Origin of the sequence: Pseudotamlana agarivorans, assembly GCF_001642835.1 — a bacterium.
GTDB classification, from domain to species: domain Bacteria; phylum Bacteroidota; class Bacteroidia; order Flavobacteriales; family Flavobacteriaceae; genus Pseudotamlana; species Pseudotamlana agarivorans.
Map to the genome: position 1 here is coordinate 173,015 of NZ_LXEI01000003.1, position 115,343 is coordinate 288,357.

A 115,343-nucleotide genomic window follows, 5' to 3' on the forward strand; every position below is an offset into this window, starting at 1 on the left:
TAAAAGTGAGTACAGAGCAAGGTGTCGTAGCCAAAATGATTGTGGTGAATTAGAAAGTGTTTAATTTAAGCTACAAAGCTACAAAGTTACAGAGTTAAAAAGACCCTTCAAATTTTTGAAAGCTGAAGGGTCTTATGTATTTATATCTTTGCGTATCTCTCAGCGAAATAGAATCATTTGTAGTTGGTGTTTTAGAGTTAGAAAGTCACAAGGCTTCAAAGATATTAACAGATTCTTCAGTCGTACTTCCTTCTGAATGATAATCAAAGCAAACTATTCGCCTTTGTGTCCCTCTGTGAGTCTCTGTGAATCTCTGAGTAATAATGATATCTGAAATTAAGTTTCAGAGTTTCAAAGCGGCAAAGTTTCAACATGTTTTATGAAGTTGGGTGTAGGCTTTTTGCCATAACTTAATCCATTGGTGTAAATTCGTGAAATTCGTGTCTTTTAAATGTATATTTATTGAATGGTGTATTAGTATAAGCGAGGCGTTTTTCTAACATTGAGCCATTTCAAAGAAAGAAGTAAAGGGTTCCTAAGTAAAACCACCTAGGTACAACTTAAATTTCGCGTTTTTATTAGTAAAATAAGTCCATTTAACACTAGTTTTCACCCCAAATCCACTCTTTGAATTAGCATTAAATTACCTATAACTTCTTCAATTTATTCCTTTTTTATTCCAAAAACGAATCTTTCCTACATGGTGAAAGCTATTCTATAATAAGTTCGATGTTAAATTTGGCTGCTTGTTTGGTAACTCTTCATTTGTTTTAAGTAACTGTAAATAAGTGTTTTGATTTTGTTTTTTTTGGTAAAATGAAATGTTGTATTTTTAATTGACTAGAAATAGTTTTGTTTATGTGTACGATATATCCTAGGTAGTTTTCAGCGGGAACTAAATTTTTGTAGGACAAATAAAGTGAGAAAACAATGTATTTTTATTGTAGTATAAAAGTATAGTTATTTCTAGTGGTAAACTCAAAAATTATATTGCTGTTTTATGAAATTTTAAAGCATTGTTCAGTTTAAGTCTATATCAATAAATGCCTTGGGGTGATGTTTTTTTGTTAATTGTTATTATTAAAAATGTGACCTAAAACAGGACCAAAGTTTTATTAAAAATGATTATCAGATTTTAAAACACATCAATTTTAACCAAACAATAAGTAACCATCAACCATAAGTATTTACTAATCATGAAAAACGTTACCCTCACCAAGTCTATTCTTTTTATATTTTTTGTTTTAGTGGCGCATATAGGTTTACAAGCTCAAGCAGTGCATGATATTACTGTAAGTGGTACATATACCGTTCCTTCATCTGGAGTAACGTCTATAAAAGTTGAAGTTTGGGGTGCAGGAGGCGCTGGGGCTAATACGAATAATAATAATAATAGAAGGGGGCCAGGTGGTGGTGGTGCTTATGCAAGTAAAACGATAGCTGTAAGCCCTAATGAAACCTTTGATGTTGTTGTGGGAGCAGGAGGCAACGGGTTAAGTACTGCCTCTTGAACAGCAAGAAACGGTGGCGACTCTTCTTTCAATGTCATACCGTCAGGTGGTCATCATGTTTTGGCAAAAGGGGGGATAGGAGCTGTAGAAGGTAATGATCCAGCTACTACTTTAATGGGAGGTTTAGGGGGGGCAGCACTACATTCCATAGGTTTCGTTAAAACTAGTGGTGGTGCTGGTGGAAATGGAGTGAATAATGGTGCTACCCATTCTGCTGGTGGCGGTGGTGCTGGTGGTCCAAATGGCGCAGGTGGTCATGGGGAGAGTGCTGCAAATAGTGCTACCGCTGGTGGTCTAGCTAATAATGGTGTTTCTGGTTCGTCTAGTGGTAATGGTGGTCATGGAGTAACCGCTACTAACCTAGGTACATATGGTGTTAATTACGGTGGTGGTGGTGCTGGCGGTGGTGGTGCTAGTCAAAATGGAGGAAATGGTGCACCTGGGTTTGTAAGGATCACTGAGATGGCCTCGCCTGCCCCAGAAATACGTTTAACAGGTTTAGGTCTTGAAATCAATAACAATAATACACCTGCTACAGCTGATAATACTGATTTTGAAATCGCGGATGTAGGATCAGATGTAACAAGAACTTTTACTATCTATAATGTAGGGTCAGCCGATTTACATCTTACTTTTTCAAATGGATCAGGTGATCCCGAATTAGGTTTAGCAAGTATTCCGGGAGCTACAATTACTACGGGATCAAACGAAAGTTTAACAGTACGATTTTCGCCATCAAGTGATGCCGTTTTTAATAATTCAATAATCATAAATACTAATGATCCAAATTTACCCGTATTTCAACTAAATGTTACAGGAGAAGGAAGGTATGTTTTTTTCGATAGTGATGGCGATGGTGTTTACGATAATGTCGATGAAGACGATGATAATGATGGGATTTTAGATGCTGATGAACAAGGGGCTTGTGCCTCTGGCGGACATATATTAGCAGGAGCTACTTCTGCAAGTTATAAACTATTAAACGAAACCTTTGGAACGGGTACAGATAGATCGTCTAGTTTAAGCAATTTGTATAACGCTTCAACGACTTATAGAAATGAAGATGGTACTGGGACTAATGGAACTAATCCAGATTTTTCTGATGGGGAATATACCGTGTATCATCAAATAAGTACTTCAAATACTGATCCTGGTCCATCGCCTGGTTGGAATACAAGGGGAGATGTTGCTAGTTATTCCTGGTACGCTTGGGGGTTAATTGAAGATCATACTCCAAACGACACTGATGGGAAAATGGCTATTTTTAATGCCGATGCCTTTCCGGGAGTTTTTTATGAAGCTGAAATTGTGGGGGTTATTCCAAATGTGCCTATAGATTTTGGGTTTTGGGTAATTAACCTAGATAATAGAGATGATGTTATTCTAAGTCATGGAGGGTCTGTAGGTCCTAACGGCTATAGATTATTGCCAGAAGTTAGAGTGGAGTTTCTTGCACTTGATGGTACTGTTTTCGATACTTTTGAGCCAGGTGAAATTACACGATGTAACGATGGTTTGTTTCCAGGTGATACTGGGTATAACCTATGTGATGAATCGGTATGGATAGAGTTTACCCATAATATTACTACTAGTGAAAGTTCATTTATTGTTCGCCTATCAAATATTGGGCCTGGTGGCTCTGGTAACGACCTCGCTATTGACGATATTACCGTAAATCAGGCTTTGTGCGATCGTGATGGTGATGGGGTGGCCGATTTATACGACCTAGATAGCGATAACGACGGCATTCCCGATGCTGTTGAAGCAGGTTTAGGACAATACACAAGTGGAAATGGTATTTTGAATGGCCCGGTAAACACTTCTAACGGTTTAATGACACATGCCGGAGTAACCCCAGTTGATTCCGATGGCGATGGCATTCCTGATTACCTAGACTTAGACTCCGATAACGATGGGGTTTTTGATGTCGATGAGTACGGTGGTGGTAATACTATCGTAACTACTTTCCAACATGGTGATGGCGATATTTCAGGAAATGGTGTTGGCGATGGCCCAGAAACTGAAAACTTTAGAGAGCGTGACCTCGATGGTGATGGTATTGCCGATGCTGTGGGCTTTGGTGATGGGATTTTGGATATTTTCGATTTTCATCAAGGTATGTATGGAACGGCTGGGCAAGAGCCTGCTACTACCGTGCCAAATTATCAGGATCCTATGTCTGATGGTACGACCTTGGATTATACGAAATTAGATGTTTTAGACCCTAGTCTTTTTGATGCATCAGGAGTGCTTAAAGATAACACTGATGCCGACGGCGATGGAATTATGGACTCCCGTGATGGCGACAATACCCTTTTTGGTTCGCCACGCGATTATGACGATAGTTATAGCCTCTATTTTGATGGACGAAATGATTATGTGGAGGAGCCGGAGTTTTTAAATGGTACTAGTGAAGGGACCATGATGTGCTGGGTTAAAATAGATCCTTCCGCTTCAGGAGCTGAATTTATAATAGGAGAAGAAGGACTCAATTTTATTTATGCAGGTAATAATATTGATTTATTTGTGAATTCAAATCTTGTAAAAAAAGAGCCGATAGTTAAAGGGGTTTGGGTGCATTTGGCTTGTACTTACTCAAGTAGTCCAGATGAAGTAAAGTTTTATGTTAATGGAGAGGAAGTCGGAACAGGTACAACCGGAGGAGTTATTTCAAATCAACCAGCAGCAGATACCTTTAACATGGGAGTTGGTCCAGGTGGTAGTTCAACTAGTTATTTTAAAGGTGAAATAGATGAAGTGCGTGTATTCAGTCGAGCCCTTACCGAAACCGAAGTAAAACGTATGGTGTATCAAGAGTTAGATGAAGATCCGAGTTACAATTTTAATCGCGGAAAAATAATTCCTAGAGATATTTCTACAGCTAGTGTTGGCGCTGATTTGATTCGCTACTACAAAATGGACCACTATGAGGATGATAAATTAATTGATATTTCGGGGAAAAATACAACAGGAGCTACGATTTATAATGCTAAAGATATCTTGTTTCAAACGGCTCCTTTACCATATGTAACAACGCAAACAGGAAATTGGGTTGCACCCAATGTATGGGAACATGGTGGTGTTTGGGATATTACTACAAAAAAAGACGACCCTAATGATGCAGCTATTATATTGGTAAAAGATGCGATTATAACTAGAGAGATTCAAGGAGCACTTGGTATTATAGTGGAGTCCGGTGGAAAAATTACTGTAGAAGATGATAAAGCCTTGTACAACACCTGGTATACAAAACTAGATGGTACATTAGATATTGAGGGGGAATCGCAATTTATACAAACCGAAGGTACCGAGTTAGATCCTACCAGTACAGGTTTTTTAGAAATTGACCAACAAGGCACAAAAGATTTATATACCTATAACTATTGGGGATCGCCCGTAGGATTACAAGGACCGGGAACGAATAATACTAGCTTCACATTAGCCAATGTGCTGTATGATGGAACTAATGCGGGGATAAGTAGCAAACCAAAAGTTGCCTTCACTAGTTCTGGTTATAATGGGAGTCCATCACCTCTTACTCTAGCCGATTATTGGGTGTATAAGTTTGTTAACGGCACAGCCGATGAGTATTATGCTTGGAAACAGGTGCGGAGTACAGGTACCATAGATGTAGGTGAAGGCTTTTCCTTAAAAGGTTCTGACAATACAGCAACTTCTTTTAACGAAACACAAAATTATTCGTTCCGCGGGATGCCTAATAATGGGGATATTACTTTAAAAATAGATCCTGGGAACGAATATTTGATAGGAAACCCGTATCCTTCGGCTATTGATGCTGATGAGTTTCTTCGAAATCATATTGGAACTTCTGATAATGGCGATAATACAAGTGGAAATATTATAAACGGCGCCCTGTACTTTTGGCAGCATTTCGCCAATAAAACGCATGTGTTACGGGAGTATGAAGGTGGGTATGCTGTTTATTGCCTAACGGGTGGAACATTGGCGGTTTCTAGAGACCCTTTAATAAATAATTCTGGCCAATTTGGTACCATTATACCTAAAAAAATTATCCCCCCAGGACAAGGCTTTTTTGTTTCGGCAACCGACGATCCATATGTTAACAGTTTGACATATAACCCAGGTTTAGTAAACCCTATTGTTGGAGGCGATATCGTCTTCAAAAATAGTCAGCGTGTTTTTGAGACTGAATCGGGAGGGAATTCGGTGTTTATTAAGGAGGGATCCTCTAAGAAATCGGCACAGACTACATCAGCAAAAATAGACACCAGAGAAAAAATTAAACTACGTTTTAAATCCTCAACAGGTGTTAACCGTCAGTTGCTCGTTGGTGTCGATAGTTTGGCGTCAAGCGGATTTAATATCGGTTACGATGCGCCTTTAATTGAAGATTTCAGCGAAGACATGTACTGGTATTTCGTAAATAGCAAGTTTGTTATTCAAGGTATTGATAGCTTTGATGAATCGGTGGTGTTACCTTTAGGGGTGAAAGTGGCACAACAAGGATTGGTAAGCATGAGTATTGATAGTCTGCAAAATATTGATGCCGCTAAAAACATTTACCTATACGATAAATTTAAAGATGTATATCATGATTTACGAGTTTCAGATTATGAGGTGAACCTTAGCGCAGGCGAATATTTAGACCGCTTTGCACTAACCTTCTCGAAGCAAGCCGTTTTGGCTACTCAAGAAGAGTTAGAAGCAAACTTTGGTATAACCTATGCCAATAATGAAAAGGCCTTAATCATTAAAAACCCTAAAAACATGGCGGTGACGTCAGTGGCTGTGTATTCTAGCTTAGGACAATTAATACACAGTTTTAATGATGAAGATGATGCTGCTCGTATTGTAAAATCTTTAAACAATTTAAGTCAGGGTGCCTATCTTGTAAAAGTGAGTACAGAGCAAGGTGTGGTAGCCAAAATGATTGTGGTGAACTAGAAAGCGTTTAATTTAAGCTGCAAAGTTTCAAAGTTACAGAGTTAAAAAGACCCTTCAGGTTTCAAAAACCTGAAGGGTCTCGTGTATTTAAACCTGTGTGTATCTCTCAGCGAAATAGCAGCATTTGTAGTTGGTGTTTTGGAGCTTCAAAATCACAAGGTTTCAAAGACATTAACAGATTCTTTAGTCGTGCCTCCTTCTGAATAATAATCACAGCAAACTATTGGACTTTGAGTCTCTCCGTGAGTCTCTGTGAATCTCTGAGTAATAATGATATCTGCAATTCAGTTTCAGAGTTAAAAAGTGACCAAGTTTCAAAGACATTAATAGACTCTTCAGTCGTACCTCCCTTCTGAATGAAAAGAAGCTCTGGTACTCTGAAGCTTATAAACTTTACAGCTAAGCTACCTAAAAGAACCTCTAAAAATGATAAAAAGCATCCTCTAAATGCTCAATTTGAAAGGTCTTGCCCGTGATTACCAGAGCTATAATATCAAAACGTACTTCAACATCTAAGTTGTTTTTGGTGACATAATGATTAATCGCATACACCAACCGTTGAATTTGTTTGGGTTTTACAAAATCTTGAGGATTACCAAATGCTGTAGTTGATCGTGTTTTGACTTCAATCACGGCTAGCGTATCATTAATTTGCGCAATAATATCGACTTCCGATTTTCCAAATCTATAATTGCGCTCTAAAATGGTATATCCTTTTTTTAGAAGATGATCCATAGCGGCCTGTTCGCCTTTTTCTCCAAGTTTGTTATGTCCTGCCATGAAGTAAATGTAGGAATTTTTTTCTTTTTAAGATTTCAGAGTTTCAAAGCCATTAATAGATTCTTCAGTCGTTCCTCCTTCTGAACGATAAATACCCTGAATAATTGGCCTTTGTGTTTCTCTGTGAGTCTCTGTGAGTCTCTGTGAATCTCTGAGTAATAATGTATTTGTAATAAAGTTTCAAAGTGCCAAAGTATCAAAGCCATTAATAGATTCTTCAGTCGTTACCTCCTTCTGAATGACCAATGCTGTGAATTATTGGTCTTTGTGTCGCTCTGTGGGCCTCTGTGAATCTCTGAGTAATAATAGTATTTGTGCTAGGAAGCTACTTTGAAACTCTGAAACTCTGAGACTCTGAGACTTTTTTAACTTTTTCCCTTTAAAATCATTTTTAGTCTCATCTAAAAATATTTTTAATACATTTCAAAATTGCGTATATTTGCCTGTATTTTAATGTTATGGTGACACGATCAGAAGAAAATTATTTAAAAGCCATTTACCACTTGGGTAAGCAAGGCACAGTGGCAGTAAGTACTAATGCTATTGCTGAAAAAATTGAATCTAAAGCCTCTTCGGTTACAGATATGATTAAAAAATTAGCTGAGAAAAACTTAGCTAATTATATAAAATATCAAGGAGTAACTTTAACCGAATCTGGACGCCTAGCTGCGGCTTTAGTTATTAGAAAACATCGGTTGTGGGAAGTGTTTTTAGTAGAAAAATTAAACTTCACTTGGGATGAGGTTCATGATGTTGCCGAGCAATTAGAACATATCAAATCGCCAAAATTAGTAAACGAGTTGGATGCCTTACTTGGTTTTCCAACCCACGATCCGCACGGCGATCCCATTCCAGATAAAGACGGTCATTACACGCCCCTTAAATCAGTCAACATTTTAGAAGTTGAGCCTGGGAATGAAGGCGTTTTAGCCCGTGTTATCGATTCTTCGGATGTGTTTTTAAAATATTTGAATAAAAATAATTTAGCATTAGGCGATACTATTAAGGTTTTAGATTTTGAGCCTTTTGATCATTCTTTAACCATAGAAACAGCAACTAAAAAAATGATTATTTCTAATGCTGTGGCTAAAAATTTATTTATAAGTCAGGAATTATGAACAACTACAACCCCTTAGTGGCGCTCGCCATTTTCTTTCTTATTGTGGGTTTGTTATATGTGATTTTCAGACCGGTAAAAGGGTGGTTTTGGTTGCTGAAGAAGAGCATTAAAAGCAATGAAAAAGTTATTATTGAAGATATTCTTAAGCAGCTTTATCATTTTGAAGATTCCGATAATAAAGTAGACATGAAAACTTTGGTTCAGGTACTTGACTTTAACCATGGACGTATTGTGGAAGCGATTAATAAAATGACCATAAACGATTTAATTTATTTCGATTCCGATATATTAAAGCTAACCGAAAATGGTCGTGATTATGCCTTAAGGATCGTTCGTGTTCACCGTCTATGGGAACGCTATTTGGCCGATAAAACGGGGTTTCATAAAACCGAATGGCACGATCGAGCCGAAATGATGGAACATAAATTGTCTCACGATGACGCCGATTTGTTATCTGCAAAATTAGGAAATCCGAAGTTTGATCCGCATGGCGATCCCATTCCAACAAAGTCTGGAAAAGTTGCCGAGGTAACCGGGGTGGAATTACCACTTTTACCTGTTGGCGCCGTTGGAAGAATAACACATATTGAAGATGAACCTGATGTGATTTATAAGCAAATTTTAGCCGAAAATATTCACATGGGCTCGCTCATTAAAGTGATTGAAAATAATAGCACGCGTATCGTTTTTCGTTCTGAAGGTGAAACCGTTAAATTGGCGCCTATTGTTGCTGCTAATTTAACGGTTGCAAGAATTGAGAAAGAGGTTGCTATAGAGGATAATGTGGCTCGTTTATCGAGTTTAGAAGCCAATGAGACTGCAAAAATTATTGGAATTTCAAGAGAAAGTCGTGGCGAAAGTCGTCGAAGGTTATTGGACTTAGGTTTTGTAAAAGGAGCCACCGTATCCATCGATTTGGTGAATCCTTTGGGGCAACCAAATGCTTATTTAATTAAAGGGACTTCGATCGCCTTACGGAATGATCAGGCATCAAAAATCCTGATTAAAAAAGACTAATTATGGAAACAAAAGTAAATTCAGCTTGCGAAACCTGCGAACATTTTAATAAAGAAGGTTTAAAGAAATTAGGGATTCAAACTGATAATTTCGATTTTGTAGTGGCTCTTGCTGGGAATCCAAATACTGGTAAAAGTACGGTGTTTAATGCCTTAACAGGATTGCGTCAGCATACCGGAAATTGGCCGGGAAAAACTGTGATGCGCGCTGAAGGCGGCTTTGAATACAATACCAATAAGTATAAACTAGTCGATTTGCCAGGAACCTATTCTTTACTATCTACTTCTGAAGATGAGGCCGCAGCGCGTGATTTTATTCTTTTTGGAAAGCCAGATGTGACGATTATTGTAGTTGATGCCAACCGTTTGGAACGCAATTTAAACCTCGTGTTGCAAATTTTAGAAATTACCGATAAAGCAGTACTCTGTTTAAATCTTATGGATGAAGCCAAGAGAAATAAAGTAGAAATTGACGTGAGAACTTTGTCTAAAGATTTAGGGATTCCCGTAGTACCTGCCAGTGCGCGATTCAACAAGGGTATCCCGGAGCTTATTCAAACCGTAAGTGAAATTGCAAGCGGACAAATAGTTTGTAAACCCCATCGGATCAAAAATGTGCCTTCCAATATTGAAAAAGCCGTTCGCACTTTAACTGCAGAAATAGAAAAGGAGTTTCCAAACATTCCCAACAGCCGTTGGATTGCTTTTAGACTGTTAGAAGGGGATAAAGAAATTATAAAAGCGTTAAAATCGGGAGAATTTGTTTAAGGCTGAAGATTATGAAAAAGAATAACATTGACCATATTATAGAATTATCCAATGAACTGCGTTGGCAAATAGGCGACGAATTTCATGATAACCTTACGGAAGGTATTTATGCCGATGCGGCCGATATTGTTAAAGACACCGTTAAAACTAGCGATTCTGAAAAGCGATTTCGTTTAGATGCTAAAATTGATAAAATTGTAACCAGTAAATACTTCGGTTTCCCAATTATGTTTTTAATTCTGGGTACCGTGCTTTGGCTTACGATTGTTGGTGCTAATTACCCATCATCCTTATTAGCTAATTTATTTTTAGATACTATTCACCCTTGGTTGCGATCTGGTGCTGAAAGTATAAATATGCCTTGGTGGCTTTCAGGTTTTTTAATTGATGGCGTGTATCTAGCTGTTGGATGGGTTATAGCCGTAATGTTACCTCCTATGGCTATCTTTTTTCCCATGTTTACGCTTTTAGAGGATTTTGGTTATCTCCCACGCGTGGCTTTTAATTTGGATGCCTTGTTTAATAAATCTGGAGCTCATGGTAAGCAGGCTTTAACCATGAGTATGGGTTTTGGTTGTAATGCTGCAGGTGTGGTGGCTACGCGTATAATCGATAGCCCTAGAGAGCGTTTAATTGCCATCATCACAAATAACTTTTCGTTATGTAATGGGCGTTGGCCTACGCAAATATTAATCGCTACCATATTTATTGGTGCTGTAGTTCCAGAGTCTTTTTCTAGCATAGCATCGTTGTTAGCTGTTATAGGTATTGCAGTTTTAGGGATGGCCTTTATGTTTGGTGTGTCTTGGGCGCTTTCTAAAACGGTTTTAAAAGGTGAAGTTTCTACCTTTAATTTGGAATTACCTCCTTATAGACCACCTCGTTTTTGGAAAACCATTTACACTTCGTTAATCGATAGAACTTTAATCGTTTTATGGCGTGCTATCGTGTTTGCAGCACCAGCAGGTGCGGTTATTTGGTTAATCTCGAACCTTCATATTGGGGATGAAAGTATAGCTGCTTGGCTTATTAATGGTATGGATGGCTTCGGATTTCTAATCGGTTTAAATGGCGTAATCCTGCTTGCTTATATCGTTGCTATTCCGGCAAACGAAATTGTTATTCCAACTATTTTGATGCTTACCGTTATGGTGACTGGCATTGGAGGAGGTGCTGGAGCTGGCGTTATGTTTGAACTCGATTCTATTAATGCTACAGGCGATATTTTGAAAGCTGGCGGTTGGACACTATTAACGGCCATTAACCTCATGCTTTTTAGTTTATTGCATAATCCTTGTAGTACGACGATATATACCATTTATAAAGAAACAAACAGCGTAAAATGGACAACTGTAGCTTCTATTATGCCCGTTATTTTAGGGTTTATCGTATGTTTTTTAGTGGCGCAAATTTGGAGATTGTTTTAGGGGGTTGCTGTTAGCCTTATGCTTTAGGCTGTAAGCAATCAGCTTGTGCTTAAAAATTCAATAGATTTATATAAATACAAGGTCAGAATGAACTTCTAGCCTTTATATGACTACGTGAAAATAGCCACTTAAGGAGATCATAGGGGTGTTTTTGCAGTTTTTCAAGATAATCTTTGAAGCTATGTTTCAATATTACTACAGTTAAAAATTAAAAGGACACAAATTTCTCGAATCGACACGAATGTGTTTGTACTATTCATTCGAAGCGTGTGTAGCTTGTCGCTTTTTGCATACAGCCTAAAGCTCAATGCTTATAGTTTCCAAGACTAATCATCATCAAATATTCTCAATAAACGTTTTTAAACTTTCAGCATCCAATCCTATACTTTTTTGGAGTTCGGTAACTTTTCCGTGTTCGATGAAAGTATCTGGAATACCAAAGATTTCAATGCGATTGGTGTACTTATGTTCAGCCATAAATTCTAGAATCGCCGATCCGAAACCTCCGCGTACACTATTGTCTTCAACGGTAATTATGGTGTGATGTGTTTTACAAATATGGTGTAATAAGGTTTCATCTAAGGGCTTTACAAAACGCATGTCGTAATGCGACACATTTAAATTTGTAATGGCTTCCGAAACATTTTTAGCCATGGTTCCAATGCTTAAAATAGCTATGTTTTCGCCTTCTTGAAGCATAACTGCTTCGGCGATATTAATTTTAGTAAAACCTTGTTTCCAATCGATAATGACGCCGCGACCTCTAGGGTAACGAATGGCTATGGGCTGATCCAATCCTAATTGAGCGGTGTACATGATGTTGCGCAATTCCACTTCGTTTCTAGGAGCAAAAATAATAAGGTTTGGTATACAGCGTAAATAGCTTAAATCGTAAACGCCGTGGTGCGTGGCGCCATCTTCGCCAACCAGACCAGCGCGGTCTAAACAAAAAATAACCGGTAGATTTTGCAAAGCCACATCGTGAATAATTTGATCGTAAGCCCGTTGTAAAAATGTGGAGTAAATATTGCAAAACGGAATTAAACCTTGAGTAGCCATACCTGCGGCTAGGGTCACAGCATGCTGCTCGGCAATACCCACATCGAAGGCACGATCGGGCAAGGTGTCCATCATAAATTTTAGGGAACTTCCCGTTGGCATGGCTGGCGTAATGCCAACTATATTTTTATTTTCTTTGGCTAATTCAACAATGGTATGTCCAAAAACATCTTGGTATTTAGGGGGTTGAATGGTCGTCGCTTGTACAGGGATATCGCCAGTTTGGGCATTAAATTTCCCTGGAGCATGGTATTTTACTTGGTCTTTTTCAGCTTGCTTTAAACCCTTGCCTTTCGTAGTTATAATGTGCAAAAACTTTGGACCTTGAACGGTTTTTAAACGTTGTAATTCCGATATGACTGCATCTAGGTCATGACCGTCAACCGGACCCGAATAATCAAAATTTAAGGCTTCAAAAATGTTGTCTTGTTTTTGGGTGCCCTTTTTTACGTTGGTGAGGTACATTTTTAAAGCTCCAACGCTAGGGTCGATACCAATGGCATTATCATTTAAAATCACTAATAAATTGGCCTTGGTAACGCCGGCATGGTTTAAGCCTTCAAAAGCCATACCGCCCGCAATACTAGCATCGCCAATTACGGCAATGTGTTGTTTTTCTAAATCTCCTTTAAGTCGCGATGCAATGGCCATACCCAATGCTGCCGAAATGGATGTGGAGGCATGCCCAACTCCAAAAGTATCAAAGATGCTTTCGTCGCGTTTTGGGAATCCGCTTAAACCTCCTAGTTGTCTGTTGGTGTCAAAGATGTCTTTTCTGCCTGTTAAAATTTTATGTCCGTAGGCCTGATGTCCTACATCCCAAACCAATTGGTCATCTGGGGTATTAAATACATAATGTAAGGCGATAGTGAGTTCTACAACACCTAAACTCGCCCCTAAATGCCCTTCTTTAGTAGCAACGATGTTAATAATGAATTCCCGTAATTCTTTGGCAAGCTCGGGCAGATCACACTGTTTTAACAGGCGTAAATCTTTAGGGTTATGAATGGTATTTAGGAGATTCTTGTTCATAGTTGTGTATTGCAAAAGTAACATTAAAATATATTTATTTGCCATCTGTATTTTCTTTCGTTTTTAATATATATTTGCTGCCTAACTAGCTAAAAACCAAAATTATTATGAAAAAAATACTTTTATTGTTATGTCTTGTGTGTGTGTCATTTTCCTGTAGTAAGGATGATGATACTGTTGAAGAGCCATCATTAGTTGGAACTTGGGTTAGAGTATCTTATACCATAAATGGTGTGGAGCAAACTAATGAAGATGACTGTCCTCTCGAAGAGGTGTTTACGGAAAATACGGTAACCACTGTCGTGTATGAAGGGACAGATTGTGAGTTGTCTAGAGATTCACGTGTAACGCCCTATGGTTATGATGGTGATGTTCTAATAACTAATGGTTTTTCACATGAAGTGTTAGAGTTGTCTTCTACAACTTTAAAAGTTGAAAGGATTATAGAGGAGGAGAGTGAAGTCTATATAATTATTAGAACCTATTCTAAGAAATAACTTATTATAATTAGATAGGAAAGGTCTATGAATGAATATTTATAGGCCTTTTATGTTGCTCTTATTTTAGGTGTAAATTATTTTTGAAATTGTAATTTTGAAAATCTAATCTTTTCATTATGATTCAGCCATTCGACGATACCTATTTTATGAAAAAAGCCCTTCAGGAGGCAGAAACTGCTTTTGAAAAGGGGGAGATTCCTGTGGGGGCAGTGATTGTTATCGATAATAGAGTTATTGCAAGAGGTCATAATTTAACCGAAATGCTGAATGATGTTACTGCCCATGCCGAAATGCAAGCCATTACGGCAGCAGCAAACTTCTTAGGTGGTAAGTACCTTCAAAATTGTACTTTATATGTAACCTTAGAGCCTTGCCAAATGTGCGCTGGTGCTTTGTATTGGTCACAAATTTCTAAAATTGTTTATGGTGCTCGAGATCCAGAACGCGGTTGTATCCATTTGAACACCAAACTGCATCCTAAAACCATAATAGAAGGAGGTGTCCTGGCAGAAGAAGCATCTGATTTGTTGAAGCGTTTTTTTATTCAACGTCGTAATTTGAATTAAATCTCGATTTTTAGACACGGATTGCACTGATTATCACAGATGGCTTTGCTTGTACATTGATGATTTATTATTTCACAAAGCTACACGGAGGGACACAGAGAATCACAGAGGCTTCGCTTTGTTCTTTTTGGACACGAATTACACTGTTTATCACGAATAGCTATGCGTGCAACAATTAGTGAAAATTGGTGAAATTAGTGTCAAAATTAAGTCGTATTTCAATTTATGATTACCATATTCTCTGTGTGTCTCAGTGGAAACTCTGTGCATCTCTGCGTAGCAATTAAGGTTGTTTTTTAGACACCAATGAAAACAGTCTACTGAAACGTGTTAATTCCGTTTTTGATTCTCACGCATTTTATCCAAATTCTCCTTGGTGAGCATGTAGTCTTTCACGTTTTTATCTTTCCAACTGATGTATGCGAAAACAGGAAATACGATTAGAAAAAGGCCAACAACACCAAAGCCGATGAGTTTTTCAGCATAATCGACGTCTAGAATAAATCCTAGAGCAATGCTAGTTAAAGAAGCGATGGTTAATACGATTAAGAGGTACTTCATTTTAAATAAAATTACTATTATGAATCTACTTGAAGCGAGATTAATTGTCGGCGGTAGGCTGTTAATAATTTAGATTTAGATATAAATCCGTAGTAAACACCATTTTTGGTAACCGGTAAATTCCATGCGCTACTATCTTGAAATTTCTGCATGATATCGGTCATTTTATCTTTATCTAGTAAAATAACAGCAGGAGGTTTTTGCATGATGTGGGTAGCATGTACCTCGTTGTATAAGGAGCGATCAAACATAATGGGGCGTAAATCATCCAATAAAATAATCCCTTTTAGCTTTTTACTTTCTTTGTCTACGACCGGGAAAATGTTACGTTTGGATTTAATAATGGCTTTATTAATCATTTGTTCCAAATCCATTTCAGGTGAAATAGGAATGAAATTGGTTTCAATCACTTTATTAATGTCCATCAAGGTTAACACGGCGTGATCTTTATCATGGGTAATTAACTCACCTTTCCTACCTAATTCCATAGTATAAACGGAGTGCGGTTTAAAGTATTTGGTAATACCAAAAGAAATGGTTGAGGTAAGCATCAGTGGGATGAAAAGTTCGTAGCCGCCAGTGAGTTCGGCGATTAGGAATATGGCGGTCAAAGGCGCATGTAAAACACCTGCTAATAATCCGGCCATGCCCACGAGGGTGAAGTTACTTTCTGAGATAGTGGTTTTAAACAATCCAGAATGGTTCACAATTTTAGACATGCAAAAGCCCATAATGCTTCCCATAAAAAGTACTGGAGCAAAAATACCACCAACACCGCCGGCTCCAAAAGTTAAAGCACTCGCAACAATTTTAAAGAGCATGAGTCCTATTAGAAGCATGACTACAATCCAGATATTCTCCAGATTTAATTGAAATAAATTGCTCTCTAAAGCTTTTTCTGGATTGCCCACAATAAGGTTGTTAATGACATCAAAACCTTCGCCATATAATGGCGGAATTAAAAACACAAGAATTCCAATACCTACACCTCCAACAATAAGTTTTTTTATAGGAGATCCAATTTTATCGAAAAACTTCTGAATGCGGTCGTAAACATCGGTAAAGTAGATGGAAACAAAAGCGGCTATAATCCCTAAAAAGATATAAAAAGGAGCATCATTGATGTAAAATTTATCTTCAATTCTAAATGGTAAAAGCACATCATTTCCAAAGAAAAAATACGAAGTTAATATGGCTGAAAGTGATGCTAATAAAAGTGGTAACATCGAGGCAATGGTGAGATCTAAGCTAAAGACTTCAATGGCAAAAATGATCGCTGCAATAGGCGCTTTGAAAATAGAACTCATGGCACCAGCAGCTGCGCAACCTATAAGTAAAGTTCTAGTGGTTTGGTTCATGTGAAACATTCTGGAAATGTTAGATCCAAGTGCTGCACCAGTTGCAACAGTAGGACCTTCCAGACCAACTGATCCACCAAAACCAACCGTAATTGGTGCCGTTAAAATAGAACCAAACATTTGAAAACGTTTCATTATCCCTTTGCGTTTTGAAATGGCTAAAAGCGTTGAGGGAATGCCATGACTTACCTTATGGCGAATCACATATTTCATAATGAGATAGACCATGGTTAAACCTAAAATAGGAAACAAGAAATAGAAGGCATGATGGTAGTGTTCTATTAAATTACCTTCTAACAAACTTTGAATAAAGTGTGTCAGGTTTTTTAATACTACCGCACCCATACCAGCTGCAAACCCAATCACGACGCTAAGTATATAAACAAATTGTTTGTGTGAGATATGCTTGGCTCTCCAAATAAGAAAGCGTTTAAAAAGGGTTCGTTTTGGCATGATTAAATCTACTAAAAAATCCTGCAAGTTGCAGGATTTTATAAAGTTATGATTTTAAATTTAGTTTTAAACTTAATTCTGTGAGTTGCGCATCGTCGATTGGTGCAGGGGCATCGATCATCACATCGCGGCCAGAATTGTTTTTAGGAAACGCAATAAAATCTCTAATGGTTTCTTGTCCGCCTAAAATAGCTACCAATCTATCCAATCCAAATGCTAAACCACCGTGTGGAGGTGCGCCATATTGGAAAGCATCCATTAAGAATCCAAATTGTGCTTTGGCTTCTTCAGGGGTAAAGCCTAAATAATCGAACATTAAGGATTGGGTTTCTTTATCGTGAATTCTTATCGAACCACCACCAATTTCGTTACCGTTAAGCACTAAATCGTATGCATTCGCTTTTACAGCCCCTGGATCTGTTTTTAATAATTCTAACTGACCAGGTTTTGGTGAGGTAAATGGGTGGTGCATCGCGTGGTAGCGTTCGGTTTCTTCATCCCATTCTAAAAGCGGGAAATCCATAACCCATAACGGTGCAAACTCATCAGGTTTACGTAAACCTAATTGCTCGGCTAGTTCCATACGTAAGGCACTAAGTTGTGTACGTACTTTGTTTTTATCTCCTGAAAGCACACAAATTAAATCGCCAGGTTTTGCGTTAGTCGCTTCTGCCCATTTGGCTAAATCCTCTTGATCGTAGAATTTATCTACCGAAGATTTATAAGAACCATCGTCATTACAACGCGCGTAAACCATACCTAAAGCACCAACTTGTGGACGCTTTACCCATGAAATTAATTTATCGATTTCTTTTCTTGTAAAACTATTTCCGCCAGGAACAGCAATACCAACAACTAGTTCAGCACTATTGAATACACCAAAATCTTTATGTTGTGCCACGGCGTTTAATTCGCCAAACTCCATTCCAAAACGGATGTCTGGTTTATCGTTACCATATAAACGCATGGCATCGTCGTAAAGCATTCTTGGGAATTTTTCAACATCAACACCATTCACTTCTTTTAATAAGTGACGTGTTAAGCCTTCAAAAGCATTTAGAATATCTTCTTGGTCGATAAAAGCCATTTCACAGTCTATTTGTGTGAATTCTGGTTGTCTATCGGCACGTAAATCTTCATCTCTAAAACACTTCACAATTTGGAAATATTTATCCATACCACCAACCATAAGCAATTGCTTAAAAGTTTGAGGCGATTGTGGAAGGGCGTAAAACTGACCTTCATTCATACGTGAAGGCACCACAAAATCACGAGCCCCTTCTGGAGTCGATTTGATTAAGTATGGTGTTTCAACTTCGATAAAGCCAGCATTAGATAAATAGTTTCTAACTTCTTGAGTGACTTTATGACGAAATATTAAGCTGTTTTTAACAGGGTTTCTTCGGATGTCCAAATAGCGGTATTTCATTCGGATATCTTCACCACCATCGGTTTTGTCTTCGATAGTAAACGGCGGAAGTTTCGCTTCATTAAGAATATTTAATTCTGAAACTAACAATTCGATATCCCCCGTAGGCATGTTCGGGTTTTTTGAAGCGCGCTCGATTACGGTTCCTTTCACTTGAATAACAAATTCGCGTCCTAAATCTTGAGCTTGTTCAATAAGTGATTTTGAAGTTCTTTCTTCATCAAAAACCAATTGAGTGATACCGTAGCGGTCTCTTAAATCGACCCATACAATAAACCCTTTATCTCTAGATTTTTGAACCCAGCCTGCAAGTGTTACTTCTGTATTTATATGCGCGGCTCTTAATTCACCGCAGTTATGACTTCTGTACATAAATAAAAAATTGAGGTGCAAATTTAGTGAAGTTAAACGACTCTATAAATTAAAAAAGCTCCAATAATAAAATTGAAGCTTTTTTGCTATTAATCGAGTTAGTCACAACAATTAAAAACGTTATTTTTATGTGTTTTTAAGACACGATATTCTCATCTGAAACCACACGGTCTTTAAATAGCCACATTTTAAATTGTGTGGTTAAGTAGAAAAATACAGGAACCACAATTAAAGTAAGGAAGGTAGCTACGAATAAACCGTAAATAACCGTCCAAGCTAGAGGTCCCCAGAACCTAACATTATCACCACCAACATAAATATGTGGGTTAAATTCACTAACTAAAGAAAAGAAGTTAATATTTAAGCCAATGGCCAGTGGAATTAAACCTAGAATGGTTGTTATAGCTGTTAATAATACAGGACGTAAACGAGCCTTTCCAGCACGAACAATACATTCGTACAGATCTTTTCGGTTTAAATAAGCATCATTATCTAAACCTAATTCATTTTTCTTTCTATCGATAAGGAGTTGGGCATAATCTAGAAGTACTACACCATTGTTCACAACGATACCTGCGAGCGATATAATACCCATCATGGTCATCATAATAACGAAAGCATCACCTGTAACCACTAAACCTCCAAATACACCAATAAAACTTAAGAAAATGGCAAGCATGATAATTCCTGGTTTAGAAACCGAATTAAATTGGAAAATCAAAATGAAAAAGATGAGTGCTAAACCTGTAAAGAAAGCGCCAATTAAGAATTTCATTTGTTTATTCTGTTCTTCGATTTGACCAGTATAATCAATTTTAACATTTTCTGGAACGCCTTTAAACGTTTTCATTTCGTTTTGAATTTGTCCAACAATGGCTGCAGCATCAGTAAATCCAGGAGATAACGCCGAGTAAACCGTAACTACACGTCTGGTGTCTTTGTGTTTGATGGCGTTATAACCAGAAGTGTTATTTTGTTTTGCAACGGCAGAAACAGGAATTTCCTTAATTTTTCCAGTATTATCTCTAAAGGTAATTTTCTGATTAAAAATCGCACTGGTATTGTATCTGTTGTCTTCATTAAAACGGACATAAATATCATAATCGTCGCCGTCTTCCTTATAAACACCAGCTTTACTACCAAAAATAGAATTTCTTAATTGTTGTCCTACTTGACTGGCACTAACGCCTAATTCTCCAGCTTTTTTACGATCCACTTCAACCAGCATGGTTGGTTTGTCTTTGTTAACATCGATTTTTAATTCATCGATACCTGCGATATTTTTTTGGTTTATAAAATCACGCATTTTTTGTGCTAAACCAATCAGTTCTGCATAATTATCACCTTCAATTTCGATATTAATAGGTGATCCTGCAGGTGGACCATTTTGATCTTTTTCAACAGAAATTAAAACACCAGGATAGATACCAACTAAAGCTTTCTGAACTTTTTGACGCAGTAATTCACTGTCGGCTCCTCTACGGTATTTAAACTCACGCATGGAAGCGGTTATTTTAGCTTTATGTGGCATTTCGGCAGCAGAACCACCATCGGTTTGCGGGTTACCAGCACCTTCACCAACTTGAGAAACGGCACTTTCAACTAAAAAGTTGTAATCACCATCTTTGTATATTTCGTCGTTAATTACGCTATAAACTTTTTTCTCTATTTCTTTGGTAATGGCATTTGTTTTTTCAATATCTGTACCTTCAGGATATTCGATGTAAACAATAATTTGGTTTGGTGTATTATCAGGGAAAAACTCAACTTTGGTACGTTGCGAAGCTAGAGAAGCTCCAAACGCAATAAAGGCAACGATTAATAATACAAATGTCGTTATCGTTATAAACGCAGGCCATTTTTTGCTTAAGGCGCGTCGTAACTCACGTTCATATAGATTTTCGAGTTTCACCAACGTTTTTGTTTGGAAATTGTTGGCCATGTTTCTTAAAAACAACCTGTAAATCCATAGCATGATTGCTGTAAAAATCATTAAACCACCTAAACCACGGTAGTCACCGCCAAAAATAAAAATAAGTATTCCTATTACAGAGATGATAGCTGTAATGCTAATAATGCTCTTTAAAGGCATGTCTTTATCTTCGGTAGTCATGAATTTTGAAACCAATACTGAGTTAAAGAAAATGGCAACAATTAATGAAGAGCCAAGCACTGTAGAAAGTGTGATTGGTAATAGCATCATAAATTTACCCATAACTCCAGGCCATAATCCTAATGGAATAAAGGCAGCAACTGTTGTTGCCGTTGAAATGATAATAGGATATGCAATCTCGCCAATACCAACTTTTGCGGCTTGTTTTCTACTCATACCTTCTTCATCCATAAGTCGATATACGTTTTCAACAACTACAATACCATTATCTACTAACATACCAAGTCCCATGATAAGTCCGAAAAGCACCATGGTATTTAGAGTATAACCAAGGAAGTTCAAAATCATTAAAGACATGAACATGGACATAGGTATGGCAAAACCAACAAAGAGGGCGTTTTTGAATCCTAAAAAGAACATTAATACGGTAACTACTAGAATGATACCAAAAATAATGTTGTTTACTAAATCATCTACCTGCCCTATGGTTTTAGGAGATTGGTCGTTTGCTATGGTTATTTGTAAATCTGGAGGAAAGACTTTTTCTTTGGCATCGTTAACGATAACCCGAATTTGATCGGCGGCATCAACCATGTTTTTACCAGCACGTTTTTTAACATCCAACATCACAACAGGGTGGCCGAATTCACGGGCATAGGTCGTTTTGTCTTCTTCTTTAAAAGTCACCTTAGCGATGTCTTTTAAGTAAATAGGATTGTTATTTTCAGATTTAATAACGAAGTTGTTTAATTGATTAGGGGAATCAACTTCACCTAAAATTCGAATAGTACGACGTTGTCCGCTAGAAATTAAATTACCAGCCGACATGGTCACGTTACCACCACGAATGGAATTAATAACATCGTCAAAACTTACTTTAGCAGCCATCATTTTGTATATATCAACAGCAACCTCAACTTCTTTTTCTTGAGCACCACGAATATCTACTTGTTTAATTTCTTGAAGATCTTCAATTTCATCTTGAAGATATTCGCCAAAGTCTTTTAGTTTTTCAACAGGATAATCTCCAGAGATATTAATGTTAAGGATAGGCATTTCTTCCGATAGATTTAAATCGAAAGCATTGGGTTCTACTTTAGCATCGTTAAAAGTAGGCCAGTCTTCACTCGCTGTTTGCGAATCAATCTCGTCTTTAACCTTTTGTTTGGCGTCTTCTACCGTAATATTCTCGTCGAATTCTACTATAATCATAGAATAATCCTCTTGTGATGTGGAGGTTATTTCAACAACATTACTTATAGTTTTAAGCTTGTCTTCTAAAGGATCTGTAATTAGTTTCTCAATATCTTCTGCGGTATTACCAGGATATAAAGAGCTTACGTAAATTTTGGTTTCTTTTACTTCTGGAAAGCTCTCTCGAGGCATGTGATAATAAGCTGTAATTCCTAAATAGAAAATTACGGCCATGATTACATAAATCGTGGTTTTGTTATTAATAGCCCACGACGACATTCCAAATTCTTTGTCGATATTCTTTTTCTTTTTAGTCATCACTTAGGCTTAATATTTAATAACTTTTACCGTTTGTCCGTCTCTAACGCTACGAGCACCTTCCTTAATAATTTCGGCACCATCGTTTATACCTTTTGTGACTTCAATAACATCGCCTTGAGTTTTTCCTGTTTTAATAATAACCCGTTCAGCAACTGCTTCTCCTTCACTGTTTTTTTCTTTAACAATGTAAATATATTGCTCGCCATTAGCGTTTTCAGAAATGATACTTAGTGGGATTAGCACCGCATCTTCTTTAGTATAATCGTTAATCTTAAGTTTTGCAGTTAAATTGGGTTTTATGTTTCCGCTTTCGTTTGTTACGGGTACTTCAATTTTAAAAGATCTGTTTGCAGGATTAATAAAGTTGCTTGCTTGACGTACTTGAGTGTCTAGGTCTGTTCCTAAAACAGGGAATTCTACTTTAACCTTTTTACCTTCTACAACATCGGTTATATAGCTTTCAGGAACTTCGGTTTCGATGTACATATTTCGTAGGTTTACGATTCGGATGAGTTGTGACTGGCCAGGCATAACTACACTACCTTCGTCTGTAATAATGTCATCTATAACACCATTGAAAGGAGCTACAATATTTGTTTTAGCCAATTGGGTTTCTAACTGATTTACAGATTGTTCTTGTGCTTCGAAATTAGATTTAGCTTGAAGAAATTGAATTTCACTTCCTATTTTTTGATCCCAAAGACGTTTTTGACGTTCGTAAGTTGTTTGAGCAAGAGCTAATTGAATTTTCATTTGAGACACCTGTTGCTCTAAACCTCCGTCGTCAATTTTAGCTAAAATTTGTCCTTTTTTTACATTTTGACCTTCTTTAACGTAGATTTTTGTAAGAATTCCTGAAACTTCAGGAATGATTACAATGTTTTCTTTGGTTTGTACACTTCCTTGTAATTCTAGGTAGTGTATAAATTTTTCTTTTTGAGCTACTACAGTGGTGACTAGAGGTAGCTTTTTTGTATCGTCTAATTCTGCAACTTTTTCGTCGATACGTTTTAACTTTTCGCTAATGGCTATTTGTTCGGCTTCAATAGCGGTACGTCTTTCTCTTATTTGTGTTAAGTTGCCTTCATTTAATAGCTCATCTAGTGATTTTTCTTTGCCTCCGCAAGCGGTTAGTAGAAGGGATAAAACGGCGATAGTATATAAGTGTTTCATGATGTGTTTTTAGTAATTAATTTGGCTTAAAATGGCGTCTAATTCTGCTTTTTTATTGATAATGTCAATCATCGATTGTAAGTATTCTTGTTGCGCAGCATATAATTGTGTTTGCGCCTGACGTAAGTCGAAACTTGAAGAGATACCTTCAAAAAATTTGGTTTCATTTTTACGCTCAATACGTTCTGCTAAATCTAAATTTTGTTTTTTATTAGCGTAATCTTCTATGGCGAATTGGTATTCACTTTTAGCTCGAGCAATGTCTAATTTGATTTTTTGTTCAACTTCAATAAAAGACTCGTTTGCTTTTTCTAAATCAATTCGAGCTTCTTGTGTTGCCGATGAACGGCCTAAGGAGCTAAAAATTGGGATGTTTAAACTAACTCCAAACATGGATGAGGCATACCATTTTTGGTCACTGTTAAAAAAAGCAAAGTCTTGGCCAAAGGCACTGTAACCACCATTTACAAAGGCGCTAAGTGTTGGCATGCCCTTACTCATGGCTAGTTTTACCATTAAATCTTTGCTTTCTACTTCGTTTTCGGCAATTAGGTAATCAATATTGTTGTCTACACTATCGTCGGTAGCTAATGCTTCAAGCGAGGTGTATTGTAAGCTTAGTATTTCAAGATTATCTGTTAATACTGTAGGTGTGTTTAAATCGATACCCAATGTGATATTAAGCATTTGGTATGCTAAAAGATTTAGGCGTTTTACATTATTATAATCGCTCATTAAACTTGAAAGTGTAATTTTTATTTGTTCTACACTTTCTTCTTCTTCCATACCGTTTTCAAAAGTTTTTTGAATGTCGTTTAAGTTCGATTCTAGAATCGCTTTATTACTTTCCAGAATTTTTATGCTTTCTTCAGTTAGTAAAGCATTTCCGTAGGCATTAATGACCGCTTTTCTAACTTCCAGATCGGTTTTAATTTTTGCGTTTTCAGAAATTTCTAAATACACTTTTGAAGCTTTTAGGGCTACTAAATAGGAACCATCGAAAATTAACTGACTTAAAGTCGCGGTAGCATTAATATTTTGTTTTGGACTAAACTCAACAGGAACAAACTCACCAGGATTTCCTCCGGTTATTTCTGCAGGCAGTAACGATACTTGTTGCTTTAACCAATTTTGGTAATCTACGGCTCCATTAATTTGTGGTAAACCTGTAGCGGTAGCTTGCCATTTTTCTTCTTTGGCCATATCAATGTCTCTGGCGGCATTTTTCACATTGCGGTTATTTTCCAAAGCATAGTCTATGGCTTCTTGTAAGCTAAAAGCTATTGGCGATTCCTGTGAATACCCTGAAATAGCAAATAGTAAACTAAAAAAAACAATTAGTTTATTCTTCATTTTTATGATTGATTTGATGTTATAAATTTATTTAATATTTGAAGGCCTTCATCGGCAACAATGGCTCTTAAGTGGTATTCTAAATAGTTTTCCATGAGATAATCCATGGTAAATAACTCTAAAGGAAAAACCGTTTGATCTTTTAAACCAGACATACCGTTAAAGTACATTCTTGAAATAAAATCGACATTAATTTCTTTTCTAAACAAATGCATGTCTACACCTTTTTGAATGCTGTCTTTAACACAAACTTGCATTTTTTCAAACTGTTTTAAATGTAGGCGTTCGGCAATTCTGGGATAGTATTTTTGTAATTGAAATTGCGAAAATGATTTTTCGTTTTTCAAATAATTTAGAACAAATACTTTAATGGCGTATAACTCTTCAATAGGATTTTTAGAGTTATTGCAAATGGTATCAATACCTTCGGAAATGTTTTCAAAAATATCGAAGGTAACGGCTTCTACAAGTTTTGTTTTATTTGCGAAATGTACATAGATGGTTTTTTTAGATATACCAATGCGATTGGCAATATCGTCCATAGTAATACTTTTAAACCCGTAGTTTAAAAATAGTTCTTTTGATGCTTTAATTATTTTCTCTTTCATAAGAAGCGGCAAAAATACTCATGGAAACTTTAAAAACCAAAATAGTTTCCGTGGTTTTAACATTAATTTAATAGTAATTTCACACAGAAACTTTTTAATAAGCCGAATTGGTTTATTTTTGTGCGATGCTTTCCATAGAAAAATACCAAGAGGAGTTTATTAAATTCCTAGAAGATTATAAGATTGTTAAGGCACCTCAAGGACTTTATCAACCTATCGAATACATTTTAAACTTAGGCGGAAAACGCTTAAGGCCTGTACTTACCCTGATGACGGCGCATATTTTTAATAGCGACTATAAAAAGGCATTAAACGCGGCGTTAAGTATTGAAGTATTTCATAACTTTTCACTAGTTCATGATGATATTATGGATGATGCACCGCTACGTCGTGGACATCAAACGGTTCATGAAAAGTGGGATATTAATACAGGTATTCTTTCTGGTGACGCTATGCTAATCATGGCTTATCAACTTTTTGAACATTATGAAGCCGATGTTTTTCAGGCTTTAGCCAAATTGTTTAGCAAAACGGCTTTAGAGGTTTGTGAAGGTCAGCAGTACGATATCGATTTTGAAATGCGGAACGATGTTACCATTCCGGAGTATTTAAAGATGATAGAATTTAAAACGGCCGTTTTGGTTGGAGCTGCCATGAAAATGGGAGCGATTGTAGCAAAAGCTTCAACAGAAGACCAAGAAGGTATTTATGATTTTGGTCGCTATTTAGGCATTGCATTTCAGTTACAAGATGACTATTTGGATGCTTTTGGTGATCCTAAAACTTTTGGGAAACAAGTAGGTGGTGATATTATTGAAAATAAAAAAACCTATTTGTATTTGAAAGCACTTCAATTTGCGGAAGCTTCCGATAAAAATGAGTTGGAAGCCTTATTCGCTTCAAATGTTGATGATGCTTCAGAAAAAATTGTACGTGCTAAAGCTATTTTTCAGTCTTCTGGTTCCGCGGAAGCGACAAAATCAGCTATCTTGGAATACACAAACAAAGCATTTGATGTGTTGGAAACTTTGGATATCTCCGAAGATAAAAAGGCCTTATTAAAAGCCTTTGGTCATAATTTAATGAACAGAACCGTGTAATGCAGGTGCCTACCACATTTGAGAATTTAGTTGAAGAAGCCCATCAACTGCAGTTGTATAAAAAGCTTGTTCAACAACTTAACAAAGATTTTTTGTTAGCTAATATTGATTTAGATTTTCATGAAGACATTCTGCCAACGAGTTTGAAATTGCTACTTCATGAAACGGTTTACAAACTTATTCAGGAGAAATTTTCAGAATACTTAAACCTGCTTTATATTATCGATGTTTCTGAAAATAAGGTTAAAGCTTTAGATGGTAACGATACCCTTAAACTGTCGGAAGAGGTTGCCTTTTTAATTTTAAAACGTGAGTGGCAGAAGGTTTGGTATAAGAATCACTACTGATTATTTGTAGCATCTTGACTCGTTTATTTGTTGAACTCACAGTCTCGACAGAAAAAGGTCTTCAAGCGGAGTCTAGAAGTTATATAAAGTGTTTTTTTATGAGCATTTAATTTTAATTCGGATAAAATTGTCCGAATTAAAAAATAATTGATACCTTTGTATGGTAATTAAATAGAATATGTTTTCAAAAGCTTGCGAATATGGTATTAAGGCTGCAATTTTTATTGCGACCCAATCTTATGAAGGTAAGCGTGTGAGCCCTAAAGAAATTGCTCAGGAAATCGATTCTCCACAAGCTTTTACAGCTAAAATATTACAAGCCTTGGTGAAAAATGATGTCGTATCATCTGTAAAAGGCGCTTATGGTGGTTTTGAAATTGATAGGAATCAAATAGCAAGCATCAAGTTATCGCAAATAGTAAATGCTATTGACGGCGATACCATTTATAACGGTTGTGGTTTAGGGCTTCATGCCTGTGATGAGGCACATCCTTGTCCGGTTCACGATAAATTTAAAGCCATAAGAACCGATTTAAAACACATGCTGGAAAACACGAGTTTGGAAGAACTAGCCTTAAATATTAAGTCAGGAGAATCATTCTTAAAGATTTAAAAAATAGTTGAGTTTCATTCAAAAAAAATTTGAATATAAATAGGATAAATTTGTCCGAAATAAATAATGTCATGGAAGTATTAAATAGTAACGTGCAAAAGCACATTGGAGCCTTTGTAGCAGAAGATTTTAGAACAGCAGCGGTATTTAATCAATACGGAATCGATTTTTGTTGTCGAGGAGGAAGATCATTAGAAGAGGTTTGCGAAAAAAACCAAATTGATGCTAATGAGTTATTAAGCAAGTTAGAAGCTGTTATAAACACAAAAACCGATCAATCTATAGATTATAAATCATGGCCCTTAGATTTATTGGTCGATTATATTGAGAAAAAACACCATCGTTATGTGGAGGAAAAAATTCCTGTGCTTCGTCAGTTTTTAGATAAATTATGTAGAGTACATGGCGAAAGACATCCTGAGTTGATTACTATTAACGAATTGTTTACGGCTTCGGCAGGTGAGTTATCGGCGCATTTGAAAAAAGAAGAATTGGTCCTTTTTCCATTTGTTAAAAAAATGGTTGGTGCCACATTAAGTCAAGGTGCTATTGAAGCACCACAATTTGGTACCGTTGAAAACCCTATTGCCATGATGATGGACGAACACGATCATGAAGGTGTGCGATTTAGAAAAATTGCCGAGTTAAGTAATAATTATAACCCACCAGCAGACGCTTGTAACACTTACCGAGTTACTTATGCCATGTTGCAAGAATTCGAGCAAGATTTGCATTTACACATCCATTTGGAGAATAATATTTTATTTCCTCAAGCTATCAAATTGGAGAAGCAGTTTCATTAAGCTAGGTAGTTAGACTTAGGAAATAACGTTAAAAAGAGGCCTAAAAGTTGATTTTTCGTCATTCTAATTTATTTCAGCATCTCATTATTATTACTTTTCAGAATAATGAGATGCTGTCTAGAGTACATTTAGACGAAAATCATCTTTTTAGATGACCTCTTTTTTTTGGTTTAAGACCATGGTTTATCATTTTTTAATTTTTATTTATTTAATGTTTTGATTTTCAGTTGTTATGCTTGGCTAATTGTTTAAATTTATATACTGAATTCAAATTAAAACGTTTAATATTTAAGTATTTATAACTATGGATAAAAAACCATTAAAACGACACCAAGCCTTACAACCTTTAAGTCGAGATCATCATCACGGCCTCCTATTATGTTGGAAAATAAGAACTGGGTTTGGTAAGGGTGTTGAGCCGAATCGAATTAAAAGTTATGCCGATTGGTTTTTCGAAAACCATTTGATACCTCATTTTAAATTGGAAGAGCAGCATATATTCTCTTTGTTAGAAGACGATAATGCATTAAAAAAGAAAGCTCTAGAAGATCATAAAGCATTGATTTCACTGTTTTCTAAAACAGACGAAGTGGCTAAAACCTTATCGGAGATAGAAAAACAATTAGATGATCATATTCGATTCGAAGAGCGTGTGCTGTTTCCAGAAATTCAAAAAATAGCGACCGAGGAACAATTTGAAACTATTGAAGCCATGCATCACGAAAAGCCGTTTGTTGATAATGTAGCGGATGCGTTTTGGACTTAATTAAACAGGAGAGGCCTAGAAACTAAAAGACCTCACTTCATTTCTAAATAGCAGTAGAAGAAGCAAGGTCATATCTTAAAAAGATTAATAGCGGTGCTAAATTAGTGTTTTTTCCCACGTATTTTGTTAATAAATGTTAAAGTTATTAACAAATGTTAATTGTAACGAACCTTTCTTAGGATTCGCAAGGTTTCTTTGTAAAGCCTGTAAGTGTCTTGATCGTAGTTTTTTATAAGGGTTTTGGCTTCTATGAGCTTATTAATGGCGTTTTCAAATTGATTGAGATAGCAAATAAGATAGGTTTCCGGAAGGTTTTTTAAATCGCTTTCCTCTGCAGGAGTCAGCGTCATGCCTTTTTTTAATTTGTTTAAAATGGCGTTATTGGTGTTGTAAATATGATGCAGAATTTTTTTGTCGAACTTGGGTGGTTCAAATAATAATGTGGTTTCAATGTTATATTGGGCGTTGTCTTCAAACTTTATAACAGTTTCTTCTAAAGGGTAATATCTATTGGTGCCTTGTAACCCTAAATTCACATATTCAATAATTTTAAATTGGTTCTCGTCTATGGTAATCGAAACTTCATCTAAAGCCGAAAAGAATAATCTTACCCGCTCGTTAATCAGTTCAATATCGACACGGGAATAGTAAATATCGTTTTTTACTAATTTTTTTTGTCCAGCCCAGCAAACCACAAAATATTCTTTAAACACTTTATATTGTGCATTGTAGTCGGAGCGGCTATTCATAAAATCGAAAACACCATCAAGGGTGTGTTCAATATTGTTCTGTGCATTGTTTTCAATGGCAGCAACAATTTTAGAATTCACATCTTTAATTTCAATGTCAAAGACTTTAGGCATACTCATGCTGCCATCTCTAAAAAATACCGATCCGCCGTAATATTTCCAGATGTTTTTTCTTAAAGAAGTTAAGCCTTCATTGGGTCTAATAGTTACCAAACCTACTACTTTGTTATTTGGTAAGTGCGGAAAAGGAATGTTTTCATATTGAACAATGGGAGGATTGGTTAAATAGGCATTGATGAGGTTCTGAATTTTACTATCATCAAAAAAGTCGACGCCAATAATGGCATTGTCATCGTCTTCAACACCAATAACAATGAAAGAATTGTTTTTAGGATTGCTATTCGATAGGGCGCAAACATGCTTTAAAAACTTGGCTTTACCTTCTTTCTGACCAATATCGATTTTACGTTTTTTGTCGTAAAAACTATTTTCGTCGTTGTGAGCTAAAAGGTGTTTTATCAGTAAGCGTTTGTTAATCATAGTTTTTAATTCAGTAAAAACAGTATTAGCATACTAGCTAGGTTTATTTTTCTTTTAAAACCGTGGTGCTATTGGCTTGAGCGGTTGGGAAAACCAATAGATCGGCTATGTTTACGTGGGCGGGGCGGGATACGGCAAAGTATATGATTTCAGCAACATCTTTGGCTTCTAAAGCTTTAAATCCTTGGTAAACCGAGTCTGCAGCAGGGTCGCCTTTAAAACGCACTCGTGAAAATTCGGTTTCTACCATTCCAGGATTTATAGCTGTAACTTTTATCCCATAAGGATTTAAGTCTAAGCGCATGCCTTCGGTAATGGCTAAAACGGCATGTTTACTAGCGCAATACACGTTGCCCTTGGGGTAAACTTCTTTTCCTGCCGATGATCCTAAGTTTATAATGTGACCAGAGTGTCTCTTGGTCATTTGGGGAATAATAGCCTTACTCACATATAGTAAACCTTTAACGTTAATGTCTATCATCGTGTCCCAATCGTCTATATCCCCCTCATGAATGGGGTCTAAACCATGGGCGTTTCCTGCGTTATTAACTAAAATGTCTATGTTTTTAAAGTTTTCAGGAAGGGATGCAATAGCTTCAAAAGTTTTGTGCTTGTTGCGTACATCAAAATTTAATGTGTGAACTAAAGTAAGTTTTTTTAAAGCTTCTTTAATGGTGTTTAAGCGTTCTACACGTCTGCCGCAAAGTACTAAATGAATGCCCTGTTTGGCAAATTCATAAGCTGTAGCTTCACCAATGCCGCTAGTAGCTCCGGTTATAAGGGCGATTTTTGTCATGATACTGATAGTTTAAAGCAATATTTTTTCTAAAAATACTTAAAAGAAATTAAGAAGCCTTAAATTAAAATTAACATTTTGAGGGTTAACGTTTTGAATGCTAATGGCATTAAAAATATAATTAAGATAAGCTTATAATAATTATTTGTTAAATACCGCATTTATTGGTGTTTATGCCTATTTTTAACCAATTTTTAACATGTTTACAATAAAATTTTCAACATTTTGCATGCTCAAATAAAGAAAGTATATTCGGGCTTTAAATTAAATTAAAAATGATGGAAGAAACAGCTACAGTCGACATTAAGTCTATCAATGAAAAAATTGAAAAAGAAAGTGCTTTTGTTGATTTGTTAATGCGTGAGATTAATAAGGTTATTGTTGGTCAAAAACATATGGTCGAACGTTTACTGATCGGTTTGTTAGGACAAGGACATATTTTATTAGAAGGGGTTCCTGGTTTAGCGAAAACCCTTGCAATTAACACCTTGTCGCAAGCTGTTGATGGAAGTTTTAGTAGAATTCAATTTACACCAGATTTACTTCCGGCGGATGTCACAGGAACATTAATTTACAACATGAAACTTAATGATTTCTCCATTAAAAAAGGACCTATTTTTGCCAACTTCGTATTGGCTGATGAGATCAACAGAGCGCCTGCCAAAGTACAATCAGCATTATTAGAGGCTATGCAGGAAAAGCAAGTTACCATTGGTGATGAGACTTTTAAATTGGATAAGCCATTTTTAGTTATGGCTACCATGAACCCTGTAGAGCAAGAAGGAACTTATCCGTTGCCAGAAGCTCAGGTAGACCGTTTTATGTTAAAAACGGTTATTGATTATCCGAAAATTGCCGACGAGCAACTCATTATGAGAGCTAATTTAAAAGGCGCTTGGGAAAAAGTAAGCTCTGTGGTTTCGGTAGAACAAATTCTAAAAGCACAAGAAGTTGTTCGTGAAGTTTACATGGACGAAAAAATTGAAAAATACATTCTGGATATCATCTTCGCAACCCGTTATCCAGAAAAATATAAATTAGAAGACTTAAAACCATTAATATCTTTTGGAGCATCGCCTCGTGGTAGTATCAATTTAGCAACGGCAGCAAAATGTTATGCGTTTATTAAGCGTCGTGGTTATGTGATTCCTGAAGATGTTCGTGCCGTAGTATACGATGTTTTAAGACACAGAATTGGAATTACCTATGAAGCGGAAGCGGAAAATGTAACTTCTGTAGATATCATTAATAAGATAGTAAACGAAATAGAAGTACCATAAAGTTTAATTGTTTAACTGTTTATTCGTTTAAACAGCGCACAAATAAACGATTCAACAAATAAACGATTCAACAGCAATTGGATACTAAACAATTACTTAAAAAAGTACGAAAAATAGAGATTAAGACACGTCGTTTGTCTGATCATATTTTTGGAGGTGAATACCATTCTACCTTTAAGGGGCGTGGTATGACTTTTAGTGAAGTGCGTCAGTATCAGTTTGGCGACGATGTTAGAAATATCGATTGGAATGTCACGGCACGATACAGTGAGCCTTATGTAAAAGTTTTCGAGGAAGAACGCGAGTTAACCATGATGCTTATGGTTGATGTCTCCGGTTCAGAGTTATTCGGGACTTCCGATCAATTTAAAAGTGAAGTGGTTACCGAAATTGCTGCAACATTAGCCTTTTCGGCAACCCAGAATAATGATAAAATAGGCTTGATTTTATTTTCCGATAAAATTGAACTTTATATTCCGCCTAAAAAAGGGCGCTCTCATGTTTTACGTATCATTCGTGAACTTATCGAGTTTGAACCCGAAAGCAAGCAAACCAATCTTTCTGAGGCTTTAAAATTCTTGCAAAATGTCATGAAGAAGAAAGCTATTGTGTTTGTGTTGAGTGATTTCATTGCAAATGATTATCACCAAACCATGAAAATTGTTTCAGGGAAACACGATGTAACTGGTATTCGAATTTACGATAAGCGTGAAGAAGAGATTCCTAATTTAGGTATGGTTCAAATGCAAGATGAAGAAACTGGAGAGCTTATGTTGGTAAACACGTCTTCAAAAACGGTTCGACGTAATTATTCAAAATTCTACCATCAAAAAGTAGAATATTACAAAGAAAGTTTTAATAAAGCCGGAGCCGGAACTATAGATTGCCGTGTTGATGAAAGTTATGTTAAAAAGCTTTTAGGTTATTTTAAAAGAAGAGGATGATTGATGTTCGATATCACAGTTAGATATTGGATGTTGCAAGTTAGAAGTTGGATATTAAAAAAGATAGAAGTTTAAAGTGATTGCTATAAAATCTCAAAATATACCCCAAACACCTAGAAAACAAACCGTTTTTCTATTAGGTGCTTTTTTGTTTTTCACCTTGTCGCTACAAGCCCAGGTGAAATCGACGGTCGATTCTACATCGGTGAAAATTGGGGCGCAAATTACGTATCATATTCAAGTTGAAACCGATTCTACCAATTTAGTTGTGTTTCCCGAAGGGCAGACTTTCTCACCTTTGGAGATGATTGAATCTTACGATGTGGACACGCTTAAGAATAAGGATAAGTTCAGCCTAATCAAGAAATATGGATTAACACAATTCGATTCTGGTAAATATACCATTCCAAGGCAAAAAATAGTCATTGGTGATAAAACCTTCCTGACAGATTCCGTACAGGTTGAGATTCGAAATGTTGTAGTAGATACCACGAAGCAACTTTACGATATTAAACCCATGATTGCTGTTGAAAAAAGCGGCAGTAAATGGTTGCAATACCTACTTATTACCCTTGTCATCTTAGGTGTTGTTGCTTTTTTATTGTATTGGTTTATTTGGAGACAAAAGCCTCTTTCTGAAGAAGAGAAAATAGCCTTGTTACCACCTTACGACCGTGCGAAATTGGCATTAAAAACCTTAGATGAGAGTCATTATTTAGAGCACGAAAATCTAAAAGATTATTATTCCGATTTAACCTTTATTATAAGAAAGTATTTGGATGAAAAGGTTTACGATCGCGCTTTAGAAAGTACCACAGACGAACTTATAAGTCATTTAAATTTATTAAAAGAAGGCAATCAAGTTGATTTAAGTCAGGACGATATCAAAAAATTAGAAAGTATTTTAAAACGTGCTGATTTAGTGAAATTTGCGAAATCTGCGCCAGATATCGAATTGGCAAAATTAGATAGAAAAACGATCGATTTAGAAATTGATCATGTTAAGGAAGCTTTGCCTGAACCTTCTGAGGAGGAAAAACTTTTAGATGAAAAATATAGAGAAGAGCAAGAGCGTAAAAAGAAGCGTAAAAAAGTATGGCTTACCGTCGGGATTAGTGTTTTTCTTCTGTTAGCCACCTTAACAGGTTTTTCGTTAAAATATGGTTTTGCTTATGTGAAAGACACCATTATTGGTCATAGCAGCAAAGAGCTTTTAGAAGGCGAATGGGTAACGAGTCAGTATGGAATCCCACCTGTTACCATAACCACACCAAAAGTTTTAAAACGTACAACACCAGAACTGCCTGAGGAAATGGCGCAAAAAATGCAATTAACCCAGTTTAGTTATGGTAGTTTAATTGATGGTTTTCAGTTGGTCGTTGCAACCACAAAACTTAATAATCAAAGTCAGGGACAAGGACAGCAACAACAACCAGAAATTGATGTAAAGCAAGCATTGGAAGGTAGTTTGAAAATGTTTGAAGCTGCTGGAGTACAAAATATCATCACTAAAAACGAAACATTTGTAACCCCTAATGGAGCTGAAGGTGTTAAGATTTTTGGTTCCATGGATATGCCAATCAAAGGCACTGAAAATTTTGAAAAAGGAACCTATGTGATGCTTGGTTTTGCTTCACAAAGTGTGGTACAACAAATTATGATTTTTCATAAAGAACATGATGTTTACGCCGAGCAAATGGTGACACGCATTTTAAATTCAGTCGAACTAAAAGAGGCAGAGAAATAATGTTTGAAGGTGTAGAGTTTTTTAATAAAGAGTTTTTTTGGTTACTGCTGTTACTGCCTTTAGCCATTTTGTGGTACATTATAAAGAATAACAAACAAACGGCAGAGTTAAAAATATCAAGCTTAAAGGGGTTTCAAGTGACTAACTCTTGGTTACCAAAATTAAAGCATTTGATGTTTGCCCTGCGTTTATTGGCATTAGTATGCCTTGTTACCGCATTAGCTAGACCACGATCGGTAGATGTGTCGTCTCGTACAAAAACCACGCGAGGTATTGATATTGTTATGGCTATAGATGTGTCGGGCTCTATGTTGGCAAAAGATTTAAAGCCTAATCGTTTAGAAGCTTTAAAAGAAGTGGCAGCCGATTTTATTAAAGGCCGTCCTAACGATAGAATCGGACTCGTAGAATACGCTGGTGAGAGTTATACAAAAACACCAATTACAAGTGATAAAGCCATTGTATTACGCTCATTAGAAAGTATAAAATACAACAACATTATTGAAGGTGGTACGGCTATCGGTATGGGTTTAGCTACAGCTGTAAACCGATTAAAAGATAGTAAAGCCAAAAGTAAAGTGATTATTTTGTTAACCGATGGGGTTAATAATTCAGGGTTTATAGAGCCAACCATTGCTAGTGAATTAGCTGTGGAGTACGGTATTAAAACCTATACTATTGGATTAGGAACTAACGGGATGGCCTTATCGCCAGTGGCAGTGCTTCCAAATGGTAATTTTCAATACGGACGCGTTCAGGTTGAAATCGACGAGGCGCTTCTTAAAGATATCGCTAAGGTTACCGGCGGAAAATACTTTAGAGCTACCGATAATGAAAAGTTAGAAGCTATTTATGATGAAATTAATAAGCTTGAAAAAACCGAAGTCGAAGAGTTTAAGTATTATAATTACCAAGAAATGTACAGGCCTTTAGTACTCATAGCGGGCTTGTTATTGCTTATAGAACTGCTTTTACGTTTCACGGTATTTAGGAGTTTTGTGTAGTTGGGTTTAGAGACAGAAGACAAGAAAAAGATAAATGAGATCATCGTATTCGTGGTTAAACAGTTAAACGAATCAACGAAAAACAAATAAACAGTTAATGTATCAATTAGAAGAAAAAATATGGTTTTGGGTTTTGGGAGTTATTCCAGTAATTATCCTGCTCTTTTTGGTGCTTCAATTTTGGCGCTACAAAGCGCAAAGTAAGTTTGCTAATAAAGAGGCTTTAAAACGGTTAAGTCCGAATCGTTCGGTGTTTAAAGGGGTGTTAAAAGTTGTTGTATTATGTTTAGCCTTTGCTAGTTTAACCATGGCTTTGGTAAACCCTAAAGTAGGAACAAAGCTGGAAACCGTAAAACGAGAAGGGGTTGATATTGTTTTTGCTGTCGATGTCTCTAAAAGTATGTTGGCCGAGGATATTGCACCAAATCGTTTGGATAAATCAAAACAGTTAGTCACCCAAATTATTAACAATTTAGCCAGCGATCGTGTGGGGATTATCGCTTATGCAGGAAAAGCTTTTCCGCAGTTGCCTATTACTACCGATTATGCTTCGGCAAAAATGTTTTTGCAAGGCATGAATACCGATATGCTTTCATCACAAGGAACGGCCATTAACGAAGCGATAAAATTATCTAAAACCTATTTTGATAATGCCGAGCAAACCAACCGTGTGTTGATTATAATTTCTGATGGGGAAGACCATAGTGAAGGAGCTGCTTCAGTTGCAGAAGAAGCTAGTGAAGAAGGAATTCGAATTTTTACTATTGGTGTTGGCGATGTAAAAGGTGGACCCATTCCAGAGAAACGTAATGGTGTGGTGTTGAATTATAAAAAAGACAGCCAAGGGGAAACGGTTATAACCAAATTAAACGAAGATACCCTTAAGGCTATTGCCGATGCGGCTAATGGTGTTTATCTGAATGGTAGAAACACCAATGAGGTGGTTGAAAATATTAGGGAGCTTTTAAATAATATGGATAAAACGGAGTTTGAAGCCAAGCAATTCGCCGATTTTAAAGATCAGTTTCAGTGGTTTTTGGGGCTAGGAATCTTTTTTATCTTGCTTGATATTTTCTTATTGGAAAGAAAAACATCTTGGTTGAAAAAGTTGAATTTATTTAATGAAAATCTTTAATTTCCGCGACAGCGAGAAAAAATAATTGATGCGTGTCATTACACAAATTTTATCATTAAAATAAAAGTGTAACAATGAAAAAAATACTAACAGGATTCATCCTTTTTATGACTTTATTTTCTTTTTCTCAGGAAGAAGATAAAGCACAGCAATTGGCTGCTAAAAAAGCAAACGACTTTGTGTTTGAGGGGAATAATTTAGCCGAATCAGAAGATTATATTATTGCAGAAATGGCTTATCGTGAGGCTATTTCAGAACAAAAGTCATCGGTAGCAGCAGCCTATAATTTAGCCAATACTTACATTAAAAGTGGTGATTTTGAATCGGCCTTATTTCGTTTAGAACAAGCAGCTAAAAATGCCAGTTCTAAATCTGAAAAACATAAGGCATTTCATAATATAGGTAATGTATTAATGGAAAACAAAAAGTGTAAGGAAGCTGTTGAAGCTTATAAAAACGCTTTAAGAAATGATCCTTCCGACGAAGAAACTCGTTACAATTTTGCAGTAGCTAAGGCTTGTGCCGAAGAGCAAAAACAGCAGGATGATCAGAATGATGATCAAAACAAAGACAATCAAGAGAATCAGGATAATAAAGAGAATCAGGACAATAAAGATAACAAGGAAAACCAGGATAATAAAGATAACGAGGGCGATAACGAAGACGAAAATAAGGATCAAGAAAAGGACAACGAAGAGAAGAAGGATGGTGAAGATGAAAAGGACGATAAAGGCAAACCTAAGGATGATAAAAAAGATCCTAAAGACGATGAAAAGGATAAAGGTCAGCCCCAGCCTAAGCCTGGACAATTATCACCACAGCAAATTAAGAATTTGCTTGAAGCGATGAATAATCAAGAACAAGAGGTTCAAGAAAAAATTAATGCTGAAAAACAAAAAGGCGTTAAGGTAAAATCTGAAAAAGATTGGTAATCGCCGCACGAGTTAAATATAAAAAACACATATGCAGGTTATAAAACACATATACATTTTATTAATCGTATTTGCGACAAGTTTGGCTTCAGGTCAAAGCGTTGAGTTTGTCATGAAAACCAGCAAGCAAAAGTTAGGTATTAATGAGCGTTTGCGTGTAGATTTTGAAATGAATCAAGACGGCGATAATTTTAATCCGCCAGATTTCTCAAATTTCACCGTAGTAGGAGGTCCTAATCAATCGGTTAGCAATTCCTGGGTAAACGGCGTAAGAACCTATAAAAAAACATACTCTTATTTTTTAGCGCCTAAGCAAAGAGGAACCTTTACAATTTCGCAGGCAAGTATCGTCATTCAAGGGAATGTATATAAAACGACTCCTCAAAAAATTCAAGTTACAGCTGCTGTTGATATTCCTAAAGATCCAAACGACCCTAAATATTTAGCATCAGAAGGTGTGCACTTAGTTGCCGAAGTCGCCAAGGCAAACCCGTATTTAAACGAAGCGATTACAGTCGTTTATAAGTTATATATTTCTCCTACCATAGGCGTAGATGGTATTAATGAAATTGACTCACCTAGGTATAACGATTTTTGGAGTCAGGTTATCAATACACAAAATGAAAAGGTTCAAAATGGGACTTATAATGGTGAGAATTACAGATTTCTAGTTTATAAAAAAGCGGTTTTATACCCTCAAAAAACAGGTGAATTAGAAATTGAACCATTAAGTTTAGATTTGTCACTTCGAGTGCCAACCAATCGTCGTGATATTTTTGGAAGCGTTTTAATGTCGCGTGTAAACCGAACCATTTCTGCGGGAAGAAAAACCATTAAAGTGAAACCGCTTCCTGAAGAAGGAAAGCCTCAAGATTTTACAGGCGCCGTTGGGAGCTTTGAATTTAATGTTAGCGCGTCAAAAACCGAGTTGGACGCTACGGAGTCTTTGCAATTAAAAATTGCAGTTAAAGGAAACGGGAACCTTAAATTGTTTAAATTACCAAAAGTATCACTGCCAAGTTCTTTAGAGGTTTATGAGCCAGAACATAATGAGGATGTTCGAACCAGTTTATCAGGCATGCAAGGTAGTATTTCCGACAGTTATACGGTGGTACCTCAATATAAAGGGAAATACCCTATTCCAAGTGTGTCGTTTTCTTATTTTGACATCAATACCAAAAGTTATAAACGTTTGTCGTCTGAAGAGATTTTAATAAACGTGATGAATGGTCCTGCAAGTCATAGTGCATCAAGTAATAATCAAAGTACCACAAATGGTAATAAGCAAGCCTTAGTGCAAAGCGGCGATCATTTTGCTTTCATAAAAACTAAATCAGATTTTAGTGCTATTAAACAGGATTACTTCTTTAAAACCAATACATTTTGGACTTTATTATTGTTGCCATTTTTAGCGATTCCATTGGCTATTTTAATTAGAAATAAGAAGGCCGATAGAGATGCCGATGTTGAAGGAAATAAAATAAGAAAAGCGAATAGATTGGTTAAGAAATACTTGAGCAATGCTAAGAAGTCTTTAGGACAAAAAGAAGCCTTTTATATTGCTTTAGAGAAAGCCTTGCACAATTATTTAAAAGCGAAACTGCATATCGAAACCAGTGATATGAGTAAGGATAGAATCACAGATTTACTCAAAGACAAAAACGTCGAGCTTACTGTTGTTAATGACTTTATTAGTATCATAGAACGTTGTGAGTTGGCGCGTTATACACCAATCGATATTGCTACCATGCAAGAGGATTTTGATAAAGCTGGTGCAGCCATTTCATTAATTGATAAACAAGCCCGTTAAGATGAAAAATATACTATATATAGTCTCTTTTTTACTAAGTTTTGGTCTTTTTGCTCAAAACCAGGCCTTGTTTGACAAAGCCAATGCCTATTATAATGATGGAAAATATGCAGAAGCCATAGATCAATATCAAGCCATTTTGGAAAGTGGCGTGCACTCGTCTGAGGTTTATTTTAATTTGGCCAATGCCAATTATAAACTAAATAACATCGCACCTAGTATTTACTACTACGAGAAGGCCTTGCTTTTAGATCCAACTGACCAGGATATTAAAAATAATTTGGGTTACGCTAATAATATGACCATTGATGCTATTCCTGTGGTTCCTGAGGCAGGACTTTCAAAACTGATTCGGAATGTCACCAATAAACTGTCATTCGATGGCTGGGCAATTACAGCTGTAAGTCTGGTGTTCATTTTTGTTATATTGTTTTTGGTTTATCATTTTTCATATGCAACGGGAATAAAACGTTTAATGTTTGTTTGTAGTCTAACGGCTTTGGTGCTTATGTTTATCAGTTTATCCTTGGCTTTTCATAAATATAATTTGGATAAAAAAGATAATCCAGCCATAATATTTGTTCAAGAGAGTAAAGTGAAAAGTACACCAAACGCAACAAGTGAGGAGGTTTTTAGACTTCATGAAGGTACCAAAGTTCAGGTTGAAGAAGCCTATAACGATTGGTTGAAAATAAAAATAGCCGACGGAAAAACAGGATGGGTGCTTACTCAGGATCTTAAATTACTAAAGGATTTTTAAATCGATAAGGAATTGTAAGATTTATATATTATATTTGAGAGTGTAAAAAAAACTAGTAAATGTCAAGACATTTTGTTTCTATAGTGCTCTCTGTGATATTTTTGGGGTTCATTACAGCCCCAACCATAATTCAGTTAGTTGATGAATCTGTTGATATTTCATTTTTCTACTCTTATACTGAAGAAGAAGAAAAAGGTCCTACTAAAAATGTAAATAAAGAAATAGTAGTCCTTGGAGATTCAAATAATGAATCTGGTTTTCTTTTTAGTTCCAACGAAAATAATATGGGGTATGTTTTTAAAAACTACGCGAAACCTCCAATTAATTTAGTATCTCCTCCTCCAGATTTTTACTTATTATAATTATTTGTATGCAGACGATCAATTCCGTCTATTTTTTTAACAGCTTAAGCTGACTTTTCAGCTTGAGATAAATTATTATAGTATGTTTAAATATATTAAAAATGACTTGCCAGCGAGTATAGTCGTATTCTTTGTTGCTTTACCATTGTGTTTGGGAATCGCTTTAGCTAGTGGAGCTCCATTGTTTTCCGGTGTTATAGCAGGTATTGTAGGTGGTATTGTTGTAGGAGCGCTTAGTGGTTCTAAATTGGGTGTTAGTGGCCCCGCTGCAGGTTTGGCGGCTATTGTACTTACAGCTATTGGTTCCTTAGGGGGTTATCAAAACTTCTTATTAGCTGTTGTATTAGCCGGTATTATTCAAATGGTTTTCGGCGTTTTAAAGGCGGGTGTTATAGCGTATTATTTTCCGTCTTCCGTTATTAAAGGAATGCTCACAGGTATCGGAATCATTATTATTTTAAAACAAATACCACACTTTTTTGGCTACGATGCAGAACCTGAAGGCGCCGATAGTTTTATTGAAGCTTCGGGAGAAAATACTTTCTCTGCCATTTTTAACGTATTCGACAACCTAATATTAGGATCCTTTATTATTGGTTTACTTGGTCTTGGGGTGATCTTGTTTTGGGATAATGTATTAGCTAAAAAGGCGAAGCTTTTTACCGTAATTCAAGGACCACTTGTTGCCGTGGTTTTGGGCATCATTTTTTATCTGTTAACCGCTTCAAACGAAACATTAGCGATATCAGATTCTCATTTAGTAAGTGTGCCAATTCCAGATGATATAAATTCATTTTTTGGCCAATTCAGCTTTCCAAGATTTGCAGCCATTACGAATGTAGAAATTTGGGTCGTAGCTTTTACAATTGCTTTAGTGGCTAGTTTAGAAACTTTATTATGCGTTGAAGCTACCGATAAATTAGACCCAGATAAAAATGTAACACCTACTAACCGTGAGCTGTTAGCTCAAGGTGCTGGAAATGTCATTTCTGGTTTAATTGGTGGTTTACCTATTACGCAAGTTATTGTTAGAAGTTCGGCAAACATTCAATCGGGAGGAAAAACGAAGATGTCCGCTATAATACATGGTTTCTTTTTATTAATTTCGGTTATCCTAATCCCTAATTTGTTAAACAAAATACCACTTTCTGTATTAGCGGCGATTTTACTAGTAGTAGGTTATAAATTAGCAAAACCGGGTTTATTTAAAAAAATGTATCAATTGGGATGGAAACAATTTGTACCTTTTATAGTAACTGTTGTTGGTATCGTTTTTACCGACCTACTTGTTGGTATAGCTTTAGGTTTACTAGTAGGCATTGTTGTTATATTACTAAAAAGTTACCAGAATTCTCACTTTTTACATATAGAGGATAAAAGTAATGGTAAGCATAGAATAAAAATGACCTTAGCCGAAGAAGTAACATTCTTTAATAAAGGTGCTATTTTAAAAGAACTAGATAGTTTGCCTCATGAAACTTATTTAGAACTAAATGTTTTAAAAACAAGGTATCTAGATCATGATGTTATTGAGATTTTAGATGATTTTTCACATAAAGCTAAAGAGCGAAATATTGATATTAAATTGGTTTCTAAACGCGGTGTAGTAGAGAATCCAAATAGTTTTGTAGAGTTTTTTAAAACTAAACCAAAATCAACTATAAGTTTAAGTTAACGAATTACGCGAGACGTAAAATAAATTAAAAACTAATTATGAAAGCACATACACAAGAAACACAGGCCACGATGACTCCTGACAAGTCATTACAATTTTTAAAGGAAGGGAATGTACGATTTCAAAATAATTTAAAATCAAACCGTAACCTTTTAGAGCAAGTAAACGATACACAAGATGGGCAATTCCCTTTTGCTACTATCCTAAGTTGTATAGATTCTAGAGTCTCTGCAGAGCTCGTTTTCGATCAAGGATTGGGAGATATTTTTAGTGTTCGTATTGCAGGGAATTTTGTTAATGAGGATATTCTAGGGAGTATGGAGTTTGCATGTAAACTAGCAGGAACCAAATTGATAGTTGTGTTAGGGCATACAAGTTGCGGAGCTATAAAAGGCGCTTGTGATCATGCGGAGCTAGGAAACCTAACTAAGTTATTAGAAAAAATAAAACCGGCTGTAAACGGTGTTAGCGAGCCTAAAGATGCTAGTTTAAGAACGTCAAAAAACAGCAACTTTGTAGATGAGGTTTCAAAAAAGAATGTGGAGTTGACTATTGAAAGAATTCACGCCGAAAGTCCTGTTCTATCACAAATGGAGAAAGAAGGAGCTATTAAAATCATTGGTGCTATGTATGATATTAGTACAGGCGCTGTAGAGTTTTACTCCTAAAATAAATAATTAGGGGTTTTAAGTTGATAATATTATCCTGAAGTAGAAGCCCTATATTTAATTAAATAACAAGTTTAAAAAGTCAATATTTTTATATTGACTTTTTTTATTTCAATGATTTATATTTTGAGTTAAATGACAAAAAATGCTAGGCCTCATCGTTAAGTATAGATTTTGTGCCTTCTTCAGTGTCATCTTCCTCTGAATTCAGTTTTTCAGTCTCATCTAAAACACTAGGATAAATTAAGGGCACAATAGATTTTACAGGCTCGTAAAGTAATGAATCTTCAATAGTTTCTGCATCCAAAAAGGTGATGCTGTTATTCATGCGACTAAAGATATTAATTATAACACTAAGCATTAAAGCTATTTTTAGCGCTCCGAACACGCCTCCTAATAATTTATTTAAAATGCCTAAAGCAGCGAAGTCAGCGAGCTTAGTAAGGGCTTTTCCTGCCAGACCGATGGCCAATACGATAACAATAAAAGTGATGGCAAAGGCGGAAATTGTAATGGTGTGCTCTTCCCAACTGGTTAATTCTTTTAAGTATTCCGCGGCATAATTACTAAAGTGAATCGCGCCATAAACTCCTGCGATTAATGCGATTAATGAAGCAACTTCTACGAAGAGCCCTTTCATAAAACCGCGAACCAAGCCAAATAAGATTAAAGCTCCTAAAACAATATCAATAGCACCCATAAATGTTAATATTTTTGTAAATATAAAATAATTTCTGTCCTTTTTATGGTAGAAGAACTCAAGTATTCAAGCCATTCCGTAACTTTGGCTGCAAAATCATAAGAGAGGTAAGTTTTTATTAAGCCTCATTGAAAAAACATAACAAGAGATGTCAAGAGACGAACAATTAAAGGAGCGATGGAATATGGTAGTAACAAAATTGTCTGATCAATTTGCCGATGGAGACCCTTTAGATCTCGATGCGATTATTTATTTGATTGGTGTACAGGAGCTTGGGCAGTTAGATAGAACTTTTAAAAAAGACCAAAAGCTGGACCTTATGCATATTGCCATTTGTAAACTTTTGGTGCCTTATGGCTATTACGAACTCGATTTTGTTGATGATGAAGGTTGGCCACACTATAAAACCCTTGAAAACTTACCACATTTAAAGGCTGGCGAGCAAAGCATTTTAATGAAGGAAGCCATTGTAAATTACTTTTTAGAAACCGAATATATCAATTAAAAATATTTGGGCGCCAGCTTGCCGGTTGGCAGGTTACCTAAAGGTCGGGCTTTTGGTTCTAATCTTTTTGTTCGGAGCTCTCAAAAAGGATTTCCTCTTTAATCCCTAACGCAAATCGCGAAAAAGTAGTAAATTTGCGTTCATTTTTGAAATGACGATATGATAGATAAGATAAAAGACCTAATTGCTGAAGCAGAAGCTTTTGAAGCTAAAACCAAGGAAGAGGTTGAAGCATTCCGTATTAAATACTTAGGAAAGAAAGGTTTATTAAACGACTTTTTTGCCGAATTTAAAAATGTTGCAAACGACCAGAAAAAGGAGTTTGGACAAACTATAAATGCGCTTAAAAAAACGGCCGAAGATAAAGTTAACGCTTTAAAGGACGCTCTTGAGAGCACCGAAGAAGTTAAAGGTGTTTACGGAGATTTATCACGTCCAGGTGAGCCTATTCATATTGGTGCACGTCATCCAATCTCTATTGTTAAAAATCAAATTATAGATATATTTTCACGTATTGGATTTAACGTTAGTGAAGGGCCAGAGATTGAAGATGACTGGCATAACTTTACAGCTTTAAACTTGCCAGAGTATCATCCAGCACGTGACATGCAGGATACTTTTTTTATTCAAACCAATCCAGATATTTTATTACGTACACATACCAGTTCGGTACAGGTTCGTTACATGGAGAATAATAAACCGCCAATTCGTACTATTTCGCCAGGTCGTGTATATAGAAACGAAGCCATTTCGGCACGTTCGCACTGTTTTTTCCATCAAGTAGAAGGTTTATACATTGATAAAGACGTGAGTTTTGCCGATTTAAAACAAACACTTCAGCATTTCACAACGGAGATGTTTGGTAAGAGTAAAATTCGTTTACGTCCTTCGTATTTCCCGTTTACAGAACCAAGCGCAGAAATAGATGTGTACTGGGGCTTAGAAACTGAAACTGATTATAAAATCACGAAAGGTACTGGGTGGTTAGAAATTGGAGGTTGTGGTATGGTAGATCCTAATGTATTGGAAAACTGTAATATTGATACAACAGAATATTCAGGTTTTGCTTTTGGTGTAGGGATTGATCGTATTGCGATGCTATTACACCAAATAGGAGATATCAGGTTATTAAGTGAGAATGATGTACGTTTCCTAGAGCAATTTAAAAGCGCTCTATAAATAGAGTTCAATATATAACATTAAAAAGATCGTCTAAGTTTTAATTTAGACGATCTTTTTTGTTTTAAAAAGCTATATAATGAGTTAATCTAATATCACAAACTCAATACGTCTATTGGCTTGTAAATCTTCTTTTGAACATTGGTCCTTACAGTCTATAATTGGCTGGGTTTCACCAAAACCATGAGCTTCTAAACGGTTTTCATCAATGTTTTTGCTAATTAAATATGCCACTGTGGATTGCGCTCGTTTTTTAGATAAAATTAGGTTGTATGCATCACTACCTTTATTATCGGTATGTGCATTAATGGATAACTTCATATCCGGATGGTCGTTTAGAATTTTAACAACCTTATTTAAGGTGACAAACGATTCTTCTTTAATGTTCCATTTGTCGAAATCGAAATAGATGTTTTCCAGCATAATTCTTGAATTCTCTATAATCGGCGCTACGGTTTGTAAAGGGATATCTTTTACATACACATATTTATCCTGTGGGTGATCTGAAGAAAAAAGCTCTTGAGAACTCTCAAAACCTTCTTTTACGGTTGTTATCGTATAATCTTCATTAGGCTCAACGGCAAATTTATAAGAACCATCAGCTGCGCTAATAGTTTTTGCAATTTCTAGTCCGTCATCATCAAACAAAGTGAGTTGAGCATTAGGAAGTTTTATTTGTGTTTCTGCATCTAAAACGGTTCCTGTTAAGGATTGTGTTACCTCAAAAATAGATACGATATAAACATCATAGCTGCCTATGCCACCAGACTTATTGGAAGTCACATAACCACGTCTTTTGGTGGCTATAAAAAAGGCAATATCATCTGCCGAAGTATTGATTGTTGTTCCTAAGTTTATTGGGTTTCTAATACCTTTATTTGATAGTTTACTTCTAAATAGATCATAACCGCCTAGGTTATCATGACCCTTAGAGGCAAAAAATAAGTACTTATCGTCTAGAGATAAGGCGGGGTATTTTTCGTCTTTAGCTGTATTTACTTCACTACCTAAATTTTTCGGCGTATCTAATGTGCCATCAGGTTTAATATTAGACACATACAAATCGAAACCACCGTAGCCATCAGGATAGTTGGCAGCAAAATACAGCTTATTTCCAGCATGGTTTACAAAAGGGGTTTCAATAGAAACACCTGGTTTATTAATGCTTAAAGCTATTTCATTAATCCAGTTTCCATTTGAGTTTTCTTCTAAATCAGACTTATAGATTTTATATTCTAAAGAATTATCGTGTGAGCTTCGGGTGAAATATACCGTTTGTTCATTTTTAGAAAAGCTAATTTGGTCTTCACTAAAATGCGTGTTTAATATACGAGAGTACGAAAGTGGTCGGGTTATTAATCCTGTAGACTTATCGACATCTAAACAGTATAAATCTTTATGGGCCTCATGGGTTTTTGGGTCAATTTTTGATAATCCACCTACCTTTCTAGAAGATACCATGATAAATTTCTTCTTAAAAAAACCAGAACCGATATCCGAAAATTCAGAATTTGAATATGTGGGTGAAATTTCAAAATGAAATCCGTTTTCACTTATAGATGTTGATTTTTTAGCGTTTTGTGTCTCATTGATATCTGAACCCTGGCTTAGGACTACATGTGTTACAATAAACATGAGAAAACAAAGTGTCGATTTCATAGTAAAATGGTTAAGTTATTCGTTGGTCTCTTGTAAAGATAAACTAGTCGGATGTGATTATAATATCATATAGATTAAAAGACAGATAATTCGTTGTGAGCAACAAATATACAAGAAAAAGACTACACAAATTGAAGGTTAAGCACTAATAGTTCGTCGATGTATTCTCTTGTGTTAGAAAGTCTTGGAATTTTATGCTGTCCGCCAAGTTTATTATTTTGCTTCAGCCAATCGTAAAAAAGATTCTTACGCGCGATGTTGACTTTGGGTTGATTTAAAGTAATGTTGTTGTAACGCTTAGCTTCGTAATCGGAATTTAGGGTCATTAAAGTACGATCCAGTAATTCAGTAAAATAATTAATATCTGCTGGAGGGGTTTTAAATTCGATTAACCATTCGTGGGCCCCTTTTTCTTTGCCTTGCATAAAAACCGGTGCCGCAGTATATTCTACAATCTCCGAATGTGTCGCATTACAAACGGTTTTAAGGGCGTTTTCGGCATTTTCAATGATGAGTTCTTCGCCAAAAACATTGATGTGGTGTTTTGTTCTTCCCGAAACACGAATACGATAAGGGTTTAAAGAGGTAAACCTTACGGTATCTCCAATTTTATAACGCCATAATCCGGCATTGGTAGTGATAATAACCGCGTAATTTTTATCAAGTTCAACCTCACTAAGTGGAATGGCTTTTTCTTCGGAAGTAGCGTAAATATCCATCGGGATGAATTCATAAAAAATACCATAATCCAGCATGAGTAAAAGGTCTTTCGAATTATTCTGGTCTTGAATTGCAAAAAATCCTTCTGAGGCGTTATAGATTTCATAATATTTAAACCCTGAATTTGGTAAGATGTTTTTGTACTGATCGGCATAAGGAGTAAAACTAACACCACCATGAAAATAGACCTCAAGGTTAGGCCATACGTCATGTAAGCTTTTTTTACCGGTTGTTTCTAAAACATTATTTAAAAGTACGAGCATCCATGAGGGCACACCGGCTAGACTGGTAACATTTTCATGTCGTGTTTCATCAACTATAGCCTGCATTTTATATTCCCAGTCGCTCATAAGCGATACTTTGTTGCTAGGGGTGCTACTAAACTCGGCCCAAAAAGGCATATTGTCTATAAGAATAGCCGATAAATCGCCAAACACTGTGCCGTTTTCTTTATACAATTGTTTGCTACCACCTAAACGTAAACTTTTACCTGTAAATAATTGAGCATTTTCATTGTTGTTTAAATACATGCATAACAAATCTTTGCTTGCGGCGTAATGGCAATCTTCAAGTGATTCTTCACTAACAGGAATAAATTTACTTTTTGAACGTGTAGTACCGCTAGATTTTGCGAACCATTTTATGGGAGTGGGCCAGAAAATATTGCTTTCACCTTTTCTAGACCGTTCGATAACATCTTGCCAGCCGTCGTAATTTTTAATGGGCACACGCTCGGCAAAAGTCTTGTAATTTTTTATTGAAGCGAAATCATGTTTTTTACCAATTTCAGTGTCTTTAGCGAACTGAATCAGGTTCATTAGCAATTCGTTTTGAACTTCATTTGGATACTTTAAAAACAATTCAATTTGATGAAAACGCTTTTTTAAAAACCAAGATGCAATCGAATTAACTATGGGTATTGACATAATTTATTTTATCTTTAATTTTTTAAAAATAATACTTTTTTTTATGACCTACCAAGGTGTATTAACAAAAATGGAAACCGAATTTTCAAGTCCAATTCAATATTATTTGGTATTCGAAACTGATTTTCTAAATATGAATCAGTTGCTGGATAAAAATATTGAAATGACTTTTGTTAAATACCAATGTTTAAACTGTGGTTTGGATCGACCAATTTTCCGTCAAGGCTATTGTAAATCCTGTTTTTTTGAAGTGCCACAGGCCGCCGATTGGATCATGCACCCCGAATTAAGTACCGCACATCTAGATCAAGAAGATCGTGATTTAGAATTTGAGAAATCGGTGCAATTAAAGCCTCATATTGTGTATTTGGCTAACTCTAGCAATGTGAAAGTTGGTGTTACTAGAAAAACTCAAGTACCTACACGTTGGATAGATCAAGGTGCTCATGAGGCTATTGAAATTGTTGAGGTGCCTAACCGTTATTTAGCAGGAATTACCGAGGTGGCATTAAAAGACCATGTGGCCGATAAAACCAACTGGCGTAAAATGCTTAAAAATGATATCGAGGATGAAAATTTAGCAACTTGGAGGGCACGCTTAGCCGAATATATTCCTGAGGAAGTTAAATCGTATTTTATCGATGATAAAACGGAAACTCATATTGATTTTCCGGTTATAAAATATCCTGAAAAACCAAAAAGTCTAAATATTAAAAAGACGCTTCAGTATACTGGGAAATTGGTGGGTATCAAGGGGCAATATCTTATTTTTGAAGATGATACGGTTTTTAATGTACGTGCCAATGAAGGTTTAGTTGTTCAAATTACTGTACAATAGAAAAACACTATATAAACTAAAACCCATTTACAAAACAATGTAAATGGGTTTTAAAATACTATTTATAGTGAGACTTAAATTTCTTGTTGGTCTCTTAAATTTTGGATATAAGCTGCTTTTTGAACTTGACGACGTCTTTTTACAGATGGTTTTGTAAAGAATTGTCCGTCTCTTAAGTTTTGCATTACTTTAATGTTTCTGTGTTTTCTCTTATAGCGTTTTAAGGCGCGCTCTATGTTTTCGCCGTCTTTTACAATGATTTTTAACATAACTTGTTTTTAATAAATTATAATTTAAATATTTAGAAATTACCCTAAATACGTTTTAAGTACTCTACTTTTTGATGTGTGGCGTAATCTACGAATGCCACGTTCTTTTATTTGTCTAACCCGTTCTCTGGTAATGCCAAAAGCTTCACCAATTTCCTCAAGGCTCTTAGATTGTTTTACACTAATACCGTAATAGTAGCGTATCACCTGAGCTTCTTTGTCCGAAAGCGTTTCTAATGCACGATTCACTTCGGCGTTTAAAGATTCTTTAAGCAAATCAGAATCGGGTGCGTTGGAATCATTCGATTTTACAACGTCATACAGACTAAAAGTTTCGCCATCTACAAGAGGTGCATCCATAGATACATGTCTTCCAGAGGCTTTCATGGATTGTTTTACATCGTTAACCGTAAGGTCTAATGTGGTTGCAATCTCTTGAGCGCTAGGCGCTCGTTCATGAGTTTGTTCTAAAAATGAATAAGCCTTATTAATTTTATTTATAGAACCAATTTTGTTCAAAGGTAATCTAACTATTCGAGATTGTTGTGCTAAAGCTTGAAGAATTGCTTGTCGAATCCACCAAACCGCATATGAAATGAATTTGAAACCTCGCGTTTCATCAAAACGTTTTGCCGCTTTTACTAGGCCAGCGTTGCCTTCGTTGATTAAATCGGGTAGTGTTAGTCCTTGATTTTGATACTGTTTAGAAACTGAAACTACAAAACGTAAATTTGCCGTAGTGAGGGTATCCAGAGCTTTTTGATCGCCTTTTTTGATTTTTTGTGCTAATTCCACTTCTTCGTCAGCGGTGATTAATGGAATTTTACTAATGTCTTGAAGGTATTTGTCTAATGATTTGGATTCTCGGTTGGTAACTTGCTTTGTAATTTTTAATTGCCTCATACAGATTTTTTAAGATTATGTCGAACCTATAATATAAGCTTTTTAAAGCGAATAACCTAAAATATCGGTTGTTTGGGCTGAAAATGCTTCAAAAAGCATAAAAATCGTGCTGTTTTTAGTGCTTTTTGAAGGATTTTGAACTTTTTAGTGATTTTCTAAAGACTGTCTTGTTCTTTTTTCTTTCCGAAGAATCCGCCTAGGGCATTTTTAATAAGTTTCTCAGAGGAACTTTTGCTATCAGAAGTGCTGTCGGTAGTCTTTTTAGACTTTATAATTTCGTTTAAGGTTTTTTGAACCGTATTATTTTGTTCTGTTTTAATAGAATCTGATTTAGCCTTATTGCTACCTATAACGTCTCCAATAAGGTTATTAATTTGTGCTTTTCCGTGATTTAAAAGTTTTTCTTTTTGAATTTCTAAAAGCTGATTGCTCAAGTTTTTCACACTGCTTGTTACATCTGTTTTTACATTAGGATTCTTGTAATTCCCGGTGATGTTTGCTGTTACAGGAATACTGATGTTATTTACTTTAGGATCGTCTATTTTGCCTATTAAACGGTTAATATCGCTACCTAAATATTTTGCTGGAACGTTAAATACCATGTTATAATCGACGGTATTATTAAAGCCATGAGCACCAGAGATATTAATATCGATATCTTTATACTTTATAGTAAAAGGCGATACACTTACTTTACCGTTGGCAAACTCTAAATGGGTTTTTAAATCGTTTAAATTAATAGCTTCAAAATCGATGAAGTCTATGCTTTGATCCAACTTGCTAATCAATGCGCTTTGATCATTGATCATTTTAGTGCTTTGTAATTCCGCGAAAGCGCTACCCGAAACACTGTTTAAATCAGGAGTAAATTCTTTGTTTAAGTTACCTGAAATGGCAATATTACTGTTTAACTTACCGTCAAATAACTTAATAACGGGTGCTAAATTTTGAAGTAATTCTAAGCCTTTAAAAGACTGAGCGATATCAAATTTACTGGCATCTAGTTTTACGTTAAATGTAGGGGTTTCAGCTTTGGTTGAGACTTCTCCAGAAAGCATTAATTGACCGTCAAATATATTCGAGCTTAAATTTTGTAAGGTGGCTTTTTGGTCTTTCACCAGTAAAGTACCCGAAACATTTTTAAGGTTTAAATTATCGTAAACCACTGTTTTAGCCTTGGCATTTATGGTACAGTCTAAAAAGGCTGGTATTTTTAAGCTTTCTGTGTTTTGATTTGTAGTGGTTTCTTTAGTAGGTTCCTTTTCTTCCGTTTCAGCCATAAAATCGCCTACTTTAAAAAGGTTAGAATTCATATCGAATTGGCCTTTTAAAGTGGTATTACTAAATAAGAAGCCTAGTAAGTTATTTATAGTTCCCGAGGCTTTTACATCACTAGATCCTGTTTTGGCTTCGAATGTGTTTAAGGCTACCGTTCCTGGATTAAAAGTTAATTGTGCTTGACTAATTTCGAGGGGATTTAGTAAGTCTTCCGAGTAGAAAGTAAACCCAGAAAGGCTTGCCGATCCACTACTTTTAATACGCTCGTAAGCATTGGTTTCAATGGCATTCATGTCGAAAGCTGTATTTATTTGAGCTTTTAAAATACCGCTAAGTTTATGATCTAGATCCACTGGATATACTTTAGATACGTTTGCTAGGTTTAAAACACCTTGTACTTGAGCATCAACCAACATATTTTTGGTCAGGTTTTTTACATGTGCCGAGGCTTTAAAAACATCACTGTCTATCGTAAAATTTAATGCATTTAAATCTAAATAGGTATCATCTGTTTGTCCTGTGGTATTTTTTATAAGGGCATCAATACTTATGTTTTTAACACCTTTTGGTAAGTCGGGATATTGAAATGAAGCATTATTAGAAACCATACTGATGTCAAATTGAGGAATGGTGGTTTCGGTAAGCTGACCGTTAACCATACCTTTAATTTTAAAGTCGCCTGTTGTTTTTACTTGTTCAATACTTTTAGAATAGGTTTCAGGAACGAGCGCTAAAAAGTTTTTAAAATCTGTTTCTGGATTTTCAAAAGTAATGGCGATTTCTTGTCCGTCGTCAAGCAGTTTAACATAGCCATCAAAATGTATAGGTAACTGATTAATTTGTGCTTTGTTTTCCTTGAAAGTGTATTTGTTCTGATTTAAGTCGACATCAATTAATGCGTCAAGTTTTATGCTATTATTGTTTAAATAATTGGTGTTTTCAATGTTTAAACTGATATTGAAATGGGTATCTGTGTCTAATTCTGAAACTTCAGAAGTAAAGGTACCATGCCCTTCATGGTTGAATTCGGTAATGTGGGCTATGGTTTTCGATAGCTCATCAAGGTAAGTTAGTGCACTGTTTTTTATTTGATAATCTTTAATACTGAAGTTGAAATTGGCTGGTTTTTCTTCCGCGGAAGCGTTATCAGACTCTTTGGCAATATCGTAATTATTGTTGCCAAATTTATCGGTTTTTAAAGTGATTAAAGCTTCGTCTACATAAATGGAATTCACTACAATGGCCTCGTTAGCACCCTTGAAAATTTCTTTAACCGACATGGTAAACGATATGCTTTTAGCAGTTGCTAAAGTTTCGTTTTTAAATGGAGTGTTATTGGTGATTACCAAATCGCTTACGCTAATCCCTGCTTCGGGAAAGTTTCGAATAAAGCTGAGATTGATATCACTAAATTCAACTTTAGCGTTTAAGTTTTGATTTATAGTTTGTTTGACTAGCTCTTGTATGCGCCCTTCAAATATAAACGGAATGGCGATAAGTGCTACGATAATTAAAATGAGTATGACTCCAAAAATTTTTAGTGCTTTCTTCATAAAAAGTGAGGACATGTTGTGGTTAATGGCGCAAAGTTAACGGATTTCGTAAGTGTAAATAGACTTATTACCATTAAAAGTTAACGCAATTACCAATTGTGTAGATAAGGCCGCCTAGGTTTACAGTAAATCGATTTCTTGATTTACTTTTAGTCGGAAACGTTTTCTAAACAGGTAAACGCCAAAGTATAAAAAAGGAGTGTCGCAAGCAGCAATAATCACTTTAAAAAGAAAACCACTAAGCACTAAGCCTTTGAAATTTTGCCATTCGATAATACCAAAAGAGCAAAGTAAAAAAACGATGGTAAAGGTGTCTATAAACTGCGAAAACCAAGTGGAAAAGTTATTTCGTAACCATAAATACCGTCCAAAAGTGAGGCGTTTCCAAAAGTGATAAATTTGAATGTCTATAAACTGGGCGAACAAATAAGTGATCATACTGGCAAAAACTGCGATAGAAGTATTGCCAAATACGGTGTCAAACATTTTGTCATCTACGTAAGACCATGAAGTCGCTGGTACCAAGCTGGATACATGAATGATTAAAAGCGAAAAAAGAGAAGCGAAAATACCAACTACCACAACGTCGTTTGCACGCTTTTTACCATAAATTTCACTAATTAAATCGGTGATAAGAAAGGTAATCGGGTAGGGTAAAACGCCTACCGATATTTCAAATAATTTGGTATCGAAAAACTCAATGTCAATAGGATACCAATAGAAAAATTTCTGAAAAATTAGATTGGAAACGACTAAGGAGGTTATAAACAGGCCACCTAAAAGCAAGTAAATACGTTGGGCGGCAAGTTTATCTCTTAAAGTCATAAGGCAATTGTGAATAAATAGCTGTTGTAAATATAAAGGATTAAAATTTGTTTTAGTTATTTTGTCGATTCTATGCTAAAATCAACGACATATTATATTGCTTTAGGTAGTAATAAAGGCGATAAGTTCAATAATTTGCAAGATGCTGTACAGGCTATTTTTTTGCAAATCGGACATGTTTTATCGATTTCTAAGGTTTATCAATCACCAGCTTTTGGATTTGAAAGTGAAGATTTTTTAAACTGCTGTTTGGTGTTACAAAGTGAATTTAGTCCAGAAAAGGTTTTAGACTTACTGTTAGGTATTGAAATGTCGCTAGGTCGTGTGCGAACTCAGAAAAGTGGTTATGAAGCACGGGTAATTGATTTGGATATTGTTTTAGCTGAAGCTGAAATAATACAAACCGAGAAATTGCAAATACCACATCCAGAAATGCAAAAACGCAAGTTTGTGTTGTTGCCTTTAAACGATATCGCGCCTAAAGTGTTGCATCCTGTATTGCATAAAGAGATTTCGGAATTGTTACAGCTTTGTGATGATGATTCGGTTTTAGAGCCTTTAAATATTTGGTTGAAAAACCCGAGTAAAGCGTATCCAATTTCGAAATACGATTACATTGCTATTGAAGGAAATATTGGCTCGGGAAAAACTAGTTTAGCCACCAAAATATCGGAAGATTTTAATGCCAAGTTAGTTTTAGAGCGTTTTGCCGATAATCCTTTCTTGCCTAAATTTTATGAAGATGCGACTCGCTATGCCTTTACATTAGAGATGTCTTTTTTGGCCGACCGTTACCAGCAGATTTCAGACGATTTAGCGCAGCTCGATTTATTTAAAGATTTTATCGTAAGTGATTACGATGTGTTTAAATCCCTTATTTTTTCTAAAATCACTTTGCAGGAAGACGAGTTTAACCTTTACCGAAAACTGTTTTATTTGATGTATAAAGAGCTTCGAAAGCCTGATTTGTATGTGTATTTACATCAAAACACCGAGCGTTTACAACAAAACATCAAAAAACGTGGCCGTGAGTACGAGCAAAATATCGAAAATGCTTATTTGGAAAAAATAAATGCGGGCTACCTGGAGTTTTTAAAAACTCAAACCGATTTTAACGTGAAAATAATAGATGTGTCTCATCGGGATTTTGTTGAAAACCGATCGGATTATTTGTGGGTTTTGGAGGAAATTTGTAGGTTATAGTGAAATACATTTTTTAGTAATTCACAGTAATATTGTATATTTGTACTAGTTAAGTCTGCAAAACACGAAAGTCGACTCCATGTCGTTATTTTAAATTTAATTTAAAATTAGTGTTTTAGTGGGCTTATTTTATTTTTAGAGGTTAAGGGGTTTTTGCGGTTGTCATAATAATTTTTCCATCCATCATATTTTTCAGTGTCGTATAAATCAATTACCAATTTTATTTGGTCTTTGATATGATTATAATATCGGATTTCTCCTCTTTCAAAAACGCGCTGAATAGACCAGCAAAAGTAATCTGCTAAATTTAATAAAGGGTCTTTTGTTGGGTAATTCACATTAAAAACAACTTTGGTTTTTGATTCCTTGTTACCGTTAATTCTAGAGAACCTTTGTTTGGCTTTGAGAAATGCTAATTCTAAATTATGATTTTTTGTGCTTTTTCCACGTTCCGAAATATGCATAACAAGTTTGTCATGTTTTGAAAGTTTATTTTTTAGTAGATGTGATAGTAAGTCTGCATAAAAATATTCTTCCTTTCCTTTATGTTTTGTTTCATATCGCTCGATGTCCTTTCTGCCAACCACAGCTTCAAAGCTACAGTTTATTGTTTTCATTAAATCAAACATTTCTTTTCTAACTTCGGGTAAATCATCCGTTGCATGAAGATAATAACCGGTTTTATTAATTTTCTTCAATACGCTTGGTACGTGATAAAACTCGTCACTAATAATTTTTTGTTGAAGTTGGTTTATTTTATCACGGACTTCATCTAATGGATCTTTTACCTTTATCATGCCAAGAATAAATACTTTTGAAACACCATTTTCACCAATAATGTTTTTCTTTCCTTTTCCATAAAATGTAGTGTCACCTGCTTCATCTAAAAAGCGATGAAAATCCATTAACTTATTATTTCCCATTTTTTAATTTAAACTCCTAAAACTAAAGAAAATTCTTATAATTATAAATTTAAAATATGGAACTATTTGATTTTATATTATTGATGATGTCCATTGCTTATTAAAATAAGACAATAGGTTAGGTTTTAATTTTAAAACAAAGTAAAAAGCATCGTAACAAGGCATCCCTTGCCATCATTTAAAATTTGTTTACCAAGGAGTTTGATTTCTTTAACTTTAAAATGAAAAGGAGCTGCCAAAATATCAACACCACTGTTTTTCTTGATTCGAATGCCCTGTCCAGAAATGATGTCTGTATTTGGGGTGAAATTTCCTGATGGCAAGTGTTCGGTTAGAATGATGTATTTGTAGTCGTATAGTTTTTTTAGAATATTCTGAATTTCAGCATTGGATAGGTGTTGCAAAACTTGCCTTAGGATGATACAATCGGCAGGAGGTAATTCATCTTTTGAAATGTCTAAACATTGAAAACTTACTTTTTCTGAAGGGTAAAGCTTTTTGTTTCTGTTGATGAGGTTTTCAACAATATCAATAGCGTTATAGTACTTTGTAAAAGGTAAAAGTTGTTTGCCGATATTGAAATCGCCACAGCCTAAGTCGCAAACGATTAAATTGTTATCGTGGGTTTTAAAAAAATGGGTGACTGCATTTAAATAAGGTATGGTGATTTCGGGATCATGGGATCCAGAACCAGAGTAAAAATCATGGTCGTTTCCACCCCAAAGATGACGTTCGTAAATTTGATCCATTACGGCTTTCGTGGGCCAGGGTTGTTTGTTTTTTTTAGTCACTACAATGCTTTCAGCTTACTAAAAATATCCCATACCACAACACCACAACTCACCGATATATTTAAAGAATGTTTAGTTCCAAACTGCGGAATTTCAATTATAGCATCACTAGCTGAGACTACCTCTTGGGAAACACCTTTAACTTCATTTCCAAAAACAAGCGCGTATTTGGTGTTGGTTTCAACAGTGAAATCATTTAACATGGTGGCGTTTTCAGCCTGCTCTATCGAAGCGATTTTGATGCCTTCAACTTTCAGTTTTTCAATTAAATCGATGGTGTTTTCAACATATTCCCAAGCTACGGTTTCCGTGCTGCCCAGTGCGGTTTTATGAATATCTTTATGAGGTGGTTTTGCCGTAATGCCGCAGAGGTAAATTTTTTCAATTAAAAAGGCGTCGCTGGTACGAAATACCGAACCGATATTGTTTAAGCTTCGTATGTTGTCCAGAATAATGATAATTGGTGTTTTTTTAGCCTCTTTGAAGTCCTCGACACTCAAACGGTCTAATTCACTATTTTTTAATTTGCGCATTGTTTTATCTTTTTCTTCTTCCGCGAAAGCGAAAATGCTATAGTTTAACAAGATAACTGACTTAAAACCGGATGTATGCAGGGTGTTATCTTATTTGTTGACATCTATTTTTAATTGTAAATAACTTGTAATGCTTCGATTTCAAAAAAAATCAAATTAACGTTACATTAGCAAACTTGTAATTTGCGCAAAAATAATATATAAAAATCATTTACCATTGAGATTTCCGTTTTCACGGAAATGAAAAAAATCAAGATGAAAAAAGCCAAAAAAGAAACCCCGTTAATGAAACAGTACAATGCGATTAAAGCAAAGTATCCCGATGCTTTATTGTTGTTTCGTGTGGGCGATTTTTATGAAACTTTTGGTTCTGATGCTGTGAAAACGGCTGGAATTTTAGGTATTATTTTAACCAAGCGTGGGGCAGGTAGCGAGAGTGAAACCGCTTTAGCAGGTTTTCCGCACCACTCCTTAAATACCTATTTACCTAAATTAGTAAAGGCTGGTGAGCGTGTGGCTATTTGCGATCAGTTGGAAGACCCAAAGCAAACAAAATCCATTGTAAAACGTGGTGTTACCGAACTGGTTACACCAGGTGTGGCCCTTAATGATGAGGTTTTAGTATCGAAATCGAATAACTTTTTATGTTCGGTTTATTTTGATAAAAAGCATATAGGCGTTTCATTTTTAGATATTTCTACGGGTGAATTTTTAACCTCACAAGGGAATGCCGAGTATATCGATAAACTGCTTCAAAATTTTAGTCCGAGTGAGGTTTTAGTCTCCAAGCAAAAACGCAGTTTATTTGCCGAGACCTTTGGAAACGATTTTCATACGTTTTATTTAGAAGACTGGGTCTATCAAAGCGATTATGCCTACGAAACCCTAATAAAACATTTTGATACGAAAACGCTTAAAGGCTTTGGTGTCGAAGAGCTGCATGAAGGGATTATCGCTTCGGGCTCAATTTTACATTATTTAGGAGAAACCCAGCACAAAAAGTTGCAGCATATCACGTCGATATCGCGTATCGCGGAAGATGATTATGTATGGATGGATCGTTTTACCATTAGAAATTTAGAGCTATACAACTCCACCAACAATAACGCGGTAACCCTTTTAAATGTCATTGATAAAACCATTTCCCCTATGGGCGGAAGGCTACTTAAGCGTTGGTTGGCCTTGCCTTTAAAAAATATTGAGAAGATTAAAAGCAGGCATGAGGTGGTTCGTTTTCTAACTAAGGAAGACGGCGTGCTTCAAAAAATTCAAAATCACATTAAACATATTGGCGATTTAGAGCGCTTAATTTCTAAAATTGCTACTGGTAAGGTGAATCCGCGTGAGGTTATTCAACTTAAAAATTCACTTGAAGCGATTGTGCCTATAAAGACGTTGGCGTCTGACTGCGATAACGAATCCTTGAAAATTATTGGAGATACCTTGCAGAGCTGTGATGTGCTTCGAGATAAAATTAAAAAGACTTTAAATGAAGAGGCTCCGGTAAATTTATTGAAAGGGCGTACCATTGCAGATGGTTTTTCTGAAGAGTTGGACGAGCTTCGAAATTTGTCTAAATCAGGGAAAGATTATTTAGATGCCATGCTAGAGCGTGAAAGCGAACGTACTGGCATAACCTCCTTAAAAATTGCCTCGAACAATGTGTTTGGCTACTATATTGAAGTTAGAAACACGCATAAAGATAAAGTACCAGCCGAGTGGATTAGGAAGCAAACTTTAGTGAATGCCGAACGGTATATTACCGAAGAACTTAAAGAGTACGAAGCTAAAATTCTAGGTGCTGAAGACCGCATACAAGCTATAGAACAACAGTTGTTTTCCGATTTAGTTGTTTGGATGAATCAATACATTAAACCAGTGCAGCAAAATGCGTATTTGGTTGGGCAACTGGATTGTTTATGCGGATTTTCACAATTGGCAAAAGACAATAATTACATTTACCCCACCATTGATACCTCTTATGATTTAGAGATTACCGATGGGCGTCACCCTGTTATTGAAAAACAATTGCCTATTGGGGAAGCTTATATCGCGAATAACGTTTTTCTAGATCGCGAATCGCAGCAAATTATAATGATAACCGGACCTAATATGTCGGGTAAATCGGCGATATTAAGACAAACAGCACTTATTGTGTTATTGGCTCAAATAGGAAGTTTTGTACCTGCAAAAGCGGCGAAAATTGGAGTGGTCGATAAGATTTTTACGCGTGTGGGGGCTAGTGATAATATTTCTATGGGAGAATCGACATTCATGGTGGAAATGAATGAAACGGCTTCTATCCTTAATAATATATCCAATCGTAGTTTGGTACTGCTCGACGAAATTGGTCGTGGTACCAGTACTTACGATGGGATTTCCATCGCTTGGGCCATTAGCGAATATTTACATGAACATCCGGCAAAGCCTAAAACACTCTTTGCTACGCATTATCATGAACTTAATGAAATGTGTGAAACCTTTGGGCGTATAAAAAACTTTAATGTATCGGTAAAGGAGTTAAAGGATAATGTGCTTTTTTTAAGAAAACTGGTTGAAGGTGGTAGCGAGCATAGTTTTGGTATTCATGTGGCTAAAATGGCCGGCATGCCACAGCAAGTTTTACATCGTGCGAACAAAATTTTAAAGAAGTTAGAGAAGTCACATTCTAGTGAGGAACTTACCGATAAAGTGAAATCGATAGATGATGATATGCAGCTCAGTTTTTTCAATTTAGACGACCCATTATTGGAAAATATCAAGGAAGAAATTTTAGAAACTGATATTGATACACTTACACCGGTAGAAGCGCTTATGAAATTAAATGAAATTAAAAGAATGCTGGTAAAGAAAAAGCAGGCTTAAAAATAATTTGAAAAATTTTTAAAAAAGGCTTTGGTATTTGTTTAAAAGTGTTAAATTTGCACCCGCAATAGCAATGTTGCTCGTTCATAAAAAGACTGCGAAAGTAGCTCAGGGGTAGAGCATCACCTTGCCAAGGTGAGGGTCGCGGGTTCAAATCCCGTCTTTCGCTCTGAAACTTTCTTAAAAATATTCCAATGCTGAAGTGGTGGAATTGGTAGACACGTTGGACTTAAAATCCAATGTCCATTAGGACGTACGGGTTCAAGTCCCGTCTTCAGTACAAAGCCTCATCTTTTATAAGATGAGGCTTTTTTTATGCTTTAAATTATCTTCTTTAAGACCTGCAAATTTCGGGGATCAATCCTAATTGTTGTGTTTATAAAAATTGGTGTGGATCTTTTTAACTAAAATTTCTTATTATCAAAATCAGGAAATATAAAAAACTTCAGACTATCAAATATCGCATGTTATACAGACCTTTCAGGTTTTTAAAACCTGAAAGGTCTTTTTAAGTAAACATAAAACTCTGTATTCACAAGACCTCTTCAAGTTTCATAAAAACAAAAAGCCCAGCGATGAAGCCAGACTTTTTGAAGAGAAACTATTGTAGTTGATAATAGCTTAATTAAGCACCAATTTTTTGGTTAATGATGTTGTTCCCGATGTAAATTGCAATACATAGATTCCACTGTTTAAAGCCGTTAAATCTAAGGTTTTGTTATAAAAACCAGCTTGACTGTCCAATGTGGTTTCAAGTACTTTTTGTCCTGCCGTGTTGAAAATAGCGATGGTGTTATTGCTACTACTTAATTGATTCACATCGTATACTAGATTTACCAGTTTGTCTGTAGAAGGATTTGGGTAAATACCAAAGGCTACTTGTTCTGAGACGTTATTAATATCTAAAGTTGAAGTGACATCTTCAAATTTAAATTGGATATCTCCAGTACTTCCTCCGCCAAAAGCTGTGAAATACATTCTGTATACAGTACCATTTGCATATTTCACATAGTACGCTTGGTTTGTATTGGTGTCGTAAGTATAAGAGGCATTCAGACTTTTCCAATCATAACCAATAGTATTAATATCGTCGCTGTAAGTTAGGCTTGGGTTACTTGCCTTAGTAGGCTCGTCGTTTTTAGCAACGCTAACCGTAGTATTTTGTAAAACGCCTGTTACAGGGTAATATGTAGTGCCATCACCATAGTAATCGGTAGCATATTTGGTGAAAACAAAATCCCAATCGGCTGTTGCTGGTTCGGCTACCACTTCATTAGCATTTTCCAAAGAGTAGTAGTTATACGTGTTGTTTGGGTTATTCGTATTGACTATAGTAGCGGATTGGTCTGCTCCCCAAGTGGATGTTCCCGCATTCCATGTTGAGAATTTAATGGTATAAGCACCGTAATAATCTTCAATAATTAGTTTTCTGTAAGTACCATCGGCGTATTTTAAAACAAATATAATAGAGCCCGTAACATGGTGGTTTGCAGGGTTGTATTCACCCCATCCGAAGGAAGCAGATCCTTGATCTATAGCCCCTAATGTCCATGCTGTTTCCGAATTGTGTAAAGCGGTCCAATTACTTTCGTTAGAAACATCAATTGATGCCCAGTTGTTTATATCGTTTGAGGCTTCAAAAACCGAAATACCACGGCCCTCATTAACTCGAACGCCCATATTTCGTGCACTCGTTCTTAAAAATGCTAAATCCCATGAATCTTTAGCAAAAGCTGTTGCAGATTCGGTGTTTAATTTATAGAATATTTGGTTGGCATAATCTGCACCCATACTTAGATTTACTGTTTTTTCTTGTGCTTGTGTTGATAAACAGACACAGAATAACGCTAATAATAATTGTAATTTTGATGTCATAGTGGTTCTTTTTTTAGGATTTATAAATGGTTATTGTAAAAGATTATATTCAAATTCGGGGTAGCCACGATCGCCGTTACTGTTTGTCATGGCTAAAAATTTAATTTTGTAGATGTTTCCGTTGGCGTCTTTTAGGATGTAGAATTTATCAGCAAAAACGGTACGTTCAAAAACATCACGCCAGTTGCTCCCAATGGCAGTTTGATCTTTAGAAAATAAAGAAGAATTTACATGGCTCAAATTGAAGTCGTCATAAGACAGATTGGTAGCCTCGACCTTGTAAGCTGTAACATCGCTTTTGTTATTATGAATCACATAGTCTGAAAAGCCATAGCTTCCAGCGTCTTCAAGGATGTTAGTAAATACCGTAAAACACAAATCCCATTTGTCTTTTTCAGGTTCTACCGATACTATGGTATTGGTGTTGAAACTAAAATGATTGAAGTTGTAATTTGCATTTTTTGAAATACTGATTTCCTGATGTGTTGTTTCGTTTACATTAGCATATTGTAATAGGTAGCCATCGTTTTGTCTTAGTATTCTAATTTTTTTCCAGCCCCTCGCATTTCCAGCGATCGTAGTAGAGCCAACAGTGGCTTCTTCCGCCCCAACTTCGTAGCCTAGATTAACCAGGTACACCGGGTTTTCATTATCGTTTTCTGAAATTTCGGCAATGGCCGTTTCTAGAATATCACCATTTGGTGCATCAACGTAAGCGGCGTTATCAGGATTAAAAGTGCCTACGGCCACCTCTCTTTGCATTGTTTTAATATCAGCTTCAGTCACCTTATCAATATCGGTGGCTTCTAATGCTTTTGTAGCCATATAAATGGATCCGTTTATAGTGACTCTAAATCGGTTGCCATTGTAAAATCCTAAATCCCAAGAGTCTCGTGGTGCTGTTGTTTCACTCTGGCTACTTAAATCGATATATACTTGATTTTTTTGGTTAGGACCGCCAACTTGAGGACTTAGACTTCCGCCTTGAGCGGCAGAACTGTTAATGGTAAACGTCGAGTAACCTTGGATGCGGCTTGCGGTATATTCGATATTTGAGATACTGAATTTAATCTCGGTCGTTTCATCTAAGCTACTGTTTAAAGTTTTAAATTGAATGGCATTTTCAGAATCTCCAGCATTGATTTGTAAGTTAATTTGATTGTTTTCAGCTTCAGGAATGGTTGTAAAATCTGTACCATAAATCGCATTTTTCGCTTCTATTTGGATTCTTAGCGTGCCATTTTCTATGGCTTCTTCCGAGTAAATCAAAGGGATAGCATTGTCATTGGTACGTTGCATGTCTGTTAGGTTCTTGGATATGGATCCAAAAGCCACAACAAATGGGTCGCTATCTAAAGTAGTGTCCTCACTACAAGAACTTAGGTTTAAAGCCAAGCCTAAGCACATTAATAAGGCGTATATTTTCGGTGGTCGTTTCATTGGTTTAAAGGTTTAAATTGTAGGCTAGTTTTAAGAAGAATGATCGGCCGTAGGCAAGTGGAATAAATTCGGGAGCAGCATCGTGCGCTCCTCCTGAAAAGGCATCAGTTTCTATACTCGAAATATCGAATAGGTTTTTTACGCCTAAAGTGGTTTCTAATTTTTTGTCTAAAAATGATTTTTTAAAAGTGGCATCTAACCAATCGTATGCTTCGGTTGTTCCTTTTTGGAACTCTTGATCGCCTTGATCGTTTGTGCGTTCCACGAATTGGTGTTGTCTGCCTGTATGCTTAAAATATAGGGCTGCAGAAGCGTTCCATTTTGGAATGAGGTAATTTATTGTACTGTTTATTTGAAAACTGTAAAGGAAATCATCAAGGGGCGTAGCATGACTGTCTAAAATTTTTGAAATCCCTAAAACAGAAGCACCCAGTCGCACATTAAGTCGGTTTATTTGATATGTGTTTTCTGAAGTTATCCCTATAGCTTTGTAAGAATCAATATTTTGGTATTGGTAGGATAGTGGACTTTGTTCGACAATGGTGAGTTCAATACGGTCTTGAACACTTAAATATGACGCGGTAATTTTATTTTTTAGCCTACTGTTATTTGAAAGTGCAGTGATTTTTTTTAAGTGCAGAAAGGCCGATAAACCATTTTCAGGATTTAAATCGGGATTTCCTTGCACATTGTGATTTACATCTACAAAATAGGTGTAAAGCTCATCGTAGTTTGGTGTTCGGTTTGACGATCCTAAAACGCCTCGAAGCTCTATACCTTTATTAAATAGGTATTTGGAACTTAATGAAAACACATATTGGTCGTCAAACAAATTAGTGAACGATACACGTGCTCCTGGGCGTAATGAAAAACGTTCTGAAAGTTCTATTTCCGAAGAAGCAAAAAAATCATAATTATCTAAGCGTTGTTTAGCTTCGTTTTCATCTGTGTTCACGGTGATGGCTAATGGAGAACCGTAACCACTTTCGTTAGTAAGTTCGTAACCTGCTTGTAAATTAAATTGATTTGTTTGTATGAGGTTACTGAAGGTACCGCGGGAGAAAAAGGCTTGTCTGCTTAAATATTCACCACGTTGTATGTTCAGTTTTTCATCTTCTCGAATGCGATAAGTGTAGGTTTCAAGGTCTTTAACTTGTTCTTGATACGATACTGAAATGTTGTAATTAACGTGCTTTCCAAGTAAGCCATTGGAATTTAAATGATGAATAAAACGGTTGTTAAAAAACGTTTGGTCTAAGGCTAAAGGATCGCTAGTGTCTGTAGCGGTATTTTCATTAGGGTCTACCGTACTATTGTATTCGTTTATAACTTCGTTAAAATAGTCGAATTTGTAAAAAATGTTGAATTGCCCTTTTTTGTAATTAAGTAGAATTTTAGCATTGTTTTGTAGCTTGGGTAGCCATTCGTGGCCGCGTAAACCATCATTTTTATCGTAAACTTCACCCTGTTTATCGCCCCAAACACCAGCAAAATCATTTCTAGTATATACGGCGCTTCCAAAAATGTCTTCTGTGAAATTATGACTTAAATTAAGGGACTGGATGTGACGGCCTTTATCAAACCACTCGTACTCATCACCAACGGTTTCTTCCTGAGCGTACACTTGAATTCGGGTTTTTTCGCGAATGGATTTTTTAGTGATGATATTAATCACACCAGAAACAGCATTGGCACCGTATTGCACACCCATAGCTCCTTCAATAATTTCTACACTTTGTGTGTCATCTAAGTTGATTAGGGTGAGGTCTACATTGTTTCCAACCCCTTCTTCATTTATAATAGGCACATTATCGATAAGGATTTTGAAATATTGGGCATCTAAACCGAATAGGCTTACGCCTGTTTTTCCGGTTGATGCGTTTGGGATGATATTAATATTTAAGGTTTGATTTAGTAAATCCGATAGGTTTATGGCAGCACGTTGCTCGATTTCTTTTCGGTTAATCACTTTTACTTCAAAAATGGATTTATCGACCGATTGGGGATTGTATTGTCCTGTAATAACGACTTCATCGAGTTCTTCCAATTTGGTAGAATCTTTAGCTACCTCTTGTGAAAAGCTATAAGCGCTAAAAATTATTGAAAAAAAGATGATGATATTGTTTTTATTTAGACTCATTCTATATAAATTTGCGGCAAATATATAAGTTATTTTTATTCAGTCTAAATAAGATTATGATTTTTTTTAATATTTTTGGACGATCAAAAACCAAACCGTTACAATGAAAAAAATAGTACCCTTTGTATTAGTACTTTTATCCATTTCTTTAAGTGGAAACGCGCAAAGCAAAAAAAAGCAAGACGTTGAAGCTATAAAAAGCATGTGTGGTTGTTATGAAGTGACCTTCAACTTTGCAGAAACCTTTAACTACAGTAAAGACTCGCTTTACAAGCCATCTGAAACCAAAATTGCAGGCGGTTTAGAGTGGGCTCAACTTATCGAAGACGGTAAAAACAAAATTTCCATTCAGCATTTATTACAAGTGGGTGATCCTTCTAGTCCGCATATCGTAAAACACTGGCGTCAAGATTGGTTATATGAAAACACCGATTTCTATATGTTTAATGGTGATAATACTTGGAACTATGTTTCAAAGCCAAAGTCTGAAGTAAAAGATCAATGGACACAAAAAGTATATCAAGTAGATGATAGTCCGCGTTACGAAGGCTCTGCGACATGGGTTCATGTAGACGGTAAGAACTATTGGGAAAACCAAACCGATGCCCCGCTACCAAGACGCGAATACACCAAGCGTAGCGATTACAACGTAACCGGAAGAGGCAACCGTCATGAAATTACAAGTACGGGCTGGATTCACGATCAAGACAACTCAAAAATAATCCGTGAAGCAGGAAAAAAAGATGTGCTTTTGGCAAAAGAAAAGGGCTATAATACTTACGTAAAAGTAGATGATAGTAAATGTAAGGCTGCTGCCGATTGGTGGAAAGAAAATCAAGCCAAATGGGCTTTAGTACGCGGAAAATGGGACGATGTTTACGCACGTCATAAAAACTTAGCTCTAGAGGCTAAAGTTGAAAATAAACAACTTTATAAATATTTGTTTTCAGACGATTACTCGGAAGAAAAGAAGATTGATGAGGTTATAGAATCATTCATTAAATAACAACTATGAAAAATCAAAAATTACTTATTATTGCGCTTCTATTTGTAAACCTGGCGCTAGCACAGTCTAAAAATGTGTTTTTAGAACGTGACTTCTGGAAAGGAAACCCATCTATTGAAGTTATTAAACAAAAAATAAAGGAAGGGAACGATGTTTCAGAAGCAAATGGAGGCGGTTTTGATGCCGTTACCTATGCCATTTTTGCTAAAGCGCCGTTAAACGTTATCGAATTTCTTTTATCAAAAGAAGGAAATGATGTAAACAAATTAACGCACGATAAACGTACCTATGCGTTTTGGGCTTCTAACAGCGGGAATTTGGAACTTTTAACGTATTTAATCGATCATGGTGCAAACTTAGAAATGCGCGATGCTCATCATTATTCTGTGTTAACTTTTGCAGCTGCGGCTGGTGTTACCGACACTAAAATTTACGATTTATGTATTAAAAATGGTATTGATGTTAAAACCGATACCAACGAGCATGGTGCTAATGCTCTGTTATTAATCATGCCACATGTAAAAAACTTCGAATTGGTAGATTACTTTACTGCTAAAGGTTTGTCTATAAATGATGTAGATGAAGATGGTAATGGTGTGTTTAACTATGCTGCTAAATCTGGAAATAAAGAGATGGTGGCTTTGTTATTAGATAAAAAAGTGCCTTACAAGACGCTTAATAAAAAAGGTGAAAACGCTTTGTTTTTAGCTACAAGAGGGTCTAGAAGACATCAAAATTCTTTAGAATACCTTCAATATTTAGAAGGTTTAGGCTTAGAGGCGAATATTACAAATACAGAAGGACAAACACCTCTTTTTAATCTGGCTTCTGGTAATAAAGATATTAAAACCATAAACTATTTTTTAGGGAAGGGTATTGATGTGAACCAAATCGATAAGGAAGGTAACAATGCCTTGATGAGAGCTTCAGGTAGAAATTCTTTAGAAGTGATTACGCTTTTAGGTTCGAAAACTAAAAACATTAATCAAACTAATAAAGATGGTGAGACGGCATTAACATATGCGATAAATAATGATGCCGATGTTGTAGCTTATCTATTAAATAAAGGTGCTCAAGTGAATGTCGTAGATTCAAAAGGAAATAATTTAAGCTATTATTTATTGAAAAGTTATAATTCTAGAGATAAAGCTGATTTTTCTGAGAAACTTGAACTGCTTACAAGTAAAGGTCTAGATGTTAAAAAGGCGCAAAAAGATGGGAATAACGCTTACCATATCGCTTTAGATAATAGAAATGCAGATGAACTGTTAGCTATAGTTCATGCAAAGTTTAACGCCGATGTAAACGCAAAAAATAGCGATGGTTTAACACCTTTACACAAGGCAGTGATGCAAGCTAAAGATGTAAAAACGGTGAAATACCTTTTAAGCATTGGGGCTAATAAAAATGAAAAAACCGATTTTGATGAAACCGTTTTCGACCTTGCTCAAGAAAATGAGTTTCTTCAAACCAATAAAACTGATATTAACTTTTTACAATAATTAATCATGCGTAGAAACACGATTTTTAAAATATTACCAGCACTTGCTATAATGCTGTTTGCATGCTTCGGATTTAAAAGCATTGCCGATTCAACAAATTATAAATGTATGATTCAAATGAAGAATTATACAGGTGAAGGGGCTTACATAGCCATTTCATTATTAAGTCCGAAAGGCGAATACGTTAAAACACTTTATGTTCAAGGTGATGATGATGAGTGGTACTCAGACATTACCGAATGGTGGAAATTTCACGGTAAAGTGAGAACTGATATCGATGCCATTACTGGCGCTACGGTGAGTGGCGGCGGACGTAGTATTAACGTGATTGCCATTGATAATGATAAGATTGATGCCGGTTATAAAATTCGTTTCGAATCGGCTGTTGAAAATCAAGAATATTATAAAGATGATGTGGAGTTTGAATTGACTTCAGCATCTGTAAAAAGTAAATTTGAAGGCAACGGGTTTATCCGTTATATACGAATGATGCCTCAATAAAACTTCAAAAAATGACCATTTCTATATGGAGATATAGCCATCTTATTTTGGCTATATCTTCTTCAATATTCATCTTATTAGCGTCTTTAACAGGGATTGTTTTGGCTTTTGAGCCTATATCAAACCAGGTAAAACCTTATGCCGTAGAAGAGGCCCAGTCGCTTTCGGTCGCACAAACCATTGCTACGCTTCAGTCTAGATATGATGAGGTTATAAGTGTAGAAATTGATCAAAATGATTTCGTACAAGCTTCTGTTTTTACAGATGAAGGTAACAACGAAGACTTCTATATCAACCCTTTTACAGCTGAAAAAATAGGTGATATTATTGAGAAAGAGCCCATATTTAAGTTCGCTACCAATTTACACCGCTCTTTATTTTTAAAGTCTACAGGGCGATTTATTGTAGGTTTTTTTTCATTTCTATTGTTCTTAATGGCCGTTACTGGCGTGCTTTTAATTGTTAAACGCCAAGGAGGTATAACTAAATTTTTCTCTAAGGTGGTTAAAGAAGATTTCGATCAATACTACCACATCATCATAGGGCGATATACACTTATTCCTATCATCATTATTACCTTAACAGGTGTTTATTTGTCTTTGGAAAAGTTTTCATTACTGCCAGAAGAAAAAATCTCACATCAGTTTCATGATGACACACCTAGTGATGCTACCAAATTGCCGCTTAGCGATTTTGATACTTTTAATACTTTAACCTTAAGTGATGTTAAGCGTATTGAGTTTCCTTTTTCTGATGATATTGAAGATTATTATTTCCTAAAGCTAAACGACGGCGAGATTTATGTAAATCAGTATAACGGAAATATTGTAAGCGAACAGGATTACGGTCTAGTTTCTGAAGCCTCAAGTTTGAGTCTGATGTTACATACAGGACAAGGATCTATTAGTTGGTCTTTGGTGTTGTTAGTAACCTGCTTTGCCATTTTATTTTTTATGTATTCTGGTTTTGCAATGACTGTGAAGCGCAAGAAAAAGAAGATCAAAATCAAGAATAAATATAATAAGGATAGCGCCGAATACATTCTACTTATCGGATCGGAAACGGGTAGTACTTTCGGTTTTGCCAAATCGCTTTATAATGCCCTGATTGCCGAAGGAAAATCGGTTTTTGTTTCAGAATTAAATCAGTACACCAGTTATAAAAATGCCCAGCATTTGGTTGTTTTAACGGCGACTTATGGTGATGGCGCACCACCTACCAATGCACGAAATTTTGAAAAACTGGTAAAAATAACCCAGCAAAATAACGATTTGCAGTATGCGATTGTTGGATTTGGATCATTAGCCTACAAAGGGTTTTGTGAGTTTGCCATTGGAGTAGAGCGTATGTTACAAGTGCAAACAAAATTTAGTCCGAGTTTACCGCTTCATAAAATAAACAATCAATCCTTTAACGAGTTTAATAGTTGGGTGAATTCTTGGGGTGAAGCTGGTAATTTGAACTTAAAGGTTGAGGAACCCGAAAGACAAATCAATAGAAAAAAAATGATTCCGTTTCGAGTTGTAAAACGTACGGATTTGAATTCCGACCAGTCCTTCATCATAGAATTACAGCCCACCAAAAAGGCGACATTTGTTTCAGGTGATTTGCTGTCTATTTATCCAAAAGATGAGAAGGTTGCCCGTCAATATTCTATTGGAAAAATTGGTGACAATATGGTTTTAAGTATCAAAAAGCATGAGTTTGGTCTGTGCTCGAATTATTTGAATGACCTTCAGGTTGAAGATACGCTGCTAGCTCAAATCGATCAAAATAAGGCGTTTCACTTTCCTAAATCAGCCAAAGAAGTGATTATGATTTCCAACGGAACAGGAATTGCACCCTTTGTTGGGATGATGAATAATGACAAGAATAAAGATGTTAAATCTTATTTGTTCTGGGGCGGACGTACCAATGCGTCCTTTAAAATGTATGCGCCTTTTGTAGATCAAGCTTTTTATGCCAAACGTTTATCGGGATTATATGTTGGTTTTTCACAAGAAGACAGTCAGAAACGCTATGTACAAGACTTGATGCTTGAAAAGGCCGATTTAATTGCGCGTGTATTAAAAAATGGAGGTGTGATTATGATTTGTGGTTCGGTAGCCATGGAAACGGGCGTGATGAAAGTTTTAGAGCACATTGCTATAACAAAACTCAATACGTTTTTGAGTGTGTTTCAAGCTAAAAACCAAATAAAAACAGACTGTTACTAAACCCTTTAGCCATGTGTAAAGAACATATAAAAGTTTTATCGAAAGTAAAAAGTGGCGAATTGTCTTTTTGTAAGCAATGTGAGGTATATCATTTAGAATTTAATAATATCTATTTGGAGCTTAGTGAAGGAGAATTTCAGCAGTTTAAGGATTATGTAGAGGATATTGAAATAGATTACTGGGAGCACCGGTATGCTTGTGCGAAAGTAAGACGTAAAATTCCCATACCTTCCATGCAGCCTAATTTGGTTTTAATGTTTAGGCGTCAGGAAATTAATGAGTTAAAAAAGCTTCTGAATTTCTCTTATATAGAGGTTTTTGAGAGGACCTTGTATGTTAGTGATATTGATTACACTTTAATTTTAAACTAATGTAACGTGGACGATATTAATACCATTTATTATAACGATTTCGGCATTGCTTTTCAATGGAAAAGAACCGCTGCGAAAGACTTTAATAAAATTCAATTGGTATTTAAAAACACGGGATTATTTTTAAATAAAATGGAGCTTGTTCAATTTTTAAAAAATATCGAACAGGCTTTAATAAAAAGCAAAACACTTGCTAAATCTTCCAACAACAAAGCTTGTGAATTGGTTCTACTTGAAGCCCCTAATCCGCAAATAAGTTTCGCCATGAAAGAAGCCGAATTAAAGAGTATTCAAGATTTAATCACCCGTACCTTATTTCAATTAGGCTTGCACACTTTTTTAAATGAGAATCAGATTCGTTTTAACGGCTATTAGGTGAATTTTTAGGCTCTAAAAGTAGTTATTTCCATATCCTAAAGGAAGAACTCGTTTTTTAAATATTAATTCGCTAATTTTAATGTTTATCCTAGCCGTTGAAAATAAGCGGCCTTAAAACAAACATTATTATGATTAAGCATCTATTCTCCGTAGCTATTTTTCTAGTTCTTGTATTGTTTTCTTGCAAAGAGAGCCAATCAAAAGCCGAACAGGTGATCCATCCAGCCGAACGCACCACCGATGAAATTGTAAAAAGTACTGCCAAAGATGCGCAGGGTAAAGAATTACATATGGTTTTTAACAATACTCAAGGGACGGCTACTTTAGAGTTTGAAGGTGAAACCATAGAAGTGATGAGAATGCGTTCAGGGTCTGGGTTTTGGTATAAAAACAATACTTATGAGCTTAGAGGTAAAGGCGATAGCATGACTTTAAAAAAAGATAGTGTTACCGTGTTTGAGAACTGATTTGCGTTAAGTGTTATAAAAAAGTAGCGGTTATTTTAATTGAGTTTTTTATGGTTTTAATGTAATAAAATAATTACAAGGCACTTGATTTAGGGTTTAAAATATAATGAAAAGTGTTGATTTAGTTGGGGTTTATAAGGGTTTTTTGGTTTTTCAGTAAAATTTAATTTATATTTGGAGAACCAATCTGGAAAACCAATCTGGTTTTTCAGGTAAAAAACCAAAACTAAAACTAAATTAAAATGGTAATGAAAACTACATTTACTAGGCGGTCGTGCGCGAAAAAATCACGAACAACATTCTATTTATTATTTCTAGTTCTTTTAACAACACAGTTTGTTGTTGGTCAAACCGTGTATAAGATTACAGATCCCGAAGATATTAGGGGTTTATCATCAACATTGGTTCCAGGAGATATTGTTGAGCTTGCCAATGGGGTTTATGACAATTCCGGGCGTATGCGCTTTGGTGCCAACGGAACAGAAGACAATCCAATTATTTTTAGAGCGGAAACTCCAGGAGGCGTAACATTTACTAACGGGGCGCGTTTGAGTATTAGCGGTGATCATGTGATTGTAGATGGTTTCTATTGGAAAGGCGGTTATGGCTCAAGTGCCGTAATTGAATTTAGAGACAGTAGTGATTTAGCGTATAATAGTACGCTTCAAAATTGTGCTATGGATGGTTTGATTGTAGATCCAAGTGATGAAGTGGTTGGGCAAAGTAAAAAACACAACTGGGTTAAATTGTATGGAAGTCATAACAGCGTCATCAACTGCTCATTTATGAACAAAAAGAATGCAGGCGCTTTAATCCTTGTAGAACTTTATTATAATATGTCTGATAATGGTGGTGACCAATGTGTAGAAGTAGGGCATACGATTAGTAATAACTATTTTTACAATTTTGAAAAAATTGATCCAACCTTAACAAATGCTGGTGATAGCGAAACTATTCGTATAGGAGTAAGCGGTGGTCAAATGGTAAATGCAAACTGTTTGGTTAGTAATAATTACTTTGTTAAGTCGGACGGTGAAAACGAAATCATTACTAATAAAAGTAAAGGAAACTCTTATATCAACAATACATTTAGAAGTTGCAGAGGTTCTTTAGTACTGCGACATGGTTCTAATGCTACGGTAGATGGAAATTACTTTTTAGGTGAAAATGTTGATGGTACCGGAGGGATTCGAATTGTAGACAGCGACCATAGTATTACCAATAACTATATTCAAGATTGTGTTACGGTTTTAGATCAAGCTAAATGGAATAATGGTATTACCTTCATAGGTGGAGATCAGTCTAGTGTAGATGATTGTGCGTCGTTGAGTTCGTCAAGTGGCTATCAAGAAGTGAAAGACATTACACTTTCAAACAATACCATTGTGAACACCAATGCCCCTTTGTTTTACAATATTGATAAGGGTGATGAGCCTAATACAGGAACGGTGGCAAATAACTTAATTTATTTTAGCTCTGGTAATGCCAATTTAACCGATGTTATTGTTGGAGAAACAGCTACAGCTTATAGTGAAATTGGACAAAGTTTAGCGTATTCAGGCAATGTATACGCTGGAACAGCTTTAGGTGAATCTGATGGAAATACAGGAAATGGTTTTTCTTTAGAATCAGGAATTACGGCTACACCTTCTGGTGAGATTTTCACCTTTTCGGGAGCTGCAGGTAAAGGTGCCGATATGGGAGCTTACGAGCCAACTACCGATGCTATGGTAGGTCATGGTATAGGAGCTTGTTTTCTAAACCATGCAGGAGGTAAAATTACCGATGGCGATTGTAATATAGTTATTAGCGAATCTTTACTTGTGGGTACTTTGGCGCCATTCACTTATGAAGCCGACAGTGAAACTGTAAATGTGACGGCCAATGTAAGTTGGACAGCCGCTTCAAATGATTCTTGGATAACTATAGATACCAATGCGGGGGCAGGCGATGCTGTGGTTACGGTTTCGGTTACTAAACATACAGGGGATGCGAGTCGTACAGGAACCGTTACTTTTACTCAAGATCCTGGTGGCGATGATATTGTTAGAACCTTAACCGTTACACAAAACGCTCCAAAACCAACCGATTTGGCTACGCTAATTAATGATCAAGGTAACGGGGCCGACGGTGTTGTGGTGAATTCGTTCTCCATGGAAGAGGTGAATGGAACTACAAAATTTAATTACGCCGTTAATGTTTTAGATAAAGATCAAGGGACTAATTGGTCTTCAGATGGAACAACAGGAGGTGATTCTTTTATTATCATCGATTTAGGAGCTTACTATGACTTAGAAATTGTTGATTTTGCCTCTGTAAATGGTAAAACCTACGATTTTCAAATTCGTGTGTCTTCAACAGGAACCGATGATGCCGATTTTACCGATCCGTTTGGAACAGGAAATTTAGTAAGTAGTAGCGATAATACTTTTAAAAGTTTCGTATTGCCATCAATTGCTTATGGTACAAGGTATGTTAAAATTCTTGGCTTCGGTCAGCCAAACGGCAGTGGAAGTGCATGGACTTCAATAACCGAACTTGATTTTTACGGCGAATTTAGTGCTGCGCTTTCCACAAAAGAAAATGCCTTTGGTAAGAATCTAAAAATGTTCCCTGTGCCTGCACAAGATATTTTAAATATTAAAACCAACGATGTGGTTGTGAGTACAGTAGGTGTTTATAGTTTGGATGGTCGTTTAGTTCTGAATCAAACTAATGGGAATTCAACGGGGAACATCATACTAAATACGACATCACTAACCAATGGCACCTACCTGGTGAAGGTTACAGATGTGAATGGTTTAAGTGAATCTAGAATGATCATTGTTTCACATTAATATATTATAAACAGCTGATTGCTGTAATTTTTTATAGGCTGCCTTAAAAGTTGATTTTTCGTCAATCTGAATTTATTTCAGATGCTCATAATTATTGAATTTCAATATTATGAGATACTGTGTTGAGCACAGAATGACTATAGTTTCAATTTTTAGGGCAGCTTTTTTTATTCTATTGAGAACTAAAGCTTTTATAAATAACTTTTATTACAAAGTGGATTTGCATTTTTATAATCAGTCAACCAGCTATTTAATACTTTCTTGATTCAAAAAAATAATCCTATATTTGGAAAACCAATCTGGAAAACCAATAATTGGATTCAGATAAAATATCAACTATACTAAAACTAAACTTAAGATGGTAACAAAAATTACGTTCACTAAACGGCTGTGCTTTAAAAAGTCATGGTCAAAATTCAATTTAATGCTTCTGGGCTTACTCATAACCCAGTTTGTTGCGGCGCAATCGCCTTATACAATTACCAATCCCGATCAATTGGAAAATTTAAGTCTCGTAGCTGGAGATGTTGTCATTCTAGCTAATGGTACTTACTCTACCGATGAACGCATTACGTTTTCGGGTACAGGAACAGCAGATTCGCCTATTATTTTTAAAGCTGAAACCCCTGGAGGTGTTGTTTTTACAGGAGGTATGCCAATGAATATTGTTGGTGATCATCTTGTAGTAGATGGGTTTCACTGGAAAGGGGGTTACGGAGCGAGTAACTTCATACAATTTAGAAGTGGCTCGGTTTACGCAAATCACAGTAGGATTCAAAATTGTGTTATCGATGGATTAGGTATTGATCCAGATGATTTGTTTGAAGCTTTGAATCCAGATCCTGGTGATTCAAAATCCATTCCTAAACACCGATGGGTTGTTTTATATGGTACTTATAACAGTGTCGTGAATTGTTCTTTTTTAAACAAAGTTAGTGCTGGAGCTTTAATTCTAGCTGAATATGAATATAATGCTTCGCCACCATACGATGAAGATGCCGGTGAAACGCCTATTAATACACGTTGTTTAGAAGTTGGTCACAAGATTCTGAATAATTATTTCTATAACTTCGAGAAGATGGATGACCTTTATGGGCCAGGTTTATCAAACTCGGGAGATAGTGAAACTATTCGTATTGGTACAAGTGAGTATCAAAACGTGAGAAGTAATTGTGAAGTTAGTGGTAACTACTTTTATAAAGCCGATGGTGAAAATGAAATCATTACCAATAAAAGTTATGGTAATACCTATACGAATAACACTTTTAGAGCCTGTAGAGGGTCTTTAGTATTAAGGCATGGCGCAAATGCCACAGTTGATGGCAATTTTTTTATAGGCGAAAATATTGATGGTACCGGAGGAATTAGAATTTCAGATAGTAACCATAATATTACTAACAACTATATTCAAGATTGTATTGCAGAAGTAAACCAAGCTAAGTGGAATAATGGTATTACTTTTATTGGAGGAGGGTCTAGTGCAAATGTAGATTGTAATTCTACTAGTGTTAGTAATGGCTACCAAAGGTCTGAAAACATCAATGTTTCTAATAACTCTATCGTGAATACGTTTTCGCCATTATTTTTTAATGTGAATGTAGATAATAATAGTGATGTTAAAGGAACAGTTTCTAATAACTTAATTTATTTTGATTCTGGAAATGCTAATCTGTCTGATGTTATTTCTGGTGATACGGCTACGTCATACGACGATATTGGAGTGACTTTAAGTTACAGTGGTAACGAATACAAAGGTGCGGCTCTAGGGGTTACAAACGATGGTTTCGCTGAGAATGCAGGCATTACAGCAACGGCTTCAGGTGAAATTTTTACTTTTTCTGGAACTACAGGTAAAGGTGCTAATACAGGAAATGATGTGCCGTTTAGTCATTCAAACGTTGGAAACGATGGGGTAGGTGCCTGTTTTGTTGATTATTTAGGGGCAGCTATTTCAAATCCAACATGTAATGAAATTATAGTAACACCAGGAGAATATTTGTCGGTTGGCACTGTGTCAACATTAGCTTATACAGCTGGAATTTACGATGTATCAGTATCTGCCAATGTAAGTTGGGAAGTTACAGCTATAAATGGAACATGGATTTCTAATGTGTCTCCTAGTTTCAGTACAGGGAATGAAACGGTGTCTTTCACTGTAACTGAAAACTCTAGTACGGCTTCCAGATCGGGATCTATAACCTTTACTCAGACTTCTGGAGCAGATAACAATGTGGTCGTTTTAAATATTACTCAAGACGCTCCCGATCCTACCGATTTGTTAGATTTAATTAATGCTGGTGCTAATGGAGCTCCTGTAACTGTTGACTCTTATTCTAGACAGCAAGATCAATTACACCCAAACCCAAAAGATAATGTGGCCACAAATTCGTTAGATAAAAATTCAGGTACGAGCTGGGTGGCCGATGATCTTCAAACCGATGGTGAATATGTAATTTACGATTTAGGAGACGACTATGCTATGGATTTGATTGAAATTGCAACAGATAGCAAATCTGATCCTTATGCATTTCAAATATGGGTGTCTACTACAGATACGCAAGCAGGAAGTTTTACAAAAATATTACCTGTAAGCGATAATTATTTTTATACAACAGCAAACTCAACAGATTTCACTCAATTTTCATTAAATCAAGAAAAGGCTAGATATGTAAAAGTAGTTGGATTTGGACGTTTTTCTAATACCACAAATGGTGCTGAAGTTAGAAGCAGTCAGTGGATGAATATTGCTGAAATTAATTTCTATGGTGAAGCTACAACTTTGTCTACTAACGAGTTTGATTCTAATGCTGTTTCTGTTTACCCAGTGCCAGTTAAAGATGTACTAAATATAAAAATTAACGGAATTTCGTTAGATGTGGTTAATATTTATAGTATGGATGGTCGTCTTGTTTTAACCCAAAACTTTACAGATGAGACATCGGGTATGGCAATAAATACTTCAAGTTTACCTCAAGGTACCTATGTTGTTCGAATGATAAATTTGGCACAGGGTATCAATGTGTCGAAAATGATCGTAGTTGCTCCTTAATTAAGTATATGATTGGTGCAAATTCAGTTTAAATTATTTATAAAAAAGTCGGCAATTAAAATAGCCGACTTTTTTATAGACTTAATGCTGCTTATTTCATAGCAAGGCCTTATAAGAATATACCTCAGTGAATTCCGTATTGCTATTTATTTAGGGTTTTAATTCCTAGATTATAAAATTAACATGACAAAGTTTGGAATATTAATAATAATAACTATATTTGGAGAACCAAAGTGGTAAACCAAACTGGTTTACCGTTTAAAACTTAACCACAAACTGAAATTTTTAAAACTAAATAGATATGAAAACAAAATTACTTTTCAACACAAAATCTTATGCATTTGGTGCGCTTTTTGCTGGCGCAATGTGCTTTAACTATGCAGGAGCGCAAACGAATCTTGTTTTAAACGGAGATTTAGATACACATACAGTTGATGTCAATGATAATGCTGATACATTTGATATGACACCACCTAGTACGGTAGATGGAGGGACAGCTAGTCCATATAAAGCACTTTGGGATAATGGAGATTTAGATGCATGGTTAGAGACTTTTTATGGTGATGATAGTGAGCAGCCAGGATCAACTAGTGATGGGACCTTCCAAAATGGTGTTTTAACTAGAGGTATTAAATTGGGTGAGGCTAGTCGTCGTTTGTATCAAAAAATAGCAGTTACTGCTGGTGAGCAATATACCTTCTCAGTAGATTCTAGGTCTGAAGCTGAAAACGTTTCAACAGAATTTTTTATGTTGAATATGGAAATTCAAGATGAGGATGCACTAGCTCATGACGGGACTATGGTAGATGGGTATTTGCATATTACTAATGATTTTAACTCTAGTAAGGGAGATGCAACAACGAATACCTTTACGAATAACTCTATCACGTTTACCGCGACAAATGACTTTGTTGTAATTTATGGAAGAGCGCTTCAAGCTATTTCTAGTAGTTATGAGGTGTTTTATGATAATTTCATGCTTTACGAAGATGCTACGGCTTCTGTTGAAGATGCTACGGCAAACGGCTTCGCAATCTATCCAAACCCAGCAGACGATATTTTAAATATAAAATCTAAAAACCTTCAAATTTCAGGTGTAAGTATTTATAACCTGTTAGGGAAAAGTGTTTATCAGAACAATCAATTTAGTGGTAGCATAATTGATTTGTCTAGTTTCAATAAAGGAGTTTACTTCTTGAAAATTGAGGCTAGTGGACGTACTTTTAGTAAAAAATTAGTAGTTCAATAAGTAGTTGTTTAGTTATTAAAAGGCCTTTTATTTACTAAAAGGCCTTTTTGTTTGAAACCAAATATTGAAAGTATATAAAATGGACGAAATGCTGTCTGTCTTTTTTGCTTTTATGAACCATAATACGGACTTTCCTTGTTTTTGACATTTGATTTTATTTGATAATCAATATGTCATACCTTTAAATGCGGAATAATCTTAATTAATAGCGTAATGAATAAATTTAAAATGAAAAATGTTCAACATTGTCTAAAAGTAAAAACAGTTTTATTGTTAGCAGTTTTGTTTTTAAGTCTTGGTTGTAAGGAGAAATCGGCAAAGGTTTCATCATCTAACGTAAGTGATATTGAGGCCTTAAACTCTGCTATAAAAGAAGCTAAACCAGGTGATGTTATTGTCATGTCTAATGGGGTATGGAAAGATGTTCAAATTAAGTTTCGAGGAAAAGGAACAAAAGATAATCCCATAACTATTAAGGCTGAAACGGCTGGTAAAGTTTCTATTGAAGGTGAATCATATTTGAAGTTCGGCGGTGAATACTTGGTTGCGGAAGGCTTACATTTTCAAAACGGTCATTCACCATCAAGCTCGGTGGTTGATTTTAGAATTAATGAAGACGAAATTGCATTTAATTGTAGCTTAACCAATTCTGTGATTGAAGACTTTAACCAGTTACATCGCGATGAAACCGATTTATGGGTTCAGTTTTGGGGTAGACATAACACGTTAAGTAACTGTTATATCGCTGGAAAAACCAATCGCGGACCTACAGTGCGTGTTAACCTAGAAGGTATAGAGAGTACCAATAATTTCCATCAAATTGTAAATAACCATTTCGGGCCTCGCCCAAGAAAAGGTGGTGCAAGTGCCGAAACCATTCAAATAGGAAATAGTTTTACCTCTATGGCGCCTAGTTATACTATGGTGGCTAATAACCTTTTTGAAGAATGTAATGGTGAAGTAGAGATCATTTCAAGTAAAACCAATTTTAACGAGTTTAGAAATAATGTTTTCTATAATAGTGAAGGATCTTTAGTAACGCGTCATGGTAATTACTGCATCATCGATGGTAACTATTTTATTAACGATAGTGGAAACACCAATGTAGGTGGTATTAGAATAGTAAATTCTGGTCACTGGGTGACAAACAATTACTTTTTTAACATTAAAGGTGAAAGTTTTAGATCGGCGTTAGCTGTGATGAATGGAATACCTAAATCACCTCAAAACCGATACAATCAGGTAACCGATGTGGTTGTGGCTTACAATACTTATGTAGACTGTGTGTCGCCATGGCAATTTGGTGTGGGAACAAATATTTCTCAAAAAGATGTGTTGCCTAAATCTGAAATTAGATCGGCAAGAGCTATTAGAACGACTGTAGCAAACAATGTTATTTACAATGAAGTTGGTGATGCCTCTCCTGTTTTTGAGCATGATAAAGCCGATGGTGTTTTATTTAAAAGTAATGTAATTGATAATCAAGGTGTCGAATTTAATAATTTTGATGGTGGTATTGTTGCGGCTTCACTTGAGCTTAAAAAAATATCAGATAATATTTTAATTCCTACTGGGGTTCCTAGTGATGTTGAGCCTTATGAAGGCTTCGACTTTAATACCATAACAAAAGATTTATTTGGTCAATCGCGTGAGGAAAATAATAGTGTTGGTGCTGTTTTAAGTGCCGATGTGCCAAATCCTAATATTTTAGATAAAACCAAATATGGTGCTAATTGGTACTCTAATGAGGTGCAATCTAAAGAGGCTGTAACGCATAGTGTTGCTTCAGTTGATGCTCTACAGAAGCAAATTGATGCTGCGGAAAATGGCGATGTTATTGCACTTGCTTCAGGGGTATATGAGTTAGACGCTTCTTTAAAAATCAACAAGACAATAACTATTAATTCTCCTGCAGAAGGAAAAGCTGAAATTGTATTTTCTGGTGCTGCTGATACACCTGTTTTTGAGTTAAACCCAAAAGGAAACTTAACGCTAAATAATGTTGTGTTAAAAGGTAATGGTGAGAATTATGCTTTTGCAACCTTAAAAGAAAACATGTCTAATCACTTTGGGTTAGCGGTTTCTAATTGTGATATAAGTGGTTTTGCTTATGCGCTAAGGGTTTATAGAGAAGCTTATGCAGAAACGATTACCTTCGATAAAACTGCTTTTGATAATTGTGCTAATGGTCTAGAATTGTCTGAGGAAACTTTAGATAAGGGAGATTATAACACCGAATATTTAACCATTACCGACTGTACGTTTAATGCGATTAAGCAAAATGTGGTCGATTATTATAGAGGTGGTTACGATGAATCTACTATTGGTGGAAACTTATTAATCGCGAATTGTACCTTTACAAACTCTGGTGGTGCTGAAAAGAATAAAACCTTATTAAATCACCGCGGTATTGTAAATGTTAATATCAAGGATAATACCTTTAAAAATAACCCTGTTAAGTTTGTATCGGTGTTATGGGGTGCTAAAAATAATGAGCATTCAAATAATACCATATCTAATTCAGGGGAAATTAAAGTTCAAGAGAACTTAGAAATGACACTTATGTATTAAAAGTTAATTTGAGTTAGTAACTAAAGGTTTTGTATTGGTGTAATGCTAGTGCAAAACCTTTTCTGTTTTATAGAAATTCTGAGAATTAGGAATAAATAATAGTATTTAGAAGTTAAGGTTTGTTGTTTTTAGTTTAAACCGGTTTTGTTGAGAATTTGGTAATTGAAAACTGGTTTTAAGTCTTGATTTTGATTATTTAACAGTATTTGCTTGTTAAAATCAACATGTTAACGCTAAAGGTTTGGTGTAAGTGAGAATTTATGACTATATTTGGGCAACCAATCTGGTAAACCAAACTGGTTTCCGGTATAAACTAAAGTGAATAATTATAAAGATACGAATGATAATTAATAAAAAAACAATTATTAGTGCTTTTCTTAGTGTTTTTCTGCTAGGACTTATGTTTTCTTGTGAAAATCAAAATGAAACTTCAGGTGAAAAACAATCGTCTCCAAGTAAGGGGAGTCACCCCAAACTAATAATCACAAAGGCTGGGGTAGAAAAGATCCGTGCTGAGTTGGGTAATATTCCAATTTTTGATGCCTCTCTTCAAATAGCCAAAGATGAAGTTGATGCAGAAATAGCCTCAGGCATAGATACGCCGCTTCCAAAGGATTTTTCTGGTGGATATACTCATGAGCGTCATAAACGTAATTTCTTCATGTTAGAGAAAGCGGGTCTATTATATCAGATTTTAGATGACGAAAAATACGCTAAGTATGTTAAAGATATGTTGTTTCAATATGAAGCCATGTATAAGGACTTACCTGTGCATCCTCAAACGCGTTCATATGCTAGAGGGAAATTGTTTTGGCAATGTTTAAATGATTCTAACTGGTTGGTTTATGCAAGTCAAGGATACGATTGTATTTACGATTACTTGTCCGCTGAAGAAAGAGCTAAATTGGAAAATAACCTTTTCAGACCTTTTGCCGATTTTATTTCTATAGGAAATCCGCAATTTTATAACCGTGTTCATAACCATAGTACTTGGGGAAATGCTGCTGTGGGTATGATTGCTTTAGTTATGGATGATGATGAGTTATTACATCGTGCACTATATGGTATCGAGGATGATGGCATTGATGCCAATGCTAAAGATAATGATGGTGGTTATATTAAAAATGAAGACGGTAAGGCAGGTTTTTTAGCTAATTTAGAAGAGCCTTTTTCTCCAGACGGGTATTATACTGAAGGGCCGTATTACCAGCGTTATGCCATGTATCCGTTTTTAATTTTTTCTGAAGCCTTAAATAATGTAAAGCCAGAGCTTAAAATATTTGAGCATAAAAATGGAGTGCTATTAAAAGCAGTAAATGCGCTTTTAAACCTATCTGATGCCGATGGTGACTTTTTTCCATTAAACGATGGGCAAAAGGGAATGTCATATTATTCTAAAGAATTGGTGACGGCTGTAGATATCGCTTATTTACATGGTTCTAAAAATCCAGAATTGTTAAGTATTGCAGAAAAGCAAAACCGAGTGTTGTTAGATGATTCTGGTTTGGCAGTTGCTTTGGGTATAAAGGAAGGTGCTGCAAAGCCCTTTGAGAAGAAGTCTATTAATTTTAGTGATGGGCCGCTAGGTAAACAAGGTGGTGTTGCTATTTTAAGAGACAATGATGTAGAGGTCGTTTTTAAATATGCGGCTCAAGGTTTAAGTCACGGACATTACGATAAATTATCTTTTTCGATGTATGAGTCTGGTCAGGAAGTTATTCAAGATTATGGTTTAGCACGATTTGTTAACATCGAACAAAAAGGAGGAGGTAATTATTTAAAAGAAAATAAAACTTGGGCTAAGCAAAGTATTGCTCATAATACCATCATTCAAAATGAAGGAAGTCATTTTAATGGTAAGTATGATATTGGTTCACAACACCACTCCGAACTAAGCTTTTACGATTTTGATAAAGATGGTATTAAAGTGGTAAGTGCACATGAAGCGAATGCATACCCAGGTACGATGCTTAAGCGTACTATGGCACTGATTAGTGATCCTGGTTTCGAACAGCCTTATGTTTTGGATATTATGGCTGTGACTTCGAATCAAACGAATCAGTATGATTTTCCATATTACTACTTAGGTCAGGTTATGGAAACCAATTTTGAATATACCACACCTGAAATACTTAAGCCTTTAGGAGCTAAACACGGGTATCAGCATTTATTTGTTGAAGGCCATGGTAAAGCTAACGATGGCAACGCGAAGTTGTCGTGGTATCATGCGGGACGTTTCCATACCATAACAACCGTGACAAATGCTCAAGATGAAGTGTTTTTTACAAGAATTGGAGCTAATGATCCGGAGTTTAATTTGCGCAAGGAACCTGGGTTTATGATTAGAAAAAATAAAGTAAAAGATGCTGTTTTTGCATCTGTTATCGAGTCTCATGGTAGTTATAGTCCTGTATCGGAAAACGCGGTAAACTCTCATAGTCATATTGCAGAAGTCAAAGTGGTTTATAATGATGCTGATTATACGGCTATCTCGATAAAAGATATTCAAGGAAATATTAAAACATTTATTGTTTGCAATAATGAAGTTTCAAATGAGAAACAACACGAATTAGTAATAAACGGTAGTACATTTCAGTGGACTGGATCGTATTACTTTAATTAGTAAATAAAAAATGATTATGGAAACATTTAGAGACATTAAACAATTTCTATTCCGATTTGATATTCGGTATCAGGGTAATTTACGAAGGCGTAGCATAGCGAATTTCGCATTTGAATTGCCTTAGTAGTCATGATTTATTTTTAAGGAAAGGGGCCTGACTTCGTTTTAAGGGGAAATTGTTTTTTTTTTAATTGCCTATAACAGAGAAGGGTTAGGGTTTTGTTAATTTTATAGTTAGCATTTTCACAATTATTGACTAGTGTAAATGATAATACTGTTAAAAATCAAAATTATTTTGCTGTTAACATAATTTAACATATATTTGGTGAACCAAATTGGTAAACCAAACTGGTTTGCGTCAACTAAATTAAATGTATAACTCTTTCTTAAAAATTATTTCTAGCATGAATTTATCGTAAAAAAAAGGAAAGGTTTGCGCCTTCTTTTTTAATGTTTACTTCTTATAGGAGGGAAGTAAATCAAAATTCACTCCAATTATCTAGTATTAATATGAACTCTCACAGTTATAATTTTTGTTAACAATTCATATTAGTTTTAGTAGGGGTAAAAAAATGCAGCTTAAGTGGTTATGTGCTTGAGTTGTAGTTAACTATACTATTTTAAACATAAAAAAACCAATTATGAATTTAAAGAATAAATTAGCTCTAGTTGTGATATTGCTTTTTAGCATCACGGCAATTGCCCAAAGTGGAATTGTTCTGAAAGGAACCGTGGTGTCTGCAGAAGACGGTATTCCAATTCCGGGTGTAAATGTTATCGTTGTGGGTACTACAAGGGGTACTACAACAGATTTCGATGGTAACTACGAAATTAATGTGGAGCAAGGTGAGGCAGTGCAGTACTCTTATTTAGGGTTCGTGTCTCAAACCAAACTTGTTAGTGGAAGTGGTCCATTAAATATTTCGTTAAGTGAAGATGTATCTCAGCTTGACGAAGTCGTGGTTATTGGTTATGGTGATCAAAAAGAAAAAGATATCACCAGTGCCTTAACCAAAGTTGATTCCAAAGAAATTCAAGACCGTTCAGTAGCTCGTGTTGAAAGTGCGCTTCAAGGTAAAGTTGCAGGTTTGAGAATTCAAACTACAAGTACAGAGGCTGGTGGAGATCCTAAAATCACATTAAGGGGACCAGGTTCTATTACAGGTTCATCTGCGCCACTTATTGTTATAGATGGTGTGGTAATAGGAACCGATCCAGATATTTTAGGCTCTATTGATAATAACAATATCGAGTCTTTAAGTGTTTTAAAAGATGCTTCTTCGGTTGCTATCTACGGTTCTCGTGGTGCGAATGGTGTTATTTTAGTGACCTTAAAAGAAGGTGTTGTTGGTCAAACAAAATTCTCGTATAACACGTTTACTGGATATAAGTTTACTAAGAATAATGAAAACTTCAATACGACCATTGCTGATGAGCGTGCGAGGTTAAATAGTTTGTCAGGAGAAGTTGCTGCTATTCCAGTTACAAGCCCAAGATATGCTGATATTAATAGATATTATGATACAGCTTATGCTGAACTTGAGGCTATGGAATTTATCGCATCATTAGGTGATGGCGAACAAAACTGGCAAGATGAGATTTTTAATGGCGGTGTTATTAAAAGTCACTCTTTAGCAGTTAGAGGTGGTACAGAATTAACTAGTTATACAGGTTCTATTGGGTATCTTGAGGATGAAGGTGTGGTTTTAGGAGATAATTTTCAGAAACTTAATGCAAGAATCAAGATAGATAGTAAATCTAAAAACAAGAAAATTAAATTTGGTGCTAATATTAGTGCAAACTATAACGACCAAAAAAGAGTACCTACTAGATTTACTGATCCTTTAAGACAATACGGTCATTTACCTCTTTATTTAAATGAAGAGCATATGAAGTATATTACACAAGGTGATCCAGGAGATGCTGGTTTTCAGTTTGAAAATATAGGGGTAGGTAGCTACGGATTCTCTAGAGCTTTTGATCACGTGTTTACACAAGATCCAGACAATCCAAGAGCTATTAATAGAGATCCAGTTACAGGACTTCCAACTGTAAGTCCTTTAACTTCTGGAGGTTTAACTTTATCTACTACTAAAAACGTACATCCTTTAGTTCATTATTTAGAAAGAGACCGTATCAAAAGGAAGTTGAACTTAAACACTTCTGCTTATATGGATTTCAAATTAGCAAAGGGACTTAACTTCAGACAATCTATTTCTGGTGTTTTCAGAACTGGTAAAAATAATAACAACGATTATTTTTACGGTCAAGAAAATAGAGATCAAGAGGCATTTCGTTTTGAATCTAGAGATGAAATGAACCAATACGCTATTGAGTCACTTCTTAAATATAATAGAAGTTTTGGAAAACATAATTTCAACTCAGTATTTGGTTTTGAATATACAGAAAGACACTTCTACTATCAAGAAACTGAAGCTGTAGGTTATACTAACGATTTCAATAATAATATTGCTATTGCAGATGCTGGTATTTCATATACAGATAATGGTATGGATAAGTTAGTATCATATTTCGGAAGAATTGATTATAACTATAACGAGAAATATTTACTACAACTTTCGGCTCGTACTGATGGTAGTACAAGATTTGGTACTAACACAAGATACGGATTTTTCCCAGCAGCTTCTGCAGGTTGGATTCTTTCAAAGGAGGACTTCTTATCTAATAGTGATGTCATTAGTTTCTTAAAATTAAGAGCGAGTTATGGTATTTCTGGTTCTAATGAAATTGATAATAACATATTCAACTCACTTTACCGATTTGAAGAGTCATTCAGTACTATAAGTTATCAAGGATTGTCTGGTGTAAAAGCTATTACACTAGCGAATCAAGATTTAGGATGGGAGCAATTAGTAGAGTTTAACCCTGGTCTTGATGTTACTTTTGGACGAAACCTATTTACTTTAGGTGTAGATTATTATACTAGAAGTAGTAAAGACTTAATCCTATTCGCGCCTGTTTCAGGAGTATATGGAGCTGATAACTGGCTTCAAAATATTGGAGAGGTGAAAAATGAAGGTGTTGAAATTGAAGTAGGTTCAAGAATTTATACGTCAGAAAATTTAAGTTGGAAAGCTTCAGGTAACTTTTCTTTAAACAGAAACGAAGTAGTGAGTTTAGGTAATAACGATCAGATTCTTTCAAGAATTGATCAAGACACTAGACCTACAGAATTTATTGCTCGTGTTGGTCAACCTATAACATCTTTTTATGGTTGGGTTTATGAGAAGGAAATGCCTTTAGAATGGGTAGATAATCCTTTTAATAGATTTAATAATGATTATGCTCACGTTTACGTAAAAGATTTAAATGGTGATGGTATTATCGATGGTGATGATAGAACGGAACTAGGTAATCCTTATCCAGATTTTATGTGGGGTTTAAATTCTGAACTTGTTTACAAAAACTTTGATTTTGGATTCCAATTCCAAGGATCTCATGGAGGTGAAGTTAGGGTTGCAGATTTAGATCAAATGTATTACGCTAGTGAGTCTGCTGTAAATGCAGTTTCAAGTTTCGTAGACAGAGATTTATTAGTACACAGAAGATATACTGATGATCATATTCAAGATGCTTCTTTCGTAGCTTTAAGAAATTTAACATTAGGTTTTACTGTACCAGAATCATTTACTACAAAGTATAACATTGATAAATTAAGATTATATATAACTGGTGAGAATTTATTATACTTTACTGCTGCAGATTACGAAGGGTTTAACCCAGAAGCTGCTGGTCAAACATCTGATAATGCCAATACGCCTTTAACAGCAGGTTACCAAAGAGGTGATGGTCCAGTAATAAAAACTATTTCAGCAGGGATTAACTTTAATTTTTAATTAATTATGAAAAAGATATATAAAAATATTATAGCTTGTTTTTCAGTCGCTGCTTTATTAACGGGTTGTGCTGAAGAATTAGACTTAACAAATCCAACAGCACTTTCTATAGAAGAGCTGTTAGAAACCGACAACGGGTTTGAATTTTTAGCGAATGGAGTGCTTGATGCTTATCAAAAAATTCCAGCTAATGAGTTTTTATTAACAGAACTTAGATCGGATAACGTAAGAGCAAATTCTGAAAATGGAAACTATCCAGATTTTAATGCTTACGATATCGATCCAAATAACGGTGATGTTGCTACGTATTATTCTAACAATTATGCTGTTATAAAGCATGCAAATACGATTATAGATAACCGTTTTCTTGCACCTGAAGAATATCAATATGCCGTTGGTGAAGCTTACTTTATGCGTGCATTAGCTCACTTTAATTTAGTGAGAGCTTATCAAAACATTCCTTATGTTGATAAGGTGTTAGATGTTACTAAAGATGAGGCTTTAGATTATCCACAATTACCTGAAGCAGATGTTTATGCTAAAATAATTGAAGATTTTAAAACGTCAATCGCTTATTTAAGTGGTGTAGAACAAAATAGATACCGCCCTTCAGCAGGTGCTGCTATTTGTTTAACAGCTAAAGCGTATTTAAGTCAACCAAATCCTAACTATTCTGAAGCAGAATTATTATTAGCTTCTGTTGTTGATAATCATGATGATTACGATTATCGTTTAATTACATCGCCTAATGAGAATATTCCAATTTTTGATCATTATGCTAAATTAATTGACAATTATGGTCATGTATTTGGAAATGCATTAGATAGCAACGGATTCACAGATGGTGTTCCTGATGGTGCATGGGTTAATAGTCCTGCACGTGAAATTAACGATGAAGTTATTTTTGCCATCGCTTATGAGTTAGCATTAAGTGATAATTATGTAACAAGTGATAGTGATTTAAACAGTCAGGTACAAACAGATTCAGAATCATTTAGTTTTGCTATGACTTTACAAGGGCCATCTAATGGTGTAAACATTGCTACTTTAGATTTCTTAACTGTAATGACTCCAGAATTACAACCAGTAAGATTTTATGGAAGTATTGATCCTTTATCTTATAACCCTTCTATTCCTACAAACGATACCTTTAGTGCTAAGTTCCCTACTGCAGGAGAAATTGGCGATAACGATTGGATCGTTTTAAGATATGCAGATGTGTTATTGTTATATGCTGAAGCTATTTTAGCAGGAAATAACAGTACAACCGATTCTAGAGCAGTATCGGCATTTAATGAAGTGCGTCAAAGAGCAGGGTTAGATCCAGAAGTAGAAGTTACAAAACAAGCTTTATTAGACGAGAGACGCGTTGAGTTTGTATACGAAAACCAACGTTTATACGATTTAATTCGTTTTGGTGAAGCTGATAACGTTTTACAAAAGTTCTCAGACGATAACAGTTTATTCTACACAAGTCCAAAGAAATACCTTCCTTTCCCACAAAGAGAGCGAGATAACTTACCTAATTTTTACGATCAAAATGATGGATACTAAAAACCTAAAAATTATGAAAAAATATTTGTTTAATGTGAGGTATGTCGCAGCAGTTGCATTGTTATCTTTTGCATCTTGTGTTAATGATGATTTACCAGATGTTGGAGATTTAGAAGATATAACAGGACCAACACCTTTTTATAGTTTTAGCGATGTGTCTTCTTCAGAATTCGATTGTAATGATGTCGAGTTATCTGCCAATTATGATTATTTCTTTCAAGCTGGAACAAATTTAGCTGTGAACGGAACGCAATATGATTGGACGGTTACCCCAGATACAGGATTAGTTCTTATTAATAAAGATTTACCAATCTTACAACAAAGTATCGATGCTGCTGATGCTACTGTTGTTGGTATTCAATCTGAAATTGATAAATTGGAATTTAAAATACCTTGTGAATCTGATCCTGCTAAAAAAGCAGTAATGGAACAAGAAGTCATTAAGTTGAAAGCACAAAAAGCCGTAGCAGAAGCTTCTCGAAGTGAAGAAACTATAGCTCTTATTGCTTACTACAACGAACAAATTGACAATCTTCCTGAAGGTACTTTGCAAGATCGTGAAGTTATATTCGGATTCCCTGGACCAGGTGTTTACGATGTAAGTTTAAAAGTGACAGATAACCTTGGGAAATCTGATGTAACACTAAAAACAATTACGGTTGATCAAGCTGTACCTACGGTACCAGTACCTGAAATTTCTGAAGCAGGTTTCGAGGATAATGATTTATTTGATGGTTCTGGTGATGGTAGAGATTCATGGAGAGTTCCTAGTAATGCTGCTTGGAGTCCTCTTGGTGGTGGAACTACAGTACCTCAAATTAACTCTAATTCAGAGTTAGGATCTGTGCCAGAAGGCTTACAGTCTGCTAAATTCCCATCAGGTGGAGATAGAGTTGCTTACCAAGAGATTGAAGTGACACCAGGTGCGACTTATGTGATTTCTTATTTCACAGCATTTAACCTAGATAGCCCTGGCGAAATGACGTTATCAATCCTTACACCTAATACATCGTCTTATGCAGAATCGTTATTAACTTCTAATATTATTGCATCTAGAACAGAAAGTAATGATGGAAGAATAGCTGATGTATTTAAGAAACATGCCATTACTTTTGAGGCAGGTACTAATGAATCTGTGATAATTTTCGCAACTAATTCAGGTGATGAATACAGATTAGACGCTTTTGAAATTTCAGTAAAAAATTAAAACTAAACTATTATGATTTATAACTTAATTAAAAAACACACAAAAAGTACGTTAGTACTGATTTTTGTGGCATTGGGCATAGTATCTTGCTATGACGATGGGCACGAGCCTTTCGTTCCGCCTTCTGGGAATGTGAATAACATTCAACCAAGTACACAGTTTACTACCAGTTTAGATGCAGACGATCAATTAACTGTTATATTTAGGAGCTACTCTACTGATGCTGCTTCTTATTTGTGGGAGTTTGGAGATGGTAGTACTTCAGATGAGGCTAACCCTAATTATACTTATTCTGAAGGTGGTCTGTATGATGTAAAATTAACGACTACTAGTTCAGACGGTTTAATTGCTAAGGATTCTACTCAAGTTGGTCCAATATCAGTTGGTTTTACCTTTGCAGTTGAAGATACACAAGTAACTTTTACCAATGCTACTTCTGGAGCGGAGTCTTTAGTATGGGATTTTGGTGATGGTAGTTCTACGGAATGGTCTTATGAAGACACCGAAAACGATCCTAGCTTTAGTCCAGTTCACACTTACAAAGATGTTGGTCCTTATGATGTGGTTTTAACGGCTACAAATTTTGCTGGTGATACGTATTCTGTATCTCAAAAAGTTGAAGGCTTAGTACTTTCTACTGTACCAGATTTTACATTTGAAAATGTTACTGGTTTACAAGTACAATTTACAGATGCTTCAATTTTGGCAGAAACTCATGCTTGGGATTTTGGAGATGGTAACTCATCTACGGAATTAAATCCTTCTCATACCTATGCTGCCGCAGGAACTTATGAGGTTACTTTAACAACGACGAATATTGAAGGTGTTGCTAAAAGTGTTTCATATTTTGTGCCTGTTGGAGGTGTTCAACCAACCTTTAAAGCTATTGTGCAAAATGGTACTTGCGACGACCATCAGAATAATACTAGCGATAATGCCGATGCTTGGGATATGACGCCTAACTCTGAAGTTGAAGATGACAATTTAGGTGTTATTCCTAGTCCGTATCGTGCTTTATGGTATAATAGTGCCTTAAACGATTATATTGACGCGACTTATTGTGCTAATGAGCAACCAGGGTCTTCTAGTGATGGGAATTTTGTGAATGGTGTAAAAACTAGAGGTGTAAAAATTTCAGAGCCTTGCCGTCGTCTTTATCAACTTGTAGCTGTAGAGCCAGGTGTTGAATATACCTTTACGATCGATTCAAGATCAGAGGCTTCTGGTGTAAATTCAGAAGTATTCATCTTAAATAACGAAATTTCTACCGAAGCTGGTATTGATGCCGATCCAATGTCTGAGTCTGATGCGTATTATGAAATTACTAACGATTTCAATCCTGATAAGCCTTCTGCAGGTGTAGATACTTTCACTACGTCTACCTTCACTTTTAAAGCTTCAGGAAACTTTGTTGTAATTTATGTAAGAGCTTTAAATGCGGTTGATGATACTAATGAAGTATTCTATGATAATATTGATATCATAACTCCTGGATTTTAATCATAAAAACAATCCAGTAAACCATAAATCAAAGTAAAATGAAAAATTTTCGAAAAGAAATTTTAGGATTATTACTTATAGCATTTATATCTGTAAGCGCTACTTGTCAAGATAAGACAAGTAGCGGTACAGATGCTAAGGCGAAGACTGAAAAAAAATCTAAGAAGAAGAAAAGAAAAAAAGGTAAAAAAGTAAGACTTCCTGATATTGACTTAAGTCACTGGAAGGTGACCTTACCGGTTCTTAATGAAAAGGGGAAACCTTACGAAATTGACCCACCAGAAATTCTAGATTTTGCTTCTAATGAAGTCGCAAAACCTTATATGTATATTGATTCTACAGATGGTTCTATCGTTTTTCACGCTATGCCAACGAAATCAACTACAAAGAACACCAAATACACAAGGTCGGAGCTTAGAGAACAAATGGTTCCTGGTGAAAACAATGTAAATTGGACTTTTAAAGATGGTGGTTATATGAAAGGTACCATTGCCATGGATGCGGTTTCTAAAGATTCCAATGGGAAGTATCATAAAGTTATTATCATGCAAATTCATGGACGCTTAACTAATGAGCAACGTGATTTAATTGGTGAAGATGATAATAATGCACCGCCTATCCTTAAAATTTATTGGCAAAATGGTAAAGTTCGAGTTAAAACTAAAGAACTTAAAAATATATCGGCTTCAAGTGAAGAGATTTTACATGAAGATGCTTGGGGCGATGATGAAGGATTTAATTTTGAACAAGAAGTTAACTTTAGAAAATTTACTTTAGAAGTAAAAATATCTGAAGGTAAAATGGTTATCGTCTTAAATGGTAATGAGTATAAAGTATATGAAAATATACATATGCAGCGTTGGGGTGTGTTTGAAAACTACTTTAAAGCTGGGAACTATTTTCAGTCTAGAGACGATGGGGCTTTTGCCAAAGTTAAGTTCTATGACTTAGAAGTAAGTCATTAATAATAGAGTTAAGAAGTATAATTACTAAAAGGGTTTTAAAGGGGGATTGGTTAGAGTCAGAAGTGTCTTACAAGTCTCGTCAACAAAAGAATAATACTTGTTTGACTTATTGTTAAGTGTTAATTTAGCACGAATTTTTGAGTTTGTAAAAAGGTATGAACTTAGGTTATATATTTGTATGTTTTTAAATTTAGAGAAATTGCTAAATTAATTAGGTTATAAAATTCACGTGAGAAGATGAAATTAGACGTATTTACAGTAAGTGACAACAACAATAAAGCACAAAAGGCGATAATAAGTCAGATTAAAGAACTAATAAATTATAAAAATTTAGAACCCGGCGACAAGTTACCATCAGAGAGAATGCTTTCAGAAAAGTTTGGTGTTACACGTGGATTGATACGTGATACCATTCAAAAGTTAGAATTTTACGGTCTATTAAAGTCTATTCCTCAAAGTGGAACTTTTGTTGCCAATATAGGTGTTGTAGCCATGAATGGTATGATTGATGACATTTTAAGGTTGGAATCACCAGATTTTAAATCTCTAGTTGAAACAAGGATTTTACTAGAATTAAAAACAGTGAGTTTAGCATCTTTAAGACGTACAGAAGAGGATCTTAAAAATATTGAAGAAGCTTTATTAGCTTATGAAGTTAAGGCAATAGCAGGTGAAGATGCTGTGCAAGAAGATTTACTTTTTCACTTAGCCATTGCAAAAGCGAGTGGTAATGCTACCATGAATATGATGATGTTAACCATTATTCCACAAATAATTATGGATTTTGAGAAATATCATGTATGTGATAAAGATCAATCTGTGCTCGGTATTAAGGAACACCGAGGTATTTACGATTGTATAAAAACTCAAAACGCTGCTGAAGCAAGAGAAAAAATGAAAGATCATTTTAATTTTTTGTATCAGTATTGTTATAGTACAGAATAATAAAAAAGACATAAGTAATGGTTTGAATTACAAGTTTGTAACTATTACTTGTCATTACTTTAAAAGGGAAGAAACAGTACAATAGTTTTCTTCCTTTATAATGTATAAAAAAATACAAATAACGATTTGTATAATGCTTTTAAGACTTTTGTAAGTCTTCGAGGTTCATTAATGTTTATAAATAAATAAAAATATGAAAGTAAAAGGTTTACGTTGGTTTATCATAGGACTAATCTTTGTGGCAACGGTTATCAATTATATTGATAGAAGTGCGCTAGCTATTATGTGGGGGAGTAATGATCAACCTGATTCTATCTCTGGATCATTAGGACTCACAAAAAGTGATTATGGTCTAATTCTAAATATTTTCATGGTGTTTTATGCACTAGGACAATTATTTTCAGGTAAATTATTTGATAAAGTAGGAACTAGAATTGGTTATGTAATTAGTATTGGTGTTTGGGGATTATCTTCATTCTTACACTCTACGGTTCGTGGTCTAGTTGGACTTACTATTTTTAGAAGTACATTAGGTATATCTGAAGCTGGGAACTGGCCAGGCGGTGTTAAAAGTAACGCCGAGTGGTTTCCAATTAAAGAACGTGCATTCGCTCAAGGTTTATTTAACGCAGGAGCTTCTATTGGTTCGGTAATCGCTCCACCTTTTATTGCTACTTTATTCGTTGCTTTTGGATGGAGAACAACATTTATGGTCATTGGTTCTTTTGGTATCCTTTGGATTATTCCATGGTTAATTATTAACAAATCAGGACCTAAAACTCACCCTTGGATTACAGAAGAAGAACAAAAATTCATTATTGAAGGTCAGAGTAAAGCAGATCAAGCAGCTACAGCAGATACTAAAGGTTTAAGCTTAGGTCAAATTTTATCTCACAAAGAATCTTGGGCTATCGTATTAGGACGTTTCTTTTTAGAGCCTATCTGGTGGTTATTTGTAGGTTGGATGCCACTTTACTTGGCCGATGTTTACGGTTTTGATGTAAAAGAAGTTGGTATGTTTGCATGGGTACCTTACGTTGGTGCTGCTCTTGGTAGTATTGCTGGTGGTTATGTTTCAGGACAAATTATTTCTAAAACACATTCTATAGATAAAGGTAGAAAATTAACCATTCTAATTGGTGGTATCATCATGTTCTTAGGTCTAATTGCTACTATTATGTTTGGAGATTCTCCAGAGCGTTTCGTGGCTATTGTATTCTTTGTGTTATTTGGTTTCCAATTTGCTATCGGAAATGTTCAAACATTACCAAGTGATTTATTTAGTGGTAAATCTGTTGGATCATTAGCAGGTCTTGCTGGTATGGTTGGTGTATTCTCTGTAATCTTAATGAACTTCTTAGTTCCTATTATTCAAGAGAAATTTTCATACACGCCAATTTTTGTAGCCATTGCTATTGCGGTTCCATTAGGATTAGGTTCCATTTACTATTTCGCAAGAGAAATTAAATCAGTAGAAGAATAAATAAAAAAATAATCAAATTTAAATTATAATAAAAATGAGTAATTCAGGAAATAAAGTAGCGGTTGTAACCGGAGCCACAGGTGGTATTGGATTTGAAGTTGCAAAACGCTTAGGAAAAGACGGTTATACTGTTGTATTAAATGGTATTGAAGACGAAGCTGGAGCTAAAAGAATTGAAGAACTTACAGCTTTAGGTATTAAAGCTGAGTATTACGGTTTTGATGTAACTAAAGATGAAGAGGTTACGGAAAACATTACAAAAATTGGTGAAAAGTATGGTAGAATTGACGTGCTTGTAAACAATGCAGGTGGTATTGGTGTGAGAGCTAGATTTGAAGAAATGACAACGGATCAATACCGATTTGTTATGGCTTTAAACCTTGATTCTGTATTTTTTGCTTCAAGAGCTGCGATTCCTTTCCTTAAAAAAGGTGAGAATGCATCTATTATTAATTATACCTCTAACGCTGCATGGAATGGTGCAGGTCCTGGTGCAGGAATCTATTCTGTATCAAAAGGTGGTGTACAATCTATAACAAGAGCATTAGCTAAAGATTTAGCTGAATATGGAATTAGAGTAAACGCAGTATCTCCAGGTACAATTGATACGCCTTTCCATGCGCAAATTAAAGCTACTAAGCCAGAAGTTTTCGCTTCTTGGGCAAATAGTGTTTTATTAGGAAGATTAGGTCAGCCAGAAGAAGTTGCTGGTGTTGTTTCTTTCTTAGCGAGTGACGATGCGTCTTTCATGACTGCTGAAACTGTCCAAATTGGTGGTGGTCAAGCTTTAGGTATCTAATTAGTACACTTTATTCATAATTTAAAAGGCTTGTGTTATTGATTTAACGCAAGCCTTTTTATATTTAAAGTAAAATTTAATTAATTCTATAATTGATTAAATAAATATGTGATTTCAAATATTCACCTAATTTTTGATTCGTGATGAATCACGAACAATCAGCTCTGCCTCTAGAATTTTTTTATTCAAACTTTGTTTGATAACGGGCGCTTTCATGTGTTCTAAAAAGGTTTGAGCGGCCAATTTGCCAATTTCTTCACTGTGTTGGTTTATCGAAGTAATTGAAGGGGTTACCATGGAGGTAAAAGGTTCGTTTCCAAAACCTACTAAAGCGATGTCTTGGGGTACTCTTATGTTATTTTCTTTAAGAACTTGTAAAGCACCCAAAGCGGCATAGTCACTGGCTACATAAATAGCGTCGGGTCTGTTTTTTAATTCTAATAACTGCTGCATTTTAGCTCGTCCGTCTTTTATGGTTAGGCTTCCCTCTAATAACAACTCGGGTTCTAGAGGCAAATGGTAAGTTTTTAACGCATCCATATAACCTCTAATACGGTTATTGAAAATACGCGTGTGTTTGTAGCCACCAATATGCGCAATGCGCTTACAACCCTGTTCTACCAAATGCTGCACAATAATGCCACTACTTTTATAATCGTCTATACCTATATAATCAACGTTTAAGTCATTTTCACCACGATCGAATAGAATAAGCGGAATGCCTTTAGTTTTAATCTTATTGTAATAATTTAAATCGATCGTTTCATTGGCCATTGAGGCTATAATACCATCAACTTGGGTATATAATAAAGTATCAATATTGTCGCATTCCTTTTTGTATGATTCGTTGGAATGCGTCATGATAATGTTGTACCCTTTCTTATTTAAAACTTCCTCCATACTCTGTACTACTGAAGAGAAAAAATGACTATTTGTACGTGGCGCAATAATGCCAACCAAATTACTTTTTCCTTTACGTAGGGCACTCGCCAAGTGGTTCGGGTGGTAGTTCAAGTTTTTAGCCACTTGCTTTACCGCCTTTTTAGTTTTCTCACTAATACGTGAATCGTCATGCAACGCTTTCGATACCGCAGCAGGCGAAATGTTAAGCACGTTGGCTATATCTTTTATGGTGGTTTTTCTTTTGATATTTATTTTTTTTATATATTTGCTTAAACGTTTAAGCAAATGTAATTCTTAAATTTTTATAATCAAAACAGATTAAGAAAACTGTTTTGAAGATGAAGCCTTTTACATAGTGATGCTTAATCGTTTAAGCAAAACATAATTTTTGAATATTAAATAATAAAAAGAAATGAGTAAAGTAGTAACGTTTGGAGAAATCATGTTAAGATTAGCTCCTCAAGGATTTTTAAGATTTTCTCAAGCTAACAATTTTGATGTTGTTTATGGTGGTGGTGAATCTAACGTGGCAGTATCATTAGCTAACTATGGTGTTTCTTGTGATTTTGTAACACGTTTACCAAAGAACGATATTGGTGAGTGTGCGATGATGGAAATGCGTAAAAGAGGCGTTGGTGTTGATAAAATTGTTTGGGGTGGTGATCGTTTAGGAATCTATTTCTTAGAAACAGGTGCTGTTTCAAGAGGTTCTAAAGTGGTTTACGATAGAGCGTATTCTTCTATGTCTACTATTGAGTCTGGAATGATCGATTGGGATGCTGTTTTTGAAGGTGTTGAGTGGTTTCACTGGACTGGAATTACACCAGCGATTTCTCAAAGTTCTGCAGAAGTATGTTTAGAGGCTGTTAAAGCAGCTAGCGCAAAAGGTATTACAATCTCTACAGATTTAAACTACCGTGCTAAATTATGGAAGTACTGTGATGATGCACATAGAGAGTCTATCATGACTGAATTAACATCTTACTGTGATGTTGTTTTAGGAAACGAAGAAGATGCTGAAATGCACTTTGGTATCAAACCAGAAGGAATTACAGTTCAAACTGCTGGTCATGATGTAAAAGCTGAGGCTTTCTTATCTGTTTGTAAGCAAATGATGGAGAAATTCCCAAGAGCTAAAAAGGTTATTACTACTTTAAGAGGTTCTATCTCTGCATCTCATAACACATGGGCTGGAGTTTTATATGATGGAAAACAAATGTTAGAAACACGTCAATACCAAATTACAGATATCGTTGATAGAGTAGGTGGTGGTGATTCATTCATGGGAGGTTTAATCTACGGATTATTAACTTACCCAGATGATGACCAAAATGCACTTGACTTTGCTGTTGCTGCATCTTGTTTAAAACACACTATTAAAGGTGATGCCAACTTAGTAACAGTTGATGAAGTTAAAAAATTAATGGGTGGCGACGCTTCTGGTCGTGTAGCTCGATAATAAATATGTAAAAAGGTAATGAGGTAACTCATTACCTTTTTTTTATATATGGAAAAATCTATTGCAATTATATGTGGTGGTGGACCCGCTCCAGGCATTAATACTGTGATTAGTACCCTTGCAAAAACCTTTATTAAAGATGGTTATAATGTGTTAGGTGTACATCATGGGTATAAAGGCTTGTTTTCAGATGATCCTCAAGTTGAAATTTTCGATTTTAATAAAGCAGATCGCATATTTAGTCGAGGTGGTTCAACTTTAGTAATGAGCCGTTTTAAGCCTAAAGATTCCGATTTTAAAGCCGATTTCTTCCAAAAAAACAATGTCAAATTATTGGTTACTATTGGTGGCGATGATACGGCCTCAACAGCCAGTCGATTAACAAAATTTCTTGTTAGTAAACAGCTAGATGTTGCCCATATTCACGTGCCTAAAACCATAGACAACGATTTGCCTTTGCCGGATAGAAACCCAACTTTTGGATTTCATACCGCAAAAGACGAAGGTGTACGTATAGGAAACACAGTTTATGAAGATGCTAGAACTAGTCAGAACTGGTTTGTTGTTTCGGCCATGGGGCGATCAGCAGGACATTTAGCTTTTGGTATTGCTTCAGCTTGTCATTTTCCTATGATGATTATCCCAGAAATGTTCAATAAAACGAGCATTACTTTCGATAAGCTTATCAACATGATTATATCGTCAATCATTAAAAGCAAAATTAAAGGGATTGAGTACGGTGTGGCTTTAGTAAGTGAAGGTGTTTTTCATTTTATGGATGAAGATGAAATCAAGAACTCAGGTATTAATTTTACCTATGACGATCATGGACACCCTGAATTAGGAAACGTTAGTAAATCACATATCTTCAATTATCTTTTACAGGTAAAGTTGAAAGAATTAGGATTAGAAATTAAGTCGAGACCCGTAGAAATTGGTTACGAATTAAGATGTTGTAATCCTATAGCTTTTGATTTAACTTTGTGTACCTTATTAGGAATTGGGGTTAAAAAATTATTTGATGAAGGCGTTACAGGTTGTATTGTAAGTGCTAATTCAAGAGGTGATATAACCCCTTTATATTTAAGTGATTTTGAAGATGAGAACGGTAAAGTTCCTCCAAGATTGGTTGATATAAATTCAGATATGGCTCAGTTATTCATTAATCACCTTATTTATATTAGAGAGCGTGATTATGAAGAAGCAAAAAAATATGTAGTTAATCCAGAAGACTACGATGTTAAGAAAATTTTAAACTGGAATTAAACAAAATAAACAATTATGGCACAATTTTCAAGATTAGAAGTGGCTCAAGCCATGAAAGATACAGGAATGATTCCTTTATTTTTCCACAGTGATATAGAATTAAGTAAAAAAGTATTAAAGGCTTGCTACGATGGTGGTGCGCGTTTAATGGAGTTTACAGCTCGTGGTGATTTCGCTCACGAAGTTTTTGGAGAATTAACGAAGTATGCTATTGCTGAATTACCAGGAATGATTATGGGTGTTGGTTCTGTAACCGATGGCGCTGCAGCTTCATTATACATGGCTTTAGGTGCAAACTTTATCGTTACACCAGTGTTAAGAGAAGATATTGCAATCGCTTGTAACCGTAAAAAAGTACTTTGGTCTCCAGGATGTGGTTCATTAACTGAAATCGCTAGAGCGGAAGAATTAGGATGTGAAATCGTAAAATTATTCCCTGGTGATTTATACGGACCAAAATTCATAAAAGGTATTAAAGGTCCTCAACCTTGGACTAGCATTATGCCAACTGGTGGTGTTTCTCCAACTGAAGAAAACCTGAAAGGCTGGTTCGATGCAGGCGCAACTTGTGTTGGAATGGGATCTCAATTAATCTCTAAAGATATTATTGCTAATAAAGATTATGCGAAGTTAGAGCAAGACGTAAAAGATGCTTTAGCTATTGTAAAGAAGGTTAGAAAATAATCAATATTTTATTGTAGTCTTAATTTAAGGTTACAACAAAGAATAAAAGACAGTGAAGTTTGTTTCACTGTCTTTTTTTGTTTTAACACATTACTAGATGACAAAAAAAAGAGCTACCCTTTTAGGTAGCTCTTTTCGATTGAATATACTCATTAATTTTACTTTCTACACAATGGATCGGCTCCAATGGTACCTACTAAACTGTTTAGATAGGCTTCAGAGCTTACTTCATTATAATGGTTTTTAACCTCATCTAAGCGATCATTTATATGCATTTCTGCAGCGATATTCGTGTTGTTAGGGTTTGTAATGAAAGCTTCTAAATAAGCTATTTCATTAGCGTAAAACTGAATGTCTTTTTGTTGTTTTAATTTCAGTCTTTCTTTATACCAGTCGCTATTTAATACATAGTCTCTATCAAATAGTTTTCTTAATTCTGGATCACTCATTGGTTTTCCTTCATAGTGACCATAAGCCATCATGTGAATTAGAACTTTTAACGGTGGAATGGCAGCCTCAATACTTCCATCTTCAAAATAACGTAAAGCTACTTTTTCTTGGGCTTCAACGATGTTTTTAATGCCGTCAACATAATCTTCCATACCTTGCAGTTCTGGTTTCAACATTTCTTCGTTAAAAACAGCAGTAGGCTCATCAAACAAACGGTTTAAACATAAGTGCGAAAATTGTTTAGTAATTCTATACCCTAAACGGCTTGCCAAAATGGTTTCTCCGTTATATTCAAAATCGTCTATTTTTTCTAAACATCCTGTTTCAATTAATTTTTTAGGATCACGGTCAGATGGTTCTAATCGTGCCCAAATTTCAGGGATAAGTAAACTAATATCATGGTCTACTTGATTGTTTCCTCCCACATAACCTGCAGCTGTACTAAACGCATCAGATTCTGTTAAAATATGCGACAGTAAAGCGTTGTTTAAGTCACTTGTAGGCGTTAGCATATTAAATGGCCCCTTAGTTAAAGCACCTTCTGAACCTGCTCCAGTTGTTGATGGTGATTTACCTGTTAAGCTACAAATAAAGTCCATAAATAACTCTGGAGTTTCTTGGTAGTGAATCGGGTTATACACAGCTAGCGCGCGTATTCCAGCTTCCTTATCAGCAGGGTTGTTTCGTCTACCAGGTAAAACAGCGTTTACAACATTAATAACAGGATTTTCAGATTTTATTTTTCTAACCAAACGTACACCAACTTCAGCTAAATAAGTCGCTTCAGTTTCACTCACGTTTACATTAGGCTCTAAATATCTTGGGTTTTTCGTAGGTTCACCATTCACAATTCTCGTGTGGGACGGTAATACGAAATACTCTTCGTCTTTAGGGCTATTTACAATTTCAGTAATGAAATCTTTTACTGGTTGTGTGTATTTATCAAAATGAATTGTGTCATTATAAATATCGATAGCATCTTGTTTTTTCAATAACTCATAGTTTGTTAAAAAACGACCATCGGTAACAATATCTAACTCAGCATTTTTATCATATCCTCTCACCACAGCTTCATCAGGACGTTGGAAAAGGTGTGCTTCACAGTTTGTAACCACTTTTAAACTCTTGTTTGTAAACTCAGGGTTTAGGTTATTAATCTGTTCTCTTGGTAAGGTGATTGATGCCGTGATGTCATCTTCAGTTTGAATTTTTTCACAAGGCGAAAAGTCAGATCTTAATTTATTAAGCATCCAGTTTCCTTTTTGATTAAAGCCAATACGTACATAACTACCAACTACAGGCGTGTTATTATGAAGTAAACCAGTACCGTTTTCACCGTTTATAATTTCAACCGACATGTAATCTTTCCAGTTTAATACACCACGTGCTTGTCTGTATAAACGTTTTACAAACAATACTAACGATCTAATGTGAACTGGAATTTCTTCCAACATTTGGTTGTACTCATCCGAATTTTCATCCGAAGGGGTTAATAATTTTACAGCCGAACTTAAAGTTCTTTCCTCACTTAAGAAAGATCTTGATTTTGGTCTGTTCGGGTCTTTTACCTTCCAACGTGTGGTGTAATCAAATTCGATGATTTCATCTGCTTTTTTGAAATCCTCTTCTATATCCTGAATGTTAAAAGTACTATAGGTAATAGCATTTTGCATGGATTTTGAAATCTCCGATTTTCCACCACCAGAAACCGTACAAGGTTTGTGGCAAAAAATACCTTCTGCAAAGGTGTCTACAATACGCCATAAATCAACCGACTTATGTTTTTCAAGTCTAAATTTATTTCCAGTAGGGTGTACGTAAGTTTTACGAGGCGAAAGAATTAACTTCTCTTCTTTACCTTCGTGTTCCCAAGTAATGCTATTAGTGTTGGTGTTAACATAAGCATGTTCTGGAATATAAATAATGTCTGGATATTTTTTATCAACCGCATAATTTCCAGGTTGTACTTCGATACGATCACCTAATAAGGTTTTAACTTCTTCAAAACTGTGTTTGTTGTGATGGAATGCGGTATAATCTTTACCATCTAAAGTGCTTCCCATAACACGTCTAGCAAAAGCAATTGCTCCACCAGCATGCTCCTCTTCAACTAAACCATAAAGGTTAGCCGAGTAGCTTATTTGTGTTTTTATTTCTTTTTTAGAATACCCGTAATAGTTATCTGCGATGATAGTTACTACCACACCGCGATCGTCTCTACAGGTAATTTTGAAGGCGCCACCATCGTTGTAAAGTTCATCTTCATTTTTCCAGCACATACCGTCATTTTTTTGACGTTCTGTAGCCTCATCAAAATGAGGAAGTCCTAAATCTTTCTTTTTAAGTTTTAACAACTGTGGTGCTAAAATAATACAGCCAGTATGACCTGTCCAATGTTCAGGATCTAAAGCAGCATCATTTAAAGCTAAGTGCGGATCACCAGCATTCCCGAAAATTGACTCCACGAAATCTAAATTACTCACAAGGCTTCCTGGAGCAAAGAAACGCACTTCTAATGATTTTTCTGAAATCACCCCTTTAACCTCTGGACAAACCACTGGTCTTAACATCATAGATACTAGTGTCTTGGCTTGCTCATCTTCAGGCTGACTAGACGTAAAAGGTAAGTTTTTTAACTCGTCAGAAGGGTTAAAAGCAGCATGTAAAAAGTGTGCAAAAACCTCTCTTGGAACTTCTTTTTTATCTAATGGAACCGGAAGTGGGCCTTCCACAATATGAAATGTTCCTTTTGTTGTTCTTTTATCGTGTAAAGGATTGTTTAAAATACCTTGTTTTATCCTTTTTGAAGTAACCATGTTACTTTCAAATGAATCGCCATCCGGTGGTAAACTCACCTCTCTAGCTTGACCTTTTCTAGATAGAATTAGGGTGTTGTTAGGGATGACATATGATTTACCAGTTTTTGTATCTTTTAAATAGTCGTTTAAAAAATTCTGAATACGAGAATCTGCAGGTGAATGATGTGTTGCTAAAAGTCTAGACTTGGCTTGTACATTCTTTATGATTCCACTTGTTAATTCTTCAAATTTCGGATTGCAAAATTTGACTGCACTATCCGGTTTGTCTTTAAAAGTTGGCAACCATAAGGAAGCTAACTGTAAGTTTGTAAATTGGATAATGTCTTTTCTTGATTCTTCTTGCATGATGTCTAAAAGTTACTTTGTGGTATATTTAATACACTTATTCTAACACAAATTTATGTTGTTATACTTTCATAAAAGCTGTCAAAAGTCAGTCTTCCAAAGAATAATTTTAATTATTTTCTTCGAAAACGATTGCGTTTATGGTTTTAACGAAGATAAAACATATTGTAAGTAAAATAGTGCGATTTCTAATTGTTATTTAAAAGCATTTAATCCTGTAATATCTAATCCAGTAATTAATAAATGTATGTCGTGAGTACCTTCATAGGTAATCACACTTTCCAAATTCATGGCGTGTCTCATAATAGAATATTCACCAGTGATGCCCATACCACCTAAAATTTGTCGTGCCTCTCTAGCGATATTAATAGCCATATCTACATTGTTTCTTTTGGCCATAGATATTTGTGCAGATGTGGCTTTGTCATCATTTTTTAAAACGCCTAAGCGCCAAGTTAAAAGTTGGGCCTTAGTAATTTCTGTTATCATTTCGGCTAGTTTCTTTTGTTGTAACTGAAACTGTCCTATAGGTTTGCCAAACTGTGTACGCTCTTTGCTGTATCTTAAGGCGGTGTCGTAGCAATCCATGGCCGCACCAATAGCACCCCAAGCGATGCCGTATCTCGCCGAGTCTAAACAACCTAGCGGAGCACCTAAGCCCGATTTATTGGGTAATATGTTTTCTTTCGGAACTTTTACGTTGTCGAATATCAATTCACCTGTGGCCGATGCCCGTAAAGACCATTTATTGTGCGTTTCTGGCGTTGTAAAACCTGCCATGCCTCGTTCTACAATAAGACCATGAACACGGTCTGTCTCATCTTTTGCCCAGACTATAGCAATTTGGGCAAAAGGCGCATTGCTAATCCACATTTTGGCTCCGTTTAGCAAATAGTGATCGCCTTGATCTTTGAAATTAGTAATCATGCCACTGGGGTTGCTGCCGTGATCCGGTTCTGTTAATCCGAAACAGCCCATCCATTCACCATTAGCTAGTTTGGGTAAGTATTTTTTGCGTTGTGCTTCGTTGCCATATTTCCAAATGGGATACATCACCAATGACGATTGTACCGATGCCGTGCTTCTAATACCCGAATCACCACGTTCAATTTCTTGCATGATGAGTCCGTAAGAAATTTGATCCAAACCTGCACCGCCATATTCTAGAGGAATGTAGGGTCCAAAAGCACCAATTTCTGATAAGCCTTTTATAAGTTGTTTGGGGAATTTTGCTTTTTGAGAATAGCTTTCAATAATAGGAGACACTTCACGCTTCACCCATTGTCGGGTAGCTTCGCGAATCAGTTTGTGTTCATCTGTAAGTAGGTCGTCTAGTTTGTAATAATCTGGTGCTTCAAATAAATCTGGACGCATAAAGATGAATTTAATTTGAGATTCGCTTTAAGATATTGTACAAAAAAAGCCTTGTTTTTGCTTTTTCTGTACATTTTCCTCTCAAATTTAATCAATCTTATCTATTATTTTACATTTTTAAATAGAAATCTTTTGTTAAGTTTATGTAATCTTCTGTGTAGTCATGTCGCTGATTTTCAATGATAAGCGTTTCGGTTTTTATGTCGCTTTCGCGGAAGGAAAACTCTAAAAGGGAACGCTTAATCTCCGAAGTGGGACTCCCCTGTACATGAAGCCTTTTATTAAGGAAAAGGTTGACTTCTGAAGCTAATGCGATAAATCGGGCTTCCTCTTTATAAGGAATAACAACCGTAAATACCCCTGTATCAGATAATAATGATGAAACACCATGTAATAAGTGATCGAAAGGTAAAGCCTCTTGAAAACGAGCTAAATCACGGGAAACATTATTGGTTTTATAATCCTCACTATAAAATGGTGGGTTGCAAACAATAAGGTCGTATTGATCTTCAATTTCATCTACAAACTCTTCTAGCGATGCATGGTAACAGAATAAACGGTCGCCCCAATCCGATTGTTCAAAATTGTCCACACATTGCTCATAAGCTTTGTCGTCAATCTCTAAGGCGTCAATAATTTCGGCGGCAGACCTTTGCGCTAACATTAAAGCTAAAACGCCTGTTCCAGAGCCAATATCTAAAATGGAAAAGGGACGTTTTTCTAAGGATGTCCATGCGCCCAAAAGCACGGCATCGGTGCCAATTTTCATGGCGCATTGATCTTGATTTACTTTAAACTGTTTAAATAAAAAAGGCTTTTCCGACATGCTTTAAATTTAAATGGCAAAACTAAGGAATAATGATTTTCCATTGCTATGTAATTTTTAAAATAGCGCTTTTTTAAAATGGTAATCTGTTTTTTTGTATATTGATGTAATACTCAATTTGATTAGTATTAGACCTTTACGTTGTTAAAATCTGTGAATTTTGTGTTATTAAACCTGTTAAAATGTATTAAATATTGCTAAACAGTGTTAAATAAAATTTAACAAGACAACGCATAATCTATTTTTGTAATACCAATTTATTCTCTCTCTCCCTTAGCGTAGTTGGTACTAAGAACTTAAAAGAAGATAGCTATGAAAACGAAAGAAAAATTTGTAAATAACTTAAACAGCCTTTTAATTATGAATGCTGAAGTTGAAAAGATTTACACCGAACTTGTTGATAAGGTTTCCGATGAGGATTTAAAAACCTTTTTTAGTCAACAAGGGATGCAAAGGCGTGAATTCACTAATGACTTGAAAGCCAAAATTGTTAGTCTTGGTGGATCTTATGAGAATAAAGGCCGTGTGCAGAGCGAATTGTATAAGTTCTGGATGAATATTAGAAACTTTGTAATGTTTAACAAAAGCGAAGAAAGCTTAATGAACGAAGTTCGTGATATGCAAGGCTTAACTATTAATAAGTATAACGACTTATTACGTATGTTAGGTTTGCCACTTTCTATCTGTAAGCTTTTAATCAAACAACGCGATAGAATTCAAGATGCTAAAGATAGCATTGAAAGACACAGGTTAATCGCTTATGCTTAAGCGTTAATGTATTAGTATAAAAAGAAGCGTTTTAAAACAAGGTTGTTTTAAAAGTTAGATTTATGTTGTTCTAATTATCAGAAAGATGTAAGTATAGCTTTTAAAGCAGCTTTTTTTTATGAATACCAGGTTTGTCTATTCTTTAGTTCTAGCTATTCTAAATATAAATCAATGAGGCCTTCTGGGGTTTCAACTATAATGGTTTTATTACTGCGGTCAACCTTCACAATAAATTCATCATTCATAGGAATTAGAATTTCTAAACCATCGCGATCAATTTCAAAAAGGGCTTGGGCCGTCGAGTCGTTTATCGCTTTGATGGTGCCTACTTTACCAAAGTTTACATCTTCAATGGTAAATCCAATGACTTCGTGGAAATAGAATTTATTACCTTCCAACTTAGGGAGTAAATCTAAAGGTAGATATAAGTCCGTTTTCATAATCGCATCAGCATCGGCTTCGGTATCAACTTCTTCGAATTTGATTCTAAGGAGTTCCGATTTGTGCAATTGTGAACTTTCAATAAAAAAAGGAATGAGGTTGTTTCTTAAATCTAAAAAAATAGCATCTAAATTTTCGTAAACTTCAGGTTCATCGGTGTCTAATTTTGCTAATACCTCACCTTTAAAACTGTACTTTTTTACAATTTTACCTAAATAGAAACAATCTTCTTTTTTCATTGTAAGTGCTTTTTTTATTTCCGCGAAAGCGGAAATCTCTTCAAATTAATCCTAGAGTAAAATAGATTCCCGCTTTCGCGGGAATGTTTAATAATGACCCTAAGAGTTATTATTAAACAAAAAACTCCGATATTTCTACCGGAGTTTAAAAGTATAAAAAAAAGTTTTTTTATTCTTCTTCGTTTGATGCTTCAGCTTCAGCAGCAGGAGCTTCTTCAGCAGCCTCTTCTACTACAGGAGCAGCGGCAGCAATTCTTGCTTCGTTAACAGCTTTCTCTGCAGCTAATGCTTCAGCTTTTGCTTTAGCTTGCTCTTCAGATAAACCTTCAACTTTAGCTTGAACTTTACCAGCTTTTTCTTCTAACCAAGCTGTGAATTTAGCCTCAGCTTGCTCTTCAGTTAAAGCGCCTTTTCTAACACCACCAGCAAGGTGATTTTTTAATAAAGCACCTTTTTCTGATAAAAGGTTTTTTGCAGTGTCAGTTGGTTGTGCACCATTCTGTAACCACTGTACAGCTCCGTCAACGTTTAATTCAACAGTTGCAGGGTTTGTGTTTGGATTGTAGATACCTAATTTCTCTAAGTATTTACCATCTCTTTTCGCGCGAGCATCTGCTGCTACGATCCAGTAAAAAGGTTTTCCTTTTTTACCGTGTCTTTGTAATCTAATTTTTACAGGCATAATAATTAATTATTTGAGGTTCTCGACCTCGATTATTAATGAGGGCGCAAAGATACTATATTTTTTTAATTTTCAGTGGTTTATTGTTGCTGAAAAATGATGTTGTTCATTTTTTTCATTGATAAAAAAACGAACCAAAAAAATCTAGGCTGACGAATCTTTATCTAAATTTATCGTTCGACCCCTAAATTTTAGGAACTCGCAATGAAATTTATTGATTATAGGAGCATTGGTTTAGCTCAAACAACCTAAAATTTCACGGGGTTTTCACTTCAAATTTTACGATAAATTTTCGATAGGCCATAAAAAACTATTTGATTACAATAGCTCTTTTTTTCTTAATAATGCTTGGTTGTATGTTTTAATATATAGTAGCTAAAAGTTAAAAAAGTAAACATACCGGTGTTGGTGTTTTATGGTCTTGTAAGAAACTGAGTTCTCCTGTGTTAGGATCAATTTTAAAAACTACCAAGTTGTTGCTTCTACGATTGGCTACGATTAGAAATTTACCTGTTGGGTCTATAGCAAAGTTTCTTGGCCAATCGCCATAAACTGATGCGTTCTGTATTTTCTCGATAGTACCTTTTTTAGGATGACGCTTAAAAACTGCTATGGTGTTTTCGCCGCGATTGGAAGCGTATAAAAATTGCTCATCTTTAGATAAATGGATGTCGGCTGAAGCATTTTCGCCTTTAAAATCTTCTGATAAAGTGGAATCGAAATCAATTTCTTTAAATTTATTGTTCGATCTTTTTATTGAGGTAACACTGCTACCTATTTCGTTAATCACATAAAAAAACTCACCATCTTGAGTCGTGGTAAAATGTCTAGGGCCCGGGTTGTCTTTTGTTTTTACAATAGCATCAGTGTCTAGTTTGTACTCGCCCTTTTTTAATTCGTATTGAAAAACAGAATTGGTACCTAAATCGGCAACAAACAAGTCGTCATTAATAAAATGTGCAGAATGAGCGTGTGATTTTGTTTTTTCTGAATTATGATCGAAAACCTGAGAAGCATCACTTAAAGTGCCGTCTTCATTAATCGGGAAAATAGCAAGGGTGCCTCCTCTGTAATTTGAAACGGCGGCTTTAGTTCCTGCTTTGTTTAAAGCAATATGGCAAGGTAGTTCGCCATGACTACGCATTCTGGTAAGCATGGTTAGCGAACCATCGTCGTTAACGGCATATGACGAAACAAATCCGCTATTTGTGGCATTGGTCGAGTATAAATATTTTCTGTTTGGACTGTATTCTAAAAATGAAGGGTTGTCAATTTTTATAGCTAAAGTTTGCTTGCTTAACGTGCCGGTTTCGGTGTTAAATTGAAGTTGATAAATACCCTCGGCATCTTCGTTGGTGTAAGTACCCACGTAAAGCGGGATGTTTTGAGCGTGCATTTTTGTTGAAAAAACGGCTAAAACCAATAATATAAGGTGTCTGTACTGCATGTGTTAAATTTTAATGGTCTAAATTATGATAATTTATCTTAATGGTAAAGGCTATTTTGTTAAGGGCTCTTAAATCTTTGGTAAAGTCTGTTAAATCCTTGTGTTTAAAAGGGTTTTGACTTACATTGATAATAGTGATGTGAAACAATACACATCCTAAAAGAAGTTATTGGAATTTAAAATGAAAGCGTTATTATGAAGTATACTGAAGAAATTTCAAATAAATTAAACGAATTATTAATCAAGAATTTTGATGCCGAGAAAGGTTATCTCAACGCGGCAGAAACCGTTGATGATCCTAAGCTTAAAATGTTTTTTAAAAGAAGAGCCATCGAACGTGGCGACTTTGCTAAAGCTTTAAGAATTGAGATTTTAAGATACGGTCAAATCCCTGAAGACGGCGGCAGCTTTAAAGCGGCCATGCACCGAAATTGGGCCATACTAAAAACCATGTTAGCCTCTGATGATGCTGAGGTGGTTTTAGAAGAAGCCATTCGTGGCGAAGAAGAAAGTTTAAAAACCTACGATGATATTCTTAAAGATAGAAACCTGCCACCAAGTATTGATGTGATGCTGAATAATCAGCGTCAAGCTATTCAAGCGGCAATAAATTCAGAAAAAGTTCACGAAGAATTAATCTCTTAAAACAGATTAAAATAGTGGCTAATTGAGGCTGCCTTAAAAGTTAAAACAATCGTTATGCTGTATTTAAAACAGCGTCTCATGACATTTCAAATGATTATGAGAATCTGAAACACATTCAGATTGACGTGAAATAGACTTTTAAGGCAGTCTCTTTTTTTTTGTTTACAACTTTTAGATAATCGGTTTTTAAAACTGTAAATTCTACGTATTTTTATGAGCTAAGATTTATTATTCTAATCGCCTTATTTACAAACGCCTAAACTTCAAAAATGTACTTAATTTTCGATACAGAAACCACAGGATTGCCTAAACGCTGGGATGCACCCATAACCGATGTAGATAATTGGCCAAGGTGTATTCAAATCGCTTGGCAGTTGCATGACGAGATGGGACGTTGTATTGAGAGTCAGGATTATTTGGTGAAACCCGAAGGTTTTAATATTCCTTATGATGCCGAGAAAATTCACGGTATTTCTACCGAATTGGCCGAAGAGCAAGGCGTGTCTTTAGCTGAGGTTTTAGAGAAATTTAATGAGGCCCTAGGAAAAACAAAATTTGTAGTCGGACAAAATGTGAAGTTTGATTTAAATATTATGGGCGCCGAATTTGTGCGTGAGGCTGTTGAAAATAACTTGCAAGAACTGCCTGTTTTAGATACCTGTACCGAGCACACGGCCGAACTTTGTAAAATCCCCGGTGGACGCTACGGAAAATTTAAACTCCCAACGCTTACCGAATTACATGAGTTTTTATTTAACGAGCCATTTGCCGAAGCGCATAATGCGACTGCCGATGTGGAAGCCACAACCCGTTGCTTTTTAGAGCTTATTCGTTTAGAGGAGTACACTAAAGAAGCACTGGACGTTCAGCCCGATTATTTTGAGAATTATAAAAAGGCCAATCCAGAGCCCATCCAACTTATCGGATTAAAGCATATCAACCTTAAACGGGAGAGTGCTAAAATTCAAGAACGCATCAAAAAGGCGCAAACCGTTGATGTGTCTTCCGAAGAAATCAAACAAAATATTTCTGAATTAGCCGATGTCGATTTTGTGCATCTGCATAATCACTCGCAGTTTTCGGTATTACAATCAACCATGGGTGTGGCCGATATTGTCTCGGCAGCAGCAAAATATAACATGCCTGCTGTGGCTTTAACCGATCATGCTAATATGATGGGGGCTTTTCACTTTGTGAATGCGGTAAACCGACACAATAGTGGGGTTCAAGCCAAAATTAAAGAAGCCGAAGCTACGGGAGCAACCGTTACAGCCAAAGAAATTAAACCCATTATTGGTTGTGAATTTTTTGTTTGTGAAGATCATTTAGATAAAACACGAAAAGACAATGGGTATCAAATTGTCCTACTCGCTAAAAATAAAAATGGCTATCATAACCTAGCCAAATTATCATCGCATGCCTTTGTAGATGGTTTTTATTATTTGCCTAGAATTGATAAAAAATTAATTCAGCAATATAAAGAAGATGTTATGGTGCTCACCGGAAACTTATATGGTGAGGTGCCAAGTAAAGTGCTTAATGTAGGTGAAAACCAGGCGGAAGAAGCGCTTTTGTGGTGGAAAGAAGAGTTTGGCGACGATTTGTACGTCGAAATCATGCGCCACAATCAAGAAGATGAAAATCGTGTGAATCCTACGCTTATAGAATTAGCGCGTAAACATGATATTAAATTAGTAGCTTCCAATAACACGTATTATCAAGATAAAAAGGATGCTAATGCGCACGATATTTTACTTTGTGTAAAAGATGGTGAAAAGCAGGCGACACCAATTGGTCGCGGACGCGGGTACCGATTCGGATTGCCAAATCAGGAATACTATTTTAAGTCTTCCGAAGAAATGAAACAGCTTTTTAAGGATGTTCCTGAAGCGATTTCTAATGTGCAAGAGGTTGTAGATAAGGTTGAGGCATACCAACTAGCACGTGATGTTTTATTACCAGCTTTTGATATTCCCGAGGAATTTAAGCATGATGAAGATTTAGTTGATGGTGGTAAGCGTGGTGAAAATGCTTTTTTAAGACATTTAACTTATGAAGGTGCTAAGAAACGTTACGGCGAACCCCTTTCGGAGGAAGTTATTGAGCGTCTCGATTTCGAGTTAAGCGTTATTGAAAATACAGGGTATCCAGGATATTTCTTGATTGTTGAAGATTTTATTCGCGAGGCCCGAAATATGGATGTTTCGGTGGGGCCAGGCCGTGGTTCGGCAGCAGGGTCGGTGGTAGCCTATTGCTTGTGGATTACCAATATTGACCCCATGAAGTACGATCTGCTTTTTGAGCGTTTCTTAAATCCCGATCGTGTGAGTATGCCCGATATCGATATTGATTTCGATGATGAAGGTCGAAGCCGTGTTATGGATTATGTAATTGATAAATACGGCTCCAATCAGGTGGCACAAATTATCACTTACGGTACCATGGCGGCAAAATCGTCTATTCGAGATACGGCACGTGTACTGGATTTACCGCTTTTTGATGCCGATAGAATTGCCAAGTTGATTCCGAATATGTCTAAGCTGAATAAAATATTTGGTTTAGATGAAAAAGCATTGGCTTCTAAATTTAGAGCTGAAGAATTAGAAAAAGTAAACGAGCTTTTAAATATTGCCGATGGTAGTGATTTGCAAGCTGAAACTTTAAATCTAGCAAGAACTCTTGAAGGTTCGGTTAGAAATACGGGTATTCATGCCTGTGGGGTAATTATCACGCCAGACGATATTACCAAATTCGTTCCGGTGTCTCTAGCTAAGGATTCCGATTTGTATGTCACCCAGTTTGATAACTCGGTGGTGGAAGATGCGGGACTGCTGAAAATGGATTTCTTGGGACTAAAAACCTTAACCCTTATTAAGGATACGGTTAAAATTGTAAAAGCCAAACATGGTATAGAGCTCGATCCCGATAGTTTTCCTTTAGATGATGAGAAAACATACGAATTGTTCCAACGTGGTGAAACGGTTGGGGTGTTCCAGTACGAATCGCCTGGTATGCAAAAACACCTTCGCGATTTAAAACCTACGGTTTTTGAAGATTTAATTGCCATGAATGCCTTGTATCGTCCGGGGCCTATGGAATATATTCCGAGTTTCGTTAGA

85 protein-coding genes, 2 tRNA genes and 1 pseudogene (2 of these 88 running past the window's edge) are annotated in these 115,343 nt (G+C 35.6%); 57 read left to right on the forward strand and 31 right to left on the reverse strand.

Translation table 11 applies throughout. The features are described from left to right. From A6I66_RS06570 to A6I66_RS06580, 3 genes are all read left to right on the forward strand, one after another. Nucleotides 1–53 carry the 3' end of a LamG-like jellyroll fold domain-containing protein gene (locus A6I66_RS06570; RefSeq protein WP_067146878.1) on the forward strand. 4,474 nt of this gene lie to the left of the window's left edge, so 53 of the gene's 4,527 nt are visible here — the last part of the coding sequence; its start codon lies off the left edge, out of view; it ends in the stop codon at nt 51–53. A gap of 1,143 nt (nt 54–1,196) precedes the next feature. Further along, entirely contained in the window at nt 1,197–1,511 is a 315-nt protein-coding gene (locus A6I66_RS06575; protein WP_067146880.1) for a glycine-rich domain-containing protein, read from the forward strand. Nucleotides 1,512–1,571: 60 nt separating this feature from the next. Next, nucleotides 1,572–6,437, forward strand: coding sequence for a LamG-like jellyroll fold domain-containing protein (locus A6I66_RS06580; RefSeq protein WP_067146882.1), 4,866 nt, complete (start codon nt 1,572–1,574; stop codon nt 6,435–6,437). 420 nt (nt 6,438–6,857) lie between these two features. Here A6I66_RS06580 and A6I66_RS06585 read toward each other — a convergent pair whose 3' ends face one another. Beyond that, nucleotides 6,858–7,217, reverse strand: a complete 360-nt coding sequence (locus A6I66_RS06585) for a YraN family protein (protein ID WP_067146884.1) — start codon at nt 7,215–7,217, stop codon at nt 6,858–6,860. Between the two features lie 458 nt (nt 7,218–7,675). Here A6I66_RS06585 and A6I66_RS06590 point away from each other — a divergent pair, with 458 nt between their 5' ends. The 3 genes and pseudogenes from A6I66_RS06590 to feoB all read left to right on the forward strand — a co-directional run bounded on the left by A6I66_RS06590 (nt 7,676) and on the right by feoB (nt 11,548). Beyond that, a complete protein-coding gene (locus A6I66_RS06590; protein WP_067146886.1) occupies nt 7,676–8,335 on the forward strand; it encodes a metal-dependent transcriptional regulator in 660 nt (219 codons plus the stop codon). Continuing rightward, nucleotides 8,332–9,354: a metal-dependent transcriptional regulator gene (locus A6I66_RS06595; RefSeq protein WP_084399532.1), complete on the forward strand. Its 1,023-nt coding sequence runs from the start codon at nt 8,332–8,334 to the stop codon at nt 9,352–9,354. The genes A6I66_RS06590 and A6I66_RS06595 overlap by 4 nt, the downstream gene beginning before the upstream one ends. 2 nt (nt 9,355–9,356) lie before the next feature. Then, nucleotides 9,357–11,548: pseudogene (gene feoB, locus A6I66_RS16830) on the forward strand (ferrous iron transport protein B). Nucleotides 11,549–11,884: 336 nt separating this feature from the next. Here the strand turns inward: feoB and dxs are convergent. Next, a complete protein-coding gene (gene dxs, locus A6I66_RS06610; protein WP_067146892.1) occupies nt 11,885–13,639 on the reverse strand; it encodes a 1-deoxy-D-xylulose-5-phosphate synthase in 1,755 nt (584 codons plus the stop codon). A gap of 107 nt (nt 13,640–13,746) precedes the next feature. On the opposite strand from dxs, the gene A6I66_RS06615 reads away from it, so the two are divergent. Both A6I66_RS06615 and A6I66_RS06620 read left to right on the forward strand, forming a co-directional pair. Then, nucleotides 13,747–14,136 carry a lipocalin family protein gene (locus A6I66_RS06615; RefSeq protein ID WP_067146901.1) on the forward strand — a complete coding sequence of 130 codons (390 nt, stop codon included), beginning with the start codon at nt 13,747–13,749 and terminating at the stop codon, nt 14,134–14,136. Between the two features lie 119 nt (nt 14,137–14,255). Continuing rightward, nucleotides 14,256–14,705, forward strand: coding sequence for a nucleoside deaminase (locus tag A6I66_RS06620; RefSeq protein WP_067146903.1), 450 nt, complete (start codon nt 14,256–14,258; stop codon nt 14,703–14,705). A gap of 330 nt (nt 14,706–15,035) precedes the next feature. On the opposite strand, the gene A6I66_RS06625 is transcribed toward A6I66_RS06620, so the two are convergent. The 7 genes from A6I66_RS06625 to A6I66_RS06655 form a co-directional block, all read right to left on the reverse strand. Beyond that, nucleotides 15,036–15,266: a hypothetical protein gene (locus A6I66_RS06625; RefSeq protein ID WP_067146905.1), complete on the reverse strand. Its 231-nt coding sequence runs from the start codon at nt 15,264–15,266 to the stop codon at nt 15,036–15,038. Between the two features lie 17 nt (nt 15,267–15,283). Continuing rightward, complete coding sequence (locus A6I66_RS06630; RefSeq protein ID WP_084399546.1) at nt 15,284–17,077, reverse strand: chloride channel protein; 1,794 nt, start codon at nt 17,075–17,077, stop codon at nt 15,284–15,286. Nucleotides 17,078–17,123: 46 nt separating this feature from the next. Beyond that, a complete protein-coding gene (gene aspS / locus A6I66_RS06635) occupies nt 17,124–18,878 on the reverse strand; it encodes an aspartate--tRNA ligase (RefSeq protein WP_067146909.1) in 1,755 nt (584 codons plus the stop codon). Between the two features lie 136 nt (nt 18,879–19,014). After that, the gene (locus A6I66_RS06640) at nt 19,015–22,503 is read right to left on the reverse strand and encodes an efflux RND transporter permease subunit (protein ID WP_067146911.1); all 3,489 of its coding nucleotides are present in this window, start codon (nt 22,501–22,503) and stop codon (nt 19,015–19,017) included. A 9-nt stretch (nt 22,504–22,512) separates the two neighbouring features. Further along, nucleotides 22,513–23,679 carry an efflux RND transporter periplasmic adaptor subunit gene (locus tag A6I66_RS06645; RefSeq protein ID WP_067146913.1) on the reverse strand — a complete coding sequence of 389 codons (1,167 nt, stop codon included), beginning with the start codon at nt 23,677–23,679 and terminating at the stop codon, nt 22,513–22,515. 9 nt (nt 23,680–23,688) lie between these two features. Beyond that, nucleotides 23,689–25,032: a TolC family protein gene (locus tag A6I66_RS06650; RefSeq protein ID WP_067146915.1), complete on the reverse strand. Its 1,344-nt coding sequence runs from the start codon at nt 25,030–25,032 to the stop codon at nt 23,689–23,691. A gap of 2 nt (nt 25,033–25,034) precedes the next feature. Further along, nucleotides 25,035–25,640, reverse strand: coding sequence for a TetR/AcrR family transcriptional regulator (locus tag A6I66_RS06655; RefSeq protein ID WP_067146917.1), 606 nt, complete (start codon nt 25,638–25,640; stop codon nt 25,035–25,037). Between the two features lie 125 nt (nt 25,641–25,765). Here A6I66_RS06655 and A6I66_RS06660 point away from each other — a divergent pair, with 125 nt between their 5' ends. The 5 genes from A6I66_RS06660 (at nt 25,766) to A6I66_RS06680 (ending at nt 29,269) form a co-directional block, all read left to right on the forward strand. Beyond that, nucleotides 25,766–26,740 carry a polyprenyl synthetase family protein gene (locus A6I66_RS06660; RefSeq protein WP_067146919.1) on the forward strand — a complete coding sequence of 325 codons (975 nt, stop codon included), beginning with the start codon at nt 25,766–25,768 and terminating at the stop codon, nt 26,738–26,740. Next, nucleotides 26,740–27,087, forward strand: coding sequence for a hypothetical protein (locus tag A6I66_RS06665; protein ID WP_067146921.1), 348 nt, complete (start codon nt 26,740–26,742; stop codon nt 27,085–27,087). The genes A6I66_RS06660 and A6I66_RS06665 overlap by 1 nt, the downstream gene beginning before the upstream one ends. A 178-nt stretch (nt 27,088–27,265) precedes the next feature. Then, a complete protein-coding gene (locus tag A6I66_RS06670) occupies nt 27,266–27,700 on the forward strand; it encodes an RrF2 family transcriptional regulator (RefSeq protein WP_067146923.1) in 435 nt (144 codons plus the stop codon). Nucleotides 27,701–27,771: 71 nt separating this feature from the next. Further along, the gene (ric, locus tag A6I66_RS06675) at nt 27,772–28,503 is read left to right on the forward strand and encodes an iron-sulfur cluster repair di-iron protein (RefSeq protein WP_067146925.1); all 732 of its coding nucleotides are present in this window, start codon (nt 27,772–27,774) and stop codon (nt 28,501–28,503) included. A 304-nt stretch (nt 28,504–28,807) separates the two neighbouring features. After that, nucleotides 28,808–29,269 (forward strand): hemerythrin domain-containing protein, encoded by a 462-nt coding sequence (locus tag A6I66_RS06680; RefSeq protein WP_067146927.1) that lies wholly within the window; start codon nt 28,808–28,810, stop codon nt 29,267–29,269. A 155-nt stretch (nt 29,270–29,424) separates the two neighbouring features. On the opposite strand, the gene A6I66_RS06685 is transcribed toward A6I66_RS06680, so the two are convergent. Both A6I66_RS06685 and A6I66_RS06690 read right to left on the reverse strand, forming a co-directional pair. Next, a complete protein-coding gene (locus A6I66_RS06685) occupies nt 29,425–30,558 on the reverse strand; it encodes an ATP-binding protein (protein WP_067146929.1) in 1,134 nt (377 codons plus the stop codon). A 43-nt stretch (nt 30,559–30,601) separates the two neighbouring features. Next, nucleotides 30,602–31,354, reverse strand: coding sequence for an SDR family NAD(P)-dependent oxidoreductase (locus tag A6I66_RS06690; protein WP_067146931.1), 753 nt, complete (start codon nt 31,352–31,354; stop codon nt 30,602–30,604). 275 nt (nt 31,355–31,629) lie between these two features. Between A6I66_RS06690 and A6I66_RS06695 the strand changes: the two genes are divergently transcribed. From A6I66_RS06695 to A6I66_RS06745, 11 genes are all read left to right on the forward strand, one after another. After that, complete coding sequence (locus tag A6I66_RS06695) at nt 31,630–32,634, forward strand: AAA family ATPase (RefSeq protein ID WP_211267539.1); 1,005 nt, start codon at nt 31,630–31,632, stop codon at nt 32,632–32,634. A gap of 77 nt (nt 32,635–32,711) precedes the next feature. Then, on the forward strand, nt 32,712–33,578 hold the full coding sequence (locus tag A6I66_RS06700; RefSeq protein ID WP_067146935.1) for a DUF58 domain-containing protein: 867 nt from the start codon (nt 32,712–32,714) through the stop codon (nt 33,576–33,578). 100 nt (nt 33,579–33,678) lie between these two features. Beyond that, a complete protein-coding gene (locus tag A6I66_RS06705; RefSeq protein ID WP_067147076.1) occupies nt 33,679–35,325 on the forward strand; it encodes a BatD family protein in 1,647 nt (548 codons plus the stop codon). Beyond that, nucleotides 35,325–36,329, forward strand: a complete 1,005-nt coding sequence (locus A6I66_RS06710) for a vWA domain-containing protein (RefSeq protein WP_067146938.1) — start codon at nt 35,325–35,327, stop codon at nt 36,327–36,329. The genes A6I66_RS06705 and A6I66_RS06710 overlap by 1 nt, the downstream gene beginning before the upstream one ends. A gap of 97 nt (nt 36,330–36,426) precedes the next feature. Beyond that, entirely contained in the window at nt 36,427–37,464 is a 1,038-nt protein-coding gene (locus A6I66_RS06715; protein ID WP_067146940.1) for a VWA domain-containing protein, read from the forward strand. Between the two features lie 74 nt (nt 37,465–37,538). Then, entirely contained in the window at nt 37,539–38,396 is an 858-nt protein-coding gene (locus A6I66_RS06720; protein WP_067146942.1) for a tetratricopeptide repeat protein, read from the forward strand. Nucleotides 38,397–38,427: 31 nt separating this feature from the next. Continuing rightward, nucleotides 38,428–40,206, forward strand: a complete 1,779-nt coding sequence (locus tag A6I66_RS06725; RefSeq protein ID WP_067146944.1) for a BatD family protein — start codon at nt 38,428–38,430, stop codon at nt 40,204–40,206. Nucleotide 40,207: 1 nt separating this feature from the next. Next, a complete protein-coding gene (locus A6I66_RS06730) occupies nt 40,208–40,966 on the forward strand; it encodes a tetratricopeptide repeat protein (protein ID WP_067146946.1) in 759 nt (252 codons plus the stop codon). Nucleotides 40,967–41,025: 59 nt separating this feature from the next. Continuing rightward, the gene (locus A6I66_RS06735; RefSeq protein ID WP_084399534.1) at nt 41,026–41,328 is read left to right on the forward strand and encodes a hypothetical protein; all 303 of its coding nucleotides are present in this window, start codon (nt 41,026–41,028) and stop codon (nt 41,326–41,328) included. 82 nt (nt 41,329–41,410) lie between these two features. Beyond that, entirely contained in the window at nt 41,411–43,003 is a 1,593-nt protein-coding gene (locus A6I66_RS06740; RefSeq protein ID WP_067146948.1) for a SulP family inorganic anion transporter, read from the forward strand. Between the two features lie 38 nt (nt 43,004–43,041). After that, entirely contained in the window at nt 43,042–43,671 is a 630-nt protein-coding gene (locus tag A6I66_RS06745; protein ID WP_067146950.1) for a carbonic anhydrase family protein, read from the forward strand. 148 nt (nt 43,672–43,819) lie between these two features. Here the strand turns inward: A6I66_RS06745 and A6I66_RS06750 are convergent, their stop codons facing one another. Further along, nucleotides 43,820–44,371 carry a CvpA family protein gene (locus tag A6I66_RS06750; RefSeq protein WP_067146952.1) on the reverse strand — a complete coding sequence of 184 codons (552 nt, stop codon included), beginning with the start codon at nt 44,369–44,371 and terminating at the stop codon, nt 43,820–43,822. Between the two features lie 148 nt (nt 44,372–44,519). On the opposite strand from A6I66_RS06750, the gene A6I66_RS06755 reads away from it, so the two are divergent. Further along, entirely contained in the window at nt 44,520–44,876 is a 357-nt protein-coding gene (locus tag A6I66_RS06755) for a hypothetical protein (RefSeq protein ID WP_067146954.1), read from the forward strand. A 159-nt stretch (nt 44,877–45,035) separates the two neighbouring features. Then, entirely contained in the window at nt 45,036–46,055 is a 1,020-nt protein-coding gene (gene pheS / locus A6I66_RS06760) for a phenylalanine--tRNA ligase subunit alpha (protein ID WP_067146956.1), read from the forward strand. Between the two features lie 84 nt (nt 46,056–46,139). Here the strand turns inward: pheS and A6I66_RS06765 are convergent, their stop codons facing one another. Further along, complete coding sequence (locus tag A6I66_RS06765) at nt 46,140–47,714, reverse strand: OmpA family protein (protein WP_084399536.1); 1,575 nt, start codon at nt 47,712–47,714, stop codon at nt 46,140–46,142. 122 nt (nt 47,715–47,836) lie between these two features. Then, entirely contained in the window at nt 47,837–49,360 is a 1,524-nt protein-coding gene (locus A6I66_RS06770; RefSeq protein ID WP_067146960.1) for a GH3 auxin-responsive promoter family protein, read from the reverse strand. Nucleotides 49,361–49,403: 43 nt separating this feature from the next. On the opposite strand from A6I66_RS06770, the gene A6I66_RS06775 reads away from it, so the two are divergent. Continuing rightward, a complete protein-coding gene (locus A6I66_RS06775; RefSeq protein ID WP_067147080.1) occupies nt 49,404–50,198 on the forward strand; it encodes a DUF2797 domain-containing protein in 795 nt (264 codons plus the stop codon). A 74-nt stretch (nt 50,199–50,272) separates the two neighbouring features. Here A6I66_RS06775 and rpsU read toward each other — a convergent pair whose 3' ends face one another. From rpsU to A6I66_RS06795, 4 genes are all read right to left on the reverse strand, one after another. Further along, nucleotides 50,273–50,467, reverse strand: coding sequence for a 30S ribosomal protein S21 (gene rpsU, locus A6I66_RS06780; RefSeq protein ID WP_067146962.1), 195 nt, complete (start codon nt 50,465–50,467; stop codon nt 50,273–50,275). A 39-nt stretch (nt 50,468–50,506) separates the two neighbouring features. Next, entirely contained in the window at nt 50,507–51,370 is an 864-nt protein-coding gene (locus A6I66_RS06785) for a sigma-70 family RNA polymerase sigma factor (protein WP_067146964.1), read from the reverse strand. Nucleotides 51,371–51,525: 155 nt separating this feature from the next. Further along, nucleotides 51,526–54,201 (reverse strand): AsmA family protein, encoded by a 2,676-nt coding sequence (locus A6I66_RS06790; protein ID WP_067146966.1) that lies wholly within the window; start codon nt 54,199–54,201, stop codon nt 51,526–51,528. A 120-nt stretch (nt 54,202–54,321) separates the two neighbouring features. Further along, nucleotides 54,322–55,026: a queuosine precursor transporter gene (locus A6I66_RS06795; protein WP_067146968.1), complete on the reverse strand. Its 705-nt coding sequence runs from the start codon at nt 55,024–55,026 to the stop codon at nt 54,322–54,324. Between the two features lie 72 nt (nt 55,027–55,098). On the opposite strand from A6I66_RS06795, the gene folK reads away from it, so the two are divergent. Then, nucleotides 55,099–56,229, forward strand: coding sequence for a 2-amino-4-hydroxy-6-hydroxymethyldihydropteridine diphosphokinase (gene folK / locus A6I66_RS06800; protein WP_067146970.1), 1,131 nt, complete (start codon nt 55,099–55,101; stop codon nt 56,227–56,229). Nucleotides 56,230–56,336: 107 nt separating this feature from the next. Here folK and A6I66_RS06805 read toward each other — a convergent pair whose 3' ends face one another. From A6I66_RS06805 to A6I66_RS06815, 3 genes are all read right to left on the reverse strand, one after another. Further along, a complete protein-coding gene (locus A6I66_RS06805; RefSeq protein ID WP_067146972.1) occupies nt 56,337–57,152 on the reverse strand; it encodes a DUF3800 domain-containing protein in 816 nt (271 codons plus the stop codon). Between the two features lie 131 nt (nt 57,153–57,283). Beyond that, complete coding sequence (locus A6I66_RS06810) at nt 57,284–57,901, reverse strand: class I SAM-dependent methyltransferase (protein ID WP_157614119.1); 618 nt, start codon at nt 57,899–57,901, stop codon at nt 57,284–57,286. A 41-nt stretch (nt 57,902–57,942) separates the two neighbouring features. After that, nucleotides 57,943–58,476 (reverse strand): RNA methyltransferase, encoded by a 534-nt coding sequence (locus A6I66_RS06815; protein WP_067147082.1) that lies wholly within the window; start codon nt 58,474–58,476, stop codon nt 57,943–57,945. 255 nt (nt 58,477–58,731) lie between these two features. On the opposite strand from A6I66_RS06815, the gene mutS reads away from it, so the two are divergent. The 3 genes from mutS (at nt 58,732) to A6I66_RS06830 (ending at nt 61,621) form a co-directional block, all read left to right on the forward strand. Further along, nucleotides 58,732–61,341, forward strand: a complete 2,610-nt coding sequence (mutS, locus tag A6I66_RS06820) for a DNA mismatch repair protein MutS (RefSeq protein ID WP_067146976.1) — start codon at nt 58,732–58,734, stop codon at nt 61,339–61,341. A 97-nt stretch (nt 61,342–61,438) separates the two neighbouring features. Continuing rightward, a tRNA-Gly gene (locus A6I66_RS06825) sits at nt 61,439–61,510 on the forward strand. A gap of 27 nt (nt 61,511–61,537) precedes the next feature. Continuing rightward, nucleotides 61,538–61,621: transfer RNA gene (locus A6I66_RS06830), tRNA-Leu, on the forward strand. Between the two features lie 341 nt (nt 61,622–61,962). Here the strand turns inward: A6I66_RS06830 and A6I66_RS06835 are convergent. The 3 genes from A6I66_RS06835 to A6I66_RS06845 are packed head-to-tail and all read right to left on the reverse strand — an operon-like array spanning nt 61,963 to nt 66,796. Beyond that, nucleotides 61,963–63,216 carry a T9SS type A sorting domain-containing protein gene (locus A6I66_RS06835; RefSeq protein ID WP_067146978.1) on the reverse strand — a complete coding sequence of 418 codons (1,254 nt, stop codon included), beginning with the start codon at nt 63,214–63,216 and terminating at the stop codon, nt 61,963–61,965. 30 nt (nt 63,217–63,246) lie between these two features. After that, a complete protein-coding gene (locus tag A6I66_RS06840) occupies nt 63,247–64,656 on the reverse strand; it encodes an HmuY family protein (protein WP_067146980.1) in 1,410 nt (469 codons plus the stop codon). Nucleotides 64,657–64,660: 4 nt separating this feature from the next. After that, nucleotides 64,661–66,796 carry a TonB-dependent receptor plug domain-containing protein gene (locus tag A6I66_RS06845; protein ID WP_067146982.1) on the reverse strand — a complete coding sequence of 712 codons (2,136 nt, stop codon included), beginning with the start codon at nt 66,794–66,796 and terminating at the stop codon, nt 64,661–64,663. 103 nt (nt 66,797–66,899) lie between these two features. Here A6I66_RS06845 and A6I66_RS06850 point away from each other — a divergent pair, with 103 nt between their 5' ends. The 20 genes from A6I66_RS06850 to A6I66_RS06945 all read left to right on the forward strand — a co-directional run bounded on the left by A6I66_RS06850 (nt 66,900) and on the right by A6I66_RS06945 (nt 97,876). Continuing rightward, on the forward strand, nt 66,900–67,802 hold the full coding sequence (locus A6I66_RS06850; RefSeq protein WP_067146984.1) for a DUF6607 family protein: 903 nt from the start codon (nt 66,900–66,902) through the stop codon (nt 67,800–67,802). Between the two features lie 5 nt (nt 67,803–67,807). Continuing rightward, entirely contained in the window at nt 67,808–69,304 is a 1,497-nt protein-coding gene (locus tag A6I66_RS06855) for an ankyrin repeat domain-containing protein (protein WP_067146986.1), read from the forward strand. A 6-nt stretch (nt 69,305–69,310) separates the two neighbouring features. Next, nucleotides 69,311–69,805, forward strand: a complete 495-nt coding sequence (locus A6I66_RS06860; protein WP_067146988.1) for a DUF2271 domain-containing protein — start codon at nt 69,311–69,313, stop codon at nt 69,803–69,805. Between the two features lie 11 nt (nt 69,806–69,816). Continuing rightward, nucleotides 69,817–72,021 carry a PepSY domain-containing protein gene (locus A6I66_RS06865; RefSeq protein ID WP_211267540.1) on the forward strand — a complete coding sequence of 735 codons (2,205 nt, stop codon included), beginning with the start codon at nt 69,817–69,819 and terminating at the stop codon, nt 72,019–72,021. Nucleotides 72,022–72,032: 11 nt separating this feature from the next. Beyond that, nucleotides 72,033–72,392: a DUF6686 family protein gene (locus A6I66_RS06870; protein WP_082935939.1), complete on the forward strand. Its 360-nt coding sequence runs from the start codon at nt 72,033–72,035 to the stop codon at nt 72,390–72,392. 6 nt (nt 72,393–72,398) lie between these two features. After that, the gene (locus tag A6I66_RS06875; protein ID WP_067146990.1) at nt 72,399–72,767 is read left to right on the forward strand and encodes a hypothetical protein; all 369 of its coding nucleotides are present in this window, start codon (nt 72,399–72,401) and stop codon (nt 72,765–72,767) included. A 131-nt stretch (nt 72,768–72,898) separates the two neighbouring features. Further along, entirely contained in the window at nt 72,899–73,237 is a 339-nt protein-coding gene (locus A6I66_RS06880) for an MliC family protein (RefSeq protein ID WP_067146992.1), read from the forward strand. Between the two features lie 248 nt (nt 73,238–73,485). Then, nucleotides 73,486–76,074, forward strand: coding sequence for a chondroitinase-B domain-containing protein (locus A6I66_RS06885; protein ID WP_067147088.1), 2,589 nt, complete (start codon nt 73,486–73,488; stop codon nt 76,072–76,074). Between the two features lie 424 nt (nt 76,075–76,498). Continuing rightward, nucleotides 76,499–79,123, forward strand: a complete 2,625-nt coding sequence (locus A6I66_RS06890) for a chondroitinase-B domain-containing protein (protein ID WP_245683438.1) — start codon at nt 76,499–76,501, stop codon at nt 79,121–79,123. Nucleotides 79,124–79,424: 301 nt separating this feature from the next. Then, nucleotides 79,425–80,372 (forward strand): T9SS type A sorting domain-containing protein, encoded by a 948-nt coding sequence (locus A6I66_RS06895; RefSeq protein WP_067146994.1) that lies wholly within the window; start codon nt 79,425–79,427, stop codon nt 80,370–80,372. 213 nt (nt 80,373–80,585) lie between these two features. Beyond that, entirely contained in the window at nt 80,586–82,943 is a 2,358-nt protein-coding gene (locus A6I66_RS06900) for a chondroitinase-B domain-containing protein (RefSeq protein WP_245683439.1), read from the forward strand. A gap of 340 nt (nt 82,944–83,283) precedes the next feature. Further along, on the forward strand, nt 83,284–85,566 hold the full coding sequence (locus A6I66_RS06905) for a heparinase II/III domain-containing protein (protein WP_067146996.1): 2,283 nt from the start codon (nt 83,284–83,286) through the stop codon (nt 85,564–85,566). A gap of 641 nt (nt 85,567–86,207) precedes the next feature. Further along, nucleotides 86,208–89,423, forward strand: a complete 3,216-nt coding sequence (locus A6I66_RS06910) for a SusC/RagA family TonB-linked outer membrane protein (protein WP_067146998.1) — start codon at nt 86,208–86,210, stop codon at nt 89,421–89,423. Between the two features lie 6 nt (nt 89,424–89,429). Further along, nucleotides 89,430–90,977 (forward strand): RagB/SusD family nutrient uptake outer membrane protein, encoded by a 1,548-nt coding sequence (locus A6I66_RS06915; protein ID WP_067147000.1) that lies wholly within the window; start codon nt 89,430–89,432, stop codon nt 90,975–90,977. Nucleotides 90,978–90,990: 13 nt separating this feature from the next. Beyond that, nucleotides 90,991–92,184: a hypothetical protein gene (locus A6I66_RS06920; protein WP_245683440.1), complete on the forward strand. Its 1,194-nt coding sequence runs from the start codon at nt 90,991–90,993 to the stop codon at nt 92,182–92,184. Between the two features lie 12 nt (nt 92,185–92,196). Next, complete coding sequence (locus A6I66_RS06925; RefSeq protein ID WP_067147003.1) at nt 92,197–93,684, forward strand: PKD domain-containing protein; 1,488 nt, start codon at nt 92,197–92,199, stop codon at nt 93,682–93,684. Between the two features lie 38 nt (nt 93,685–93,722). Continuing rightward, a complete protein-coding gene (locus tag A6I66_RS06930) occupies nt 93,723–94,649 on the forward strand; it encodes a polysaccharide lyase family 7 protein (RefSeq protein ID WP_067147005.1) in 927 nt (308 codons plus the stop codon). A 237-nt stretch (nt 94,650–94,886) separates the two neighbouring features. After that, nucleotides 94,887–95,594: a FadR/GntR family transcriptional regulator gene (locus tag A6I66_RS06935; protein ID WP_067147007.1), complete on the forward strand. Its 708-nt coding sequence runs from the start codon at nt 94,887–94,889 to the stop codon at nt 95,592–95,594. Nucleotides 95,595–95,787: 193 nt separating this feature from the next. Further along, entirely contained in the window at nt 95,788–97,077 is a 1,290-nt protein-coding gene (locus A6I66_RS06940; protein ID WP_067147008.1) for an MFS transporter, read from the forward strand. Between the two features lie 34 nt (nt 97,078–97,111). Then, nucleotides 97,112–97,876: an SDR family NAD(P)-dependent oxidoreductase gene (locus A6I66_RS06945; protein ID WP_067147010.1), complete on the forward strand. Its 765-nt coding sequence runs from the start codon at nt 97,112–97,114 to the stop codon at nt 97,874–97,876. Between the two features lie 126 nt (nt 97,877–98,002). On the opposite strand, the gene A6I66_RS06950 is transcribed toward A6I66_RS06945, so the two are convergent. Further along, nucleotides 98,003–99,064: a LacI family DNA-binding transcriptional regulator gene (locus tag A6I66_RS06950; protein ID WP_084399538.1), complete on the reverse strand. Its 1,062-nt coding sequence runs from the start codon at nt 99,062–99,064 to the stop codon at nt 98,003–98,005. A 127-nt stretch (nt 99,065–99,191) separates the two neighbouring features. On the opposite strand from A6I66_RS06950, the gene A6I66_RS06955 reads away from it, so the two are divergent. Genes A6I66_RS06955 through A6I66_RS06965 form a run of 3 tightly spaced genes read left to right on the forward strand, consistent with a single transcriptional unit; the run spans nt 99,192 to nt 102,188 of the window. Beyond that, entirely contained in the window at nt 99,192–100,238 is a 1,047-nt protein-coding gene (locus tag A6I66_RS06955; RefSeq protein WP_067147012.1) for a sugar kinase, read from the forward strand. A gap of 48 nt (nt 100,239–100,286) precedes the next feature. After that, on the forward strand, nt 100,287–101,504 hold the full coding sequence (locus A6I66_RS06960) for a 6-phosphofructokinase (protein WP_067147014.1): 1,218 nt from the start codon (nt 100,287–100,289) through the stop codon (nt 101,502–101,504). Nucleotides 101,505–101,519: 15 nt separating this feature from the next. Beyond that, on the forward strand, nt 101,520–102,188 hold the full coding sequence (locus A6I66_RS06965; RefSeq protein WP_067147016.1) for a bifunctional 4-hydroxy-2-oxoglutarate aldolase/2-dehydro-3-deoxy-phosphogluconate aldolase: 669 nt from the start codon (nt 101,520–101,522) through the stop codon (nt 102,186–102,188). Nucleotides 102,189–102,346: 158 nt separating this feature from the next. On the opposite strand, the gene A6I66_RS06970 is transcribed toward A6I66_RS06965, so the two are convergent. From A6I66_RS06970 to A6I66_RS06980, 3 genes are all read right to left on the reverse strand, one after another. Continuing rightward, a complete protein-coding gene (locus tag A6I66_RS06970) occupies nt 102,347–105,802 on the reverse strand; it encodes a hypothetical protein (protein WP_067147018.1) in 3,456 nt (1,151 codons plus the stop codon). 195 nt (nt 105,803–105,997) lie between these two features. Further along, nucleotides 105,998–107,176, reverse strand: a complete 1,179-nt coding sequence (locus tag A6I66_RS06975) for an acyl-CoA dehydrogenase family protein (protein ID WP_067147020.1) — start codon at nt 107,174–107,176, stop codon at nt 105,998–106,000. A 109-nt stretch (nt 107,177–107,285) separates the two neighbouring features. After that, nucleotides 107,286–108,002, reverse strand: coding sequence for a tRNA1(Val) (adenine(37)-N6)-methyltransferase (locus A6I66_RS06980; protein ID WP_067147022.1), 717 nt, complete (start codon nt 108,000–108,002; stop codon nt 107,286–107,288). Between the two features lie 312 nt (nt 108,003–108,314). Between A6I66_RS06980 and A6I66_RS06985 the strand changes: the two genes are divergently transcribed. Continuing rightward, nucleotides 108,315–108,770: a PA2169 family four-helix-bundle protein gene (locus A6I66_RS06985; protein WP_067147024.1), complete on the forward strand. Its 456-nt coding sequence runs from the start codon at nt 108,315–108,317 to the stop codon at nt 108,768–108,770. 152 nt (nt 108,771–108,922) lie between these two features. On the opposite strand, the gene rimM is transcribed toward A6I66_RS06985, so the two are convergent. The 3 genes from rimM to A6I66_RS07000 form a co-directional block, all read right to left on the reverse strand. Continuing rightward, nucleotides 108,923–109,450, reverse strand: coding sequence for a ribosome maturation factor RimM (gene rimM / locus A6I66_RS06990; protein WP_067147025.1), 528 nt, complete (start codon nt 109,448–109,450; stop codon nt 108,923–108,925). Between the two features lie 169 nt (nt 109,451–109,619). Beyond that, nucleotides 109,620–110,132 (reverse strand): 30S ribosomal protein S16, encoded by a 513-nt coding sequence (locus tag A6I66_RS06995; RefSeq protein ID WP_067147027.1) that lies wholly within the window; start codon nt 110,130–110,132, stop codon nt 109,620–109,622. Nucleotides 110,133–110,514: 382 nt separating this feature from the next. Continuing rightward, nucleotides 110,515–111,579, reverse strand: a complete 1,065-nt coding sequence (locus A6I66_RS07000; protein WP_067147030.1) for a lactonase family protein — start codon at nt 111,577–111,579, stop codon at nt 110,515–110,517. Between the two features lie 195 nt (nt 111,580–111,774). Between A6I66_RS07000 and A6I66_RS07005 the strand changes: the two genes are divergently transcribed. Both A6I66_RS07005 and dnaE read left to right on the forward strand, forming a co-directional pair. Then, nucleotides 111,775–112,224, forward strand: coding sequence for a ferritin-like domain-containing protein (locus A6I66_RS07005; protein ID WP_067147032.1), 450 nt, complete (start codon nt 111,775–111,777; stop codon nt 112,222–112,224). Between the two features lie 269 nt (nt 112,225–112,493). Continuing rightward, nucleotides 112,494–115,343, forward strand: the 5' portion of a protein-coding gene (gene dnaE / locus A6I66_RS07010; protein ID WP_067147034.1) for a DNA polymerase III subunit alpha. 1,536 nt of this gene lie beyond the right edge of the window; 2,850 of the gene's 4,386 nt are visible here — the first part of the coding sequence; its start codon is at nt 112,494–112,496; its stop codon lies beyond the right edge, outside the window.

Excerpts from the sequence above, each read along its gene's own strand:
- A6I66_RS06740 (WP_067146948.1), top strand. The coding sequence starts at position 41,411 with ATGTTTAAATATATTAAAAATGACTTGCCAGCGAGTATAGTCGTATTC.
- A6I66_RS06625 (WP_067146905.1), bottom strand. The coding sequence starts at position 15,266 with ATGAAGTACCTCTTAATCGTATTAACCATCGCTTCTTTAACTAGCATT.
- A6I66_RS06900 (WP_245683439.1), top strand. The coding sequence starts at position 80,586 with ATGAATAAATTTAAAATGAAAAATGTTCAACATTGTCTAAAAGTAAAA.
- A6I66_RS06795 (WP_067146968.1), bottom strand. The coding sequence starts at position 55,026 with ATGACTTTAAGAGATAAACTTGCCGCCCAACGTATTTACTTGCTTTTA.
- pheS (WP_067146956.1), top strand. The coding sequence starts at position 45,036 with ATGATAGATAAGATAAAAGACCTAATTGCTGAAGCAGAAGCTTTTGAA.
- A6I66_RS06770 (WP_067146960.1), bottom strand. The coding sequence starts at position 49,360 with ATGTCAATACCCATAGTTAATTCGATTGCATCTTGGTTTTTAAAAAAG.
- A6I66_RS06905 (WP_067146996.1), top strand. The coding sequence starts at position 83,284 with ATGATAATTAATAAAAAAACAATTATTAGTGCTTTTCTTAGTGTTTTT.
- A6I66_RS06725 (WP_067146944.1), top strand. The coding sequence starts at position 38,428 with ATGCAGGTTATAAAACACATATACATTTTATTAATCGTATTTGCGACA.
- A6I66_RS06720 (WP_067146942.1), top strand. The coding sequence starts at position 37,539 with ATGAAAAAAATACTAACAGGATTCATCCTTTTTATGACTTTATTTTCT.
- A6I66_RS06575 (WP_067146880.1), top strand. The coding sequence starts at position 1,197 with ATGAAAAACGTTACCCTCACCAAGTCTATTCTTTTTATATTTTTTGTT.
- A6I66_RS06640 (WP_067146911.1), bottom strand. The coding sequence starts at position 22,503 with ATGACTAAAAAGAAAAAGAATATCGACAAAGAATTTGGAATGTCGTCG.
- A6I66_RS06895 (WP_067146994.1), top strand. The coding sequence starts at position 79,425 with ATGAAAACAAAATTACTTTTCAACACAAAATCTTATGCATTTGGTGCG.
- A6I66_RS06865 (WP_211267540.1), top strand. The coding sequence starts at position 69,817 with ATGACCATTTCTATATGGAGATATAGCCATCTTATTTTGGCTATATCT.
- A6I66_RS06975 (WP_067147020.1), bottom strand. The coding sequence starts at position 107,176 with ATGCGTCCAGATTTATTTGAAGCACCAGATTATTACAAACTAGACGAC.
- A6I66_RS06690 (WP_067146931.1), bottom strand. The coding sequence starts at position 31,354 with ATGACAAAAATCGCCCTTATAACCGGAGCTACTAGCGGCATTGGTGAA.
- A6I66_RS06860 (WP_067146988.1), top strand. The coding sequence starts at position 69,311 with ATGCGTAGAAACACGATTTTTAAAATATTACCAGCACTTGCTATAATG.
- A6I66_RS06910 (WP_067146998.1), top strand. The coding sequence starts at position 86,208 with ATGAATTTAAAGAATAAATTAGCTCTAGTTGTGATATTGCTTTTTAGC.
- A6I66_RS06845 (WP_067146982.1), bottom strand. The coding sequence starts at position 66,796 with ATGAGTCTAAATAAAAACAATATCATCATCTTTTTTTCAATAATTTTT.
- A6I66_RS06595 (WP_084399532.1), top strand. The coding sequence starts at position 8,332 with ATGAACAACTACAACCCCTTAGTGGCGCTCGCCATTTTCTTTCTTATT.
- dxs (WP_067146892.1), bottom strand. The coding sequence starts at position 13,639 with ATGAACAAGAATCTCCTAAATACCATTCATAACCCTAAAGATTTACGC.
- A6I66_RS06590 (WP_067146886.1), top strand. The coding sequence starts at position 7,676 with ATGGTGACACGATCAGAAGAAAATTATTTAAAAGCCATTTACCACTTG.
- A6I66_RS06660 (WP_067146919.1), top strand. The coding sequence starts at position 25,766 with ATGCTTTCCATAGAAAAATACCAAGAGGAGTTTATTAAATTCCTAGAA.
- A6I66_RS06840 (WP_067146980.1), bottom strand. The coding sequence starts at position 64,656 with ATGAAACGACCACCGAAAATATACGCCTTATTAATGTGCTTAGGCTTG.
- A6I66_RS06620 (WP_067146903.1), top strand. The coding sequence starts at position 14,256 with ATGATTCAGCCATTCGACGATACCTATTTTATGAAAAAAGCCCTTCAG.
- A6I66_RS06745 (WP_067146950.1), top strand. The coding sequence starts at position 43,042 with ATGAAAGCACATACACAAGAAACACAGGCCACGATGACTCCTGACAAG.
- A6I66_RS06935 (WP_067147007.1), top strand. The coding sequence starts at position 94,887 with ATGAAATTAGACGTATTTACAGTAAGTGACAACAACAATAAAGCACAA.
- A6I66_RS06615 (WP_067146901.1), top strand. The coding sequence starts at position 13,747 with ATGAAAAAAATACTTTTATTGTTATGTCTTGTGTGTGTGTCATTTTCC.
- A6I66_RS06585 (WP_067146884.1), bottom strand. The coding sequence starts at position 7,217 with ATGGCAGGACATAACAAACTTGGAGAAAAAGGCGAACAGGCCGCTATG.
- A6I66_RS06930 (WP_067147005.1), top strand. The coding sequence starts at position 93,723 with ATGAAAAATTTTCGAAAAGAAATTTTAGGATTATTACTTATAGCATTT.
- A6I66_RS06655 (WP_067146917.1), bottom strand. The coding sequence starts at position 25,640 with ATGAAAGAGAAAATAATTAAAGCATCAAAAGAACTATTTTTAAACTAC.
- A6I66_RS06735 (WP_084399534.1), top strand. The coding sequence starts at position 41,026 with ATGTCAAGACATTTTGTTTCTATAGTGCTCTCTGTGATATTTTTGGGG.
- rimM (WP_067147025.1), bottom strand. The coding sequence starts at position 109,450 with ATGAAAAAAGAAGATTGTTTCTATTTAGGTAAAATTGTAAAAAAGTAC.
- A6I66_RS06835 (WP_067146978.1), bottom strand. The coding sequence starts at position 63,216 with ATGACATCAAAATTACAATTATTATTAGCGTTATTCTGTGTCTGTTTA.
- A6I66_RS06765 (WP_084399536.1), bottom strand. The coding sequence starts at position 47,714 with ATGAAATCGACACTTTGTTTTCTCATGTTTATTGTAACACATGTAGTC.
- A6I66_RS06970 (WP_067147018.1), bottom strand. The coding sequence starts at position 105,802 with ATGCAAGAAGAATCAAGAAAAGACATTATCCAATTTACAAACTTACAG.
- A6I66_RS06850 (WP_067146984.1), top strand. The coding sequence starts at position 66,900 with ATGAAAAAAATAGTACCCTTTGTATTAGTACTTTTATCCATTTCTTTA.
- A6I66_RS06915 (WP_067147000.1), top strand. The coding sequence starts at position 89,430 with ATGAAAAAGATATATAAAAATATTATAGCTTGTTTTTCAGTCGCTGCT.
- A6I66_RS06880 (WP_067146992.1), top strand. The coding sequence starts at position 72,899 with ATGATTAAGCATCTATTCTCCGTAGCTATTTTTCTAGTTCTTGTATTG.
- A6I66_RS06940 (WP_067147008.1), top strand. The coding sequence starts at position 95,788 with ATGAAAGTAAAAGGTTTACGTTGGTTTATCATAGGACTAATCTTTGTG.
- A6I66_RS06665 (WP_067146921.1), top strand. The coding sequence starts at position 26,740 with ATGCAGGTGCCTACCACATTTGAGAATTTAGTTGAAGAAGCCCATCAA.
- A6I66_RS06985 (WP_067147024.1), top strand. The coding sequence starts at position 108,315 with ATGAAAACGAAAGAAAAATTTGTAAATAACTTAAACAGCCTTTTAATT.
- A6I66_RS06960 (WP_067147014.1), top strand. The coding sequence starts at position 100,287 with ATGGAAAAATCTATTGCAATTATATGTGGTGGTGGACCCGCTCCAGGC.
- A6I66_RS06810 (WP_157614119.1), bottom strand. The coding sequence starts at position 57,901 with ATGGATCAAATTTACGAACGTCATCTTTGGGGTGGAAACGACCATGAT.
- A6I66_RS06755 (WP_067146954.1), top strand. The coding sequence starts at position 44,520 with ATGTCAAGAGACGAACAATTAAAGGAGCGATGGAATATGGTAGTAACA.
- A6I66_RS06680 (WP_067146927.1), top strand. The coding sequence starts at position 28,808 with ATGGATAAAAAACCATTAAAACGACACCAAGCCTTACAACCTTTAAGT.
- rpsU (WP_067146962.1), bottom strand. The coding sequence starts at position 50,467 with ATGTTAAAAATCATTGTAAAAGACGGCGAAAACATAGAGCGCGCCTTA.
- A6I66_RS06995 (WP_067147027.1), bottom strand. The coding sequence starts at position 110,132 with ATGCCTGTAAAAATTAGATTACAAAGACACGGTAAAAAAGGAAAACCT.
- A6I66_RS07005 (WP_067147032.1), top strand. The coding sequence starts at position 111,775 with ATGAAGTATACTGAAGAAATTTCAAATAAATTAAACGAATTATTAATC.
- A6I66_RS06685 (WP_067146929.1), bottom strand. The coding sequence starts at position 30,558 with ATGATTAACAAACGCTTACTGATAAAACACCTTTTAGCTCACAACGAC.
- A6I66_RS06945 (WP_067147010.1), top strand. The coding sequence starts at position 97,112 with ATGAGTAATTCAGGAAATAAAGTAGCGGTTGTAACCGGAGCCACAGGT.
- folK (WP_067146970.1), top strand. The coding sequence starts at position 55,099 with ATGCTAAAATCAACGACATATTATATTGCTTTAGGTAGTAATAAAGGC.
- A6I66_RS06715 (WP_067146940.1), top strand. The coding sequence starts at position 36,427 with ATGTATCAATTAGAAGAAAAAATATGGTTTTGGGTTTTGGGAGTTATT.
- ric (WP_067146925.1), top strand. The coding sequence starts at position 27,772 with ATGGAAGTATTAAATAGTAACGTGCAAAAGCACATTGGAGCCTTTGTA.
- A6I66_RS06750 (WP_067146952.1), bottom strand. The coding sequence starts at position 44,371 with ATGGGTGCTATTGATATTGTTTTAGGAGCTTTAATCTTATTTGGCTTG.
- A6I66_RS06710 (WP_067146938.1), top strand. The coding sequence starts at position 35,325 with ATGTTTGAAGGTGTAGAGTTTTTTAATAAAGAGTTTTTTTGGTTACTG.
- A6I66_RS06870 (WP_082935939.1), top strand. The coding sequence starts at position 72,033 with ATGTGTAAAGAACATATAAAAGTTTTATCGAAAGTAAAAAGTGGCGAA.
- A6I66_RS06805 (WP_067146972.1), bottom strand. The coding sequence starts at position 57,152 with ATGGGAAATAATAAGTTAATGGATTTTCATCGCTTTTTAGATGAAGCA.
- A6I66_RS06650 (WP_067146915.1), bottom strand. The coding sequence starts at position 25,032 with ATGAAGAATAAACTAATTGTTTTTTTTAGTTTACTATTTGCTATTTCA.
- A6I66_RS06980 (WP_067147022.1), bottom strand. The coding sequence starts at position 108,002 with ATGTCGGAAAAGCCTTTTTTATTTAAACAGTTTAAAGTAAATCAAGAT.
- A6I66_RS06855 (WP_067146986.1), top strand. The coding sequence starts at position 67,808 with ATGAAAAATCAAAAATTACTTATTATTGCGCTTCTATTTGTAAACCTG.
- A6I66_RS06920 (WP_245683440.1), top strand. The coding sequence starts at position 90,991 with ATGAAAAAATATTTGTTTAATGTGAGGTATGTCGCAGCAGTTGCATTG.
- A6I66_RS06890 (WP_245683438.1), top strand. The coding sequence starts at position 76,499 with ATGCTTCTGGGCTTACTCATAACCCAGTTTGTTGCGGCGCAATCGCCT.
- mutS (WP_067146976.1), top strand. The coding sequence starts at position 58,732 with ATGAAAAAAGCCAAAAAAGAAACCCCGTTAATGAAACAGTACAATGCG.
- A6I66_RS06885 (WP_067147088.1), top strand. The coding sequence starts at position 73,486 with ATGAAAACTACATTTACTAGGCGGTCGTGCGCGAAAAAATCACGAACA.
- A6I66_RS06785 (WP_067146964.1), bottom strand. The coding sequence starts at position 51,370 with ATGAGGCAATTAAAAATTACAAAGCAAGTTACCAACCGAGAATCCAAA.
- A6I66_RS06730 (WP_067146946.1), top strand. The coding sequence starts at position 40,208 with ATGAAAAATATACTATATATAGTCTCTTTTTTACTAAGTTTTGGTCTT.
- A6I66_RS06955 (WP_067147012.1), top strand. The coding sequence starts at position 99,192 with ATGAGTAAAGTAGTAACGTTTGGAGAAATCATGTTAAGATTAGCTCCT.
- A6I66_RS06645 (WP_067146913.1), bottom strand. The coding sequence starts at position 23,679 with ATGAAACACTTATATACTATCGCCGTTTTATCCCTTCTACTAACCGCT.
- aspS (WP_067146909.1), bottom strand. The coding sequence starts at position 18,878 with ATGTACAGAAGTCATAACTGCGGTGAATTAAGAGCCGCGCATATAAAT.
- A6I66_RS07000 (WP_067147030.1), bottom strand. The coding sequence starts at position 111,579 with ATGCAGTACAGACACCTTATATTATTGGTTTTAGCCGTTTTTTCAACA.
- A6I66_RS06815 (WP_067147082.1), bottom strand. The coding sequence starts at position 58,476 with ATGCGCAAATTAAAAAATAGTGAATTAGACCGTTTGAGTGTCGAGGAC.
- A6I66_RS06695 (WP_211267539.1), top strand. The coding sequence starts at position 31,630 with ATGATGGAAGAAACAGCTACAGTCGACATTAAGTCTATCAATGAAAAA.
- A6I66_RS06925 (WP_067147003.1), top strand. The coding sequence starts at position 92,197 with ATGATTTATAACTTAATTAAAAAACACACAAAAAGTACGTTAGTACTG.
- A6I66_RS06790 (WP_067146966.1), bottom strand. The coding sequence starts at position 54,201 with ATGAAGAAAGCACTAAAAATTTTTGGAGTCATACTCATTTTAATTATC.
- A6I66_RS06630 (WP_084399546.1), bottom strand. The coding sequence starts at position 17,077 with ATGCCAAAACGAACCCTTTTTAAACGCTTTCTTATTTGGAGAGCCAAG.
- A6I66_RS06775 (WP_067147080.1), top strand. The coding sequence starts at position 49,404 with ATGACCTACCAAGGTGTATTAACAAAAATGGAAACCGAATTTTCAAGT.
- A6I66_RS06670 (WP_067146923.1), top strand. The coding sequence starts at position 27,266 with ATGTTTTCAAAAGCTTGCGAATATGGTATTAAGGCTGCAATTTTTATT.
- A6I66_RS06965 (WP_067147016.1), top strand. The coding sequence starts at position 101,520 with ATGGCACAATTTTCAAGATTAGAAGTGGCTCAAGCCATGAAAGATACA.